We start from the raw sequence: 115,343 nt of genomic DNA, 5'->3' as shown, positions 1-115,343 counted from the left end.
TCACCTCCAAAACCACGGCGGATGTGGTGTCCAAGGCTTTGTCCAAAGGATACGACTCCGACGACATGAAAGACCTGAGGACGTCCTTCATGACGCAGGCCAGAACCTATCAACCCGAAGAACTTGGCCGGCAATACGCCAAAGGCATTACCGAAGGCATAGCCCCGGCCCGACTCGGCAGCGGTCTTGGCGGGCACAGCCGCGGCGGTTACGGGGGAAGCGACTCCAGCGGCGGCGCCGGCAATGGAGGCGGTAACGGCGGCGGCTCCGGGGGAGGTTCCGGCGGCGGTTCGGGCGGCGGCTCCGGGGGAGGTTCGGGCGGCGGTTCGGGCGGCGGCTCGGGCGGCGGTTCGGGCGGCGGCTCCGGGGGAGGTTCCGGCGGAGGACGCGGAGGCAAGTAATCCCCTTCTCATTCCAAACTTGAAAAAAGGCTCGACGCCCACAATTGGGAACGGGCCTTTTTTTGTTTGGCGCCGGAATTTTCAGTCTTCTCAGAAAAGATTTCGGGGCTGCAAATTGTCCGACCTGACTTTCACTTATGTTTTCAGCGCAAAATTTGGTATATTGTCGGGAAGGCTATACGCTAAAATACAAACCTAACACATAAGGAGTATGTGTAATGGCTGACATGACCACCCCGGTAACCGCGTCCCCGACGCAGGAGGAGCTTTTGCTGCGCCTTTCCAAGGTTCGCAAGGGCATGAAAAAGGCCGGCCTGGATTATTACCTGGCGGCGCATACGGACAATGTCTATTATTTGACCAATTTTTCGTACATCCCGTTTGAACGGCCTTTCTTTTTAATCATCGCCGCAGACGGTGCGCAGGTCATGATTTTGCCGGGTTTGGAGCTAAGCCACGCCAAGGACAGGGTGATTCCGGAGGTGGTTTATAAAACCTATTACGAATATCCCGCGCCCCCAGGCAAGGGGTTTGAGGATGCATTGAAAGAGGTGATTCCAACAAACGCCAAGGTGGGCGTGGAGTCCTCCCTTTCTTTGGCCTTAAAAGACGCCGCTCCCGGACATGCGACGGTCATCGACCTTGTGGATGAAGCGCGGGTCGTAAAATCGGATTACGAGGTGGGACGCATCGCCTATGCTGCGCAGGTTTGCGACGAAGGGCTTAAGAAAATCTTTGAGCTTAGCAAGCCGGAAGCCATGGAATTGACCTTCTTCAGCGAAGCGACCCGGCACATGATGGGCAAGGTGGTCATGGAGGTTCCCGGCCTGAACCTGCTGGTTTCCAAGTTTCTCGGCGCGGTTTGGCCCAAGAATCTTTCCGCTCAGCCTCATTCGGTTCCGGGGCTGTTTGATCTCCTTGAGGAAGGCGGCCCCCAGGTCACCATAGTGACGGCTCAGGCAGACGGATATTCCGCGGAACTGGAACGCACCTTTTTTATTGGAAGCGTTCCCGAGGAAGCCAAGACGCCTTTCAAAGTCATGGAAGAGGCGCGGGCGCGGGCGTATGACCTGGTAAAACCGGGCGTCAGGGCGGAAGATGTGGACCGGGCGGTCTTGAAGGTGCTGCAGGACGCCGGGTACGGCGATTGCATTCTGCACAGGACCGGCCATGGATTCGGAATAACAGGCCACGAACCCCCTTGGATCGCCCTGGGAAGCGACGCCGTCCTGGAAAAAAATATGGTTATCAGCATCGAACCGGGCATTTACATCCAGGGCCTGGGGGGATTTCGGCATTCGGACACGGTTTTGGTGACGGATAATGGCTGCCAGTCTTTGACTGACGGCCCTGTCGGGCTGGAGGATTTGATTTTGCCCGTCTGATTTTTTATCCGGGAAAACCCATGGAGGGGAAATGAGCCCGCATATTCCGCAGGAAAAAGGCGTCATGACATGGCTGCCCGGCCTGCTTCTGGCTTTGGCCGTTATCGCGTTTTCAGCTATCGGCTTTATTACGGCATTAATCTGCATATTTGCACTGCCCGACCACACTGTGCGGCCCTGGGCCGCCGCAGGCATATACTTTGCCTGCTCCCTCCCGCTTAGCGTGCTGGTGTATGTATTCGGCAGAGTGAACTTGCGGAAGTACTCGCTGGCGCCCGAGGAAGAAGGAGGGCCGCCTCCGGTGGGTTTTGTCTTGAAGGAGGGCGCTTCGGACAAGGCTTTGAAATGGATCGTCCTGATCTACCCCATCATCTTCGGATTTTGGGGCGTAATGATTGGGCTGATCTGCATTTTTGCATTGCCGGATGAGACGGTTCAACCGCAAGTTTCCGTTTGTTTTTTCATTGCTTCGGTAATCATCATGCTTTCCAGCCTTTTGGCCGTAATCAAGACAACAGGCAAAACAAAAGGCTGAGTGTAAGAGTCAGGAGTGCATCTTTGTTCGATCAACTGGAAACAATAAATCAAAGGCCCTTGCCCTATGAATATTATACGGCGCAGGATTTGTGGGATGACGAGTACGTTTCCACACAAATGCTGGAATACCATTTGAATCCTGAGTCGGATCTGGCGTCCCGGAAGACGGCGTTCATTGACCGGTCCGCCCAATGGATCGCCGCCCGTTTTAGCCTGGAAGAGGGCAAGAGCGTTTGCGACTTCGGCTGCGGCCCCGGCCTGTATACTTCCCGGTTCGCCAAAACCGGCGCAAAGGTAACCGGGCTGGATTTCTCGCGCAATTCCGTGGCTTACGCCAAAAGGCAGGCGGAGGAAAACGGCTTTGATATTGAATATCGCCTGGGCAACTACCTGGATTTTCAATCAGATGAAAAATTCGATCTGATCACCATGATCTATCTGGACTTTTGTCCTTTAAGCCCCAAGCAGAGAAAAACGCTCCTGGATATTTTCCAAAAGCATCTCAAAGACGACGGCCGCGTTTTTATGGACGTGCTTACGCTGGCCTTTTTTGAGCAGTCGAAAGAGGAGAAGACTTACGAATATTCGGCCCGGGACGGTTTTTGGGCGGCCGGCCCTTATTATGCGTTCAACAGCACCTGGAAGTACACGGACATCAATCTGCTTTTGAACAAGCATGTCATTGTGGAGAAAAACCGCACCCGGGAAATCTTCAACTGGCTGCAATGCTTTGACGGGAATAGCTTTGCGCGAGAAGCGGAGGCCGGCGGTTTGGAGGTTTTGGAGTCTTATTCCAATACCGCGGGCGGGGTTTTTGAAGAAAAAGGGATGGAAATGGCGATGGTCCTGAAAAAACATTGATATGTCTTGGTGTTAAAAAATTCACACCCCTTCCCTGAGGGGCAAAGGGTATTTTTTCTTGACACCACTGGCAAATATTACAACAATGGAGTATTGTGTTAAGTCTCTTGCCAACCCGTTTTTTTGGATCAGACTAGTTAAATTACGCCGGGAAAAGCGATGGTTATTCCAGCGGCTTATCCTGGATAACGCTTTAGGAATTCTTACTATATTGACGGAGGTGGTCACCATGCACAAAACCCTGAACTATCGCCTTGTCCCAGTCTTACTGCTCGCAGCTCTTGTGGTGCTGCTTTCCGTTACTGGGGGATGTGTCAAAAAATCGGAAGTCACATGGGCTGACGGAGAGTACGCCAATCCCAATGATGAAGTGACCGTGGAAAAGGTGTTAGCGCTCTGCCCGCCGGTTCCTGCTCCCGTGGAGGAGCCCAAACTTGCACCCGCACCCGTTCCCGTTCCTTTGCCGGAACCGACGGCCAAGTATACGCCCAAACCCAAGCCGGTGGTCGTACCGGTGATTCCCGGGCTCCGGACGGATCGCCGCTCTTATCTGATTCCCAATCCGGATGAGACCGCTTACGAGGACTTCGGACTTTGCGCCTACACCTTGCTGCCTCATATGTATCCTTCTCAAAACTCCGGCATTTACAACCGTTACGTGAAGATGCATCAGGCTTTCAAAAACGTTCCTCAGTTTGAAAAACAGGAACGCAAGGGCCCGGATGAAGTCAATGTTTTGTACTGGAACCTTAAAAGGCAGGCATTCAGTGAAAATGCGTACAAAATCTTTGACATGTCCCACGGCTTTTACGTCCAGAACTACGACTATCAGCGGGCGAAAGGGTTCCTGGATCAGTGCAATCTGAATCAATCCGGCGGACCTTACATCATAGCAGCAAGGGGCCAGTTGACCGGCATGTCCGGCAGCGACCCCGACCAACAGGAATTGCTGGTCATTGATCTTTCCAGAGTCCATGAAGACGCCTTCAAAGGCGTGGTGGCTTCTTTCTTCCACCGCGTTCTGAAAAACCAGTTCACCTGGAAGGATCATTTCGAGCTTGACCGGATCCAAGCCGCCGTCTCCGGACCTGCAAGCGGCCAAAAACCGGACGTCTATCTGCTCAAGTGGGTCAACGGTTCATACGCCGTCGCGAAATAGCCGGCCCAACCAATAAAAAAAAGAGGCGTAGGGACAAATTTTGTCTCACGCCTCTTTTTTTTGCTGAATGGCTTTTACGCAGCTTGCACTTCAATCTTTCTGGGCTTGGCTTTCTCCACCTTCGGCAAAACCAGCCGCATCACGCCGTTTTTTAAGGACGCCTGGATCTTGCTCTGGTCAATGTCGTTGGAAAGGGTGAAACGCCGGTAATACCTTCCGGTCCCGTACTCGCGGATCATATAAACCTGCCCTTCCTTTTCCTGGGCCTGCACGTCTCCGGTAATGGTGAGCACGTTGTCCCGCAGATCAATTTCCAGATCCTCCGCCGCCACCCCGGGCATGTCCGCCAACAAAACGATGTCCGCGTCTTTTTCAAAAATATCCACTTCGGGAACGTACATGCGGCCCGGACGGGTTTGCTCGGCGGGGCCGGTCACTTCGGTTTTTTCCTTTGCCACTAGATTTTTGTCTTTGTTTTCAGTATTCGACATGGGGAGCCTCCTTGTTGCTATGTCATGAACAGTCCTAACCCTTTACGGCGATTTGCCGGGGTTTGGCCTCTTCGGCCTTGGGAAGCACGACGGTGAGCACTCCATGGACGAAGTTGGCCTCCACCTTGGCCGCGTCGACGTTGGTCTTCAAGGTGATCGTTCGATTAAACTGGCCGCCTTTGCGCTCTTTGCGATGGTAGCTGGCGCCTTCTTCAGGATCTATCTTCCTTTCACCGGAAAGCGACAGGGTCTTGCCGGTGATGGAAATGTTGATGTCCGCCGGGTCCATCCCGGGCAATTCGGCGTATACATAGAAATTGTCGGCGTCCTCAGTGACGTTGGTCAGGGGAAATACACCGGCGGTGCGGGCTGCCTCGCTGGCCAGACTCGGACCGTTGGCTAAAAAGTCCAGGGTCCTGCGCATGCGGCCCAATTCTCCTGCAACTCCTCCTTGGCCTTCCCAGGGAAAATCCAACCAAAAACCAGTCATGGCCTTCCTCCTTTCCGGGCGCGCGCCGGAAATCCTTGCACGGCCCGTTGCTTCTTTATGGGACAGTATTTGAATGCTTTTGTCCGGTCATGCTTGGGAAACACTTCCTCCATCTGCGCCAATAAAACCCTAACACACTGTTTTAATTCATCAATGATCATGATTACACTTAAAAAATATTTCAATTTTTTACGTTGTCAAGAAAGAGAATGAAAATTTTTTTATACGGGAAGGCAACGACAAAATGGGTTTTAATATCAGAGTTTTATAGGCGGCGTCCGAGAAAAATCCCCAAGGAGGAGACGCGGTGCTTTAATGTCTGGGCGCGGGAGGCCAAAAAATTTTTCATGGTCAGTCCTGGGATGGCGACCAGCAAACCGGTTTGGGTGGAAATAAGCGCCTCGGAAATGCCGCCGGCCATGGCTCTGGCGTTTCCTGTTCCGTGGAGGGAGATGACGTCAAAGGTGGATATCATGCCCAGGACGGTGCCCAGCAGCCCCAATAAGGGAGCCATGGAAGCCAGGACCGTGATGACGGACAACTGTTTGTCGAAAGAGGAGGCTACGGCCATGACGGTTTCGTCCATGGTGCTTCTATCCACGCCGGGGTTGGCTTCCCGTCTTTTGAGAAACTCGGAAACCACCAGGGCCGTCGCGCCGCGGAATTCCGTAAAGTCGGGCGGTTGGTTATCCCGGATGAGTTGGGCCGCCATTTCCCGGGGCATGTTGCGGACCCGCATACGGCGCAGGTACAGGCCTCTCTTGATTATGAGCACCCACATGATTACGGAGATCAGGAGCAAAGGCCCCATAACCAGCCCGCCTTGATCCAGGTACTCAAAAATGCGGGATATGTTGCTCCAAAGCCAGGTCATTCTTTTTCCCGGACGGCGTAAATGGTGTTAGCCAGGGAAACGGCCTTTTCCTCCATTTGAGCGATGCTTCCTTCCATCCTGCGGGAAAGCAGGGTGTGCGCCAGCATAATGGGAATGGCCACGGCCAGGCCCAGCATGGTGGTGAGCAGGGCTTCGGATATGCCTCCGGACATCATTTTGGGATCTCCCGCGCCATAGTAGGTAATCACATGGAAGGTGTTGATCATGCCTGTCACCGTGCCAAGCAGGCCCAACAAAGGCGCTACGGCCGCCATCATGGCGATGATGGAAAGAAACCGCTCCAGCGCCGGGATTTCCCCCAATATGGCTTCCTGCAGGGCGTTTTCCATATCCATCCGCTCCAGATGCCTGTGCTTGACACCCCAGGCTAGAACCCGGGCCAGAGGCTTGCTTCTTTGGGCCTGCAACAAATCCAGGCATTCCTTCCAATCCCCGTTTTGGGCCAAAGGCTGAATTTGCGCCATGAGCTTGGAAGCGTTAACCCTGATGTGTAAAAGAAAAATCACCCGCTCCAGCACCAGGAGCAGGGCAAAGCCCCCCAACGCCAAGATAACCCAGATGATGGGGCCGCCCTGGGGCAGGCGTTCGGCGAGCCCTTTTTCCTGGGTCAGTTGCCTTAAGGCGGCGCCTTTGGTCAGGTCCATGGGGACGACTGGGCTTTCCCCGCTCATGTAGGCTTTCAAGGCTTTTTGGAATCTATGGGAAGGCAGCTTGGACAATGCGAAAAAACGCTGGCTTGCGTCCGAATACAAAAGGAAGCCGGTTTCATCCCCCATGGAGTATGCGGCGGTGAATTCCCCCAAGGTCAATACGTCAGCCTGGGCTTCTCTGCCCAGCCGATCCACAATGGAGGCTTTTTCGATCCGCACCTCGCCCGATCGGGCAATTTCATCCAGCAGGATTTGCGCCATGGCGTCGATCTGGCCGATGCTGGGAAAACGGGACTGCCCGGCCAGTTCCTCGAGGACGTCAGCCCGGCCGGGAATCAAGGCGCTTTGCTGGCTTTGCTTAATCAATGCCAAAGCGTCCCGGGCGTTGCTGCGCACATGGCCGACCAAGGTGCGGGTTTGAGCGTCCATGTTGGAAAGCTCCTGCTTCAAGACTGCTTTTTGAGCCTCCAATTCCGAAATTTTCTGCTGCAAATCCGCAATATTTTCTTCGGTCCTGCCATTCTTTTGCTCCAGATCGGCGACGGCCGCTTTGGCGGCCTGCCTGTCGTTGACGATCTCGGCCAGGGCTTCTCGGGCCTCTTTTTGGGCGGCCTGTTTTTCCTCCAGAGCGCGTTGCTCCAGCATGGCCTTTTGCCGTTGGGCTTCCAAGGAGCGAGCCCTCATGTCCTGGCCGAAGGCGGGAACGCAAAGCAAAACCAGAATCAAACTAGCCGCGGCGCTTTTCATAATTTTCATTGGGCGGCCACCTTTCCCAGGGGAAGCATCACAATATCGGCCGGACGCCGTTTGCTTGCAATGTCCACTGCGTGGGCCACGCCGGAGTCAAAGGTTTGCGGATAGGCCGTCCATGCCATGTCCACAGGATCGAAATAACCGGAGGAGGTTTGGTCCAGAGTTTGATAAAACAAGGACAAACGCCCCAGGCGCAGGACGTCGGCCATGATTTCCTTGCCCTTCACGTTAATGAGACGCCTTTCCACTTCCACGGCGCCCCCGTACTGAGCTTCCGTAAGAAGCATGTGAAAAACCCGGCGGAACTTCTCCTCCACCCCGATTTCGGGATCGGACAGAGCTTCCTCCAAAGCGGCCATGCGGGTTTCCCTGTTCTCTTTATCAAAAGGCAGGCTTTGCTCCTGCAGTTTTTTCAGTTCGGAGAAGGCGTTTTCCAGGCTGGGCTCCAGGCGGGAAGCCATTTGGGCGATTTCCTGCTTTTCAATTTCCAGTTCTGCGACTTCCTGAGTCAAGGAGTTCAGGCGGTCCTGCAATCCCTTCTGCCGGGCGTCCAAAAATTGGGCCTGCTCTTTCAGTCGCAGCAAATCGTCCGCCAGCAGCCGCTGTTCTGCGTCCCATTCTTCCTGACGGATTTGGGTTTCCCGGCGGATGGACACGGACTCCTCAACGGGCTGCAGCGCCGAGTCGGGAAACTTTTCAGCCGTTCCCGCGCCGGGCGAAGCCAACAAGCAGATGATTATGAACAAAATCTTTTTCAATCGCGGCCTCCCTTAAAAGTCTTTCGTATCCTTAACCATATACGTTTTTTCGTGAAAAAACAAAGGTTCGCAAAGAAAAGGGGTCAGGTTCGACAAAAAAATCGCCTTGACATCGGCTTGGCGGCAAAGTATATTTGAATAGTTGTTCATATGTTCATAAGTATGATAACCCGAACCCGGAAACGCCCATGATGGAAAACAAAGCCCCAAACGAGATACAAACCCCAAGCGCCGGTCAAGACAAAGCGAGTGAAGAAGTCTGCTGGGTGCGCTGCATTCATCAGGACCGAGTGGAAGAAGCCAGAAGCCGCGCGGTTCCGGTAAAAGAGCTGCACCAACTGGCCGATATGTATAAGGCCTTGGGAGACCCTTCCCGGCTGCGGATTGTCATGGCTTTAAGCCAGGGGGAAATGTGCGTTTGCGATCTTGCCGCTTTTCTGGAAATCAGCGAGTCTGCGGTGTCGCATCAATTGCGCAGGCTAAGAAGCCTGGCATTGGTGAAAAACCGGAGGGACGGCAAGATTTTGTATTACAGCCTGGATGACGATCATGTATCCAGCCTTGTCGCGCTGGGCCTTGAGCATGTCCGGGAATAGCAGGAGAGGCTAATGGATTATTTAATTGAGGTTTTCCGGCAAAGCGCGGGCTTGCTGTTCGCTTCCGCTCCGTACATCATTTTCGGGCTGGTTGTCAGCGGCCTGCTCAGGGTTTTTTTGAATCCCAACCTGGTTTCGCGGCATCTGGGCCACGGCCGGTTCAGTTCGGTTTTCAAGGCGGCCTTTTTGGGAATTCCCATCCCGTTATGCTCGTGCAGCGTGCTGCCGGCTGCGGTGACGCTCAAAAAGCAGGGCGCGAATAACGGAGCGACCACGGCCTTTTTGATTTCCACGCCTGAGTCCGGGGTGGACTCCATTGCCGTATCCTGGGCGCTGCTGGACCCCATTATGGCGGTCGCCCGGCCGGTTGCCGCCTTTGCGGCGGCCTCGGCGGCCGGAATCGCCGAAAACCTGTTCGGCTCAAGCAGGGTGGAACAGCCGGCCAAGCCTGATCTTAGCTGCCCGGTGGACGGCTGCTGCACCGGAGAAGACTGTTCCCCCGAAGAGCACCGCAAGCACCACACTCTCCTTGAAAAATTACGGGCGGGCGTAAGGTTCGCCTTTGGCGAAGTTTGGGGCGACATGGTCGGCTGGTTTTTTATCGGCCTGATTATAGCAGGATTGGTGGTCGCCTTGCTGCCGCCGGACCTATTAGGGAAATACCTGGGTGGAGGAATCGGCTCCATGCTGATTATGCTGGCCGCGGGCATCCCCATATACATTTGCGCCACGGCTTCCACGCCCATAGCGGCGGCGTTGATATTGCAAGGCGTAAGCCCCGGAGCGGCTTTGGTCTTTTTGCTGGCCGGCCCCGCCACCAACATCACCTCCCTCACCGTGCTTTTCGGCGTGCTGGGAAAACGGGCTGCAGTTATTTACCTGAGCGTAATTGCCGTCAGCGCCGTAGTCTTCGGCCTGGCAGTGGACGCCATATACAATGCGTTGGGCCTGAACGGGACCGCTTTGCTTGGCAAGGCTGCAGAAGCCTTTCCCCTGTGGATCGGCTGGATCAGTGCAGGAGCGCTTGTGATTTTTTCCGTCAAGCCTCTATCCGCTGCAATCAAAGCGAAATTCAGCAAAAATTCGGGTGAAGGCTCGTGCTCCTGCCATGGCTGCTGTTCGGATCACGCCCCGAACCGGATTATGGACCACATGCCCAAGAACCCGCACTAAGCCGAACTACCAAGTCCGGCAACTGGGGGAGGACGCTTTCACGGGGACACGATACTTATCCCTATACTCTCGCTCGGTCAATTGAGCGTCTGCCAGGGCGATAAGTTCATGTCCCCGGAAATCTCCATTTCTTGTTTGAAAGCAGTTTGGTCTTCACCAGCCATGGCTTTCATTTATAATCCAGATGCGATTTGCCTTTTGCATTCCCCTGGTGTATGGATTTTCAAAACCTTGGGAGGATGCTTGTGGGTGATAAAAAATTTCAAGTGCGCTCAAAGATCTGGGTTCAGGATGACGAGGGCAACGTGGTGTTCGGCCTGGGCAGGCTGCGCATTTTGGAAGCCATCCAAAAAACCGGATCGTTAAGAGCGGCCGCGCAGGAATTGGGCATGGGCTACCGGGCGATCTGGGCCAGGATTCGCGCTACGGAAGAACGTTTGGGCGTACCGGTTCTGGAAAAGAAGCAAGGCGGCCGTTCCGGGGGAGGCTCCTTTTTGACGCCTTTTGCGGAAAAGCTGCTGGAGGATTTCAAGAGCATGCAGTGCAAAGTGGAAAAGGAGACGGACAAAACTTTCGCCAAATCTTTTGAAGAATACCTTGATGAGCATACCCGGGAAAACAATTAATAAATCGTAACCTTATAAATCACCCCTTCTTATCGGCCGCAGCGTCCCCTTTTTCGTTTTGTTTTTCAGCCAATTTTTTCAGAATAAAATCCGCATAGAGCCTATGCCCATGGTTGTTTAGGTGATGGCAGCTTTTTTTGTTATACATGTCCGAGCTGATATAACCGGGCGTCATGGGAGAAAATGCCTGTAAATACTCGAGGTTTTCGCTCAAGCTGTTGTTTTCGTTTTCCATTTCCGGATCCACCGGAATGATAAACAGCAAAAACTGCGATCCGTTTTGATCGCACACGTCTTTAATTCGCTGGAGGGATTGGATCGTATGAGGCCCCGGCTTGTTCCAAACACCCTCGCTGACCGGAAAATCATATCCCATCTTGCGGCCCGCCCAAACCAAGGCGGGAGAGGCGTAATACCAGGCGTAGGAACCGATCACGGTTTTACAAAAAACGGATTTTACGGGATTGTCCGGCAGATCCGGCCTGTCCGGGGCTTCCAGCCAGTTGCTGTGCCTTTTCCAATAGGCGTAAGCCTGTTGGGGCGAATCCATATAATTACCCTGGTTGTCAAAGGCGTACATCCAGCCCGCGTTGGTGATGTGGTGGAGGTTCTTGCCCGGAAGCATGGGCCTGGGCCGCACAAAATCGTTGCCCATAAAGAACATGACCGCCGTATAATCCGGGTGCAGGCGGGGGACGTATTTTTCGGCCAAATAGGCGTATTGGTTAGGGTCCGCCCCGGGGACGCCCGTGTTATAGACCGTAAAGCCTTCCCGTCCCACCAGGTCCGCAAAAGACTCTGTCTCGGGCCAGGCGGCGACGCCCCATGTGAACGAATCCCCCAAGAACAAGATCTTGGGCTGACCTGAGTTATCTGCCTTGAACTCCCTGCTGCGAAAGCCTTCAGAGTTGATATGGTTGTCCGGCCAATCAAAATCGGGATTCGCCCGCCAGACGCCTTCCGAGTCCGTGAACCACCTGGCTTTAACCGGTTGCAGCTCGTCCACATTCGCCAGGCCGACGTCGTACCTGGCGATGTATCCGGGCTCATGCCCCAGCAGCCTCAGGCAGCATTCAGCCCCGGCAAGGGCCAGCAAAATAGACAAGCACGCCAGAAGGGCGTTTGGGAAAGAGGAGCTTATTCGAAAAAAATGCATCATGGCCTAAATATTCAACGGGTTGACGCCGTTATTCATAAAACGGAGTTCAATGCTGCAATTGACAAAAACTCCGTGGTCTGCTTTGTTCTTCTGCTTGAAAGCGGCCTGGGAGCCGGGCAAGAAAATTTCCAAGACAAATGCACTAAAATCAAGAGCGGATGTAGATTACATGGCCAGAAACAACTTTCCGGACCGGGTGTTTATTACCGGGACGGATTCGGGCGTCGGAAAAACCACGGTGGCAGCCATTTTAATGGCCGGCCTCCCCAACAGCGGATACTGGAAGCCTCTGCAAAGCGGCACGGAAGAGCTTACTGACTCCCAATGGATTTGCAAGGTCACCGGTTTATCCGAAACGCGCTTTTACCCTGAAACCTACCGCCTGAAAGCGCCTCTTCCCCCTCATGCATCAGCGGCCATGGAAAATGTAACCATTGACCTGAATCAGTTTTGGGTGCCTTATCTGGGATCCCTGGAGCGCTTGATCGTGGAAGGCGTGGGCGGCGTCATGGTTCCTTTAAATGAAAGCCATTTTATGTTGGACCTGATGTCCAGGCTCAACTACCCTGTCATCCTTGTCTGCAAAAACGGCCGGGGAGCGATTAACAACACCCTTTTGACTTTGGAGCAATTAAGAAATCAAGGCCTTAATATCCTGGGCGTTGTGCTGAACGGCCCCTCCGTGGCCTCCAACCGCACGGCCATAGAGCGATACGGCAAGGTTCGCATCATGGCTGAGCTGCCGGTTTTGGAGCAGGTAAACCCCAAGACCCTGGCCCAGGCTTATGAGGACTATTTTACTTTGGAATAGAAGCCAATCAGGACGAAGCCGCAGCCTGATGATTTGCCTCCACAACCAGGTCTCCATCTTTAAGGTTGTCCCCGCCGGTGATAATAATGCGGGCGCCTTCGGGGATGACATCCTCAATCGCCGTTTCATTGCCGTTTTTAAGCCCCGGTTTTACAATCAAACGGGTGGCCTTGTCGCCGATCTTCAACCAAATAAAATGGTCGCCGTTTGACCTTTTTACAGCGTCTGCAGGCAGCACCACAGGGTTTTCCATTTTTTCTTCGGCAAAAAACACGGTGGCGAACATGCCGGGCCTCATGGCGGACGAATCGTTGGCCAGGGCGTCAACCCTTGTCGTGCGCGTGGCCGTGTCCACGGTGGGTTGAATGCGCCACACAGACCCTTCATAAGGCCCTTTTTTGTCTCCCAGCAAAGAGATGAACACTTTCATGCCTTTGGAGATTCTGTGGGCGTATTGCTCGGCCACGTTCACCCTGGCGTATAGCCGGTCCATGCCGACCACTTCCACAATGAGGGTGTCCGTGTTGATCATTTCACCGGGGGTATGGGAAAAATCATCGGAAATCACGCCTGCAATGGGGGCCTTTATGGTCGCCTCGTCCAAATCCACCATAATCTCTCCAATGGAGGCTTTGTTTTTGGCGATGTTCGCCTGAGAGACGGCCAGCCCCGCCTGTGCAGTCCGAAGCGTGGTTCTTCTTTGCGTAAGCTGCTGCTCCGTGCAATATCCGTCTTTAAACAGCTTTTCATAACGGTCCGCTTCTTTTTGAGCATCGGCCAGAGTGACTTTCGCTTGCGCCAGTTGGGCTTGGGAAACAACCAGGTCGGCCTTGGCGCTTTCCAGGCGGGCCTGGATGCTCTTGTGCTCCACCAAAGCCACGGTCTGACCGGCTTCCACCCTATCTCCCTGGTGCACCAGCATTTGCTCCAATCTGCCGCTGACCTTGGATTTGACGGTCACCTGTTCCACGGCCTCGATCGTCCCGTTTTCCTGCATGCCGCTGTAAAACACGGGAACCCTTTTAGGCGCCACGGTGGTCACGACCGTCTTTTTGATTTCCTTCACCGTTTCAGAGGCCGCCTCCTTGGATTTATCCTGGGGTTTGCAGGCCATGAAACCGAATAGGCAGCACAGGACGGCCAAGCCTGTAATCACAGCATGGATTCTACGTTTCTTATTCATGGTCAAGCCCCCTCGCCTCCACGTCGCCTCATCAGCTTTTTCAATTATTTTCATTGGTCCGGTTGATTTCTTTCAATAAAACGCCTGTGGCGCGCTTCAGGTCAATGCGGTAAATATTATGGTTATACACGGCCCGGGAGTAGTTCAGGCGGCTTTCCGCAAAAGTCACCTGGGCGTTAAGCACGTCAAGCTGTTCGTTTACCCCGTGTTCGTATCCGCTTTGGGCCAGCCGAAGGGCTTCCTTAGCCTGCAGCACGCTGGTTTCCCGGGCTTTCACTACCTGGGCCGCTGCTTTGAGATTGTCCAGGGCCTCGTTCACTTCCAGGCGAATGTCGTCGTTTTTCTGGTCCACGGCGTACTGGTATTGATTGCGGACGGCTTTTTCCTGGATCATCCTTCCGCTGACGCGCCGCCCCTCAAAAATGGGCAAGGTAAAAACCACGCCGCCGTAATATTCCTCGGTCCAGTCGTCGTACAAAGGGCTTTCGGGTTTAATAAAGCTGTATTTGCCTACGGCGTCCACGGAAAGAAAGCGGTCCGACCGGGTTGCAATGATGTTTTCATCCTGCATGGCTACTTGGGTTTTTAGCACTTTCAAGTCCGGCCTGTGCTCCATGGCGATGTCCAGCGGAGCGCCCTCAAGCTCAGGCTCTTTTATAAAACAAAGCTCCCCTTCAATGGCTATAGGAGAACCAGGGGGCAGCCTGAGGACCGTAAACAGCCGCATCCTGGCGATGGCCAAGGCGTTTTCAGCGGACAGCAGGTCCGCTTGATTGTTGCTCATCTGCTCCCGGGCGCGAATAACGTCCAGGTTCGTGGCCGTCCCCTGAGCTTTTCTTCCATTGACTACGTCCAGATTGTATTTGGAAAGGTCCAGGGTCTCGCTGACCGCCTGCAAATCCGCCCGGGCCAGAAGCACGTCGTAATAGCGGATGCAAGCCGCGCGCACGGCTTCCAGCCTTGCGGAGTCGATGCTCCTTTCGGAATAATCTTCATAAAGTTTGGCCGCCCGGATGCCCGCAGCGATGCTGCCGGCCCGGAACAAGGGCTGATTAAGCGACACCGACGCCGTGGCCTGTTCGTTTTCCCCCCTTGAAATGGAGTCGGACACATAAAGGAGCTCCGTACCGCCGTTGATGACCGGCAAGGCGTTGGCGTAAGCCTCTCGAATTCTCCCTTTGGCGACGTCCCGATCCTGAGCCGCGGATAGAACGTTCAGGCTTTGGGACGCAGCCAGTTCCATGACTTCGATCAGCCCCAGCTTGGATGAGGGCGGCGCCTGGCTTTCCATCTCCTGAGCAAAGCCCGGAGATGTTGCGCCCAAAAGCAGGATGCAAATACAGAACCCTATTTTTTTCAATATATTATTCACGTATAAAACTCCTACTTTTCCTCGGAATCAGGAGGCGTTTCAACCAAATCAGGCGGCTCAGGCGCCGATTTCTTTCGCTTGAACAGCTTGTTATACAGACGCCCTGCCCCGCTCGAGATTTTCTCCACCCAGATATATCCTACGGGGATGACGACCAAAGTCAAGACCGTGGAGGTAAAGAGGCCCCCAATGACCGCCAGGGACATTGGCTGCCGGAACTCCGACCCCTCGCTCAGAGCCAGGGCGATAGGCAGGGAGCTGATCATAGTGGAAGCGGCGGTCATGATGATGGGCCGCAACCTCAACGGGCCTGCCTCCAGCATGGCCTCCACGGGCCCCAGGCCCCGCTCCCTTCGCTGGTTGGCGAAATCCACCAGCAAGATGGCATTGTTCACAACAATGCCCACCAGCAGAATCATGCCTATCATGCTCATGATGTTGATGGTTCCGCCCGTAATCCAGATCAAGCCGAACACCCCGCTAAAGGCCAGGGGCAAAGAGAACATCACGACCAGGGGATTGAGAAAAGATTCAAACTGAATCGCCATGACGATATAAACAATGATCAGGGCTATGATGATGGCTTCCACCAGATAGCCCATGCTCTCCATCATCATTTGGGCGTTTCCCGTAACTACGGTGGCCATGCTTTTGTCGCTTGGGGAGTGCCTGTCAAAGGCCGCCTGTATGTCCTGGGTCGCCTGCCCCGTGGAGTACCCTTCCTGGACGTTTGCGTACACGGAAGCGGAATAACGCCGATTATAGCGTTTGATTACATTGGGCCCCACGGTGGTTTCCACATCCACCATGGCGCCCAGACGAACCGTATCGCCATTGGAGGTTTTAACGGTGATTCTTCCAATATCGTCGGGCGCCATACGGTCTTCCGGCGCGCCCTTCAAAACGATGTCATAGCGATTGCCCTCGCTTTTAAAGACCGATGCGTCCGTCCCGCCGAAGTAGGTGTTGACCTCATTGGCGATATCCTTGACGTCCACCCCCAGGGAGTCTGTCAATCCCCGGTTAATTTGGATTTTCACCATGGGTTTGGTAAGCCGCAGGTCGCTGTTTACGTCTACCAGGCCGGGCGCTTTTTTGAGGTCTTCGACCATGGCTTTAGCCACCCTGGCAAGGTCGTCCAGGCTGTCAGCCTGAATGGTCTGCTCGGCGTCTGAGCTTCCAGGGCCGCCGCCCCCCTGCTGGATTTGGAACATGACGTCCCGGTACCCTGCAAACAGATCGCGAAGCCTTTCCTCGAACTGGGCCACGCTTACGGAACGCTCCTTGCGCCCGACCAACCGGATGTAAAGGTTGCCTTTGTGGATTTCCTCGCCCGAACCGCCGCCGAAGGTAGCCAGCACCAGGGTGACCTCCGGCTGTTCCTGCACAATGGCGGACAGTTCCCGGGTCATGCGGGCGGATTCTTCCACGGACACTCCGATGGGCAGTTCATATTGCAGGGTGGTTTCTCCCTGATCTTCTTCCGGGGCGAAATCCATACCCAGCTGCTTTGCCATCATGATTCCGGCGGCGAAGGTTAATAAAGCAAAGAGGATGGTAACAAATCGAAACCGCACAGCCCAGCCCAAAACCCTTCGGTACAGGGCTTCCAGGGCCTTCATGGGCAAATCCAATATCTTGGAAAACGTTCCTTCGCTGGTTTGCCGCTTCATAAGATGAGACGCCATAAACGGCGTCAGGGTCAGGGAAACCAGGAGAGAAATCAGCATGGCCCCGGCGATGGTCATGCCGAAAGAAAAGAAAAAACGGCCAATGACGCCTTTCATGGTGGCTACCGGCACAAAAACCGCCAGGGTGGTGGCTGTTCCGGCCATCACTGCGAAGCCCACCTGGCCGGCCCCTACAAGGGCCGCCTGACGCACGGGCTTTCCTTGTTCAAGGTGGCGAAAAATATTTTCAATGACGACAATGGTATTGTCGACGACCATGCCGACGGCCAGGCTCATGGCCAGCATGGTCAAGTTGTTCACCGTAAAGCCCAGGGCGTTGCATATCAAAAAGGTGCTTATCAGGCATGTGGGGATGGAAATGATAGCCACGATCGTAACCCGGATGCTCCGCAAAAAAACGAACATCAGCAGGGCGGTCAGGACCACGCCGATCATCAGGTCGTTTTCCACGCCGTTCATGGAACGGCTGATAAAGTCCGAGGTGTCGGAGCTTATGATCATTTCTATGCCGGCGGGAGCTATTGAGCGCAGATCGTCCAGGACTTCTTTCACGCGGTTGCAAACCTGAACCTCATTGACGCCCGGCTGCTTTTTCACCTGCACAGTGATGACGGGAGAGCCGTTGAGATAGGATCCCGTACGCACATCCTCAAATCCGTCCTCCACTTTCGCCACGTCGCGCAGCCGCACCAAGCGGCCGTCCAGGCTTTCCTTGACCACCAACTGGCTGAGGCCTTCGACGGTGGCGTACTCGCCCTCCACCCTGATGCTGAGTTCCTGGGTGTCATTTTCTATGCGGCCGCCGGGCAGCTCCAAGTGCCGCCGGGCGAGGGCGCCGGCCACGTCCGAGGCGGTCAATCCCTGGGCTTCCAGGTCTGCGGGTTTCAGCCAAACGCGGATTTCACGGTCCCTAAACCCGACCAAATCCACACTTCCCACGCCGGACAGCGTCTGAAGGCGGGGTTTAACGACCTTGTCCACAAAGTGGCTCCTGGTCCGGTAGTCCTCTCCGCCTTTCACGGCAATGTTCATGACCGGAAAAGCGCCCACGTCCAGCTTGCTTACAATGGGGTCCTCACAGTCGCTTGGCAGATAATACTGGGCGAGATTCACCTTGGCGCGCACATCGGCCGCGGCAGCGTCAATATCCCTTTCCAGAACGAATTCAATGACAATTATCGAGCGGCCTTCATAGCTGCTGGATTCGATGTTCTTGATGCCTTCAATGGTATTTAATTGCTCTTCCAGAACGTCGGTGACGTCCCGGTCGATAATCTCCGGGCTGGCGCCGGTCAGGATCGTGGACACGCTCACCACGGGGATATCCACATTGGGATAGAGTTCCAGCCCCATATTCCTGTAAGAGTAAAAACCAAAAAATATGGCGGCAAGCACCAGCACGATGGTTGTTACCGGCCGGTTTAATGATATCTTTGTAATGGCAATTTCTCGTTCCACGAAAGAACCTTCCTTGGGGGCGTTGCGAATAGCTGCTTATCGGCATGGCGAAGACCCTGGGGGCCTCAATGAGTGAGCAGGGGGATTATGCCAGCATACCGACCACGGGTCAAGATAAGGGCGGCATTATTCACGCATTTTCACTACAAACAATGAATACGCCTTGGCATTCAACCAGTTACAATAAAAGGCCTGGATGCACACGAGTCCCAAAAACTCTCCAGAGACGCCAGCAATTCGCCCCAAACCGGCAATGGCAGCCAGTGTCCCATATTCTTGATGATCTTCAAACGCGCTCCCGGGATCAACCGGGCGGTTTCCATGCCCAGGCGCACCGGAATCAACGGGTCTTTGGCGCCGTGAATCACCAGGGCCGGCGTTTTCAGGCCTTTCAGCCTTTGGTTCCTGGAAGGACTGGCCAGGATGCCGGCCAATTGCCGTAATGCGCCGTTGGGGCACAGGCCCCGGTCGAACAATTCGTGGGCGTGGGCTCTGCTTTCTTCCTGGTTCAAAGGCGCGCCCTTTCCGTTCACGGTCAGATTCAGCCGTGTATAAAACGCCACAAAGCCCTCTCTGTCCGTGGGCATGGGGTTCAACAAAAAGGGGAATACTGACGGAGACGGGGAAATGGTTTGGAAGTCCGAGTCCCGTCCGGCGATCCAGTCGCCAATGTCCTTGCCCATGCCTTTGAGCGCGTTTTTGTTGGGAAGGATGTCGGGAGCGGAAATCAGAGATACCAGGCTACGAACCCGTTCGGGATGATCCAAGGCCAGGGTCTGGGCGATCATCCCGCCCATGGAGGCGCCCATGACGTGAGCGCTTTCCAAGCCCAAGGCGTCCAAAACGGCCAGAGCGTCCAGAGCCATGTCCTTCAGGGTGTACGGAGTTTTTACAGGCATGCCGAGGAGCTTTTTAAGAACCAGCAAGGGGATGTTGGGAGCCCCTTCATCTTCCAGCCAAGTGGACCGTCCTATATCCCGATTGTCAAACCGGATGACGAAAAAGCCCCTGTCGGCCAAAACCCGGCACAACTTTTCGTGCCAGGTGATCATCTGGTCCGCAAGCCCCATGATCAGCAATAAGGGCTTTGCCCGGGGATCTCCGAACGCGTCATAGGCAATTTCTATATCTCCGTTTGTGATGAACTTTTCAGGGTGATAAGGAGCAAGCGTCTTCAAGGATTATTCCTCTTGTTGAAAATTGAGTAAAGCGCCCAAGCATAGATTCCGTCTATATCAAGCCTTGCGGGTATCATATGTTTGTATTTGCGTACGGCGCCCCTGTGGACTATAAGTTAATGTCCGCTGGTCATTGTACATACAAGCATGCAAATGGCAACCATGAAAAACGACGCGCACCAGGAAAACATGAGAATGAAACGAGAGTCCTCTCCGCTTGAACTGGATCTGCCTTCAGCCTTGGAACAAGTAAACAACCTTTGCAATGATTGCGGCGCGTGCGTAAAAAACTGCGCTTTTTTACAAAAATACGGCTCCCCCGGCCAGTTGGCCAAAGAATTGGCTGACGGTTCCGCCGCCAACCTGTCTAGGGCCTACGAATGCAGCTTATGCGGCTTATGCACTACGTTGTGCCCCCAGGGATGCGACCCTTCCGGCATGTTCTTTCAGGCCCGGCGGCAGGCCAATGCGGACCTTGGCGACGACAAAAGGCACGGAGTTCTTAGAAATTACGAGGCTCAGGGAACTTCGCCGCGATTTACCTGGTACGCCTTGCCCCAGGACTGCGACACGATCTTTTTTCCCGGATGCAATATCCCCGGGTCCCGGCCGGAAATCGTCAAACTCCTTTTTCAGCATATGCAACAGGTCATTCCCAATCTTGGCGTTGTCATGGATTGCTGCTGCAAGCCCTCCCATGATTTGGGGAGGACCGACTTTTTCCGGGAAATGTTCGGGGAGTTGAGATCCTATTTGCTGGACAACGGGATTAAAAAGGTCCTTTGCGCATGCCCCAACTGCTTCAAGGTTTTTTCCATGTACGGCGGCGGCCTGGAAACCGAGATGGTGTATGCGCTTCTCGATGCAAATGAACTGCCCCAGGCCGAGAAAGTAACCGGGGAGGTTTGCGTCCATGATCCCTGCCCGTTAAGGAATGAAAGCGCGGTCCATGAAGCAGCCCGCAGCATCTTGCGGAAAAAAGGGCTGAAAATCGCCCCTCAACGCCGCGAGCGAAAAAAAACCTTGTGCTGCGGGGAAGGCGGCGCCGTGCCTTGCATGGCCCCGGATCTGGCGAAAAAATGGCCTGAAATCCGGGTGAAGGATATCCAGGGGCGGCCATTGGTTACTTATTGCGCGGGGTGCGCTTTGTTTTTGGGGCGGCATACCCCGACGCATCACCTTTTGGATATCATATACAAACCAAAGGAGACTTTGGATGGCCGGGTTAAACCGGCGCCGTCGCCCATAACCTATTGGAACCGGATTCAACTGAAGAAATGGTTTCAAAGAAATTTGCCGGCGGAAGCCGCACGGGAAAGAAGCCTGCCATACGGAGCTTCCGGTGAGAGCGCCGGAGGAGCGGGGTTCAAGGGGGCGTTGTTCGCCTTTGCGGGCGGATTGTTATGCGGCTTTAAAAAGATCAAATAGAAAATTATGCCAAGTTTAAGTCAGTCGGGTCATTCTTTTCACGATTTTGGCGGGACACGATACTGATTTCAGTTTTCTTCGCCAGCGATTTTTTCGATTTCGCAGAAATCAGTTCATGTCCCCAAAATCTTGTGCGCCCTTGACGGCCCGATCCATAGCAGGTAGATTTTGCGAAAATCTTATCGCGAATCCTTATCAAATTGGCGGACTTTCCCGCCGGGAGTGTGTATGACCTGGAAATTAAAACCGGCTATCGATGATATTTTAAAAAAAGGTGCGGACCTGGAGGATTTAACGACCCGGGAAGCCATGGACCTAATGGCGCTTCCCCTGGAAAGTCCGGAAGTTTACGCTTTGATGCAGACGGCGGACAACCTATCCCGCAAGACATTCGGAAAAAAGGGGGAGAACCATTTTCATATTGGCCTGAACGTGGAGCAGTGCCCGTATAACTGCCTGTTTTGCTCCCTTACTCAAAAGGCCGGCGTGTTTCAGGAAAAAATCGACTTCAGCGAAGAGCAAATCATTGCATGGGCCAAGTCGGCTGAAAAGGACGGCGCCGACGGCCTGAATCTTATGACGACGGGCACGTACGGCTTTAAACGGCTTTTGGAAATCGGCAGGCTGCTGAAAAGGACCGTATCCACCCCGCTTGTAGCCAATACCCGCGACATCACCCATAAAGAAGGAGAAGCCCTGCTGGAAGCCGGATTCCAGGGCGCTTACCATGCCGTGCGGCTGGGAGAAGGCCGGGACACGCCGTTCAAGAGGGAAAAGCGCATCGCCACCATCCAGGTTTTTTCCGACGTGGGTTTGAGTTGGGCGAACTGCGTGGAGCCTGTGGGTCCTGAACACAGCCATGAGGAGATTGTGGACCTCATGTTTCTGGCTAAAAAGCACAAAGCCGCGTACAGCGGGATTATGCGCAGGATTAACTTCCCCGGATCTCCCATGGAGAAATTCGGCATGATTACGGAGCGGGAAATGGCCCGCATGGTGGCCGTCAGCAGGCTTGTCATGGCGGACGTTCCCAAAGCCCATTGCACGCACGAGCCCCACACGGCCTCGCTCATGGCCGGAGCCAACCTGTTCTTCCCGGAAGTGGGCTCCAGCCCCCGGGATCGGGAAGCGGAAACCGGCCAGGGCCGGGGAAACAAAATAGACCGGTGCAAGGCCATTCATTGGGAAATGGGCCTTGATCCCGACTTGCCATCCAACGTTTTTTGATAAGAAAGATCAGCGTCGATATGTTGAAAAAGAATCTGCTTGTGATTGCCGCCGCCGTTCTCGCTTTGGCGGCCGCCCCGGTTTTCGCCCAGGAATACAAAGTTGGGACCTGGAAGACCGCCCAGACCATCCAGCCTTTTTATTATCAGGATTACGTTCCGGAAGGCGACCAGGTGGACGTCTTTTCCTTCACCAATCCGGCGGACCAAAAAACCGCTTTGCTGGCTAAAAGCCTGGATATGTGCGGCGCCACGCTGGCGCACGCCATTCATTCGGCTTCTCAGGGACAGCCGGTGGTGGTGGTGGCGGCTCTTTGCAACAAATGCTCCGCCCTGGTGGTCAAGAAGGACGGCCCCATTGAAAAGGTGGAAGACCTGAAAGGCAAGCGCATCGGCTACGTGCCGGGCACCATGCACGAAATATTATTGCGGGAAACCCTGACGCGCCGCGGCCTTTCTCCGATAAAGGACGTGCAATTGCTTAGGGTGGACTTTTTCGACATGGGCACGGCCCTGGCCGGAGGGGGCATAGACGCCTTCCTTTCCGGCGAGCCTTTTCCGGCTTTGGCCGTGGACAAGGGCTACGGACGCATTCTGGCTTATCCTTATTACGGAGACGCCGTGGGATCCATCAATGCCGGCATGCTGGTGCGCCGGGAGGCTATTGAAAAAAATCCTGACCTGGTGTTCAGCCTGGTCAAAGCCCACGCCAAGGCCACGGATTACTTGAACCTACATCAGGACCAATGGCTGAAAAAGGCCTCCACCTTTGGAACTCCCCTGCACATTTTGGAAAAGGCCGCCCCTAACATGGAGATCGCCTGGGACATGGACCCGGATTTTGTAAGCAGGGCAAAGGCCCTGGGAGAGCGTATGCAGGCGTTGGGAGTCATCCAAAAGCAGCCTGATTACGACGCTCTTTTCGACCTGACCTTTGTCAATCGCCTGAAGGATGAAGGCTACCCAAAACCTTGACGCCCAAGATGGTTTCGCCATGACCTTTAATAAGCCGAACGGTTGGATGAACAGCTTTATCCCCTGGATTCTGCCAGCGCTGTTTTTTATGGGCTGGTTTTTGGTCAGCCGATTTGAAATCATCCCGGCCTATCTCATGCCCTCCCCGCGGCAGGTGGGGGAGGCCGGGGTCATGTATGCTTTTGGAACGCCCGGCGAGGGGCCGTACGCAGGCCGTTTTTGGGTGGACGCCTGGGTGAGCTGCGGCAGGGTTTTGGCCGGGTTCTCTTTGGCGGCTCTGTTTGGAATTCCCCTGGGAGTGTTGTCCGGCAGGGTGGACGCCATGCAAAAAACCCTATCGACTTCCATCAACGCCCTGAGAGCGGTCCCCGGCATTTGCTGGCTGCCCCTGGCCATGGTCTGGTTCGGGATCGGGTATAAGACCACCTTGTTTTTAGTCGCCTTGGCGGCTTTCTTTCCCATTTACATCAATACCGCCGTAGGCGCCCGGCAGGTTTCGCCCCTGCTTTTTCAGGCGGGAGCCATGTTGGGCGTCCGGCGCATGAATGCAGTGTTTTCCATATTGCTCCCCGGCGCCATGCCAAGCATCCTGGCAGGACTGCGCCTCGGCCTGGGGATTTCCTGGGCCTATCTGGTGTTGGGGGAACTGACCGGCGTGCCTAACGGTCTGGGCGCCGTCATCATGGACGCACGCATGCTGGGCCGGATAGACATCATTATTGTGGGCATCGTGCTCATAGCCTTGTTGGGGCGCACGTCCGACCTGTTACTTTCCGGCGTGTTCCGGCTTTGCTTCAAAAGCGCCAGGAGGCTGGCATGACCACGCAGCTCAAACTCATTCCCGGGCACAAAAAAGAACTTCAGGCGCCGCCCGTCCTTCAGGTTAGCAAACTATCCAAAGTATTCAAAACCGGGGACGGCCCCATGACCGTCCTCCAGGACGTCCATTTTCAGGTGGCCGAAGGCGAGTTCCTGTGCGTATTAGGCCCCAGCGGCTGCGGCAAGACCACTTTGCTGAATGTGTTGGCCGGTTTTGAAAAGCCCAGTGCAGGCAAAGCCTTGCTGGAGGAAACGCCCATCATGGAATCGGGGCCGGACCGTTGCGTGGTTTTTCAGGAAGACACCTTGTTCCCGTGGCTCACCGTTAAGGAAAACATCGCCTTTGGCGTGAAAGGGCTTTCCAAAAAGGAAAAGCGCGAAAAGACCAACCATTTCCTGGACCTTGTGGGCCTGACGCCTTTTGGAGACTACCTGCCCCGGGAAATCTCAGGAGGCATGAAAAAACGGGTGTCCCTGGCAAGGGTTCTAATTCTGCAGCCCCGCATCCTGCTTATGGACGAGCCTTTCGGCGCCCTGGACGCCCAAACCAGGGAGGAGATGCAGGATTTGCTGCTTTCCCTGTGGAATCAGTTTCATCACACCATAGTTTTCATCACCCACGATATAGACGAAGCCGTGGCCCTGGCCGACCGGATTCTTGTCATGCAAAAGGATCCCGGCATGATCGCCAAAGAAATTCGGGTGCGCCTGTCCCGGCCCCGAGAGCGCACCGAATCTTCTTTCCAGGACTATTGCAAGGCTTTGTATCAAGCGCTCAAGAAGCCTCAGCCGTAAATTCAGTTGATATTTATTCTCAAGTTCCGAACGCATCTTACCGAAGAATAGGCATCCAAACGTCAAATCATTTGTTAGGATGAAACATCCATTATTTATGCAACACACTAAAAACCTATTATTAAGGAGATAAAAATGGCTGATTGTGAATGCTTGGCTGGATGCCCCTTCTTTAATAGCAAAATGGCTGCCAACATGACGGCTGTGGCTCAAAGCATGAAAAAGCGCCTTTGCCTGGGAGACAACGCCAATTGCGCCAGGTACCAGGTTTTTAAAAAGCTGGGCAAGCCCAAAGTGCCCGCCGACCTGATCCCCAACCAGACGGATCGGGCGGCCCAGATAATCTCCGCGGGTTAGGGCGGGGTCTTTAACCGGCTTATCTACTTGAAAAAATAAGGCGGGGAGGTTATTGTCGCTCCATAAGTGTAATCGTTTTCAGCAACGCAACATGGAGTGACCGTGCAAAAGACCCGCCTTTTAACCGCCTTGTTTTGCTTGTTATGCCTGTTTTCGGCTTCCGCGTGCGACGATTCCGACTCCGCCCCGGCTGTCGAAAAAGAAAAGTACACAGGCGTTTCCACAGGCTTTGAATCCGGCGCCATCGGCCGCGTCGTCCGCAATGCGCCCCAGGACTGGGACATCTACCTTGCCGACGACAACGGGAACGCCGATTTGCCCGATTCCTACCGGAATTGGTGGTACATCAAAGTCGAGGATTTCACCCCAGGCACGGAAGTCAAGCTCACCCTCAAAAACCGGGGATGGGCCTATTATTACGCGCCGGTTTTTTCCTACGATAAAATCACGTGGCAGCGCTTCGACGAATCCGAGGTCACGGCCAGCGACGCCTGCGATCAAGGCATTGAGGATTGCTTTCTGGAAATCGCAACAGACCGGTTCGCCCAAGCTCCCGTATACGTGGCAAGGTTCTACCCATACACCACGTGGGATATGTACGCCTACCTGGACCAAATAGAAGCCAGCCCGTGGACGGCGATAACGACCTTGGGGCAGACCAGCGGATACGGCGCCGACATCCCCTTTGTCAAAATTGAAGATCCATCCGTGGACGACTCGTTGAAAAGGGCCGTGTGGATACACGCCCGCTCCCATCCGGCGGAAACGGCCTCGTCCTATATGCTGGAAGGGATGATCAACCAGTTCCTGGCCGACCTGGACGCGGGTTTGGACGCGGCAAAGCATCTGGTTTTTTTCGTAGCGCCTATTCACAACATCGATGGGGTGATCAAAGGCAACTACCGCACCGACCTTTTCAGCCGGAACTTTGAGGTTATGTGGTACCGGGACGACGCCGATCCGCTCTATCTCACGGATGACTCGCCCGTGGAATGCCGCCTGCTTAACCAAAAAATGGCGGAGCTGGCGACCAATTCCGACTATCTGACCGGCATGATAGGGTTTAATCTCCACTCCTCCAACTCGCCGGTGGACACGCCGGCTTTCGCCTACCCCCACTTTGGAGACGACCCCGCAACCTACACGGCGGAAGAGATTTCTCTTTGGAAAAAATCCCTGTATCTGATTCATTTGATCACCCAGGAATATGGATTCTTTTCCGCGCCTCCGGCCGAGGGCGGAAGCAGCTTCGTCACCAAATACTATCCCGAATCCTGGTGGTGGGCCAACATGGGCGACGACTGCCTGGCCATCACCATCGAGACGGTCTACAGCAAGGGCGGCATGGACCATTGGCTGACCCAGGACGATATTCGGGACCTGGGAGTCGCAACGACCCTGGCTTTGTACGACTATGCCGCCGACCCGTCGGCCTGGGGCAAAAAGGCGATTGACGTTAGCGGCGGCCTGCCAAGGCTCGGCGTTCCCGACGAGGACGCCAGCAAGGAGTAGGGGTGTTTTGACTTCAAATCCAACATAAAAAAACCAAAAAGTAGATTGTTAAACACGCAGACTGCCAATAAAATGTTGCATTATTTCAATTTGATATGTAGTTAATCGTTTAATCACGGGCGCCCGTAAAGATCCTTTTCAGACAAACTCCCTTACAGAGAAATAGGAGAGTTATGGAAATGAATAGTGTCGTCACAACAGATGCAATAATCAATAAGATCTATGTGATTCGAGGCCTAAAAGCTATGTTGGATAGAGATTTGGCAGATCTCTATGAAGTCGAAACCCGTGTCCTAAATCAAGCAGTCAGGCGGCATTTAAAGCGGTTTCCCGATGATTTCATGTTCCAATTAAACAAGGAAGAGTTTGAAAACTTGAAATCACAATTTGTGACATCAAGTTGGGGCGGCGTCAGAAAAATGCCTCTCGCATTCACAGAGCAGGGAGTGGCCATGCTTTCAGGCGTCCTGAACAGCGATAGAGCCATTGAGGTCAATATTCAAATCATGCGGGCTTTTGTAAAAATGCGCTGTTTGGTTCTTGATAACGCTGAGTTGAAACGTGAACTTAGCGAACTAAAAAACCTGACAGAGGAACGCTTTCAGGTTGTATTTGAGGTGCTGGACAGGTTGGTGAATATACCCGAGTCCCCTAAACGGAGGATTGGATATATCGGCAAGGAAAAAATTGATTAGAAATGGATCAGCCGATAGAATGACTAACGGCGGCATGGACCATTGGCTGACCCAGGACGATATTCGGGATCTGGGCGTTGCAACCATCCTGGCGCTGTACGATTACGCGGCCGATCCCTCCGCCTGGGGCAAAAAGTCCGTTATTCCGGGCACAACCGGCCTGCCCAGGCTCGGCGTTCCCAACGAGGATGTGAGCAAGGAATAAGGCCTGTCCAAACTTATTGAGTTTTTGAGAGATGTCCCTCAAAATTGTTAAGGAATATCAATGATATACGACTTCATCTTTGCGGGAGCAGGCCCGGCCGGGCTTACCGGGGCCATACTGGCGGCCCGGCAAGGCAAACGCTGCCTGCTTATCGAAAAGAAAAGCTCCCTGGATCTGCATCCCAGGGGGGAAACCCTGCGGCATCGCCCCATACTGGACGAGGTGCTGGGGGAAGGGGTGATGGCATCGCTGACCATCGCCTCGACAACGATGATAGAATACTTTGCGCCCTTGCCCCATGAGGCCGACCCCATCATTCTGGATATGAAAGTTCCCAACCATAGCTTTGAATGGCATGAGTGGATGCAGGCGTTCCAAAAACAAGTTCAGGGGTTGAGCATCGACCTGAAACTGGGCGCCGAAGTCATTGACGTCACCAAGGAGTCAGGCAGGGTAACCGGGGTTAAGTATCTTGACGCGGATGGGAGTGAAGCCTCAGCAGCAGCCGATGCGGTCTTCGCCAGCGACGGCCACGGCAGCCTGATAGGCCGTAAACTGGGCGTGGATTATACGGGCATCAACTATCCCATCGTAAAATCCAAGTTCGGCAACGCCCGCTTTGACTCCCCGGGCTTCAAGTTTTTCTTTCTTCCCGAGGGTTCCATGGATTTCGCCCCGGATTTTCCTCCCGCCCTGGCTTTTCTCTTTCCCAGGGAGGGATCGAGCTGCGAGGTGGGGCTGGCGGTAATGGCCAGGGCCGCACTCAAACTGGGCTATGAATTGCCCGACCCAGAGGAATTGCTCCAGGTTTTTGAACAAGCGACTAAGCGCCATCCGGTGATGAGCAATATGCTGGCAGAGGCGTCGGCGGATCTCGTGGAAGCCACCATGCTGCCCATGGGCGGCCCCATGGAAGAGGTTATCCCACAAGCAGGCGTAGTGTTATTGGGAGATGCAGCCGGGTTTGTGGAGATATCCGGCGGCAGCGGCCTGATTTCGTCCATGGAATCGGCCAAATTTTGGGTGAATCTGATGATTGGGCAGCAGGCCAAGGCAGGCAAGCAGGAGAATCTTTGGAGCAAGTCAAGCATCCAGGCTATGACCGAGGCTTACACATCATCGGGCATCTTTCGGCACAACAAGGCCATTGCAGACGGCTCCAATGTCTCGTGGGACTACGTGTTCACCAATCTGCGCACCAGCCAAAACATTATAAAAAAATGGGGATTGATCGCCAACGCCTTGGATATTTTTTAAAATTCTATAGCTATACTTCAGTTCCGATCTTTATAATTGCCTCTTGGGATCGTTGACATTGGGTGCAAGCCGTACTGAAATAAGGTTAATAGTACGTACTTCCTTTTTTGAGAGGAGGACCTGCCGTGCATAAAAAACTCACTTTAAAAATGGATAACGCAGCCATTGAGGCGGCAAAATCATTTGGCAAGGCGAATCAGACATCCGTATCAAAGCTGGTTGAAACCTATTTTAAAACCCTCACGCATAATTCGGTTTCCGCTAACAGAATTCCAGGCGTTGTGGGCGAACTGGCCGGCATTCTAAAGGGCAAGGACGTCGACTATATTCAAAAAGACTACACAAACTATCTGGAATCCAAATACAAATGAAAACAGAGGGTGTTTTTCTTGACGCAGATGTGATTCTTGATTTGCTGATGGAACGGGAGCCGCACTTTGAGCCTGTCGGGAAGTTATTTTTGAAGATTCAAGATGGGGAAGTGTCTGCGTTTACCTCACCTGTTATTATTGCCGATTTGTTTTACATCCTGAACAGACATTTTGACCGGAAACTGGCTGTTCAATCTCTTTTAAAACTTACATCTCTGATTAAGGTCCTCTCCTCTGATCTTAAGGATTTTGAAGATGCTATCCAATACTATTCAGCCATGGCAGGAAATGTTCCCACTCTCATCACCCGTAATGTCAAGGACTACAAGGCTGCAGCCATAACCATTATGACTCCCGTGGAATATATCAGCAGTTGCTAATTGGCGGGCGTCCGCTAATTGGAAAGCACCTGACGCAATTTGTAGTAGTGGCCCTGTTTTGCCATGAGTTCGCTGTGGGTTCCGGTTTCCACAATCCGGCCCTGGCGCACCACCAGGATGTTGTCCGCCCTTTCCACGGTGGACAGGCGATGCGCCACCACCAGGGTGGTGCGCTTTCCCGCGATTTTCAGAATGGCTTTCTGGATGGCCCGCTCTGTCTGGGGGTCCACGCTGGAGGTGGCTTCGTCCAGGATGAGGATTTCCGTGTTATAGGCCAGAGCCCGGGCGAATGACAGCAACTGGCATTCCCCGGCGGACAGATTGATTCCCCGTTCCGCAATATGATGATCCAGGCCTTTATCCAGGTTGTACACAAACCCGGCTTCCGCCTGCTCCAGGGCTGCGGCGATTTTTTCCTCCGTGATTTCCGGATCGCCCAGAGTGATGTTGTCCCGGATGCTTCCCGCAAACAAAAACACGTCCTGCTGGATCAAGGCCATGTGGCTTCTGAGAGCCTTTAAATCCCAATCCCGCAGGTCTTTGTTCTCCAGCCGAACCTCGCCGGTCGCCGGATCGTAAAACCGGAACAGCAGGTGCATGAGCGTGGTCTTGCCCGAGCCGGTCCTGCCCACCAGGGCGATCATCTCGCCGGGTTTGGCGCTGAAGTTGATGTCCTGCAAAATGGGCTTGTCAGACTCGTAACAGAAGCTCACGCCGTCAAAGGCGGCGTCGCCCTTCACGTCTTTTACGGCTATTGGATTTTTTGCAAGGTCCAGGGTTTGGTCCTCGTCCATGAACTCAAAGATGCGCTCGGAAGAAGCCATGGCCGCCTGCATGATGTTGTATTTTTCCGCTATGTCCCGGAGCGGCCGGAAAAAGGTGCGCAAGTAGCTGATAAAGGCCACCACGGTTCCCAGAGTGGCCTGTTCGCCCAGGACGCGGCTTCCGCCGTACCAGATGATGATGGCCAGCCCCAGGTGGGAAAGGAATTCCATGACCGGCAGGAACACGCCGAAGACCCGCACTTGACGCATTCCAGCCAGGAAATTTTGCTCGTTGATTTTTTCGAACCGGGCCATTTGGTGGGCTTCCACCGCATAAAGCTGGATGGCCGCCATGGCGGCGAATCGCTCCTGGCAAAAGGAATTGATGGCCGACACCGTGGCCCGCAACTGGCGAAAGGCGTCCCGGGCCAGGGCGCTGAATAAAAAGGCGCAGATCACCACCACGGGAATCAAAGCGTAGCAGACCAAAGCCAGCCGCCAATCCATGTAGGCCATGACCACAATGATGCCCAAAAGCAGAAACATGTCCTTGAACACGGTCACCAGGACCGACTTGAACATTTCGTTCAGGTTCTCGATGTCGTTGGTGGCCCGGGTGACCAGCCTGCCCACGGGATGCTTGTCAAAAAAACTCAGGGACTGGGATTGAATGTGGGTGAACAAGGCCAGGCGCATGTCGGCCATAATGTTCTGCCCGGCTTTTTCCAGGAGGTTGTACTCCAGGTATCCCAAGTAGAAGGCGCCGGCGGCCAGCACCAGCAATAGCAGGCCCAGGTTCATCACGCCGGTCAGGTCCCGGGCGCGCAGCGCCGCCATTTCTCCGGCCGGCAGGCTGTTGACCAGAATCGTGGGGGCGAACCAGTCTCCGTCCTTTGCCTTAATGGAAGAGCTTTCCAGCTTCTCAAGGATGGGCAGGGTCCTGGCGGTGGGCGGAATTTTATAATAGGTTTCGGCAAGCACGCCGCCGGTTTCCAGGACGTTCATATCCATGGGATCCAGCTTGCGTGTATTGGTGTGGGAGATAAACCGTCCTTCATCCCGGGCGCCTGGCTGGAAAAGCCGGGCGTATTTTTCCACAATCGCCTGCTGCTCGACATCTCCGGCCTGGACCTTGTACCATGAGGCGATGATATACCGGTCAATGGCCATTTTGGAGACGTAAGGCGTCGCCAGGGTGAAAATGGTGATGCCCACGCTCACAATCAGGGCGATGAAGATTATGCGCAGATAAGGCCTGCCGTAGGGCCAGAGCCTTTTCAGCAAGTTGAGGTCGTAAGCCTTGCCCAGCTTACCCTCTTCCATATGTCCGAATTCTCCGCGCATGATTACAACCCGTTGCTCAGTTGCTGCCGCCGGTACAAAGCCGCGTACAGGCCGTTATGGTCGATTAATTCCCGGTGTTTGCCCGACTCAACGATGCGGCCCTTGTCCAGAACGAATATGTTGTCCGCCCGCTTTAGGGTGGACATTCGGTGCGTCACCAAAATGGTGGTCCTGCCCTGGCGATGGGACAAGAGTTGGTTGACGATTTTCTCCTCGGTCCGGGTGTCCACCATGGATAGGGCGTCGTCCAAAATCAGGATGGGCGGATCTTCCAGCATGGCCCTGGCCAGGCACAAACGCTGCCGTTGGCCGCCGGACAAGGTGATGCCCCGCTCGCCCACAAGGGTGTCCAGGCCGTGCTCCATTTCCAGGACTTCCTGGTCAAAGCTAGCCGCGGCCAGGGCTTCCAGGACTCTTTCCCGGGATATGTCCGGCCGGCCGAAAACCACGTTGGCTTCGATGGAGTCGGAAAAGACCGTGGCGATCTGGGTGACAAAGCCCAGGCTGCGCCTTAGCTGGCCCAGGGGGATGTCGTGCACGTCCCTGCCGTCGAAAAACACGGCGCCTTCGGGCGGATCCATAAGGCGCACCAGGGTATGCAGCAGGGTGCTTTTGCCGCAGCCCACCGGGCCTACAATGGCGGTGACGGAGCCTTTGGGGATTTCCAGGCTCAAATCGTCCAGGGCCGGGGCTTTTACGCCGGGATGATGGAAGTTCAGGGACTTAACGGAAATTCCGCCGTCCAGGATGAGTTTGCCGTCGTCCGGCGCCCGGCTGGTTATTTCCGGCATGGTGGTCAATATGCCGTTGATGCGCCGCATGGACGCGCCGCCGCGCTGCACCAGATTGGTTACCCAGCCCATGGCCATCATGGGCCATGTGAGCAGGTTGAGATACACGGTAAAGGCCACAAAATCGCCGATGCTGATCTGGTCCATAATGGCCAGCCTGCCGCCCAGGCCCACCACCACGGCCAGCCCCACGTTGGTGAAGATGGCCATGAGGGGATAAAACATGCCCAGGCTTTTGGCCAGACGCAGGTTCACCGCCACGTAATCCTGGCTTTTTTCGTGCACCCGCTGCCGGGTCCATTCCTCGCGGCCGTAGGCTTTCACCACCCGGATGCCGGCAAAGGCCTCCCGCACCCTTTCGGTCACATCGCCGAAACTGCGCTGGGTGGCTTCGTATCCGGCGGCCATTCTGCGGCTGAAGCGCCTGCTCGCCAAGACAACCAATGGGGCGGGAATCATGGCGATAAGTGTCAGAAGCGGGTGGATGTAAACCATGATGCAAATGGCCGCGCCGGCCATGAGCGTGCCGTCCAGCAGGGAAACCAGGCCGATGCCCGTGGCCATGCGGATGGAGTTGATGTCGTTGGTGGACCGGGCCATGAGGTCGCCGGTGGGCATGTCCTGAAAAAAGGAAGCGGAAAGGGTTTGGATGTGGCCGTACAGGCGGGCGCGCAGGCCCCGCTCCACGATCCGGGCGTGGCCCAGCAAAAGGGTGCGCCAGATGTACCGCACCGCGCCTGCAATACCGGCCAGGCAGAGAATCAGCAATGCATAGGATAGAAGATCGGACGCCGCGGCGACCCTGCGTGAGAGGGCGTCCACGGCGTCTTTGATGATAAAGGGCATGTAAAGCTGGATCCCGTCCACAAGGGTCAGGCACAGGAGTCCCACAGCCAGGCCCTTCCAGTTATCCACAAAGGCCTTTTTAAGGGGGGCGAACTCTCTGAATGCTTCCCTAAAGGAAAGGCGTTTGGACTCTTTCTTCAATTAAACCTGGCTGCTGTTTGCAAAATATTTAGACCATAATCCGGGTCCCCGGATTCTTAACTACCTTTTTCAAGCCTCTTAACACGCCGGCCATTGCGGACAAGTTCACGGTCCTAGCCTGGGACTTGCAGGTCCACAAGCACTGATAGCACCGATAGCACGTATCGTGGTTGGTCGTGATCTTGCCGTTTACCGAACGGATGCTTCCCGTCGTGCAATTTTCGACGCACATACCGCAATCCTTGCAGGATTCCTCCACCCACGTCACCTTGGGCAGGGCTTTTTTCTGCATGGACACCGGCATCAGGCCGTCCAAAAATGTAATCACAGGCTTGGGGGAGCGCAAGTCTTTAATATTAAAGTCCTGAACGCCGCTTTCCACCTTGGAGGCCGCGGCGCGCACGGCGGCCCGAAAATCCGCCAAAACCTGTTGGTCCGGCTGGCCTTTGCCAAAGTCTTCGTACAGATCTCCCAGGCGTTGGTCCGGAGTCATCTTGAAATTATGGGGCGAAAGCACGGAGGCGCCGCCCAGCACCTTGGCGCCCTTTTTCTCCACTTCCACGGCCAGTTGGTGCGGAGCGTTTCCATCGAAAACCGTGCCGTAGGTTAAAAAAACAAAGGCCCCGGCGCCCGGAAAATTGGGGAGTTTGCGAATCATTTCCATAGCCGGCACCGGCACTTGCCAAAAATGAATGGGCGTGCCCATCAAAAGCAGGTCCGGGTTTCCTCCGGGAAAAATTTTGGGGGCTTTTTCCAAAGGCGTCTGATTGACCGCCCAGCCCATATCCTCCAAAGTCGCGGCCGCCTCTTTCGCCAGGGTGGCGGTGTTGCCCGTGTTGGAATGATAAATTACCAAGGCCGTACGTTGCTTCTCCTGTGTCATGCTTTCCCCTCCATTAGCGCAAGCATTCTATGATTATTGGCCCATTGTTTTCGTATCTTTTAAAACCGAACTGATGGCCGCCAACACGCCTGACACGTCGGACAGGTCCGTGGGGACGATCATGGTGTTGTTTTCCTTGGCAAGTTTGCCGAATTCCTGGAGATAGCCTTCCGCAATGCGCAGGTTCACGGCGTTCATGCCGCCCTCCTGATTGATGGCGTCGGCGATTTCCCGAAGCCCTCGGGCGGTGGCCGCGGCGATGCGCAGAATCTCCTGGGCCTTGCCGTCCGCCTCGTTGATCCTTTTTTGCTTTTCGCCCTCGGACCGTTCAATAAGCTCCTGTTTATCGCCTTGAGCCCGGTTGATCTTGGCCTGCTTTTCGCCCTCGGACTCGGCGATCATGGCGCGCTTCTCCCGCTCGGCGCGCATTTGCTTTTCCATGGCGTCCTTGATGCTTTTGGGCGGCAGGATGTTCTTCACCTCGTACCGGGTGACTTTCACTCCCCAGGGGTCGGATGCCTTGTCCACGGCGTCCACAATGGCGTTGTTGATGGAGTCGCGCTCCTCAAAGGTCTTGTCCAAATCCAGCTTGCCGATGACGCTCCGCATGGTGGTCTGAGCCAATTGGGTGGAGGCGAACTGGTAATTGTTGATTCCGTAGGAAGCCTTGACCGGATCCACCACCTGAAGGTACAAAATCCCGTCCACTTCCACGGCGATGTTGTCCTTGGTGATGCACGCCTGGGGCGGCACGTCGATGGCTTGTTCCTTCAAGGTGTGTTTGTACTCCACAACGTCTATAAAAGGGATTAAAAAATGGAAGCCGGCTTCCAGGGTCTTTCTGTATTTTCCTAAACGCTCTACGATGAAGGCTGATTTTTGGGGCACGACGCGAGCTGTTTTCCAAAGCGTAACAGCCACCAGGATGAGTGTACCCACAATAATGAAGGCCATGATTATGCTGAAAGGACTTTGGGGCATAGGTTTTCTCCTTTTGTATGATGTACGTAATCTCGTTAATTGTCCTTAATGGGCTTAACCAACAGGGTAAGGTTGTCCTGCCTGACGATCTCCACAGGCTGGGATTCTTCGATCAATTCATCCGCCACGGCGTTCCAACGCGTGCCCCGGAACTCCACTTTGCCCGTAAAACCCGGCTTGATTTCTTGAACGGTGATTGCTTTTTGGCCCACGAGCTCATCGCTGTTAAAAGAGCTTTCTCCGTCCATAGCGTTCCCTACAAAGGTTTTTTGCACCCATGTCCGCAAAAAAACCAAAGAAAGAACCGAGGAGATCAAAAACACGAATAACTGGGTGTTCAACGAGGCGTCAAATACCGCGCACATGGCGCTCACCACCCATGCGCCAATGCCGAAAAAAATCAAAATAATGCCCGGCGCGGCAAATTCCGAAAGAATCAGAGCCAGGCCAATGATAAACCAAATTAAAACCGGGCTGGTAATTGCTTCGATCATGGGCGGGTCCTTTCTTTTTATAAGCCGATCAGGCTTCCAAAGCCCTTTTTAGCAAAAGGCTGGTGTAGGACATCAGATTTTCGTCAGGAAAAAGCTCGAACATGCCAAAGGCGTGCATTTTATGAGCCCAATCCAGAGCGACCTGGTCTTCCGTGCGGCCCTGGGCCAGCTGCTCTTTCATGTCCGCTTGCATCTCAAAGGTTGCTGCGATAGCGCGGTCCAGAAAAGCCTGGCAGTCGTCCGCGCCTTCTACAACCAGGTCGTGCCCAAGAGCGAGCCTTTCGGGATTGGTCGCTTTGAGCGTTCTTAAAGACTCTACAAACTGTTCAAAACTATAGAAAAACATGGGATAGACCTGGGTCAGGCCGCCCCCCAGGCCGGCCGCATCCGACATAAGCAGGGTTTTGTCCGGCTCCACAAAAAAAGACAGGCTGCCCGGCGAGTGGCCGGGCGTTGCAATGGCCTCTATCGTCACTCCGCCAAGATCCAAAACCTGGCCAGGCTCTATGATCTCGTCCAGTACCATGGGTTCGGGCGGAAGCATTTCCGGGCTGGAATCGACCAGTTTCAGGCCCAGCAACACATCCCCGAACACCTTATCCTCCACGACAAACTTGGTCATGACCTTTTCTTTGGCCAGAATGTCCGCCGCGATCCGCGAGCCGGCGATAATGAGTTCAGGGCTTTCTTTTTTCAGGGTCACAAAGCCGCAAACGTGGTCCGAATGCTCGTGAGCCACCAGCAGGTATTTTAGCGGAACTTCCACGCCAATTTCCTGAAACTGGGCCATGGCCATGGGGGCGGCGCACGACAGGCTGCCCTCCACCAAAGCGCATTCCTTGTTTCCTTTGACTAAAAAAATCGGGTATCCCTGATTTACGAGTATCCATACATGTTCGGAAAATTGTTTCGGGTACATCTCTGCCATGATTGCTGCTTTCCCCTCCTTTTAGGCCTTGGCGCCTTACCGGGTTTCTCCGGCGCCAAGCCCCGGCCTAAATGATTATGCTATGGCGTAATCAAAAAACGATAGCTTTGGCCTCCCAAATCAAGAGTTTTACCGAAGCCTATGTGCTCCGTCTCCGAATTTATCTTCCCGTCCCCGTCAATGTCCAGATAAATGCCGTCATTGGTAAAATCCCCGTCATTGATCCGGGTGTCCGCAAGATACGCTGTGTAGGTCTGATCCTGGATGGCCGCCGAGCCCCGCAACTGGGTCTGGCTGTAATGGCTTGCCGCGCCGTCCCAGTCGCTTTCCCTCATGTAAAACCAGATTATAAACGATTCTTCGCCCTTGTACCGCTGGTGAATTGTGGAAAACGGAATGCTGACGGCGGCTGCAAAAAACCCGGTTCCCTGATTCAGGATAGGGGGGCCGTCGTCCGAAAGGTCTCCGTTCCGGTTTTTATCAAAATAGATGACGGGGTGGGGGCCGGAGCTTCTGTCCAGGGCGAAATAATAGGTGAAGCGGGGTACGCCCAGTTCCATGGCGCCGTACCGGCGCTCTATGCCCTGGTAATCCGGCTCTTTTATGATCCCGTCAGGCCTTATGGGCGAGAGGGGGTCCGTGCCCGGAATCCATGCGCCGTTGGGGCCTTTGGAGCTTGGCCGGACCGGCTTGAATTTAAGGGCGATTGAAAGGTTGACCACCTGGCTGCCGTCATCGTCGTAAACGGGCTTGGGGGGAGGATCATGCACTTTCCGAAAAGCCCTGGCCTTTTCCAGCAGGTCGGCGGCCTCCCCGCTCTTTCCGATGGAATCCAGAAAGCGGACTTTGTCCAGCATGAGGCTGATGGAATTGCCGTTGCCTTCACCGCGTTGAAGGTCCCAAATCCTGATGGCGTCGTCGTACATGGCTTCCACGTTATCCAGACGCCCCTGCCTGATTTGTATCCGAATCAGGCCTTGCTTTGCATGGGCCACGCCCATGTCGTCAGGTTTTTTCTGATCTTCAGCTTCTTTCAACGCCATCAAAAAATAGACTTCCGCCTCGTCTTCCCGGTCCTGTTTTTCCAGGGCGAAAGCCAGATTGTTGTACGCCCCTATGAGAGCTCTGGAAGCCAAAGACTCGGACTTCTGAATGAGGGATAAGGCCTGGCGAAAATCCTTCTCCGCCTGCTCATAGTCCGCCTCGCGAAAAGCAAGGGTCCCGTGTTTGGTCAGCTCCAGAGCTTTTTGGTCGACGGTTTTCTCCTTATGCGCCTGGGGAGGCTTCCTTGCATCCGCCTGATTCCCGGCGATTTCGGCCTTTCTTTCTTTTTCCGACTGCTCCAAGGCGGCCCTTTGGGCCTTTCGGGCTTCATGCTCCCTGGCCTGGTGCGCCCTGAACACCACAAAAATGCAGGCCATGACCAATACGAGCACGATCATAAACGCGGCTACAGAAAAGGTTTTCGGCCCGGCTTGTTTATAATTCGGCAATTTGGGCGGTTCAGGGGGAGGAGGAGGCGCATCGCTGCCGGACCGATACTCTTGCCAAGACGGCGACGGCTGACCGGCCAGGTAGTCCTTCACCTCGGGCGCCGTAAACTCCATGCCTCCAGAGGATTTATCCGCGCTTTTTTTGGTAAGCAGGCGAATCAGGGCGATCAGGATTATCGCCCAAACAACTGCAAGGACAACCCATAAGACAATCGAGACACCCATTATTTCATTCGGCAAATGCTGAAAGTCCATAGCCTTCTTATCCTTTCAGGCCGGGCCTTGACGCCGGCCGGAAGCCCCATCAAAAAAACTTTGGAACTCTACTATGATTGACAAGCTAGCCGACTTGGCGCCATTATAATCCAACTGTGAAAACCGCCTCTTCCAACAAGCAGGCATGCCCTTCATATATTCAATCAAGGAGGTTCAGTATGGTAGATTTTTCCCTTAAAGGCAAGTATGCACTTATCACCGGGGCCAGCAGAGGCATTGGTGAAGCTATTGCCATGGCCTTGGGGCAGTACGGCGCCCACTGCATTCTGGTGAGCAGAAAAATGGAAGCCTTGGAAGCCGTGGCCGCCAAAATGAAGGAAAAGGGCTACGAAGCCACCCCTATCGCCTGCAACATGGGTTATGTGGATAAAGTGGATGCTTTGTTTGCGGAAGTTAAAGAACGGTTCGGCAAGATAGACATTCTGGTCAATAATGCGGCCGCCAATCCGTACTTTGGAGATATGCTGGGCGCTGACGAGGGGGTTTGGGACAAGACCTGGGCGGTTAACGTCAAAGGCCCCTTTTTTATGATTCAATACGCCGCCAAACTCATGATGGAAACCCAGACCAAGGGCGCCATCGTCAACGTGGCCTCCATCGCCGGCATCAGACCTGCGGAGTTCCAGGGCATCTACTCCACCACCAAGGCCGCCCTTATCCATTTGACCAAGGCTTACGCCAAGGAGTTGGCGCCCCACGGAATTCGCGTCAACGGCCTGGCCCCCGGCCTGACGGAAACCAAGTTCGCCAGCGCTTTATTCACCAATAAAGAGATCTACGATCATGCAACTTCCGCCATTCCCATGCATCGCCACGCCGTTCCGGAGGAAATGGCCGGAACCGTGTTGTATCTGGTGTCGGACGCTTCTTCCTTCACCACGGGGGAAGTTATTGTCGTGGACGGCGGTATGGTAATTTAATATTATCCTAATCACCCCATGTTATTTACTTACTATCAGCCCATTGGGCCTCTCGGAACGTAAAGAATAGTGGAAAAAAAAAGCATTCCATTGGAAAGCGTTTTGATAGTGGATGATGACAAACCGGCTCGTGAGGCCCTGTACGAAATGGTCCTCACGGCCGGTTATAAAGCCGCTGCAGCGCCGAGCGCTGAAAGCGCCCTTGAAATACTAGCAAGGCATCCCGTCGAACTGGTCCTGACAGATATCCACATGCCGGACATGAACGGGCTGGAATTGACGGCCGCCGTCAAGGAGCGTTTTGACGCGGACGTCGTGGTCCTGACCGGTTTTGCGGACAGCCATACTTATGAGGAAGCAATAGGAAGGGGCGCCAGCGACTTTTTATTGAAGCCCGTAAGACTGCCGGAGTTAAAAGCGCGCATTCAGAGAGTTTTTCGGGAGCGAAGACTCTGGAAGGAACGCGAAGCCTTGATGGAGCAGTTGAAAAAACTGTCCATCACGGACGGGCTGACCAACTTGTATAACCGGCGGCATTTTTACAGGCAGTTAAGCACGGAGGCCAACCGCGCGGAGCGTTACGGACGGGTGCTGTCCCTCTTGTTTTTCGACGTGGACTCCTTTAAAAAGTTTAACGATACGTACGGGCATCTTGCAGGGGACGAGGCTTTAAAAAGCATCGCCCGGGCCACGGAAAACTGCCTGCGCGTGGCGGATTCCATTTTTCGATACGGCGGCGAGGAGTTTGCGGTTTTATTGCCTGAAACCTCCGGCGAACAGGCGATTATTGCAGGCCAGCGCCTGAGAAACGACATTGATCAGCTTCGCCTGGCAATTAGTGAAGAAGAGACGGCCAAAGTCACCGTCAGCATAGGAGTTACCGAGTTTTCCCCCGGAGAGGAAATGGAGCGTTGCGTAAAGCGGGCCGACATGGCCATGTACAACTCCAAACGAAGCGGGGGGAACCAGGTCCAGTTTATCCCGCCGGATGAATAATTTTCTACCCCTTATTTTGGAACATCAAACACAATGATAGACGATCAAGTTATTGCCGCCGCCAGGGGAGACATCCCTTGCGACCTTGTTTTAAAAAACGCACAGATAGTTAATGTTTTTTCAGGCGAAATTCAAAAAGGGCACGTGGCCGTCCATGGCGGCAAGGTTGCAGCCCTTGATTCCCGCGACGCCAAAATAACGATTGACCTTCAGGGGCGATTTTTAACCCCCGGCCTTATTGATGCGCATGTTCATATTGAAAGCTCCATGGTCAGCCCGTATCAATACGCCCGGACGGTTATTTTGCACGGAACCACGGCCGTCATCGCCGATCCCCACGAGATCGCCAACGTGATGGGCGTGGACGGCGTTTCATACATGCTTCAAGCAGCGGAGGGAGCGCCCGTCGGCATTTTCTACGCCGTTCCCTCGTGCGTGCCGGCCACACACCTGGAGACGGCAGGCGCCTCCCTGGAGACCAAGGACATCCTGCCGTTTCTGGAACATCCGAAAATCGTGGGTTTGGCCGAAATGATGAATTTCCCGGGCGTCATCCACCGCGATCCGGAAGTGCTGGCAAAAATGAACGCCGCAAAATCGCATGGAAAAACCGTGGACGGCCACGCGCCGGGTTTATCGGGCGCTGATTTGCAGGCCTATCTGGCCGCCGGAGCGGCAAGCGATCATGAGTGCACCACCCCGGAAGAAGCCCTGGAGAAGTTGGCCAGCGGCATGCGCATCATGATCCGCCAGGGGACGGGCGCCAAGAACCTGAACGACCTGCTGCCCATCGTCACGGAGCAAAACAGCCGCAGAATCATGTTCTGCTCAGACGACAGGCATCCCCACGACCTTTTGGAAAAGGGCCACATCAACATCATGGTCGCCCGGTGCATCCGGCAGGGCGTGGACCCGGTGACGGCGATCCGCATGGCCAGCCTGAATACGGCGGAATATTTCGGTCTGCGGGACAGGGGCGGAATCGCCCCCGGCATGCGGGCGGATTTTTTGGTAACGCCTGATCTCGTGGATTTCCATGTTCAGGACGTTTACTCAGCCGGCGTCAAGGTTGTGGAAGACGGCTGCAGCCTGCCGTCCCCCATGGACCCGCCGCCCAGGCCCCAGACCAGTTCCATGAACGTAAACGTGGACAGCCTGAATTTCACCATCAAAGCCGGATCGGGAAAAGCCCGCATCATCAAGCTGGTTCCCGGCCAGGTGGTGACCGCGGCTATGACAGGGGATGTATTGCAAAAGAATTGCGAGGCCCTTTCGGACCCCGCTGTGGACATTCTGAAAATCGCCGTTGTGGAGCGCCATAAAGGGACCGGAAACATTGGGCTTGGATTCGTCAGCGGCTTTGGATTGCAAAAAGGCGCCCTGGCTTCCAGCGTGGCCCACGACTCGCACAATATCATTGTGGTCGGAGTGGACGACGCTGACATGAAAGCCGCCGTTAAGGCCGTAGCGGACATGGGCGGCGGGCTTGCGGCGGCAGCGGGCGGGAAAACTTTATCCGTCTGCCCCTTGCCCATAGCGGGCCTCATGAGCGACCTGCCCATGGAACAGGTAAGGCATAGCCTGGACGCTTTGATGAAAACAGCCGGAGAGTTGGGAGCCAAGGCGGAAGATCCGTTCATGAGCCTTAGTTTTTTAGCGTTGCCGGTTATTCCTGAGTTGAAAATTACGGACAAGGGTTTGGTGGACGTCAACCTCTTTAATTTTGTTTCACTTTTTGAATAAAGGTCTGAAATCATGAATGTCAATGGAAAGTGGTACAGGGCCATATGGCCTAATGAGCACGACCCGGAAACCGTCGAGATTATTGACCAGCGCAAACTTCCGCACCGGTTTGAAATTGTGGGCCTGACCACCGCGGAAAAAACCATCCAGGCCATTCGCGACATGTACGTGCGCGGCGCGCCCTTGATCGGGGCCACGGGCGCCTGGGGAGTTTACCTTGCCGTGGTTAACATGAAGGACGCGGACAATCCTCTCCAATATCTCAAGGAGGAGTGCTTTAAAATCGGCAACGCCAGACCCACCGCCGTCAACCTGGAGTGGGCGGTGAAAGCCATGGAAACGGCGATCCTTGAAAAACCAAACGCGGAAGATTGGCTTAAGGCCGCCTGGTTTAAAGCCATTGAGATTACGGAGGCGGAAGTGGAGAATTGCCGGCAGATAGGCTTGCACGGATCTCCGCTTATTGAGGAAATCAGCAAAAAGAAGAACGGCAAGACGGTCAACATTCTCACGCACTGCAATGCGGGGTGGCTGGCCTGCGTGGATCACGGAACCGCCACAGCGCCCATTTACGCCGCCTTTGACAAGGGGATTGACGTGCATGTCTGGGTGGACGAAACCCGCCCCCTGAACCAGGGCTCCAGGCTCACCGCATGGGAACTGGGACAGCATGGAGTTCCCCACACCGTCATTACCGATAACGCCGGCGGGCACTTGATGCAGCACGGCAAGGTGGATATGGTGATCGTAGGTACGGACAGAACAACCCATACCGGAGACGCGGCCAACAAAGTGGGAACCTACCTGAAAGCCCTGGCCGCCAAAGACAACAATGTTCCCTTCTACGTGGCTTTGCCTTCCAGCACCATTGATTGGGAGCTAAAAGACGGCGTAAAGGACATCCCCATTGAAAACAGGGACCCGGACGAAGTCAGAAAAGTGTGGGGCCTGCACGACGGCCATCTGGTGGACGTACTGGTTCCGCCGGAGGACAGCCCGGCCCTTAATGTGGCTTTTGACGTGACTCCCGCCCGCTTGGTAACCGGTCTTATTACGGAAAGAGGGCTGTGCAAGGCTTCGGAAGACGGCGTGCGGTCGCTTTTTCCCGACAAAATGAAATAGCCTGCCATTTATGCTTTTCAAAAGAGGGGAATGCCTGGATTTGGGTCTTCCCTTTTTTTTGCTTCTGCGATTCCCAAGCCGCCGCGCCGTCGCCCACCCTGCTTTCCAGGGCCTGAGCCCGGAAGGGCTTTCCCCCCTCCGTCCGGCCTTAAAGATTTTTGCCCACACGGCGCAATATATGTTATGCATTAGATTTCATGGAAATATTGACGCTAATATCAAGTGGAGAATCTGCATGGAGAAGGGCGGAAAGATCGGAGTCATCCTATTATCGGCCAGCTTGTTTTTTCTCGGCCTGTCCATTTTTTATTTTTCCTTTAAGGTCTCTCAAATCCATGGGCAGATTCCCCAACTGTTAGCCCAGGTGGAGTCCACCAGCCAGCGCATAGAGCCCGTGGTTCTGGAGGTTGCTCAAATTCGGGAGCAGGTTCCGGACATCATAAAAGAGGTGGAACAGGTGCGCATTACCGTAGACAAGGCCATTGCCGAGGTGGAGGCTTATCGGGCGATTATTCCGGAAATTACGGCTGAGGCGGGCAGAATCCGGGAGCAGATTCCTCCTGTGCTGGAAGAGGTGGAAGCCACCCGGAAGATGATCCTGGCCATAGCGCCCCCGGATCCGGAGCGTAAAAAGAAGCCCAAGGCCTCCATGCCGGAAATTCTTGCGGAAGTGCGGCAGGTGCGGGAGACAGTCCCGAAGATCCTGGCGGAGTCCAGGGCGATCAGGGAGGACGCGCCGAAGGTCATAGCCAGCCTGGACAAGGCGTCCGACGCGGTTCAGGCCGCTTCCAAGGAGATGAGAGAAACGCGGCCGCTCGTCCCCGGCATATTGGAGGAAGTGAAAACCACCCGGGAGGCGCTGCCGGACCTTTTGGATCAGGCCGAGGCAATCACCCAAAACGCCCGCCAGGTTGGGGAGGAAGCCGGCCAGGGCGCCGTGGGCGGCATGATTACCGGAGTGCTTACCTCGCCCCTGCGACTCATGGAGTCCATGGGCTCCACCTTTACCGGCTGGATATGGCCGGATGAACTGAAGGCCCTGACCGAGGAAGACAAAAGGCTGCTGGCTCAAAAATCGGCGGAAATCGTCGACAAAGATAAAATCGGAACCCTTAGAACATGGAAAAATGCCAAAAGCGGCAATCACGGAACTATCAAACTTCTGGCTAAAGCGGATGAAAATGGAAAGGAATGCAGGCTCTTGGAATTCAAAGGGGAAGTGGGAGGAGAAAAGCAAAACCTGATCCTAAGACTTTGCAAGGATGAAAAAGGCGCATGGTCCGTCAGTGAAACATAATTCGCCTCGGAATAAGCCCGCGCAGAAGGCGGCCTTTTTGCCCCCAGCGCCTCCATTTTTCATGGGAGCTTGATTTTTCCCTTTCGGACGGGTAGATAATGGCCTTTGCGCCTCCCTGGCAAATGGGCCGGGAGGCATTTTATCAGCTAATTATGCGAAGGAAAGTTCATGTCGCTCAAAAGGGCCGTCAGTGACGGAGACAAACAAAAAAAACGCCAACTGATCATTGATACGGCCGCCAGGCTATTTCGCTCTTCCAATTTTCAGGACATAAAAATGATTGATGTGGCCAAAGCCGCCGGCATGGCCAAAGGAACGGTTTTTCTTTATTTTAGGACCAAGGAAGAGGTTTTTCTGGAGCTTTCCAAGCAGAATTTTTCCGTATTTTTCACCCAGGCCAACGCGGCTTTGGAACAGGCCCTTGTTTCGGAAGAACCGCGATCGGTGGATACATTCTCTGATTCAGTGACCGCCATTTTGGAAATGGCCCCTCTCATGCGTCCTTTGGCGTCCATCACCAGCGCCATCCTGGAGCAGAACATCAGCTATGAAGCGGCTCTGGAGTATAAAACCTTTTTAAACTCCAACCTGGAAAAAACCGGAAATATGATCGAGCAGTATTTCCCGGCGTTGAAGCCAGGCGCCGGCGTGAAGATCCTGGTTTGGAGCTTTAGCCTGATGATCGGTCTGCAGCAGCTTTCCGAGCCTTCGGAAATTTGCAAGGAAGTCATGTCCAAGGCGCCTCTGCCCCATTTGGACATGGATTTTCACGAGGAATTCTGTAACGTACTCAGGATATTGCTTGCCGGCTTGGGGTGTTGAATTTTTTTAAGGCGAAAGTGCGCTTGATTTTTTCTGAATTGCTCCGCATCTTCGCCTGTCGCCAAGAGGGTGCGGCGCTAGCACGCAGTAACCAGTTGCACATTATTTTTACCTGCACATTTGGCCTGCCGCAGCATTTGGTCCGCCTTCTTGATCATGATGTCCAGGGAGTCGCATAGCTCTGTGCAGGCGCCCACGCTGATGCTGACATTGACCTGTTGGCCGTCCACTTCTATGTATTTATTCTCTACGGCCGTGCGGATCCTCTCCAGGAGCGCGGGCATTTCATTTTTGTCGGGATTCGCCATGATTATACAGAACTCGTCCCCGCCGAATCGGGAGACGATGTCGGTTTCCCGGAAAGACTCCATGAGGGTGTCGGCCACGGTTTTAAGCACCTCGTCCCCCGCATCATGGCCGAAGGAGTCGTTGACGCTTTTGAATTCATCCACGTCCAGCATGGCTACGGCAATGACCGTTTGATCGCGCATCGCCGAGGCATAGAGTTTTTGGCCGTATTCAAAGAAGGATCTGCGGTTGAACAGGTTGGTCAGGTAATCCCGGCTGGAAAGCTCCTTAACCCGTTTGATATGCCGCAGCAAATCGATGTTCTGGGTGATTCTGCAATAAAATTCCTCTGTTAAAAAAGGCTTGTTCAAAAAGTCGTTGGCGCCGCTTTTGATAAATTGGGCGGAAATCATGCCGCCGCCCTCCGTAGACACCCCAATGATGGCCAGTTGATCCCGGTTGTAGCGCCTGCGCAACTCATTGGTAAGGGCTATGCCGTCCATTTCCGGCATGTAGTAGTCTATGATCGCCATGCGGATGTCCGGATGCTCTTGCATAATCTCCAAGGCTTCCCGGCCGTTTTCCGCCTGAAAAATCTGGTATTGCCTCACCGAAAGCAGTTCCGAGGCCATGGCCCGAAAAACCCGGGAGTCGTCCACGACCAGAACTTTGGTTTCTCGAGCGTGAAAAATATGACGAATCAGGGAAATGAGGTACTCAATGCTTTCGGGGCCGCCTTTGAGGACGTAGTCGACCACCCTCTTGGACCAGATAAAGTCCCGGGCGTCATCCTCAAAAATTCCGGAAAAAACAATGGAGGGAACGTTCCAGGCCAGGACGCAGTCCAGAATCTCGCCATCCGAGGCGTCCGGCAGGTTATAATCCAAAACGCTGACGCAAAAATCGCCGTTGTGCTTCTCAAGCAATGCCTGGGCGTCGGCCATGGTTTGGGCCCACATGACCCGGCACTCGAACTCGTCCTCTATGGCGGCTTTGACAGTATCCCCAAACAAGGGGCTGTCTTCCACCAGCAACACCTTCTTCATGGGTTCCTCGCGGAGGGTTGTATTCTTCCTTAAGGAGGATAAACAACTAATAGAAAAATGGTAAATATAAGGATCCGCGGCTGTTAAAAACGCATGCGGCCGCCGGCGGCGGCTTCTTGATCCGGCGTCAATTTTCCCCTTTTTTGGCGAAAGATTAGCATGAAAAAACAGTGGTGTCCATGCCCGGAAATCCTGGCGCGGCGGGTTGCGGTGAGAATTTTATGGAAGGAACGCCGGTTTTTCCTGGGGCTTAATGCCTTAGAGGCAGCATAGCCGCTTTCATATTGATAAAAACCAGAAATTAACCCCCAAATACATCAAAATACATCACTTTACAAAAAGGGTCCGAGGCGCGCCCGGACCCTAAAACCCTCAGCTGAACTCCAATGTAATTTTATACGGCCACGCCATGGCGCAAAGCCAGCTTTTCGAACATGTTCCCAAGGCCTCCGCTCAGGGTGTACAAAGCCTGCGTCGGGAGGTTTTTGTTTGCGTTGCCGTCAAAAAGCAGGTTGAAGTTGGACTCCATGCCGTCTTCCGGCCTCCAGTAGCAAACCATAATGGGAACCTTGGGCAAAACCTGCAGGACCACGGAGATGTCCGATTGATATGCCGGTTCAACCTCCTTGCCGCCGAAAAGGTCCACCATGTCGGCGAAGAGATCGGGATAGGCGTCCGCCACCTTTCTTATGGGCTGTTCAACCCTTTGGACGAACAAGCCATATAAGGGCCGCCCTCCCTCCAACTCCCGCAGGGAAATCCATTCCCCGGAGGGCTCCACCCCCTGACCCTGAAGCACGTAGGCGAAAAATGGCGCCGCCACCCAGGGGTTGACATGGATGTCTGTATGGATTTTGCCCGCGTTGTCCACGCCAAAGTCTTTTCCCAGGATTTTAAGGATCAACCGGCCGTTGGCGTAGCGTCCGCCAAGGACCTTGGCCCTGGCCTCAAGATCCACATCCTTCATTTGCGCCCGAAACTCCTCCAGGGCTTTGTTCATTTCCTCGCTGGGATCTACGGTTTTGGCCGGAGCCCCGCCTTCAGCCTCGGCCACGGCCGGGTCCAAACGAGGGCAGTCGCTCAGGTGGTTTCGGCCCTGAAAAACAGCCGCTGCAAAGGCCATGCATGTGGGATATCCGCATTCCCTGCAATTGGATTTTTCAAGCAGTTTGTAAATGTCTACCGTGCTTTTTTTTCCGCTCATATTTTTTTCTCCCTACAAACCAGGATTAGTGCTTTGTCTCCATATAATAGAATCATTAATTCGTCTCGATGCAATCCCCCATATGGGGGAGGAATGGTGGATTTTGTTTTTTTTGGGGGATCAAGCCAGCCCACAAAGGCGCCGATAATAAGAAAAGGCGCCGGATTGGATTGCAAATACTAAAGGGAACCCTCTCCTATTTGAAGGATGATAGGAATGATTGCCATTATTTTGACAAGCACGGATTCCTGTACTTCGCAAAAATCGCCCCATTCCAGCCTATTAAGTAGCGTCGGGCTTCGGCCCGTTTTTTGCATCCGGTAAATTCAATTAATTTAACGGCCATGCCTTCTTCAACCATCAGAGGGCGCGGCGTTCGGCCCTGAGGGTATAATCGTCATTCACTTTGTTCAGACAGGACCATCCATGCAATCTGCCGCCGCCAATGGATCCGGCTATAAAAAAGACAGGACCCCTGCTCAGGGGACTCAAGTCAAAATTGGCCGTTTTAAAATTTTAAAAGTTTTAGGCAAAGGCGCCCAGGGCGTCGTCTATTTGGCCCAGGATCCCAATCTTGGCAGAGAAGTCGCCATAAAAACCCTGGATGCATACCGGAATATCAGCCTGGAAAAACGGGAACGGCTTATCAAGGAAGCCAAAACCGTCAGCAAGTTGAAGCATCCCAATGTGGCCCCCTTGTATGAGGCCGGGTCGCATGGGGATCGCCCCTATCTCGTGTTCGAGCATATAGAAGGGAAACCCCTAAAGGAAATCCTCGCCAAGGAGAAGCCGTTGAAGGTTTCTCGGGCGGTCAACCTGATGATTAAAATCCTTGCCGGGGTTGGCAGCGCGCATAAGGCCGGCATTATTCACAAGGACCTTAGTCCCAATAACATCATGGTGGAGGAGGACGACACGCCGCGCATCATGGATTTCGGCATATCCATCATGATGAACGACGCCAAGAGCCAATCCGGCCAAATGGCCGGCACAGTAAACTACATGTCTCCCGAGCATGGGGTTGAAGGGCCTTTAACCCCCCAGGCGGACATTTTTTCCCTGGGCGTTATCCTGTTTGAGATGCTGACCGGCAGGGCTGCCTTTTCCGGCCAAAACGCCTACGCAGTGCTGTATCAGATTGCCTACGAAACGCCGCCCAAGCCGTCCTCCATCAACTCCAATGTAGACGACAAGCTGGACCGCATTGTGCTGAAAGCGTTGGAAAAAGCCCCGGAAAACAGATATTCCTCCGCCGATGACATGAAAGTGGATTTGGAGGCCTGGCTGAAATCCGACGAAGACGGGCATGGCCTGGGCGGGGATCCGGAAACCAACAGCGCTGTGGAGTTCATTCTGAAACGCATGCGCTACAAAAAAGATTTCCCGACTTTTTCCTCCAATGTCATTGAGATCAACAAAAAAGCCTCCATGGCCGGCAATAATATGGCCTCGGCAGCCGACCTTTCCCGGGTGATTCTCAAAGACTTTTCCTTGACCAACAAACTCCTGCGTTTGGTCAACTCCGCCTTTTACGGCCAGTTCGCCGGCAAAATAACCACTGTCAGCCGCGCCGTGGTGGTTCTGGGCTTTGAAGAAGTCCGCATGGCCGCCGCCAGCCTCATGCTTTTCGATCACATCCAGAACAAAAGCCAGCGTGAGGACCTGAAGGACGCTTCCGTGAAGGCTTTTATGAGCGGCATGATCGCCAAGGAAATTGGAGACAGCATGCAGATGAAGGGCGTGGAAGAAGCCCTGGTCTGCGCCATGCTGCACAATCTGGGCAGGCATTTGGCCGCCTTTTATCTGCCTGACGAGTATGACGAAATCAAAAAACGGATGATCCAAAAGGATCTTAGCGAGAAGCACGCCTCCAAATCCATTCTGGGCGTCTCCTTTGAAGAACTTGGCATGGCCGTGGCTAAAAACTGGAAGTTCCCGGATAAAATCGTCCAGACCCTGCGCACCCTGCCGCCCGGAAATGTGGATCGCCCCAAAACCCCGGAGGAAATGCTGCGGAACCTAGCCAATCTCTCCAATGAGGTCTGCGAGGCTGTGAGCAATTCCAAAGGAAACGACAGAAAAAAAATTCTGGACGGCATAGCCCGCCGCTACCAAAAAAGCGTTCCCCTTTCCACCAAAAAGATTGAGGGCCTGCTGCACGGCGCCAAGGATATGATCGGAAAATACGCCAATATCTTAGGCATTGACGTTCAAAAAAGCCCTTTCATCAAAGCTATTGAAGATGACGGCATTGCAACGGTCGTTCCGGCTGCAGAAGCCGTTCCTGGCGACCTTCCCGCCGCGCCTTTGGCCGGCGCTCCCCTCCAGGAGCCTTCCCTCTCCGAGACCCAGGAGCAGGTAAGCGTGCTGATCACGGGCATCCAGGAAATCACCAACGCCATGCTGGAGGAGTACAAACTCAACGACATGCTTTTTATGGTGCTGGAAACCATGTATCGGGGTTTTGGCTTTCAACGGGTGTTGTTTGCGGTCATGAACAATACAAAAACCACGATGACCGCCCGTTTCGGCTTTGGCCTGGACATGGACAATCTGCTTAAAAAATTCAGCTTTGACGTGGGCGCCCCCAATAACCCCAGGGATGTGTTCCAGCTTTGCGTCGCACAAAAAAAAGACATCAGGATCGACGACATAAAAATACTGCACGAAAAGGGCAAGCTGCCCAAATGGTATATTGACGCCGTCCTGGCGCCCGCTTTCGCCCTATACCCCGTGGTGGTCAATAACCAATGCATCGGCATGTTCTACATGGACCGGGAGCAGCCGGGCGTGGTCATCGGCGGCGAGCACCACAACTACATCAAAACCCTGCGCAACCAGGCCGTCATGGCCATTCGTCATTCAAGGTAACAAAAAACCGGGAAATGGAATGGCGCATTAATATTCCGTGCGTCGGTCACGCCTGCGAGCCAGTTCGCTGGCGTATCGCTTTCCCAGATTGTCCCTGTTGGCCTCAGCCCAAGCCGTCAAACGGGTGGCGCCCGCCGGAGGGGCGTTCACGGCAAGGGTTCCGGCCATCAGGCCCTTGATTTCCTCTTTGGTGATCACCTCGTCGCGCAGAACAAGTCCGGCCAATCGGCCGATTGTAAATCCCAAGGCGGGAGAGATGTGAAGCAGAGGCCTGGGTTTTGTTATTATTCTTCCGATTTCTCGGACAAGCTGATTGTACGTAAAGGTCTCAGGGCCGATGGCTTCAATAATCCCATCATCCCTGCTTTTCCCCTGCTCCACCGCCAATGCAGCCAAATCGTCCACATAAATGGGCTGAATCTTGTACTCGCCGTCTCCGAACACTCCGAAAACAGGAAATCGCCTCAACATCCAGGCGATGTTATTAATAAGGATGTCCTCTCTCCCGAACAAAACGGCGGGCCGCAAAATGGCGTAAGACAAGCCGCTCTCAGTCAAGGCCTGCTCCAACTCAGCCTTGCCCTGGAAATACTCCAGCCCATGCTCGCCGGAAGGATTGGTGATGCTTACGTGGACGACACGCTCCACGCCAGCTTGTTTCGCCGCGTTGAACAAAGCCAAAGTGTTTTTAACGGCCTCCTGATGGGAAAAGGTTTTATGATTAAACCTCACCCAGTAGGTGTTGTACAAAACCCGGGTTCCTTCCAATGATTTGGTTAGGAGATCCGGTTTGGCAAAATTGAAAGGCTCCGCCGTAATTCGACCATGAAAGGGATTGTCCCTGTCTGGAGAGTTGGTGAGAGTATTGACAATCAACCCGTCGTCCAATAGCCGCTGAGCTATATATTTCCCCGAAAATCCAAAAGCTCCGGTCACCGTGTGCACGATTTTCCCGCTCATAAGGAACCTCCTTGCAATGGATTCGCCCGCTACTCGGAATCGAACAACTTGCCGAAAAGTTTGGACACCGCGGCGACCCGAAAGTCGTCTAAAGCGATGATTGCAGCCACCAGGCTGTCCAGGGAGTCGAAAAAACGCTTCATGGCGCCCATGCGCTCGCGATAAAAAGCGGCCAGTTCTGCATCGTCGGGCGAATCCGCCTCATCCAAGATCTCCATGCTTTCCCCTACGGTCCGCAAGGCCAGATCGAATTCGTGCTTTTCCCGTTCTTTCAGGATGCTTTTAACGATCTTCCAAAAGTCCGTCTCAGCCGTGTAATAGTCCTTGCGATCCCCCACCTTGAGTTTTTTGTGCACCATCTGCAATCGCTGCAGACGGGCTACGCTGGTGCTCACCGCCCCTTTGCTGACCCCCACCTGGGAGACCAATTCATCCAGGGTGACGGGCTTTGGGGAGAGGTAGATTGTGGCGTAGATGGCGCCCATGGCTTTTGGGAAGCCCCAAAAATAGGCGATTCTGCTGACGCCGGAAAGGAAATGTTCTCTTGCCTGGGATATTTGGCTCGCCATAACAGTCTCCTTATAGAACGTTTAGTTCAAACTAAATGTTCTATAAAACAAAATGTGACTGCACGTCAAGACCTTTTGTTCACGCTTGTCGGCTGAAAAAAAGACGCAATAACGCGACGTCTGCAAAACGCCCAAAGCGATACGGCAATTATGAGCTTTTTTAAGAGAATCTGCGGACCAGGATGGTTGCGAAATTTTTGAAAAAACGGAGTTGGACGGGCGGGGGCGAACGGTCGAACAATGTGGCGGAAATGCGCATGAGCATGCAGTCGGTGTCAGCCGTGACCGTGGCTACGCGGGGTTGGCAGGCGATAAAAGCCATTTCGCCGAAGCATTCTCCGGAACTGAGCACGGCCACCTGCTGGCCGTTTTTTGATATTTTCGTTCGGCCGGACAAGATAATGAAAAAGTGGTCGTCAATCTCCCCTTCCTTGACGATGTCCTGTCCTTTTTCAAACTTCAGGATTTCCCCAACATTGGCCACCTCAGCCACCTGCCCTTTGGTGAAATTCCGGAAAAAAGGCACGTTGTGGATGAAGTCTATGGCGTCCTGAACCTTGTCCTTTTTGGGAGCGCGGGAATGGCCCAGGCCCCGGAGCACGAACTTGAGGTCGTAGGCGAAGTCCATGCAGCTTTGGTAGCGGTCTTGCTTTTTCTTGGCCAGGGCTTTTTTCAGGATTTGATCCACGGCCGGAGGCAGGTCCTTACGAATAGTAGAGATGGGAGGCGGCTCTTCGTTGGTGACCTTGTACATGATGGAAAAATTGTTGTTGCCGGGAAAAGCCTGCTTGCCGGTCAGTATTTCGTAAAATACGCAGCCCAGGGAGAAAATATCGGAAAATGGGCCTACGTCTTCTTCCTGCAACTGCTCCGGAGACATATAGCTGGGGGTGCCCCAAATGCCCATTTCGGAGGTTTCCTCGGTCATCTGGGCGGTGCCGAAATCCGTGATTTTTGCGTTGCCCATGACGTCCACCATAATATTGGAGGGCTTGATGTCCCGGTGGATGATGCCTTCCTTGTGGGCGTAATCAAAGGCGTTGACCACGGAAAACATGGTTTCCAGGGCCTGGCGGGGAGGCAGGAGCTTTTTGGCGCGGCAGACCTTTTCCAGGGTGTGGCCTTCCACGTATTCCATGGTGATGTAGCAGAATTCGTTATAAACCCCCAGGTCGTAAACCGCCACGATGTTTGGATGATTCAGGCGGCCGGCGGACTGGGCTTCCACAAAAAAGCGCTCCTTGCCTCGTTCGGAGGTGGGGCGGGAGATCTTAATGGCGACGTACCGTTTGATGTAGGGATCGCGCCCCAGATACACAATGCCTGCGGCTCCTTGCCCAATCTTATAGATAATTTCGTAGCGGCCGACTTTTTTTAAGTCGGCGAGGCCCGCCAGAAACGATTCATCCAGCTTGGATGGTTTGCTTGGGCTGTCTGCCATTGAGTTGCTTACTCCCGAGTTCCTTAGCCAGCCTGTTCAATCGAAAAGAGTGGTCTGAACGAGCTGATTTTGTGTTTTTTTGGACTTATTCGGTCTCTTGGGCTTTGGTGCGGTCTTTTTATTCCCATCGATAAACAAGACCCAATCCTGCTTTTCCTGAACCCATTCCAGTGGGCCGTGCTCTGCTGAAAAACAGCCGTCTCCGGTTTTCTTCAGGCTTGTTAACCTGTCCAAAACCAGTTCTTTTTCCTGCCCTGTTATCACAGGAAATCCATACCAGTTGTTTTTGTGGCGAAAAGCCCCTTTGTCTTCAAATCTTTTTAGTACGAAATCCACATGGCGTGCAAGTCTTTCTTCCTGGCGCTTGTTGGCGAAGTCTATGAAATTCGAGGCTTGGGGCGAAAAGGCGTTGCACAATTCCTTGTCCTGCTCGCAGGCTGCTGAGTTTCTTCCGCAGGCCATGGCCGCCAGGATGGTGGTGCCCAAGCCTCCAAACGGGTCGAGCACCGCGTCTCCTTTGGCGGAGTACATGTTGATCAGGCGAAAAGGCAATTCAAGAGGAAAGGCCGCACTGCGCTCCCGGAGATTTTTTTCGCCGATTTCCTGGCGGGCGCCTTTCAGGTCCATCCACACGTCGGAAAACCAGATGTTCCGCTCTTCCCAGAAATAAGCGCTGTTTTGCCTGTTTTGCTTTTCCGGGCCTTTAAACGCACGCTTGCCGCCTTTGCGGGCCACCAGGATGAATTCATGCTCAAGCGTCACATACGCCCCGCCGGGCAGCATGCCCGAGCCCATGAATTTGTTGGGGGCATTGGTTTGCTTCCGCCAAAGAATTTCCGGCAAGATGCTGAACCCCAAATCCGTCAGGCTGGAAAGAATCCGTGCGTGATTGGGATATAGGGAGAACTCCCCGTCTATGCTGCGCGTGGCGTCCCCGATGTTGATGCATAAAATGGCGCCGGATTTCATAACCCGGAAGCACTCGGCCCACACCTTATCCAGAATAACATGCATGCGTTCATAGGCTTTTAGGCCGTATCCGCGTTCCAAAAGCTCGCCTATTTCGGGATCCTGGGCTGCAAAAACCCCGTCCCACATTTGAATCATGGGATAGGGCGGAGAGGTCACGACCAGATCAATGCTTTGATCCGCGATCTCTTTCATGGCCGTGGAATCGCCATGGATCATTTGATGGATGGTTGCATAAGGATAGTCGGGCATCGGGCGGCATTCTCCATTGTCTTTTTTTTTCGGGAAAAAACGGTCGCAGCTTGAACCTGACAACTATGACACATCAGAATAAATAGATAAAGCAGGGGACGCTATCCAAAGCAAAACACGAGGATTTTTTGGGCCAGGCGGGCGGCGGTGTATTCCGAGACGTGGGTATGGGGAATGGCCGCCAGCTCGTTAATGTCCGCAGCCACCACATTTCTCCGGGCGCCCAGGCTGCGAATCAGGTCGAGCGCCTGGCGATAGGACAAACCGCCCGGCTCCGGGGTGCCCGTGCCTGGAATCACCGAGGGATCCAGGCCGTCCAGGTCCAGGGTCAGATAGACGTTTTGAGGCAGCATGCTGATAACCTGATCGATCCACTCATCGTCCTTGGGATCGATTCCATGGGCCAGAAAAACCTGATGCCCGGTCTGGCGGGCGAAATCTCTTTCCTCTGCACTGAAGGACCGGATGCCCACGGCCACGGAGGGGATTTTATCGTCCCCCGCAAGGCGGCGCATGACGCAAGCGTGATTGAACTTGCTGCCGTTCCAGGAATCGCGCAGATCCATGTGAGCGTCGATTTGCAGGATGCCCATGCCGGGATACGCCTTGGCCGCCGCCCTGGCCGTTCCGATGGTCACGGCGTGATCGCCGCCCAGGGCAAGCAGGCGTTTTCCCTTATCCAGAATGGCTTTGGCCGCCGCTTCAATCTCCAAAACGGCCTTTTCAGGCTCCGGGGAAATGGAGGGTGGCCGGCAGGTGTGGATTTTCAAATCCGTCCACTCCTGGCCGGTTTCTTCATCCACGGCTTCCATTTGGGTGGAGGCGTCCAGAATATGATAGGGTCCGTCCTGGCTGCCCTCGCCATAGGATGGATTGGCTTCATAGGGCAGGGGGAGCACAACTATCCTGCTGGACTCCAAGTCCGTTTCAGGGACCTCGCCTCCTCCGAATGGAACAAAGTCCGGACGCATCATAACACGAAAATAGCCGCTGCCAGCACCGTGGTCCAGAGGTTGCCTTCGGCCCCCAGGGCGGCCTGGCTGATATGCTGGCTTTCCACGATCTTGCCGCTCATCTTGTAGACTTCCCGGCGTTCGTCATAGTCCTTGTCCGAGTCAAACTCAATGCCCAGGGTGGTGGCCAGCATTTCGGCGGCCAGGTCCTCGGCGTATTCCCCGGCTTCCAACTCGGTCTGGCCGAAGCCATGATGTTCGGACAAATATCCGTAACGGCCGGATTCCGCAGGAATGGCCAACCCAACGCTGGAGAAGACTCTGCGGCCGGGCTCCATGGTTTCTTCCCGGGCCATGACGCAAAAGGTTATTTCGCCGGGATGAAGCAGGGACAGCCCCTCTTCAATGGTTACGATTTCACAATGCGGCGGAAAAATGGAGGAAACCGACACTAGGTTGAAATGCGCGATATGTGCGTCTCTGAGCGCTTCTTCAAACGAGGCCAGTTTTTCCTTGTGCGTTCCAACCCCCTTGGTAAAAAACATACATCTGGGCACCATCATGGCATAATGCTCCTTTACTCTATGGATTTTTTAATGAATATCTATTGCCATGAATGTAATAAAATTACAATAAAGGCCAACGACGGGGCTTACATACGGTCTGGGAGCCCATTTGTCAATGGAAATATGCACCCCTGAAAAGGAGTTTTACCCATTGAAAATATTAATAGATATTTCAAAAAAGTGCATTCAGGGCGGCTCTCGCAGAGCCTATGAAGACCGTCTTTCCGCCTGCTTGAAATCTTCGGCCGAAAACCTGGATTCTTTAGAGCAGGAAATTGACGCTTTGAAAGTTTTTTTGGAAACCGCCGACTTTAGCCATCTGCGCGCCGCATATCCCGCCCTGGCCGGCGGCGTGGAAAACCAGGCTCTGCTGCACTATTCGGAAGGAACAGGCTTTGAAATTGAAGCGGCCGGGGAAATCATTCCCGTGCGTTTATCAAGCAAATAAGCGGGTTCTGATTGACGGGGACGGGTGGTTTGTGGAACAAAAAGAAAAACTAATTTGTTCTGAGAGGAGAGCATTATGAGCATTGCCAGTCTGACATATGATGAAACCGTGGCGGTCATAACCATGGATAACGGCGAGAACCGCCAGAACCTGGAATTCGCAAACGCCATGAACAAGTGCTTTAAAGAAGCCTTGGATAATGAAGCAACCACTGCGATTATCATTACTTCCGGCGGGGAAAAGATTTTTTCCGCAGGCGTGGACCTGGATTGGCTGGGCGGCCGTTTCCAGGCGGGGGATACGGAATCCATGAAGGCCTTTATGTACGGCATGAACGAAGTGTTCAAGAACTGCCTGCTGGCGCCGGTTCCCGTCATCGCCGCCATCAACGGCCATGCCTTCGGCAACGGCGCCATGCTTTGCTGCGCCTGCGACTTCCGGTTTATGAAATCCGACCGGGGCTTTTTCTGCTTCCCCGAGGTGGACGTCAACATCCCCTTTATGCCCGGCATGATCGCTTTTTGCAAAAAGTCCATCCCCTACCATAAGTTCAATGAGTGGAAACTGACCGGCAAAAGGGTGGCCGCCCAGGAACTGGAAGAGAGCCACGTCATCCAAAAAGCCTGCGCCGACAAGGAAGAATTGCTTGCGGAAGCCATGGCCTTCGCCAAAACCTTCAAAAAGGGGCGCCCGATCTTTGGAGAGCATAAAAAAAGGCTGCACAAGGAAATCATCGCCGTCATGGAAAATGAAGACCCCAAGTACATCGAGCCATTAAACCTGATGGTGTCGTAGCTGGATAAGCATATTCCTAAGATGAAAACCGCCGGCGCCCTTGCGCGCCGGCGGTTTTTTGTTGGCTGAATTTTATAACTCTTCGGGCGTGAAGGCGCTTATCTGGGCGATGTCGGCGGCGCCGGCGAATAGCATGGCCAGCCTGTCAACGCCGAGAGCGATTCCCGCGGAGGGGGGCATGGTTTCCAAAGCATGGAGAAATTTTTCGTTGGATGGATAGGGCTTTTTTCCCGCCTGGACGCGCTCTTCCTCTTCCTTTTTAAATCGCTCGGCCTGAACAACCGGATCCACCAACTCGGAGAAGGCGTTGGCAAGCTCCATGCCGCCGATATACAGCTCAAAACGCTCGGCAAGATTAGGATCTTCCGGCTTGGGGCGGGCCAGGGCCGCCTTTTCTATGGGGTAGTCGTACAGAAAAACCGGATCAAGCCCTAATGCGGGCTCCACCTCAAAGGCCATGATTTCATCGAAACGGTCTGTTTCCAGGGCCTTTTCAATGGATGCCCCGGCGTATTTTCTGAACGCGTCAGAAACGCTCTCCCTTCGCCACGGTGAAGAAGCGTCTATCCTTTTCCCCTGATAGACCAAAGGATCTTTGTCAGGCATGGATTCCAGGCAAAAGGCCAGCAGATTTTCGCAGTCCGTCATCAACTGATTATAGTCCGCGCCCGTCCTGTACCATTCTAGCATGGTGAACTCAGGCAGATGGCGGGCGCCCAGTTCCTCGGCCCGGAAAACCCGGCAGATTTGAAATATTTTTTCATATCCCTGGGATAAAAGGCGTTTCATACAGGATTCCGGGGAGGTGTGGAGATACCAATCCAGGGAAGGCACGGCGTCAATGTGGGCTTCGGGAATGGGGGCCGGGATGCGGATGGGCGTCTCCACCTCCAGGAATCCCTGGCTGCGGAAAAAGCGCCTGATGTGAAAAAGCAGGTCCGCCCGGGTTTGCAATTGCTTTCTGCCGGCCAAATGTTTCCCTCAAAAACAACGGGGGCTGTAAAGCCCCCGAATCGCACCGCATTTTGAATGGCGCCGTTACTTTTTCACCCGGGTTACATAAGCGCGGGTGCGCGTATCCACCTGGATGATGGCGCCTTCTTCCACAAAAGGCGGAACCTGGATGACCATGCCCGTTTGCAAGGTGACGGGTTTGGAGTCGCCCGCGACGGAATCGCCCTTGACCCAGGGATCAGCCTGGGTGACTTCCAGTTCCACAAAGTTAGGCAGGGTGATGCCGATGGCTTTGTTTTCAAAGAACAGGATGTCCATTTCCAGGTTGTCGATCAAATACTCCGTTGCGTCGCCCACGGCTTCCGCAGTCAGCATGACCTGATCGTAGGTTTTGACGTCCATAAAATAGTATTCGTCGCCCTGGGCGTACAAGTACTGCATTTTCTTTTCTTCCAGGGTGGCTGGTTCGAAGGTGTCGCCGGAACGGTATGTTCTTTCCAGCAGGGAGCCGGTCATGAGATTGCGCATTTTGCATTTATAAAAGGCAACCCCCTTGCCAGGCTTGACGAACTGAACCTCCAACATTACGTAGGGCTCCCCTTCAATCATCAGCTTGGTGTTTTTTCTTAATTCGCCTGCGTTAATCATGCATACAACCTCTCTATGGTTTATTCCCGGCCTTAACGAACCTGAACCGAGTGATTTTTTGGAGCGTAAAATAAAGGATTTATACGCCTCTGTCAACAGCCTGGAAAAAATGCAAAAATGCCCTATGCCGCGGCGCTGCTTCAAAGAAGCGCCGCGGTTCAGCTTGAAACGTTTTTTTGCGCCAGCGCCTTTATCTAAAAGGAGACGACGATATCTTCAAAGGACTTCCGCCATTTCGGGGCGGGGTATTCCTTGGATTCGTCAAAATAGCCGATGGACATAATCAGCGGAATCCAATAGTTATCCGGGATGTTGAATTCCTTTTTCACTCCGTTATGGTCGAACCCGTCCATGGGATGGGATTCCAGGCCCAGGCTTTTGGCTGCGTACATCAGGGACATGCCGAAAAAGCCGGCGTTTTTGGCGGCAAAGGCCTGCATATGATCCTGGCTGGCGCCGTAAAGGCTGATCATGGTTTTGGCCAGGCCCGTCTTATTGGCCTCGGGCATTCCGGATTTGACCATTTCGGCGAAATTCATTTCAAAGGACTTGTCGCCCTCTTTCCAGGCGTTCCGATCCCCCAGCACCATAAAAACAACCGGAGCGTCCGTGATCTTGGGCTGGTCAAAAGCCAGCTTCCTCAGTCGGGCTTTGTCGTCCGGGTCTTCCAGGATCATAAGGCTCCACGGCTGCAGGTTATAACTGGACGGGGATTGGGCGGCCATTTCCACCAGTTCCCGGATGGTTTCCTTGGCCACCGGCTTGTTCGGGTCGAAAAAATTCGCTGCTCTTCGTGTTTTGACTATTTCCTTAAAATCCATATCTTATCTCCCTTGCCTGAATGAATGCGGTTTAAAGCTGCATAACCCTCAACATATTGGTCGTGCCCGCCCCTCCGATAGGATGCCCCGCGGTAATCACCACCAGGTCTCCTTTGGAAATCAGGCCATGGTCCAGGGCCGCCCTGGCCGACGAGTTGATCAATGCGTCCGTGTCTTTGGGCGACGACACCAACACCGGCGTACATCCCCAATATAAGGACAATTCCCGCACTGTCGACTCGTTGGGAGACAAGGCCACAATCTTTCTTTGGGGCCTGAAATGGGATATCTTCTTGGCGGTCAGGCCGGAAGCCGTGGCCGCCAGGATGGCGGAGGCTCCCAAATGCTCCGCCAGAACGCAGGAAGCATGGGCCACGGAGTCCGCCATATCTTTTTCCGGATGCTGCTTCAAGCGGTGTTCGTAAGAAAAGGTTTCCTCCGCCTTTTTGGCGATTCGGGCCATGTATTGCACCGCTTCAATGGGATAGGCGCCCATGGCGGTTTCCTCCGAAAGCATGACCGCGTCCGTGCCGTCCAACACCGCGTTGGCCACGTCCGTGGCTTCGGCGCGGGTGGGCCGGGGAGAATCCACCATGGAGCGAAGCATCTGGGTGGCTGTGATGACCGGCTTGCCCAGGGCGTTGGCCTTTCGGATCAGTATTTTCTGGTAGGTGGGAACTTCTTCCAGGGGGACTTCCACGCCCAAATCCCCCCTGGCCACCATGATTCCGTCGGCCTCTTCAAGAATTTCGTCAATATTGGCGATGGCCTCGTGCTTTTCGATTTTGGCGATGACCGGGGCCTGGCGGCCGATCATCCGATCTTTGACCATGCGGATGTCCGCGGCGGACCGGACAAAAGAAACGCCCACGTAATCCACGCCTTCGTCCATGCCGAAATCCAGATCCTTGATGTCCTTCTCCGTCAAGGCGGATGTCTTTAACGTGCGCGTGGGCAGGTTGATCCCTTTATGAGAGGTGAGGACGCCGCCCGTTACCACCCGGCATTCCACGCAAGTGGGTCTGGCATCAACCACTTCCAGTTCCAGGAGGCCGTCGGCCAGCAAAATGGGGTCGCCGGTTTCCACTTCATCGGGAAGCTCCGGATAGGTTACGGAAACGCCTCGTTTATCGCCCTTGCCTTCTTCCGAATACAGGCAGAACAAGTCTCCAGCCTTAAGGCTGACGCCTTCGGACGGCAGATCGCCCACCCGGATTTTGGGGCCTCCCAAATCCTGCAGGATGGCGACGGGAATGCCCAGTTCACTGGAAATGGCGCGGAGGTCGGCGATCTTTTTGGCGTGCTCCTCGTGCGTGCCGTGGGCGAAGTTGATCCTGGCTACGTTCATGCCGTTTTTAATCAAGGCCCTCATGGCCTCCGGCGAATCGCTGGCAGGCCCCAGGGTGGCCACAATTTTGGTGTAAGGCATGGTTTATAGTCTCCTTAAATTTTGGTGAGCCGCAGGCCGTTTAAGTGGTCGGCTTTAAAGGAGACATCTTATCAGGGGAAGGGCGGGAGGACAAGATAATGAGGACCGGCGGGCGCCGGTCCTCACAAAAAATTTACACCTGAAGCCTGCCGGTCTCGATGATGGGCGGATCCAGTTCGTTGATGGCGTACAGGATGTCGCGGTGCATTTCCTCTTTAATGGCGGCCGCCACCTGACGGCGCTTGTTCTGGGTCAGGGCGAACTCCATAACTTTGTCCATCATTTCGTCAATGTGGTAGGCGCCGGCCACCATTTTGGCGTCCAGACATTGCTGGGCGGTCATGCGGGAGCCGGTGAGTCCCATGAAATGCATGACGTTGTTGGACATGACATTGCGCAGCAAAGCCATCATGCCGGGCAGAAAAGGAATGCTGATATCCACTTCCGGAATGCAGAAAAAGCCCCGGTCGGTCCGCATGTAGCGGAAGTCAAAGGCGCCTGTCAAAATGGCGCCGCCGGCGAAAGCGTGGCCGTTGATGGCGGCGATGGTGGTCAGGGGATAGACCAGCAGTCTTCTGAACAGATCGTTCAACTGATAAAAAAACTTTTTGGAGGTTTCCACGTCCTTGGCCTGCACCACAGGCATGAGCCAGTCCAGGTCCAGGCCGTTGCACCAGATTTTTTCGTTGGCGGACTTCACAACCAGGGTCGTGGCTTCCGTCTTGTTTTCAATCTCGTCCAGGAGATCCAAAAATTCCCCCAAGTAGGTGGGGTTGAAGCGGTTTTCGCCGTTGTTCATGGTCAAAACCGCCACGTGCTCTTTTAATTCATATTCAACCATCGCCATGCTCTTTCCTTTCCATTTTTCGTCCGGCCGCCCGCAGCCCGGCCGGGCCTTGCCTTTATTTTAGCAGATGCCGGGAGATCACAATGCGCTGTATTTCGGACGTTCCCTCGTAAATAGTGAAAACCCGCGCGTCCCGGTAATACCTCTCCACAGGGTAGTCTTTGGTATAACCGTATCCGCCATGAATTTGCAAGGCCTTGGCCGTAACCCGGTTGACCATTTCGGATGCAAAGAGCTTGGCCATGGAGGCTTCCATGGTGAAATTTTGGCCCCGATCCTTGCGGGAGGCGGCGTCCAGAGCCATGAGCCTGGCTGCATGGATTTCCGTGGCGATATCCGCCAGAGGGCCGGAAACCCCCTGAAATTGCCCGATGGGCTTGCCGAACTGCTCCCGCTCCTTGGCGTACTTGACGGCCGCGTCCAGACAGGCCTGGGCCACCCCGATGGATTGGGCGGCGATGCCTATGCGTCCGCCGTCCAGAGCTTTCATGGCCAGGGAAAATCCGCCGCCTTCGCCGCCCAGTATCTGGGAGGCCGGAACCCGGCAATCTTCAAAATACAGATCCGCCGTGTCCGAAGCGCGCAGGCCCATTTTGTCCTCCAGGCGGCCTACGGAAAAGCCCGGCGTTCCCGTATCCACCAAAAAGGCTGTGATGCCGCGGTGGCGTTTGCTGGGGTCGGTTTTTGCCGTGACGATAACCACCCCGGCGTTTTTGCCGGAAGTGATGAACCGTTTGACCCCGTTGATGATGTAGTGGTCGCCGTCCTGAACGGCTGTGGTTTCCTGGCGCAGGGGATCTGATCCGGCCAGGGGTTCGGTCATGGCGAAGGCGCCGATCATCTCGCCCATGGCCAGGGCTGGGAGATACCGCTGCTTTTGTTCGTCCGTGCCAAGGTGCAAAATGCTGTCGCACACAATGGAGTTGTGGACGCTCATGATGACCGCGGTGGAGGCGCAGGCGTAGGCGACCTCGGACAAGGCCAGCACATAGCTGACCGCATCGGCTCCGGCGCCTTCGTATTCGGGCGGCACCATCATGCCCAAAAGGCCCAGTTCGGCCATTTCTTTTAAATTGTCAGCGGGAAACTCCTTGGTCCGATCCCTTTCGGCGGCGGTGGGCATCAACTCCCCGCGGGCGAATTCCCGCACCATTTTCCGGACCATTTTCTGCTCGGCAGTCAATCGAAAGGACATGGTCCTCGCTCCTTTTCATATTTTAGAGGTTAAGGGGTGTAGACCACCACCAGCAGCAGGGCTGTGTCGCCGCCGGGGTTTTTCAGCAGATGGCGAAGGCCGGAATTAAAATGCAGAGACCCGCCTTCCTCCAACTTGTTCACATGCTCGCCCACGGTCACCTCCACCTTGCCGGAAAGCACGTAGACAAACTCCTCCCCTTCATGCTGGTAGCTGACGCCGTCGTGCTCCTGCCTGGGGGGAATTTCAATCTTAAAAGCCTTCATGTGCTTGTGCCGTGCGCCCGGCGAAAGGGTTGTGTAGGCGTAATGGGATGTGCGCTCGGAATAGGCTTTGGCCAGGCCCTTTTTCGTGGTCTTGGCCTCCTTTTCCAGAAAAAAGGCCGAGTCCACCTCCAGGGCTCTGGCGATCTGCAGCAGAGAGCCCACGGAGGGCATGTTTTCTCCGGACTCAATTTTTTCCAGGGTGTCCACGGCAAGGCCCGTCTCATTAGCCAGGGTTTCCAGGTCCATATCCTTATCTATTCTCAGGGCATGGATTCTTTGTCCTGTGGAAATGTTTTTTGCTTTCTTTTTTGGGGGCATGGCAGTCTCCTTGGGCGTTGGGAGTTAAGGTGAGTTGGGGTGTATTGTGGGGGATCGTTTTATTGATGTCAAAGAGATTTCCAGTCCTTTTATACAACAAATTTGTTTGCAAAATCTCAGTAGCAGGCTCCTCCAGCGACCTTCCTGGAAATTACCATTTTATAGATGAATTTTCGGACGGTTATCTCAGCTAAGAGATAGAGGGGCGGGGATTCGCTGCGGCGGTATTATTTGGAGGGAGCAAGGAGCAATAGCATTGCAGAATAATATACCAACAAATATGTTTTTTTAATCTAACAACCCTTTCAGCATGGACGCAAACGATAACCAATTTATATTAAAAGGATATTATAACAAAACCCTTACCAGGGGCGAAGATTTCCGCCCAAGGCCCCCATTCCTTGACGTCCGGTGGAGGATCCGAGCCGTCCGATATGCCAACAAAATTGTTTAAAACTGGAAAATCCCACGCCAACACCTCTCCTACGCGCCCTTCCAAATCCCCTCCCCAAAAGGAATATTGCATTATTTTGAATTAACCCCTTGATATATCCTTTCTTTTATTGTAGGCTCTCTTTACCAACAAAATTGTTGAATAAGGCGGCCGCCCATGACTCCATCCTGTAGACATAACCCATGGCTTCCCCAAGGAAAGCCGTCATCGCAAAACGCCTTCCTGCGCCGGGATTTCGTCGCCCAATGCGTCGACCGCCTCCGCCCCGCCCATGCTGCGCCCCAACATCCCCAATCCGCCGCCCCTTCCCTCTTAATCCAAGGCCCTTGGGGCGGGGGCAAAACCATGATGGCGGGGGCCATTGCAGAGCAATTGGCGAAAAAGCCGGATAAGCTGCCTGTCTTGCTGCCTCAGGATCTGCCTCACGTTTTCAATTTAGGCGGATTTTTTATGGAAGCCCTTCATCTCCTGCTTCCGCCGGATGATCCGGACTTAAGGAAGGTTATGGAAGAAGCCTACCCCGGCGCCCAACGGGGAAAGGCTCTTGATCTGCTGGAAAAAATCGCACGCAGCCAGGGTAAGACCCTGGTCCTGATTGCGGACGACCTGGACGTCCTGCTTATCCAGCAGGCGCCCAACCAGGAAGCGAATCTGTTGAAGCAAATACTCACCTATGAGCCGTGGCTCTCCATGGTTGGAACCATGGACGACGCCAACGCCTCCCGCTTTCCTGCAGAGCTTAAGAGCTTTTTTACGGTTCTCCGCCTGGAGCCTTTAAACGACCAGGAAACCATCGCACTATGGCGCGAGGCCGTTGACAGAGAGCCCCTGCCTGTGGAAAGCGCCTTGTGCCGATGCCTGTGCCGGGGCAATCCCCGGTTATCAGCTTTTCTTGTAGACTCTTGCGCCCGGGATCCCGTCGCAGACCCCGTCGCATCCTTTTTATACGTCCTGGACCGCCACACGCCTTATTATAAAGGACTGCTTCAGGAGCTTCCGGCGGTGGAAAGAAAAGTGTATGCGGCTCTTGCGGATGAATGGGCTCCGGCCGCCGCGCGGGCGATAGCCCGAAAAGCGGACATGGACGTCAATAAGGCCAGTTCTTTGCTTAATCGCCTTGTCAAGCGCGGCAGGGTGCGCGTCACGGGCAAGCAAGGCAGGGTGAAATCCTACGAACTGGACGGGCCCGCCAATAACCTCAACTACCTTGTGAGGACCGGGCCAGGGCATTTTCAACAGGTAACCGGACTGTGTTTATTTTTAGAGGCCTTTTGCCTGGAAGACATAGCCCTGCCGCTGACTTCCGAAAAAGACTCCGCCGGGGAGACAGGTCCGCCTACCGCCGAAGAGCCCCCGGAGGCCCCTCTTGTTAGGCGGCCCCCGTCTTTTTCTTCTCTTGCAGAAGCCCCCCTATCGCCGCCTGAGCCGGAGCGTCAGCCGCCTCCTTCTTCTTCCGTTAATTTTGCCCATACCCCCAATCCCCCGTCCCCTGGGCCGGACGACGCCGCAGGCTGGACTGAACTGGCCAAATTATTTGAAGCCGAAGGGCTGTTTGAGGACGCGGTGCAGGCTTACACCAAAACCCTGTCCATCCAGCCTGACCACCCCTGGGCCTGGGGAAGGCTCGGGCAATTGCTCCGGACGGAGCTGCATTTGTACGAAGACGCCGAAAACGCCTACCTTCAAGCCATTGAAAAAGACGCGAATCAGGCCTGGATCTGGGCTGGGCTGGGCCGCCTGCTCCATGAAAACCTTAAAAACTACGTGGAAGCGGAGCAAGCCTATCGCATTGCCATAGAGTTGGAGCCTCGATCCTCGGAATTCCGCGTGTGCATGGGGCGGCTGCATGAGAAGCTGGAGCGGGGCCAATCCGCTCTCCGCGCCTATGAAGAAGCCGCCAATATTGAGCCGGACAATCCCCTGGCCTTTGTCGCATTGGCTGAATTCCTGGAAAAACAAGGAAAAACGCCGGAAGCCGGACAAGCCTATCAATCCGCCGCTGAGTGCAGGCCGAATGACGCCAAAGGCTGGGCGCTCATAGGCCGCATCTTGACGGACAAATTGGGGGACGCCCCCAAGGCGAAGTCGGCCTTTGAAAAAGCCCTAAGCATGGAACCCGCCTGCTTTGACGCCTGGGAGGGGCTTATGCTGCTGGAAGGCCTGTCCGGAAGCCCGGAACAAGCACTGAGTCTGGCCCGGGCTTTTCTGGAGGATTTCGGGAGCAACCCGCTCCAGGCCAAAAAGCTGCTGGATGTTTTTTCAAGCCAGGAGCTTAGTCCAATGCTGCCCCAGGTCAAAATAATGTTGGGGATGGAGGAGCCCGAAGGGCTTCCTGCAGCCCCTCCGCCGCCGGAGGAAATTCATGGAGATAACCGGCGCGATGATTTCCGGCTTGCAGACCCGCCTGCACATCCAGGGCCTGCGGAAAAACCCGCAGCCCCTCCGCCGCCTTCTTCCCATACGGAGCCCCCGCCCCAGTCCTCCGCCATGGAAGCCTTCAAGGACGCCCTGCTCGCCTTGGAGAATAAAAGCCCTCCGCCCATCCGGAAGCTGGCTGAAATCATTCAAGCCGCCATGGCGCTGACGGCCCAAGGCATGGGTGAAGCCGTTGCAGACCTGTTGAAGGCCTCTCCATTATTATACTGCCTGCTCCCCCTCTGGGCCGGCATCATGCTTTACTTGAAAAAGGAAGCCAATGTTTGCGCCGAGGCCAGGGCCATAGCCAGGGAAGCGGCGCAAAGAATCCGCAGTGCGGAAAAGACCGCCGCACTCTGACCGGCTCTGACCGGCCCCCCCGGGGCTTTCTCCATCATTTGATGGAATTTTTCCTTCTTCCTTTGTATTTCGCCGGTTTGGGTCTTACACCAACTAAGCACAAACAAACCACTCGAACAATCCTATCAAGCCAGGAGTTTCGCCGGTTTTCATGAATCCGGTCAATTGGCCGAAAAGTCCAAAGACGGCGCCAGCCTTTGAATTTTACCTTGACTCGGGTAAAAACACTTGCTTCACTCATCATGGATGTGCTTAGGATAAATTTTAGTGGATAGGAGGGGAAAGCAGGTTGACTGCCTCGTCAATAACTGGACAGACGTTCAATAACTCAAAACTTCATCGACTGGGTTAATTGATACACCTTTTCATTGTAAATAAAAGGAGCAAACCATGAAGCTGTTGAAGATCGATCATCTTGGGATTGCAGTGAATGACATGGACGCCGCCAGGCAGGTTTGGGAAAGCATTCTCGGCTTGTCTTTTGACGGCAAGGAGACTGTGGAGGCTCAAAAGGTCACCACGGGTTTTCTGCCTGTGGGCGAGTCGGAAGTGGAGCTTTTGGAATCCACCTCTCCAGACGGTCCTGTGGCCAAGTTCATTGAAAAACGTGGAGAAGGCTTTCAGCATGTAGCGTTCCGTGTGGAGAACATAGAAGAAGCATTGGCTGAGCTCAAGGAAAAGGGCGTGAAACTTATCGATGAAAAGCCGCGTAAGGGCGCTGGAGGCGCCATGATAGCCTTTTTGCATCCCAAATCCACCAACGGCGTTTTAGTGGAGTTGTGCCAGCGGGATTAGCCGCCATGTCAGGACGCCCCGTTAGTTAAGGGACAAGACCGGAAAATTTAACCGGCCTGTCAAAGCAAGGCCAGGATTTTGAAAGGAACGGACGCTATGGGTATTGTTGAGGAAAAAATCAAAGAACTGAAGGAGCGGGAAGCGAAAATCCTTCAGATGGGAGGCGAGAAAGCCGTCGCCAAGCATAAGGAGAAAGGCAAGCTGAGCGCCCGGGAGCGCATCGAGCGTCTTTTTGACCCGGGAACCTTCCAGGAAATCGACATGTTCGTCAAACATCGCTGCACCAATTTCGGCATGGAAACCAAAGAAATTCCCGCCGACGGCGTCGTAACGGGCCACGGCCTTGTGGAAGGCAGGCCGATTTTCGCATACGCCCAGGATTTTACGGCCCGTGCAGGCAGCCTGGGTGAAATGCACGCCAAGAAAATCTGCAAGGTCATGGATCTTGCTATGAAAGCCGGCGTTCCCATTGTAGGCATGAACGACTCCGGCGGCGCCCGCATCCAGGAAGGCGTGGACGCCCTTTCCGGGTACGGCGAGATCTTTTTCCGCAATTCCAACGCCAGCGGCGTCATTCCGCAGATTTCAGCCATCATGGGCCCCACGGCCGGCGGCGCCGTGTACTCCCCGGCCATGACCGACTGGATTTTCATGGTCAAGAAGACCAGTTATATGTTCATCACCGGCCCCAACGTCATCAAGGCGGTCACGGGCGAGGAAATCTCCTTCGAGGACCTGGGCGGCGCCATGGCGCACAACCAGAAGAGCGGCGTGGCCCATTTCGCCTGCGAAGACGACGCGGACGCCATTGATAACATCCGTGCGCTGCTTGGCTATCTTCCCTCCAACAACATGGAAGATCCTCCGGCCGTCGCTCCTACGGACGACCCCAGACGCGTCGCCCCGGAGTTGGATTCGATCATTCCCGACAGCCCCAAGGCCGCCTATGACGTAAAAAACGTCATTAAAGCCATTGTGGATAACGGCGAGTTCTTTGAGCCCCACAAGTATTACGCCCAGAACATGGTGATCTGCTTCGCCCGCCTGAACGGCCGGGTTATCGGGATTATCGCCAACCAGCCCAAGTTCATGGCTGGCTGCCTGGACATCAACGCGTCCGACAAAGCCACCCGTTTTATCCGCTTTTGCGACGCTTTTAATATTCCCATGCTCACCATCGCCGACGTTCCCGGCTACCTGCCCGGCAGCAACCAGGAGCACGGGGGCATCATCCGCCATGGCGCCAAGCTCTTGTGGTGCTACTCCGAAGCCACGGTTCCCAAGCTGCTTTTGGTCACCCGCAAGGACTACGGCGGATCTTACCTGGCCATGTGCTCCAAGCACCTGGGCGCGGACATGGCTTTTGCCTGGCCCTCCGCCGAAATCGCAGTCATGGGCGCGGAAGGCGCGGCCAACATCATCCACGCCCGTGAGATCAAGGGCGCGGAGGACCCGGCCGCCAAACGCGCCGAGAAAATCGCCGAGTACGAAGACCTTTTCTCCAATCCTTATGTGGCAGCTTCCCGCGGGTTCGTGGACGCGGTGATCGTTCCCAGCGAAACCAGGCCCCGCCTGATTCAGGCTTTGGAAGTCATGGTCACCAAGCGGGAAACCAAGCCTGCCAAGAAGCACGGCAACATTCCGGTCTAGGGCATAACAAGGAGCCGACATGGATAAGAAAAAAGTCGCCGCCGCCATAGGCGGAGTGATGCAGTACTTAAAAACCGAGGAAGAAGCTCTGGCTGCAGCAGCCCAGGCGCCCAAGCCCGAAAGGGTCAATTATTGGGGCATGGCCGGCAGGCAGGATTCCATGCAAATGCGGACCTTGATGCAGATGAGGGCATTTGCCGGCAGAACCAAAATGTAATTTTTACGCTTCAATATAAGGCATAAACACTTTTTTGGGCAGGAGACAAAACCATGAGCACGCACGGCAAAGTTAAGACCACTGATATTGAATACGGTCCCGACCGTAAAAAGGCAAGAAGCGCGGTCAAAATCGAGGACCTCACCCTGCGGGACGGCCACCAGTCCCTGTTTGCAACCCGCGGCCGCACCGAAGACATGATACCCGTTGCGGAAATGATGGACGAAGTGGGCTTCTGGGCCACGGAAACCTGGGGCGGCGCCACCTTTGACACCATGCACCGCTTTTTGAACGAAGATCCCTGGGAACGCATCCGCACCCTGAAAAAGTACATGAAAAAGACTCCCTTTTCCATGCTGCTCAGGGCCCAGAACCTGGTGGGCTACAGAAACTACGCCGACGACCTGGCGGAAGCCTTTGTGGAACGCGCTGCGGAAAACGGCATGGACATCTTCCGCACCTTTGACGCTTTGAACGACTACCGGAACTTCGAGACGGTCGTCCCCGTCATCAAAAAATGCGGCAAGCATTTCCAGGGCTGCATTTGCTACACCCTGACCGAACCCCGCCTGGGCGGAGAGGTCTACAACCTGGATTATTACGTCAACAAAGCCAAGGACCTGGAAGCCATGGGCGCGGACACCATCTGCGTCAAGGACATGGCCGGCCTGATTTCTCCTTACGACGCCTACGAAATCGTCAAGGCCCTGAAGGAAAACGTCAAGCCTCCCATCCACCTGCACAGCCATTTCACTTCCGGTATGGCCCAGATGTCCCACATGAAGGCCATCGAAGCCGGCGTGGACATCATTGACACGTGCATGAGTCCCTACGCGTTCCGCACCTCCCATCCCGCCATCGAGCCTCTGGTCATGGCGCTTCTGGGAACCAACCGGGACACGGGCTTTGACATCAAGCTCCTGGCCGCCATCAGCGAAAAGCTGGAAAAAGAAGTCATGCCCAAGTACAAGTATCTGCTGGACGACACCAAGATGTCCATCATCGACATCAACGTGCTTCTGCATCAGACACCCGGCGGCATGCTTTCCAACCTGGTCAACCAGCTCCGCGACATGGACGCTCTGGACCGCATCGACGAAGTGTACGCCGAGCTTCCCAGGGTCCGCAAAGACCTGGGCCAAGTCCCCCTGGTCACGCCGACCTCCCAGATCGTGGGCGTGCAGACCGTCATGAACGTGCTGCATGACACTCCGGAAGAACGCTACAAGATGATCACCGACCAGGTGAAGGGCCTGTGCTACGGCTTATACGGCAAGACCGCCGTGCCCATCAATCCCGAAGTGCAGAAAAAAGCCCTCAAGGGCTACGAACGCGGCGAAGAGCCCATCACCTGCCGTCCGGCCGAGGTTTTGGCCCCTGAAATGGAAGACGCCAAAAAGGAAATCGGCGACCTGGCCAAGGATATTGACGATCTGGTGCTGTACGCCATTTACCCTGTCACCGGCAAAAAGTTCCTGGAATGGAAATACGGCAAGGCGCCTGTGCCGGATGAAGTCAAGCCCCGCACCCTGGAGCAGGCGTTGGCCGAAGAGGACCTGGTCAAGAAAGCCCGCAAGGGTCTGGTGATTGAAAAGGTGGAAAAGGAAGCTCCGGAAAAAGGCCCCGGCGTCCGCACCTTCAACGTCTTTGTGGATGACGAGTACTTTGAGGTGGACGTGGAAGAAGTGGGCGGCGCGCCCGTGGTTACTTCCGTGGTTCCCGCCGCAGCTCCGGCCGCAGCCCCCAAACCGGCTGCAGCTCCCAGGAAAGCAGCCGCCAAGCCCGCTGCCGCCGCTGCCCCTGCAGTGGATGGAACGCCTATCACCGCCCCCATGCCCGGCATGGTCACGGCCATTGAAAAGAACGTAGGCGATGAGGTTAAGGAAGGCGAGGCAGTGCTGGTCCTTGAGGCCATGAAAATGCAGAACGCCCTTCCCGCCCCGGCTTCCGGCGTTGTCAAAGCCATCAATTTCGGCGTGGGCGACAATGTGAAAAAGGGCGAAGTTCTTTGCGTCATCGGGTAATAAGGAGATTTTTGCATGAAAATTCATGAGTACCAGGCAAAAGAACTGTTTGCTAATTACGGCGTGCCGGTTCCCAAGGGCAAACCTGTCTTTTCCGTGGATGAAGCGGTAGAGGCGGCCAAGGAACTGGGAGATTTTCCTGTTGTAGTCAAAGCGCAGATTCATGCAGGCGGCCGCGGAAAAGGCGGCGGCGTCAAGTTAGCTCAAAATATTGAAGAAGTTAAAACCATAGCCGGCGAAATTCTCGGCATGCAACTGGTCACCCATCAGACCGGACCGGAGGGCCAAAAGGTCCAAAAGCTGCTGGTGGAGCAGGGCCTGGACATTGCCAAGGAACTGTATTTTTCCATTATCGTGGATCGGGCCACCGCCAAGATCGTCATCATGTGCAGCGAAGCAGGCGGCATGGACATCGAGGAAGTGGCGGCTTCCACGCCGGAAAAAATCATAAAGGTTCCCGTGGATCCGCTGTTGGGAGTCCAGGGATACCACTGCAGGCAGGCCGCCTATCGTTTGAACCTGCCTCCTGCGGCGATCAAGCCCTTTATCAAAATGGTTCAGGGCCTGTACAAAATGTTCATGGACAAGGATTGCTCGCTTTTGGAAATCAATCCCCTGGTCCTGACAGGCGACGACGGCATCATCGCCCTGGACGCCAAGATCAATTTTGACGACAACGCCTTGTATCGTCACAAAGACATTCAGGAATACCGCGACCTTGACGAGGAAGAGCCTTTGGAAGTGGAAGCCTCCAAGTTCAACCTCAACTACATCAAAATGGAAGGAAACGTGGGCAACATGGTCAACGGCGCAGGCCTGGCCATGGCCACCATGGACATCATCAAGCAAGCCGGGGCCGAGCCCGCCAACTTTTTGGACGTGGGCGGCGGCGCGAACGCCGAGCAGGTGGAAAACGGCTTCCGCATCATTTTGAGCGACAAGAATGTCAAGGGCATCCTGATTAATATATTCGGCGGAATTCTCCGTTGCGATGTTTTGGCCAGCGGCGTGGTGGAAGCGGCCAAAAAGGTTGGCCTGAACGTGCCGGTTGTGGTGCGCATGGAAGGCACCAATGTGGATGAGGGACGCAGAATCCTTGCGGAGAGCGGCCTGAATCTCACCGGCGCCAAGGACCTTAAGGACGCTGCGGCCAAGGTCGCCCAGATCGTTCAGTAAACATTGCCAAGGGAGGAGGATTCCCCATGAGTATATTTGTCAACAAGGACACCAAAGTTGTGGTGCAGGGCATTACGGGTAAGGAAGGCCAATTCCATACCCGCCAGTGCATTGAATACGGAACTAATATCGTGGCCGGCGTGACTCCCGGCAAGGGCGGCCAGAAAATGGACGACGTGCCGGTCTTCAACTCGGTCTACGAGGCTGTGGAGGGCGCAGGCGCCAATTGCTCCATGATTTTCGTGCCGCCTCCGTTTGCGGCTGACGCCATCCTGGAAGCCATTGACGCGGAAGTGGACCTGGTGGTCGCCATCACGGAAGGCATCCCGGTTTTGGACATGATGAAGGTGAAAAATCATCTGGCCAAGAGCAAAACCCGCCTGATCGGCCCCAACTGCCCCGGCGTCATCACTCCCGGCGAGTGCAAGCTGGGCATCATGCCGGGCAAAATCCACAAGCCCGGCGGACCTATCGGCGTGGTTTCCCGCTCCGGCACCCTGACCTATGAGGTGGTGCATCAGCTCACCCAGCAGGGCATGGGCCAGACCACGTGCATCGGCATCGGCGGCGACCCGGTCAACGGCACCAACTTCATAGACGTTCTGTCCGCTTTTGAAGCAGACCCGGAAACCAAGGGCATTGTCATGGTGGGCGAGATCGGCGGCAGCGCGGAAGAAGAAGCGGCCGAATTCATCAAAGCCAACCTGAAGATTCCGGTTGTGGGCTTCATCGCCGGCCTCACCGCGCCTCCCGGCCGCCGTATGGGGCACGCAGGCGCCATCATCAGCGGGTCTTCCGGAACCGCTCAGGCTAAAATCGAAGCCATGAAAGACGCCGGCATCCATGTTTGCGAAAACCTGGGAACGCTGGGCGAGCTGTGCAAAGAGGTTTTCTAAAAATTTCTATGGAAATTGCTTAACGGCTTAAATTTATGGTTAAAAGGAAACCCTTCCCTGTTTTTTGGGGAAGGGTTTTCTTTTTCCCCTGACTCGGGTATGGTAAGGAGACGACTCAGGCAAGGAGGCCGATGGCATGGAACAGGATAATCCCAACGCCCTATTAGCTCGGTTCGGCTTTGAAACTTTTTTGGAAGGCCAAAAAGAGGTCGTTGACCTTATTCTTGCAGGAAAGTCCGCGTGCGCATTGTTTCCGACCGGCGCAGGCAAATCCTTGTGCTACCAACTTCCCGCCCTGGCGCTGCCCGGCCTCACTTTGGTCATCTCCCCTCTCCTTTCCCTTATGAAGGATCAGTTGGACTTTTGCCTGGAAAAAGGCATTCCTGCAGCCAGGCTGGACTCGTCCCTTTCCCGGGAGGAATACAGCCGGGTGCTGGATGACGCCAAATCCGGCAAGCTGAAGATTCTCATGATCTCCGTGGAGCGTTTTCGGAACGAGAGATTCCGCATTCATCTTAAAAAATGGAAGCTGTCATTGTTGGTTGTGGACGAAGCCCACTGCATTTCCGAATGGGGGCATAATTTCCGGCCGGAGTATTTGAAAATCCCCGCCTACGCCAGTGAGTTCAACGCGCCCCAGGTCCTTTTGCTCACGGCCACCGCCGTCCCCGAAGTGCAAAAGGACATGGGGGAGAAATTCGGCATACCGCCTGAAAACTTTGTCAATACCGGATTTTATCGGGAGAATCTTTATTTACGGGTGGCGCCCATGCCTGATTCCCAAAAGGATCAGGCTTTAAAGGATATTATAGCCAACAAGCCCCAGGCCCCCACCATAGTGTACGTCACCAGGCAAAAAACCGCCGAGCAGGTTGCTATTTTTTTGGAAAAGCAAGGATTTGCAGCCAAAGCCTACCATGCAGGCATGCGCAATGAGGATCGCGAGGCCGTTCAAAATGAATTCATGGAAGGCAGGGTCCATGTGGTAGCGGCCACCATCGCCTTTGGCATGGGCATTGACAAAGCGGACATCCGCCGTGTGATCCATTACGACCTGCCAAAGTCGCTGGAAGGGTACAGCCAGGAAATCGGCCGGGCGGGCAGGGACGGCAAGCCTGCCTTGTGCCAGGCGTTGCCCAACCTGGACGGGGTGAACATCCTGGAAAACTATGTGTACGGCGACACCCCGGAAAAGGAAGGCGTTGCAGCGGTGGTGGATCAAATCCATAACAGCCAAAGCAATGAATGGGAGGTGCGGCTGTTTGCGTTATCCAGTAAAACGGATATCCGCGCTCTGCCCCTAAAAACCCTTCTGGTTTATCTGGAGATGATGGGGATTATTGAACCCATAAAAACCTACTTTGACGAAATCAGCTTCAAGCCCCTGGAGAACCCCAAAGACCTGCCGGACAAGTTTCAGGGCGAACGAAGGGAGTTTGTGGAAAGCATAGTCGCCAATTCCCAGGCCGCGAAAGTATGGTGGCGCCCCAACATGGATGCCATCATGGAGCAAACCCAGTCCCCCCGTGAGCGCATTCTGGTCGCGTTGGAATACTTTGAAAGCAAGGGATGGATGGAACTCAGGAGTTCCAGGGCGGTGGACGTCTATCGGATCATTAAGAGGGACTTTGACAAGGACGCTCTTTGCCAAGAGTTGCATAATCTGTTTGAAAAAAAGGAGAACGCCGAAGTCGCCAGGGTGCACGCTTTGGTAGATTTTTTTCAGGAGCGGCAGTGCCTTCCCCAAAGCCTTTCCGGGCATTTTGGAGATCAAGGCGCCCCCCAGTGCGGCCATTGCACGGTTTGCGAAACAGGGCCCGCCAAGCTGAAGTCGTATAAAAAACTCGCCCCGCTCTCCGGGTTCAATTACAATGATCTTACGGCCGCCTTTTCCCAGGCCCTGCAGGGGAAAGCCACAGCCATTAAAACCGCCCGATTCTTATGCGGGCTGCCGTCTCCATTCTTAACCGCCGCAAAAGCCAAAGGACTTGCAGGATTTGGCGCTTTGGAGGATTATCCCTATGCGGACGTATTGGCGTGGGTCAGGGAGCATGGCGAGTAAACTGATTTCTTCGGAGCCGGGACATGGGCCTTACAGACGGATGAAAAGGCAAGTGCATTTAGTTGCAGGAAGCGCCTCAGGCATGGGCCCAGGCATGGAATTGAGCCTCATTCGGATAAATGGGGTTTCTCCGGGCTTTGTGCGCCTTAAGCCTAAACAAACAGAGGAATTGGCTAAGATATTTCCATAAAAAACATAGGGCGATCCTGAAGACATCGCCATAGCGTACATATACCTTATGACCCATCCGTACGCCACCGGGCGCGTTCTGGTTGCGGACGGAGGCGCCTTGCTGGCCCGAGAGGCTCCTCATTCAATTAACTCATTAATATATAAACAATTATACTTTATGGACGAAAACACTTTTTTAACAAAAACCGGCGAGTGTCAGGTAACGGAAAACGAAATCATCATCAGCCGGGAGACCGTCGCCGGCCGGCTTTCCACGGCTCTTTTCGGGCCTACCGTAGCCAAAGCCTTTGGGATGTACCTGGTTGTGGGCCTGGTTTTATTAATAAACGGGGTGTTTTTTATTTATGACGGCCAGGTTCATCTTGGGCTTGTGCTGCTGATTTCCGCGGTTTTATTGGTTGGAAGCATTATAAAAAACAGGCTGTTATCTGCGACGACAAGAATTGCGCTTTCTGAAATTTCAAAAATTGAGCCCCATCCACCCCTCACGGGGTTTCGCGGATTCTTTATCATTCATTTTACGCGCAATAATAAGAAATTACAACGAATAATTATTTTGCCCGGCGCCGCCAGGGACGGAAAAGCCGAGTATAAAAAAGCAAAAAAGATTATAGACGGGATTTACCTGTAAATATAGGCTAAAAGCCTAAAAATCCTTGCTCCTTGCCGAAAAAATGCTATGTTAAGGCATGCCTTGGATAGCCCTTCAAGATAAGGAGTGGTCCTATGTTTGATCTTTCCAAATGCGATGTATGCGGAGCGCGACTGGAAGAGCGACAGCATCTTGATTTCAATGGAGAATCTGCCTCAAAATTATCCCAGGCCCTGATTAGTCGCCGGGGCGCCCCTTGGATCAGTCAGCGCATCGCCGGCTTCGCGCGCCATGGGTGTTGCGGGAAGGGCGCCCGGCCCTGTGAACCGAGGCCTTGCGCCTCTCGTCATCCCCCGGAAAACAAGCCTTTGCTGGAAAAAATTTTCTTACGCCCCCAGGCGCCTCCAGGCCTTGTCCCCCGAATGCAAGGAGGCTGGACTCACCCCCTACTTCAATACCGGCCTGCGCCTTATGGCGCCCGGCGATTTGATCAATTCTGATCTGAAAGGAATCCTGCCATGAGCAAATTATTGTGGACACCGTCAAGAGAGCGCATAGAACAAACCAACATGTTCCGGTTTATGGGCGAGATCAACCAACGGTTCGGCAAAAATTTTCAAACCTATCCCGAGCTGCACCAGTGGTCCGTGGACAACATCGCCGACTTCTGGGCGGTTTTATGGGATTTTGTAGGGGTTAAAGCCTCCACCCCCTATATCCAGGTGATCGACGACCCGACAAAGATGCCGGGCGCCAAATGGTTTGAGGGCGCCAAACTGAACTTTGCCGAAAATATGCTGAAATATCGGGACGACCGCCTGGCCATCGTGTTCCAGGGAGAAGGGGCCGAGCCCGTCAGAATAAGCTACGCTCAGCTATACGACCAGGTCGCCCGGCTGGCCAAGTCATTGCGGGACATGGGCGTAACAACCGGGGACCGGGTCGCCGGTTTCATGCCCAACATGCCCCAGACCGTCATGGCCATGCTGGCCGCCGCCAGCATTGGCGCCATCTGGTCTTCCTGCAGCCCGGATTTCGGAATCAAGGGCGTGCTGGACCGCTTCGGCCAGATCAAGCCAAAGGTGTTGTTTACGGCCAACGGATATCGGTTTAAAGGCAAAGACCTGGACAGCCTGGAGAAGATTTCCGGCGTAGTCAACCAGCTTCCTTCCTTGGAAAAATTGGTGGTCGTCCCTTACACGCAGGAAAGGGCGGATATCTCGGTCTTGCCCAACGCCATCCATTTCCAGGATTTCATTTCCCAGGAAGACGGCCTGGAAATCGAATTCGAACAACTGCCTTTCGATCACCCCTTGTACATCATGTACTCCTCCGGGACCACCGGCCTGCCCAAGTGCATGGTCCAGAGCGCCGGCGGCATTCTGGTCCATCATCTTAAAGAGCTTGTGCTCCATACGGACCTCAAGCGCGAGGATAACATATTTTACTTTACCACCTGCGGCTGGATGATGTGGAACTGGCTGACCTCCAGCCTGGGGGTGGGCGCCACTATCATTCAATATGACGGCCAGCCTTTTCATCCGGACGCCGAAGTCCTGTGGAAAATGGCCCAGGACGAGAAAGTCACCGTGTTCGGCACCAGCGCGGGCTACATCGCGGCCTTAATGGACCAGGGGGGCCAGCCCGGCAAGCATTACGACCTTTCTTCGGTGAGGGCGGTGCTTTCCACCGGCTCTCCCCTTTCCATAGAGGGCTTTGAGTGGGTTTACCGGGAAGTCAAAGAAGACATCCAACTGGCCTCCATCGCCGGCGGAACGGACCTGAACGGCTGCTTCGCCCTGGGCAACCCCATGGGACCGGTCTTTGCCGGGGAGCTGCAATGCCGCGGCCTGGCTATGGATGTGGCCGCTTTTGACGAAAATGGGCAGCCGGTCATCAATCAGCAGGCGGAGCTGGTTTGTCGCAAACCCTTTCCCTCCATGCCCATTTATTTCTGGGAAGATCCTGACGGGAAAAAATATCACAAGGCATATTTTGACAAATACCCCGGAGTCTGGCATCATGGAGACTTCATAACAGTTACGGAACGCGGCGGGGTGGTAATGTATGGTAGATCCGACGCCACCTTGAACCCGGGCGGCGTGCGCATTGGAACCGCTGAGATTTATCGGGTTGTGGAAAATTTTGAGGAAATTGCGGACTCAGTGGTTGTGGGCCAGAATTGGGACAATGACGTTCGCGTCATCCTGTTTGTAAAAATGGCCGAAGGCCAGGCCCTGACGGATGACGTTATTAACAAACTGAGGGCTGGCATCCGGCAAAACGCTTCGCCCAGGCACGTGCCTGCCAAGGTGATAGAGGTGCCGGACGTGCCTTACACCTTGAACATGAAAAAGGTGGAGCTGGCCGTCAAGAAAGTGATCGAGAATAAGCCTGTGGAAAACACGGACGCCCTGGCCAATCCCCAGGCGCTGGACTTCTACAAGGATATTCCGGAGCTTTCCAGGTAGGAAGGTTTTCCATGACGCAGGACGACCATAAATTCCCTGTTATGGTGTATCACAAGGGGCAGCGGATATTCTCCGAAGGGGATCCCGGCGACAGGGTTTTCCTGGTGAAAAGCGGCGTGGTTTGCGTGTTTCGCAAAGAGGAAGGCAATAGGGTCATTCTGGCCCATCTGAAGGCCGGCCAGATTCTCGGCGAAACCGCCATAATCACGGGGGAGCCCCGCAGCGCCTCAGCCGAGGCGGCGTCCGCCTGCCAATTGGTCGCCATGACATCCAATCAAATGAAAGACGCCCTGGATAAAAGCCTGCCTTTTATCCGGGCGTTATTGGATCAGATTTTATTCCGTTATCGTGAAATGGAAGCCAAGCATCAGGCCAAAAGCGCTGCCATGACTTCCAGTTTAAAAGAAGTTCGATCATTAATCAGGACATGGAAGGAGGACGACAGAAGATCAGCCAACGATGTAGCCGTCTTATTGGAAAGTATTGACGTTATTCTTCAGGCGGCCACCAAAAAGGAACGATATGTGGCCTTGGTCCCAAAGGGGTACATGCAGCTTTAGGAGAACATTATGAAAAAATTGCTGATTTTTTTGTTGGTGCTGGCTCTTGTCATTGCAACGCCCGTGGCCGTCAACATCCTGCAAAACGGGTTGGGAGGCCCCTCAGGCCGCTCCATGGGCGAAATCCTTGGCATTAGCGCTTCCAACGCAAGGGTCCAACACATCGAGGCTCTTTCAAAATCGGAAATCATGCAGCTTTTTTACGCCGCAAAAACCCCGTCTTTCCAAAACATGAAAGGAGAGTATCGGGCCCAATTACTGGATAAAGGCGTGCTTGCCAAGGCATCCAGCTTTTTTACGCACAACCTGATGGGCCCCGGGAAGTGGATCGGCAAGGCTTTTACGCCCGCCTCCAGAACCGAAGGTTGGGGCTACAATATTTTTTTAACAGGGTCGGGAAACGGAGAGGGCGTTGCCCGCCTGGTGAAAATGGACACCTACGTAGGCCCCTCCGTGTATGACGACCGGGACTCCTTTCACCTGGTTTATGAAAAATACAACCTGGGCATGCTAAGCTCCATGCGGGACGAAATAAGGGAAATCAATCCCAACCTGTATCTGGGCTACGGCTACATGAGCTGGAGCGGCGGCAAGCGGAATCCCGCTCCCTTCGTCTTGATAGGCCCCCCCACCAAATGGGAGGGCGTCGACGCCATCGATTAAACGAAAACGGATCGCCGTAAAAAAGCAAACGCCGGAGCAGCGCCTGAGTTGCTCCGGCGTTTTTTTTTTTGGAATAAACGGCAGGCTTAGACTCTGCCGGTCAAGGTCTTGGGAATTCTGCCGGTGTGCGCGCATTCGGAGCGCAGGCGGCGGCCGATGATTTTTTCCATCATGCGGCCGATATCCAGCACCCGGTCCACATCCAGTCCCGTATCAATGCCCATCTCGTCCATCATGACCACCATGTCCTCGGTGGAAATCAGGCCCACGATGGAGGCGTCCTCGTAATAGTACTTGCCTGTTCCGCCTACGGGAACCCTGTCGCAGAAGTTGGCGGGTTGTCCGCCCAAACCGCCGATGGTGGACTCGTAATGGGTGATTCCAGCCTGAAGGGCCGCCAGCACATTGGCGCAGCCCCAGCCGCGGGTGACGTGGAAGTGGGCCACATGCAGGCTGGGATCGGGAATCTGGTCCAGGATCAGGGAAAAATAGTCGTAGACCTTGTTGGGGGGCGCGGACCCGTCGTGGTCGGCGTGTTCGATGTCATCGGCGCCAATATCCAGCCAACGCTTGGTGAAGTCCACAGCCTTTTGCAGCTCCGTGGGGCCTTCGATGGGGCAGCCCCAAATGGTGCTTACCGTGCCGCAAACTTTCAGGCCTGCATCGTGGGCCTTGGGAATGTATTCCTCGCACATTTTCCAATAGGCGTCTAGGCTGAGGCCTGAGTTGGTCTTGTGATGGGATTCGCTGGTGGAGACCATAAACAAAATCCGGTCAGGGCCGTTGCCGTCCAGCTTGGCCTGGATGGCGCGCTCCGCCGCCTTTTCCCGAATGGTGATGGCGGTAAGCTCCACGTCATCGATCAAATGCTTGATCTTTTTGGAGTTGCGAAGCCTTCTGGTGAGTTCGTCGGCGTCCTTAAACTGAGGCATAAGTTTAGGAGGCCCGTAATTGGTGGTTTCAATCCGCTTGAAGCCGGCCAGGATCAATTGCTCGGCCACCCAGACTTTGGCGTCCGTGGGGATAAAAATTTCTTCGTGCTGGAACCCGTCCCGGACGGTGATGTCCCCAACCGTTACTTTTTTAGGGTATTTCAATTCGCTCATGGTTGTCTCCCTTTCCTAGTAGGATAAAACGCGTGGGCGTTTTTCTCAAAAATGGTTAAAAGCGCAAGTTTCCGAATGCAGGGTCGCCGATGGGCTTCAACAAGCTCACTTCAAAGGCCATGGCGAGCCAATCCCGCATTTCCGAGAAACGCAAAACCTTGTCCGACAAAAGCCTGGCGCCGCAATAAAACGGATGGGCTTCGCCGTCGTACTTGGCAATCATTTTATTTTGGAATTCGGCCTTCTCTTCTTCCGTCAGCGGGTTTCCCTGGGCCGCGCGCTTGCGCTCTTCAATGGACAAAAGCACAAAGGCCGCGGAACGGCCGCTCATGACCGAAGTGCGGGACCGCATGGTGTGGAACAGAAAGTGGGGCTTGTAGGCCCTGCCGCACATGCCGTAGTTGGCGGCCCCGTTATCCGGGCCGATGGCGATCTGTATCCGGGGCACCTGGGCGCAGCTCACGGCGCGGACCATGTCGGCGCCGTATTTGCCGATGCCCATATGCTCCGACTGGGAGCCCACCATGTATCCGGGCGAGGCCTGGATGAACAGCAGCGGAATTTTTTCCTGGCTGCAGCGCACAATCCATTCCGTGGCTTTGCGGGCGGCCTCCACAAAGATGATGCCCGCGTTGTTGGAAGCGATGACGCCCACGGGAATGCCCTTGAGCCTGATTTTTCCCGTGATGATGTTGTCTCCGCGCCCTTTGGCGTATTCTTTTTTATACTCCAGGAACTCGCTGTCGTCGGCGATGGCTTTGAGGATGGTGCGGGTTTTGATGCCCTGGTGCACATTGGCGGGCAGGTTGTCGTAAATGTCCGTCACCGGCTGTTTGGGCTCTTTGGGTTCAAAGCGGTGAATGGATATGGATTGGGGCGGCTCCATGGACAGGACTTCCCGCACCTTGGATACGGCTTCCTCCTGGTCCTTGCACAGATGGTCGGCGCCGCCGGACACCTGGGTGTGAATTTTTGCGCCGCCCAGGTCTTCGGCTGAAATATCCTCTCCCGTGGCGGCCTTGACCAAAGGAGGCCCGCCCAGGAAGGAGTAGGCCATTTTGTCGATCATGATGGACTGGCAGGCCATGAAGACTATGTAGGCGCCGCCGGCCGTGTTTCCGCCCGTGGACAGGGTGATCTGTTTGAGGCCCATGGCGCTCATGCGTGCCATGTTGAAAAACATGGACCCAAACTGCTGATCATCCGGAAAGATTTCGGCCTGCATTGGGAGAAAAGCCCCGCCGCTGTCGGCGACGTAGACGCAATTGAGGCCGCACCTTTCGGCGATGGCCTGGGCGCGCATGTGCTTTTTCAGGGTGATGGGAAAGTAGGTTCCGGCTTTAACCCGGGGGTCGTTGCCGAGAATCATGGTCCAATTGCCGTGGATTTTGCCTATGCCGTAGACCACGCCGCCGCCCGGTATATCAGGCACGCCGGGGTAGTCCATGCCGAATCCCGCAATGGTGGAAAGTTCAAAAAACTCCGTACCCGGATCTATGAGCTTGGCGATGAGGTTGCGCACAGGCTGCTTTCCCTGCTTGCTCAGGCGCTCCACCGCCTTTTCCCCGCCCGCGTTCACGGCAGCCTCGACCAGCTTGGCGAGCTCCTGCTCCTGGGCCTCCCAATGTTCCCTGTTTGTCAGTTTGGTTGCAGACATGTCGACTCCTTATTCGCCTTTGTACACAGGTTTGCGTTTTTCCCTGAAAGCGGCAAGACCTTCCAGCCGGTCCTTGGTGGGGATGGTGATCCAGTAGGCATTGCTTTCGATGGCCAGGCCTGTGGACAGGTCGGTCTCCATGCCTTGATTGATGGCGTATTTGGCCTGGGTGACGGCAATGGGGCCGTTCTTGCGGATGGCGGCGGCCATTTCCTTGGCGGCGTCCAGCAAGGAGTCGCCGGGGACGACCTTGTTCACCATGCCAAGGTCCAGGGCTTCCTGGGCGTCCACCCTTTTGCCGGTGAAAATAAGCTCCTTGGCCTTGCCTTTGCCGATGAGCCTGGGAAGGCGCTGGGTGCCGCCCGCCCCCGGTATGATGGCCAGGGTGGTTTCGGTCAGGCCCATGGCAGCCGTTTCGGCGGCCAATCTGATGTCGCAGCCCAGGGCCAGTTCCGTGCCGCCGCCCAGGGCGATGCCGTTCACCGCAGCAATCACGGGCTTGGGCAGATTTTCAATATCCGTAAAAAGATTGCGAATTGTATAGATGAACTCCTTGACCTGGACAGGCGTGAGCGTGGCCCTTTCCTTGAGGTCGGCCCCAGCGCAAAAAGCCCGGTCGCCTGCTCCGGTGATGATGATCACGCGGACTTCAGGGTCGAACCGGGCTTTATCGACCGCCGCCTTTAAGGCGTGCAGCATGGCGAAATTAAATGAGTTCATTACCTTGGGCCGGTTTAACGTGAGCGTTAGAACCTGATCCTCGGTCTGGGACAATACCAGCTCTTCTTCCATTTTACCCTCCTGCGGAAGTCTGGCTTCCATGAGTTTGTAAGGCATTTATGACAAGCCGGGAGACTTCCCGGCCGATCTGCATCAGGTCGTACTCCCTGTTGAATATGATCCACGGAATTAAAATATGGTCTATGGCGCCGAAAAGCAGGTTCCTCCAAAGGCTTAGGTCCACGTTTTGCGAGAACAGGCCTTTTTCCTGCCCCTGGACGATGGCCCTTTCCATCAAAGAAAAGATGCGGTCCAGGCTTTGGTTGCTTTCGGAGCTGTAAAAGCTGCGATTGGGCCTGAGCATGAGGATGAGAATGGTGGAGTAGTCCCTGTCCTGATAATAAAAACGAAACAGGCTCAGAATGCTCTCCCGCAAATTGCGCTCAGGCGCTTCATAGTCCATTTGGGCCAGAAGCTCCTCCAGCTTGGCCCTGGGGATGCTGATAAGCAGGTTTTCCTTGTTCTGATAATATTCGTAGATGGTGCCCTCGGCCACGCCGGCTTCCTTGGCCACGGCAAGCATGTTGGTTCCGCTGTACCCGTTGGCTGCGAAAAGGCGGCTGGCGGAGTCGATAATGAGCTTTTTTTTGCGCTCTTTCTTGTCGTCCTCCTCGGGGTCGGAGTCCTGGGGAGTCACCGAGGCCATGATGATGTCAAAGAGCCGGTCGGCAAATTCCAGGGGGCTGGGGGCGTTGTTGATGGTCCAGTCTAAAGCCAGGTGGTCCACGGCGCCCAGGATCATGTCCCGCAAGAGGCCGGCCCGGGAAAGGTCATGGAACACGCCTTGTTCCATGCCCTCGCTGATCACCCGGGTGATGACCCGGCTGTAATCCCGCAACGCGATATAGGCCTGGGACTCGTAAAAATCAGGATAGGACCGGGACTCCAGAATAATTTGGATTTCCTTTTTTCCCTGGGAATATGTACGGCAATGAAACCAAATGGCTTTTCTGAGTTTGTTTTCAGCCCCGTGAATGCCTTCCAGGTGCTCCTGGAGGCCTTTCAGGCTTTGGGTCATGAAGTTTTCTATGATGGCGAAGAGGATTTCTTCTTTGGATTTGAAATAGTTGTATATGCCTGACGTGGTAATGCCCGCGCCTTTGGCCACCTGGGACAGGGTGGCTTGGGAGAAGCCCATCTGGGAGAACAGGCGGGTGGCTGATTGGAGGATGGCCTTTTTTTTATTTTCCGTATTGGTCATTTCAGGCTCTCTTTATGAATATCGCTCAAAAAATGGGCGATATGCTGAGTTAGATTCTAAGTTTAGTCCATTCCCATGTCAAGAGGATTTAAAAAAATCCCCGATTTTCCGTTTTTTTACGAAAAACAACGAAATTTTTACGCTAAAAATTGCTTATTTCAGCCGATGAATCCGGCCGGGAAGAATGCGCCTCAAAAATATTTCCAAAGCGCGCGTGCAGGCGGCCACCTGGTCGACGGCCGTTCCCGTGGCGATGCCAAGGCGCTCCATGAGATATAGCGCCTCTTCCGTGGGGATGTTGCCCGCAGCTCCGGGGACGAAGGGACACCCCCCCATACCGCCCAAAGATGCGTCGAAGTGATGAATACCGCTCATAATCGCGGCCGTCATGTTCACCAAGCCCAGGCCGCGGGTGTCGTGCAGGTGGAGAAAAACCGGTAAATCCCCAGCCATGGAAGCGATCCGGGACATCAAGCCCCCCACCTCCAACGGCCCGGCCATGCCCGTGGTGTCTGCGATGCACAGGGCCTGGGGGGAGTGGACCAGAAAAGCCTCCACCATGTCCAGGACCTGTTTTTCGGGGATGCTCCCCTGGTAGACGCAGCCGAAGGCGCATTGCACGCCGGCGATGACGTCCAGGCCCGCGTCCCGGGCCAGGGAAATCATATCCCCGGCCTGCGCCATGGCCTCATCCCGGCCCATGCCCGTGTTCTTCCGGCTGTGGGAGTCGCTGGCGGAAATGCTGATTTCCACGGCGTCCACCCGGGAGGCGGCCGCTCTTTTCACGCCGGCCGGGTTCAGGGCCAGGCCGCTGTAAACGACCCCGGGCTGTTTTTCAAGGGATTCCATCAACTGCTCGGCGTCGGCCATCTGGGGAACCCTTTTGGGATGGACGAAGGAAACCGCCTGAATGTGCGTGATTCCCGCCCGGGCCAAATCCCCGATGACTTTCAGCTTCATATCCGTGGGGATGATGACGTCCTCGGCCTGAAATCCGTCCCGAGGCCCCACTTCTCGTATAACCACACGGGAAGGCGCCGCCTCCCCCAAAGTAAATCGATTCATCAAGTTTTCGCCGATAGATCCATAACGCCCTCATCCCGCGGCCGGTGTAAATTCAGGCGCAGGACGAGAGGGGACGCATGGGGATCGTCAAAATGCTTTGCTTCCAGCTTTTATCATTTCGCGCTCACAGCCTGCCAACGCGGCGGACGGCCTTTTCCATCCCCCCCCGCAGGGCCGGGTAGCATTAACGGCTGCGGGTGGCCACCTTGAATCCGTCGGCGCGCAGGTCCTTAAGAAGGGCCTTGACGTCTTTAGAGGTCACATGGATGACCACGTCATGCTTTTCCTGGTCCGGCGGAGACAACACATGGATGGTTACGATCTTCATTTCATGCTTGTTGATGTGGCCCAGGATCTTTTCCAGTTCCGGGCCTTCCCCGCCCCGCAGGATGAAAATGCGCGTGCCGGGCTCGCCGATTCCCAGGACCTTGTTGGCGATCTTGTAAAAAAAGTCGTTGGTCGTGACAATGCCGATCACCTTGCCGGCTTCAACCACCACCAGGGCGCCGACCTTGTTGGTCTGGGCCAGGGCCAGGCCTTCCTCCACGGTCATCTCCGGAGTGACGGTCACCACGTTTTTGGCCATGATCTTGCTGACCGGGGTTTTTTCCAGCAGATACCCCACTTCCCAGACCGTCAGGGAAGTCGCCTCGGAGGGCGAAACCTTTTCCAGCCTTTTTTCCGTAACCACCCCTTTCAGCTTCCCTTTGTCAACCACCGGCAGGCGCTGGAATTTATGGGCCTCCATAATGCGTTTGGCGTCGGCCAGGGAAGTGTCGCTGGTGATGGTAACAACATTTGCAGTCATGACGTCTTTTACGAGCATATTCCGCCTCCGATAGAACTGTAAAAAAACAAATACGGAAGCCCCGGCAAAACCGGGGCTTCCGGCGATTGCGCGTATACGGGTCAGGAGGAGGTCAGTTCAAAAGCCAGCACCTTGCTGACGTCTCCGGCGCTGATTTCGGCAGTCCCCCCCTTCAGCGAGAGCGGCTGGGTGTATCCGGCCAGGCCCGTCCACCATTTCTCCAGGGCCTCCCAAGGCGACATGCCTTGCTCCTGCAGCTTAAATCCCCCCGTGACCATCAGGGATAGGAGGGCCGACCGGGCCGTGATCATGGTGGTCACCCGGACGTGGTCCGTGGATTCGGCCGGGATAATGTACATGTCGTCATTATTGACCGTCACCAGATCGAAACCGTCCACATTCACGGTGAACTTGAGCCCTTCCAGGGTAACGGGATAGGGGTTGGGATTCTCGATAGCGAGCAGAAAACTCATGGGAAGGGGCGCTCCCCGGTTATCCGCTTTCCCCTTGGTGGGCTCCACTTTGTTAGAGTAATACCAAAATCCGTCGTATTGGGGAACTTCAAAAAGCTCCAGGCTTACAACAGGGTCCTTAAAATTGCTTGCACTGGGCTTGGGCGCCATAGCGTATGACGAGGCCAGACCCAGAAACATGAATAATATGAGGAACCATGTCAGTTTTTTCATAGCATTCCCTCCCTAAAAGCGCACAATAAGCCAGGCCCGCCTCCTTTCAGCTCAGCCAACGCTTTCTGCGCTTGTAATGTTTGACCTCGCGGAAGCTTTTCCTGCCGCCTTTATCCGTCAGGCCCAGGTAAAAGTCCTTGATGTCTTCGTTTTCCGTAAGTGCGGACGATTCTCCGTCCATGACGATTCTCCCGGTTTCCATGACATAGGCGTAAGGCGCAACGCTGAGAGCCAGCTTGGCGTTCTGCTCCACCAGCAGGATGGAAATGCCCTGCTCATCGTTAAGCTGCTTGATGATATTGAAAATTTCATGGATGAGCATGGGGGCCAGCCCCATGGACGGTTCATCCAAAAGCACCAGTTTGGGCTCGGTCATGAGGGCGCGGCCCACCACGGTCATCTGCTGCTCGCCGCCGGAGATGAATCCGGCGGTTTCGTTGCGTTTTTCCCGTAATCGGGGAAAATAGTGATAGACCATTTCCAGGCCTTCCTTGACGGAGCCGGACTTGCGCAAGTGCGCGCCGACCTTGAGGTTTTCCTCCACCGTCAAGTGCTCAAATACCCGGCGTCCCTCAATCACCTGAATAATGCCCTTCCGGGCGATGGTCGCAGCCCCCTGAGCATGAATCCGCTCCCCTTCAAATTCAATGGCGCCGTCCGTCACCTTGCCGTCCTCGGTTTTCAGCAAACCGGAAATGGCCTTGAGGGTGGTGCTTTTTCCAGCGCCGTTGGCGCCCAATAAGGCCACAATTCCGCCTTTGGGCACTTCAATGGAGACGCCCTTGAGGACCAGGATCACCTCATGGTACTTGACCTCGATATTGCTTATTTTCAAAATGGGCTCTTGCGTTTCCAAGCCTGTAACCTCCAAGGATGGGAGTGAGAAGCGAATCCTACCAGCCCTGCCATTCGTTGGCCCACTTTTCGGGCCAGCGGGCTTTCAGGTCCACGCGGGACAGTTCGTTAAATGCGCCGTTCCGGTATTCCTGCACCAGGCACCCGGTGGTGGGCCTGTGGTCCGTGGCCGTGTAGCTGACCGGAGAGGATCCCAAACCGATGTCGAAATTCCTCATGGTTTCAAAGCCCTTGGTCTTGATGGTCTCGCCGTCCAGAGATCCGGCTTTATCCGCGCGGTTGGCGGCTTCCCAGAAGATCAAAGCGTCCGCCCATGCCTGGACGGTGCGGATCAGACGTTTTTCAGGGGGAATGCCCGGGTTGTATTTGGCGGCGTACTCCACCACCTTATCCATGTTCTTGTAATAGTTTCCGTCAGGCTGCTTTTGGCCGAAGAACGCACAGGGGGTGGCTCCGATGGCGCCTTCCGCGGCAGGCCCCGCCAGACGAGGCAGGTTTTCGTCAAAGCCCCAGTTGTTGATGATCCAGTCCGCGCCCAATCCCAGGGAGTAGGCGTCGCGCATGGTGGCGGAAACGCTCATGGTGGTGTTTCCGTGCCATACCACGTCGGGTTTGAACTCCTTTAAGGCGTTGATCTGGCTTTTGGCGTCCAGGGCGAACAGGGAGACGTCCTGATCCGCGCCCACTTCAAAGCCCAGCATGGTTGCATGGTCTCTGATGGCCTTGATCGGCGCGTTGCAGTAAGGAGAGGCCGACATGTAGCAGCATGCAAAACGGGGTTTGCGCTTGCCGTAATCCGGATGCTGGGGCCATTTTTTGTCAAACCAGGCGGTCAGGCAGGCCCGGGCGTTGGTGGAATAATCCGAGGAGAAAAAGAAATTGTACTTGGATTTGGCCGGATCCGTCAAATGCGCGGAGTAAGACGCGGAGACGTATGGCAGCTTATCCTGGTTGACTGTGGGGGAGAGGGCTTCGGTGTCGCCCGTGCCCCATCCCATGATGGCCACAACCCCCATGCGCTTGAGGAACTTGTAGCGGGTGATGGCCTCAGGAATGCGGTACCCGTAATCGAACCAGGTGTACTTGACCTTGTTCCCGTTAATGCCGCCGTTCTCGTTGATGTACTTAAACGCCTCCACCATGCCGAAGGCATAGTCCTTGCCCACGTCCGAGGTGGCGCCCGTGGTGTCCATGATGCCGCCCACCTTGACGGTTTTGGCCAGGACAGGCCCGGAGAAGCATAGCCCCACCGCACCTATGATAAAAAACACCAGCAGAACCTTCCATTTTTTTCTCATCACCTTCCTCCTTTCCATACATTGTTCGAACATCGCGAATAAAGCTGGAAAACCTAATAGGAAAACGGCCAAAGATTGAAATAATTCTTGGTTTGCCACCAACGGTAGGACAACCCGTTGGGCTCAAATATCAGAAAGGCGCAAATGGCCAGGCCAAAGACCATGTCCTTGATATATGCAAAGTCCATCAGCAGTTTGGGGACCAGCCAATCCAGAATGTTTTTCAACTGGCCCGGATTTAAGGTGTCCGCCACCTCATCGTAATAATCGGTCAGGGGGATGACGCTCCACTGCAGGCTTTCCGTGATCAAAACCATGAACAAGGCGCCCAGTATGGCGCCATGGATGGAGCCCACGCCCCCGATTAAAATCACGCCCACCAGCCACAGGGACAAGAACCAGGGGAAATGCTCGGGAGACAGGGCGGCCGTGTTGGACAGCCAAAAGGCCCCGGTTACGCCGCCCAAAAAGCCGGCCACGAAAAAGGCCAGCAGCTTGTACTGGACAATATTGATCCCCATGGTTTCCGCGGCGATGTCGTTATCCCGGATGGCCACCCAGGCCCTGCCCACCCGCGACCGGAACAGATTGGCCACAAAAGCCACCATCAGGGTTAAAATAACGGCCATCACAAAATAAATTTTCACGTCGCTATCGATCACCCAAGGCCCGACTTTGATGGTGCCGGGCGGCAGGGAAAAAGCCTGCCCGCGCCCTCCGATCTGGGCCACATACTGGGTGAGGATGAAATCCACGGTGATGAACTGGGCGGCCATGGTGGTCAAGATCAGGTAGAAGCCTTTCACCTTGGCCGAAGGCAGGCCGAAAAGCACGCTCCAGAATCCGGCGAAAACGCCCGCAACCACTATGGAGATGGGATAGGCCAGGCCGGCGTCCAGGATGAATTGGGGCCAATGGAAATACAGGACCATGAGAGCGCTGACATAGGCCCCCACGGCGATGAACGCTGCGTGGCCCAAGGTAATCAAGCCCGTGTATCCGATGAGCAGTTGCACGCCCAGGGCGCCCATGCCGTAATACCCGATCATGACCATGACGCTTAAATAGTAGTCAGGCAGGCGATACAGCATAAAAAGCGCCAGGACAAAGGGATATAAAACCCATTCCCCCTTGAAGTCGGGAGGATTGGCAATGATCTTAACCAGGAATAAAATGACTCCCAAGCCCGCGAGGGCATAGGCGATCCAATGCCATCCTTCCGGCAGAGCCCATGGGCACCCGATGAAGACAAAGGCCAGCAGGGAAATCATTTTGAATCGAATGAGGGAGGTTTGCCACCATCCCTGATCCTGGGAATACGTCTCGTGATAATCGCCGCATGGTAACCAGACTGAGGACATATACCTTCTCCTCTTTTTTCCGCGCTAAAGGCGCTAAAAAGCTAAACCCGTTCGATTCTTTCCCATCCCCACAATCCGTAAGGCTTGAACAAGAGGAAAACCGTCATAAACACAAAGGGAACGATTTCCTTGACTCCGCCGGGAAAATAAACGTCCAGATAGGTTCCCGCCAAATTCTGGAGCACGCCGATGGTTATGCCGCCCACAATGGCGCCGGGGATGGAGTTCAAGCCTCCCAGCACGACAGCGGGCAAAACCAAAAGCCCCAAATGGCCTACGGAAATATTGATGCCGTTGATATTGCCCAGCAGCGCCCCGCCCACGCCCGCGCTCATGAAAGCAATGGCCCAGGAAGCCGCGTACACGAACCGGGCGGATACGCCCAGGGACAGGGCTGCGGTTTCATCGTCCGCCGTGGCCTGCATGGAAAGCCCCCAACTGGTGAACTTAAAGAAAGACACCAGCAAAATAAGCAGGACAATGGAAAGAATGAACGACCACAAGTACACCGGGCTGATCTTTAGAAAACTCAGGGTAATGGGCTCGATGCTGAATACCGGCGGCGTGAACACCCGGGTGTCCGTGCCCCACAAAAATTCCACCAGCCCTTTGAGAAAAAAGGAAAGCCCCACGGTCACCATAATGACGGCCAGGATGGGCTCTCCGATCAGCTTGTCCAAAAAGATGCGCTCCGTGAGATAGCCCAGGACGGCGCCCACCACCAGGGTCAGCAGAACGGCGGGGATGAACGGCACGCCGGCCGTATAAAAGGTAAGGGTGACATAGGCTCCTATGAGCGTCAGCTCCCCCATGGCCAGATTAAGCACCCCGGAGCATTTGTAGATAATAACCCATCCGAGGGCCACCAGGGCGTAGATGCCTCCAACAAGAACTCCGGTGATCAATGCAATCACAAAGGTTTCCATACACGCCGCTCCTTACATATTGAGCTTTTGGATCCTGAGATCCGTCTTGATATGCTGCTCTCTGCCGTCCTCATAAGTGATGGTCGTATCCATGTGAACGGTGTCCACGTCCTGGTACAAGGCGTCCACAATCTGCTTGTAGCGTTTTTCCACAAAGGCCCTGCGGAGCTTGCTGGTGCGGGTCAGTTCCTCATCGTCCGCGTCAAACACCTTATAAAGGTTGATAATTTTATGGATTTTCGCCGGTTCGGGCAGGTCCTGGTTGGCGATTTCCACCTGGGAAGCCACCAGGTCGTACACATCGGGCTTTTGGGAGAGCTCCATATAGCTGGTGTAATTGAGCTTTTTGTCGTCGGCCCATTTGCCCACCACGGAGTAGTCTATGCACATGACCGCCGTGACGTAGTCACGCTCATGTCCGATGACCCAGGCCTCCTGCACGTAGGGGGAGAACTTGAGGCGGGTTTCCAGGTATTGGGGCGAAAAAGGCCGGCCGTCCTTGAGGGTCATGACGTCCTTGGACCGGTCGAAAACCACCAGATGGCCGTCATCGTCGATAAAGCCCTTGTCTCCCGTGGCCAGCCATCCGTCCAGCAGGGTCTTTTCCGTGGCCTCGTCATTTTTATAGTAGCCCTGGAATACGGAGGGGCTCTTGCAGAGAATCTCGCCGTCTTCGGCGATTTTTACTTCCGTGCCGGGAATGGGCGTGCCCACGGTGTCGAACTTGATGTCGCCGTCCCGATGCACAATGGCGATGCCCGCAATTTCCGTTTGTCCGTAAATCTGCTTGAGGTTCACCCCCAGGGCGTGGAAAAAACGGAAATGATCCGGCCCCATGGCCGCGCCGCCCGTATAGGCCTGGCGCAGACGGGTCATGCCCAAGTGGTCCTTGAGCTTGTTCAGGACCAACGTGTTGGCCAGGGCCAGGGCGATTTTCATATAAAAGGGCACCGGTTTTTTTTCGAATTTCAGATTGGCGACGGCGTACCCGATTTTGCTGGCCAGGGTGTACATCTTGCGTTTGATCCAGCCCGAGTCCATGTGCTTGACCTGGACCTGGCGGGTCATGCCTTCGTACAGGCGGGGCGGGGCGAACATAACGTGGGGGCCGATTTCCCGGATGTTTTCCATGGCCGTGTCCGGCTCTTCCGGAAAATTGATGGTGTAGCCCACCTGGAGGCCGCAGGATACGGACATCATTTGCTCGCCGATCCAGGCGAAAGGCAGGTAGGAGACGAAATCGTCCGATTCCTTGCACGGATCCACAGCCATGAGGTTCGCCCCCATGGTCAGCATGTTGTAATGGGTCAGGAGGACGCCCTTGGGCAGGGCCGTGGTGCCGGAGGTGTAAAAAAGCAGGCAGATGTCGTCCCCGCGGCCTTTAGCCACCATCTGCTCGAACAAGCTGGGCTCTTTTTCGTCCAGGCTCTTGCCAAGGTCCATGAGCTTGCCCAGGCTGATCAGGCTGTCCTGCCCGTAATTCCGCATGCCTTTGGGATCGTCCCAGACGATTTTTTCCAGCTTGGGGCATTGATCGATAATAGCCAGGCCTTTATCCACTTCCTCCTGGGTCTCCCCCACAAAAAAGCGCGTGTCGGACTGCTCGATGATGTACTTGACCTCATCGCTCATGCAATCCTGAAACAGCCACACCCCCACGCCTCCGGCGCACAAGGCGGCCATTTCCACCCAAAGGCCTTCCGGACGGTTGTCGCCCATCATGGCCACTTTGTCCCCGGGCTTGAGCCCCAGGCTGACCAGACCAAGGGATATGTATTTGACTTTGTTGTAATAGTCCTGCCAGGTAAAAGGAATCCAGATGCCGAACTCCTTTTCCCTCATGGCCACCCGGCTTTTTCCGTATTGCCTGCATTTCGCCACGAAAAGTTTGGGAATGGTGAGATCCTTTGTGATATTGGCGTCCATAGGGATTTTCTCTACCTCCGCGTGGTGTACATGTCTTCTTCACCAAGATAGGCCTTGACCACTTCCGGATTGGCCTGCACTTCCTCTGGGGGGCCGTCCACGATTTTGTGTCCGAAATTCAACACAAATACGGAGTGGGAAATATCCATCACCACCCCCATGTCGTGCTCCACCAAAATGCAGGTGACCTTCCAGCGCTCCTCCTCGTTGATATCCAGGATGAACCGGGCCATGTCCTCCACCTCTTCCAGGTTGAGGCCGGCCAGGGGTTCGTCCAGGAGCAGCAGGCGGGGCTGCAGGGCCAAGGCCCGCCCCAACTCCACCCGCTTCTGGAGCCCGTAGGGAAGCATGTTCACCGTTTTATGGCGTATGCTTTCGATCTCCAGGAGGTCTATGATCTCCTCCTCGATAAATTGGCGGGATTCAATCTCCTCCCTCTTTGTCTTGCCGATCCACATGCCGCCGGAAAAAATCCCGGAGTTCATGTGGATGTGCCTTCCCAAACGAATGTTATCCAAAACGGTCATGCCGCCGAATAACTCGATTTTCTGGAAGGTTCGGGCAATGCCAAGACGCGCCCTCTTGGAAGGGGCGAAACCGTTTACGCGTTGACCGTCAAAGAAGATGCTCCCCCTCTGCGGCTTATACAACCCGTTGATGCAATTCATCATAACGGTTTTTCCCGCACCATTGGGGCCGATTATGGAATGGATCTCTCCCTTGCGGACCCGCAGGTTCACCCCGGCCAGGGCGGCCACCCTGCCAAAATACATGTGCACGTCTTCCAATTCCAAAAGGACATCCTTGGCCTTGGACTTGGCGGCATGGACCATAAGCCGTCTCCTTGCATGGCAAAAGGTTGATTTTTTTGAGACTACGGCATATTTCGGGAAAAAGCGCTTATTCAGCGCCTTCTCCAATAAACGGGCTCAAAAAAAAATATGTCTGACTTGGGTCCTGCTAAAGAATTACTGCGTTGCTGCTTGTGAATTGGAATAGAAGGCCTCAAGGCCTGGTACTGATTATTGCAAAAGATACTGATGCAATCCGGAAAAAGTCTGTTTTCGAGATAGTACAGTTCAGATGAAATTGGGTGGAAATGCTGTCTTTGAAATAACCTTAACCCATTCAATAGGTTTAGTTCAACAAATTTTTTAACACTGAGGCGGGTTCATGCAAAAAGTTTATCATTCGGGGAAAAAACCCATGGCTTCCATCACCGCATTATGAATTTTGGGTCGGAATATTCGGATTTTTCCATTATTTCTAGTGGGATGCACACGGTTGCTAAGCAGCGCCACTACTGCGTCTTCCGACAGATCCGCCCAAAAAGACGTCCCGGTGAACCCAAGATGCCCTACCGTGCCGGGTGAAAAGGCTTTGCCTGAACTTGACTCGGAAGGGGTGGGGGTGTCGAAGCCCAATACATAGGCTCCGGGGGCGCGCTTGTTTTCTAAAAATACTTTCATGGTGTTTTGAGAGGCGAAAAAACGGCCCGCCTCCCCTGCAAAGGCGCCCCTCATTCCATGAACCAGCCGCCAGACTCCATGAGCGGTTCCAAACAGGCCTGCATGCCCGGCCGCGCCGCCCAACGTCCAGGCGTTGTCGTCGTGAACCTGGCCGTGAATGACCTTTTTTCTCCACGGGCAGTCCTCCGTGGGGGCTATGGAGTCTGATGCAATCACCGGTGAGGCGTCCTTTTTATCCGGGTTAAAGGGGCGGAAATACAGATCGCCAATGCCAAGGGGTTCGGCGACCAATTGGAAAAACAACTGATCCAACGGCGCCCCTGTGTACTCCTCCAGCATCAGGCTGATTGCCATGTAGCCCAAGTCGCTGTATATGCAGTCTTTTCCCGGGGCGTATTCCAGGGGTTCGGAGTTCAGCAGTGCAAGAAGCCGGGCTTGTCTTGCTTCAAATGGATATTGGGACAGCACTTCATAATAGGGTCTGTAAGCCGGGAAGCCGGAGGTGTGGGAAAGCAACTGCTCCAGGGTGAGCGTTTTTTTTTCCGGGTTGCTAAATCCCGGATGCAGGGCGCCCAGGCGATCCTTTATGGAAATGCGGCCCTGCTCGACCAGCGCCATGATGCAGGCGGCCGTTGCCAGGGGCTTGGTCAGAGAAGCCAGGTCGTAAATTGTTTTTGTGGTTGCGGAAAAGCGATGCGTCCGGTCCGTATAGCCGAAGGCCTGATGGAAAACAATCTTCCCGCCCTTGGAGGCTAGAAGGACGGCCCCGGGGAACACGCCTTCTTCCACGCCTTCCTGCATAATCCGGGCGACTTGCTCCATAGGCGTCCTCAGGGGTTCATAAAGGTCAGGCTGGCTTGATCGGCATCCAGTTTTACGGGCGTTCCCATGGGGAAGGTCTTGTTTTCCGGTCCGTGGCCGGCTGGAAACCCGCCCAAAACCGGGACGCCCAGATCGCCCAGGCGGTCCGCCAGCACCCGCCGGACCTCCCCGTCTTCACCGCAACTGTGAAAGGCCCCCAATAAAACCCCGCTCATCCGATCCAGCACGCCGCACAGACGCAAATGGGTCAGCATGCGGTCGATCCGGTAAGGGGCTTCGCCCACGTCTTCCAAAAAAACGATTTTACCCGTAAAATCCGGCTGGAAAGGCGTTCCCGCCAAGTGGCACAGGGTGGCCAGGTTGCCTCCGGCCAAAAGGCCCGCCGCCGAGCCCGGGGTTATTATGTAAGGGTCTTCAAGGCCCCATTCGGAGGGCCATTCTCCTGACAGGCGCCGGGCCAGGGATTGGGCATGGGCCGGATTCCGCCCCAACCCGGTAATGACCGGGCCGTGAAACACGGGCAGGCCGCACCGGTCCATCAAAGCCTGCATAAGCCCGGTAATGTCCGAATACCCCGCAAAAACCTTGGGAGTGCGCGCCAACCGGTCAAAGTCCAAGAGGGGAAGAATGCGCAGGACGCCGTACCCGCCCCGGGCGCATAAGACGGCTTTGACCTCCGGGGCTTCCCACAAATCCATAAAGGCCCGGGCCCGCTCCTGGTCCGATCCGGCCAAGTACCCCTGACGCAGATAGGTTGACTTAGGGACGCGCACTTCAAAACCGCAGTTCCTTAAAGCCTCCAGGCCTTTTTCAAACAGCTCCGCGTCAAAGCATGAAGCGGGCGCTGCAACGCCTACAACGTCTCCCGGCTGAAGCGGTTTTAAGGAGTCGGGGAAAATGGGCATTATTCAAAGTCCAGGCTGACGGGGCAATGGTCGGATCCCATGACCTCGTTCAGGATCTCCGCATTTTTTACCCTGCCTTTGCTTTTTTCGTCCACGCAAAAATAGTCGATTCTCCAGCCGATGTTCTTGGCCCTGGCGTTAAAGCGGTAGCTCCACCACGTATAATTTTCCGGCTCCTGGTTGAACATGCGAAATGTATCTACATAGCCCGAATCGATAAACTCGTCCATCCAGGCCCTTTCTTCCGGCGAGTATCCGGGGTTTTGCTCGTTTTGCTTGGGATTGGCCAGGTCGATAGGCTTGTGCGCCACGTTATAATCCCCGCACAAAACCACGGATTTCTTTTCGCCCAGGGCGTTGGCGAATTTATGGAGGGTCTGGTTAAAGCCCAGTTTCCAGTCCAGGCGCACCAGTTTGGGCTGTGCGTTGGGGAAATAAACATTCATCAGATAAAAATCGTCATACTCCAGGGTGATGACCCGGCCTTCGGCGTCGTGCTCCGGGCTGTCCATGCCGTACATCACGTCCAGCGGCGTTTGTTTTGTGTAAACGCCAACGCCGGAATACCCTTTTTTTTCCGCCGAAAACCAGTAGGATGTATAATCCGCAATATTTATAAGGCCCTCTGACAACTGCTCCTTAAGCGCCCGAGTCTCTTGAATGGCAAGGATATCCGCGTTAAAATCCTTGACCATATCGGTAAAGCCTTTTTTTTCCACTGCACGTATGCCGTTGACATTCCAGGATACAAATTTTAGCATGGCCCCTCATGGTAGTTGGCGGTTAATGCCCAGAACATGGTTAGCGAAAATTATTGTTACTGAATACCATGCCATACATCATGCGTCAACGCAGTCGCGGGGCGCCCCGCGTTCGCGGGATAAAACGCTGTCGCCATGTCCTGACATTTGTTGAGGGGCATTCTTTTTTAAATCCCAAGAAGAAAGAAACGGGGTAGTTCATGAGAAAACGAGTAATGCCTGCTTTGGTGATCACAATGCTTCTGGCCTGGGTCATTCCTGGGGCGGCTCTTGCCGAGGCCGGCGCGGACGATGGATCGGAAAAGGTGGTCGCCGTGGTTAACGGCGCATCCATCACACAGGCCGAGTTGGATCAAGCTCTGACGCAGGGAATGTTAAACGCCACGAAAGGGATGCAACTGAGTCCTGAGCAGGCGCAGCGCTTTAAAAGCCAGTATTCCGGCAGGGTTTTGGAAAAACTGATTATGGACGAACTCCTTAGTCAGGAAATTGAAAAACGGAAAATAACGGCAGCCCCCGGGGAGATGGCCGCAGCGCTGAGCGAACAGTTGGAGTTGCAATTAAAGGCTTCGGGCAAATCCAAAGAGGAATATGAAGAGACGGAACTTAAGCCCAAAGGCCAGACCTGGGATCAGTTCATTGCAGGCATCGCCGCAAGGCCTGACGTGACCCACATGTACCTCATGGAAAAAATGGCAAAAACCATAGCTCCTGAAAAGGTGAAAGTCACCGACGAGGAAATCCGCAAATTCTATGACGACAACCTGGAAAGCCGCTTCACCAAGCCTGAAGAGGTTCGCGCCAGCCATATCCTGTTTGGAACAAAGGATGCGAAAACCGCGGAGGAAAAGGAAGCTATTAAGAATCAGGCTCAGGAAGTCCTGATGAAAGCCAAGCAGCCCGGAGCGGATTTTGCCGCTCTGGCCCGGGAATACTCCTCCTGCCCATCCAAGGAAAAGGGCGGGGACTTGGATTTCTTCACCAAAGAGCGCATGGTGCCCGAGTTTTCCAAAGCTGCCTTTTCCATGGACGTGGGGGAAATCAGCAGTTTGGTGGAAACGCAATTCGGTTACCATATAATAAAGGTGACCGATAAAACCCCGGCCGAGGTCAGGCCTTTTGAATCCGCGGCGCTGGCAATCAGAAAAGGCCTGGAAACGCAGAGGGTGCAGCAGGAGTTGATGACTCTGGCCAACGGGTTGAAGGAAAAGGCGACCATCACGTACCCCGGCGTTTTGCCCGATTCCGCAGCAGGCGAACAAAAGGCAACCAACTAGCGGACTGCAATCCGGCAGACAGTATGGGAAAACGGTTTGATAAGGATCTGGATCTGGCGCAGCGGGTATGCCGGGAACTGGCCAAAGGCAATAACAAGGCCATCCTTGAGCTATACTCGTTGTACCAGAACCTTTTTTTCCGTTTCGCCATGCGCCGCCTGTTTTCGCCTACGCAGAACAAAGCCGAAAGAATCCTGAGCGACTTCTGGCTGGAACTGCTGAACGGCAAGGCGCTTCAAAACTACGCAGGAAAGGCTTCGCTGTCCACCTATCTGTTGGTGATCCTCAACCGAAGAATCCTGGACCACAACGCGCGCTTTGCAAAAAGGCGCGAACGCTTTGTGCAGGAGCCCAATCCGGACAGCAATTCCGGGCTGCAGGAAAGCCCGGAAGAAACCCTGATCCGCAGCCAAAGGGAAAAGGTTTTGACATTGGCCCTGGCGGCATTGGATGACATTTCCCCCCGGGACGCCCGCCTGATTCGCATGCATTTAGCCGGATTAAATTATGAACAAATGGCTGAAAGGGAATTGCAAGGGGAGACATTCACCCAGGAAGAACTGCACAAAAAGACCAACGCCTTGAAAAAACAGTTTTCGCGCCCCGGAACCGGATCTCTTGCCAAGTTCAAAACAGTTCTCACCCGGGCATTGCAAAAATACGGACTCACCCGGGAAGACCTGCTTGAATAGCCCCTTCCGGTTTTGGGCGCATCATTCTATCATTCCCCGGAAAACTTCTTTAAAATCTCTTCAAAACTCTTGGCGGCCGCTTCCACGGTTTGAGAGACGCCGGTAAAAATCTCGTTGTTGACCAGGCCGCTGGTTATCTCCTCCAGACGCTCCACCATCTGCGCCTGCTGCTCGGCAAGCTCCTTTTCCACCGTCTCAAAGTTACCCGGCTTAAAGCTCCGGCCTGGGGAAATCTTGCCGCAAGCGTCCCGGATGTCCGAGACCACCCCTTCCTGTAGGGTTTGCAGGCTGCGCACCGTCTGCTCCAAAGACTCCTGGATGATGCGCACCATTTGGTCGGGCTTAAGGGGGTTGTCTTCCATAGCTGGCTCCTTTTTTTTAAGGCTTAATCAAGGCTATTCCTCTTCTTTTTTTGCGGCATCCCGAACCCGCTCCTCCACCATGCGGGACAATGCCTCCCGGGCGTTCTCCAAAGACCGGCGCACTTCCCTATCCAATAAGCGGGAAAACTCCACCGAGGCGCTTTCCATGGCTTCCAACATGCACAGGCGCGCCTGCCGGGCGCTTTCCCGGATTTCCGCGGAAGCCTCCTCAACCGTATTGGCGAGGTAGACGACCTCCCGGGCCGCCCCTTTTTTCAGGCGGACGGACTGGACGATCTTACGCCCCTGGGCGGCTCCGGCCTTTCTGGTGGCGTCTTCCGCGATTTTCTGGGCGTCCAGGGCTCGCTCCCGGGAACGCAGGACTTCCATTTCATACCCGGACAGGGTCACGGCGCCATTGGAGTTTTCCCCCGGCTCTCTAACCCTGGATTTGGCGGAGACTGTGCAAGTCCCCCCTGTAGGGGGGGAGGATTTATGGGACTTGTCTTGGGTCATGGCATGCCTCGCAGCGCGCTTCTTATGTGTATTGTGTAGTATTCAATACTCATTCGTCAAGAAAAAAATGTCACCATTTCATTTCAAGGCGGGACTAACAGGCAGATCCAATCAATAGGAGACCCTTCGTATGTGGCGTGATCATGCCAGATTTTTTGAGATCGACCTGGAAGAGACTCAGGATGCGCCGAGGATCAGGGATCATGGCCCTTTGCAAATCATCCTGTTTCGCCGTGCAGCCAAGCTGCGCAGCCACGCGGTCAAGCACCTTACCAATCTCACCCAATACGAGACCACCTGGAAGAGAATCAGCAGCGTGGACATTGAGTTGATCCGCCGGTGCATCACAGACCTGGAAAAAGCCGGCTGCCCTTTTTTTAAATTCAGCCCTGAAAATCCGCCCTGCGACGACGGCCGGGAAGGCTGCCGTCTTTTCGACAGGTGTCCGGCGTCGGTGAAGCAGCTGGAGCAGGCTTATTGCAACGCCCTGGTGCAGTGCCTCATGGAAGGAGGCCAGGTTCCCAGGTACGCTTATTATTATTGCGACAACGAACAAGCCCACATGTTCTGCCTGATGCCTGACGCGCCTTTGGTTTTAAAGGCGTCCCTGCTTCCGGAAGAGACGGAGACGTACAACCTGATGACCTGTTACGGCAGCGAGGGAGTCAGTTTTACGGAAATGCGGGACATCCAGGTGGAAAAAATCCGCAACGAAGCGCGGGCCAGAAACACGGACCTGTGCAGCCTGGCGGGATGGGGCTTGGAACAGGCTCGGGCAGACCAGGCCAGGGAGCGCGCCAAGGGCCGGGAATCCGCCAAAAAGAAGCGCCGTCTGAAAAAGCGCCATAAGCGCGGGGGCGGCAATTGGAAGCAGTATCTCGACGAATACGAAGACCTTTACCAATAACCTCCTCGCAGGACGACCGCTATGCCAACAACGCCAAACACGCCCCCCGTCATTTCATGGGACGATCTTTTTGATCAAGCCACGGAGGACGCCAGCATCCACCTGTGGGCTGCACAATCCTGGCTCGCGCCGCCATCCGGATACACCCAGGGATATGTGCTATCGCTCGCTCTTTGCCATCGTGCAAGGAGTTGTGCGGCTCAAAGAAGGATCAAGGAACGCGCGCCTGCAAACTATGCAGGCTACGGCGCTGTTCTGGACGGAATGATTGACGAGGCGAAGTCAGCCCTGGCTCAAAGCCTTGAAAACGACAGGGATGCCATGCAGGCGGTCTTGAACGGGGAAGTTGGGGCCATGGCCCGTTCTTTGGAAAAATTCCTGGAACAGGTCCTGCGCCTGGAAGAAGACGCACGGCTGTTTGAAGACCATCCGGATCTTGCCTTGGAGGTTCGGGAGGCCGCCCATGAATTTGTCGTGCGATTCGCCATGATGGACCGCGTGAGAGAAGAGCTGGGGGGCGCTCTTTTCCGGGGTCTTGAATCCGCTGAACTCGTGGAGCGCCTTTCGCGCATCGGCGAGCGTTTTAGGGAGTCCATAGGCTGCTTTCACATGATCCGGGACCTGTGGCCGGCGTTTAGAGAAAGAGAATACAACGAGGCGTTAGCATGGATGGAGACTTCGCCCTCCGGCGCTGAAGCCGGGGATGAGGCTCTTGACGAGCCTTTAATGAACGGCTTCCGCCGGCTCATGGAGTCAAAGGACGAAGAGTTGGACGCCCAAAGGACGGAGCAGGCGGTCGCTCTGGGCTTGGGAGAACTGGACCCGGCCGAGGAAGACGCCATAATTGAGACGCTGGCGCTGGATTGCGCCGCCATGGATCTGGCCCATGACGTGAGGACTTCGGCTCGCGAGGCCATGGCGCAGGACGCGGCGCCGGCTGTATTGCCGGCCTTGGAAAAGGCCTTGCGCCTCGCGCCTGAAAAAAGGTCCTGGCTGGAGGCGCTGCAAACCGGATTGGCGTCATTTTTCACGCCCAAACTGGCCGCCGCGGCAGCCGCGGCCTGTCTGGCCTTGTTCGTCTTTTTGGCTATTCCCAACAACGATGCCGATCAACCGGTTTCCAGGGATGCGGAGTTGGCGGCCGTCTCATCCCGGCCTTCGATTCTTCCAACGGGAAGCCTGGCTGTGCTCGCCCGAAAAAACGACAGCCAGCTAAACCGGGTGAGCGCCTTGGGTCCCGCCGGGCCTGACGTGTTCACCATGGAGCCTGGATGGAAGCTGGAATCCGGAGACGCCCTAAAGGTGAAGGCGTCCGTTGATCGGGACGCTTATGTGCACGTCATTCACATCGGTCCCGGCAAAGTCGCCAGCGAATTGTACAGCGGCCGTTTAAAGGCCGGGGATGTTTTGGAATTGCCGAATGAGGATTGGTTTGTGCTGGATAAAAAGGTGGGCCTGGAAAACATTATCCTGGTTTCCGGCCATGAGCCCCAGGGCGACCTGCAATCCGCCCTGGCAGGCATTTCCAGCCCCGAAGACGCAGAGCGCGTTTTCAAGGGCAGGCATGTCCAGGTGTTCGATTTCAAACATCTGTAAGATTGATCAGCGTTTGAGGTAAAAGCCGAGAGCCTTGTCGTAAGTTCCCGCCATATCGGTAAATTGGCAGCCGGTGTAATGGTCCTCCACCACCCGGACTTCGGCTCTTTTTCTTATTTGCGATTTTTCCGCATCATCCAGGTTGAATTTCAGATTGATCACGTCGCCGATCTGCAGCCGATTTTTGCTTTTGGTGATAAAGCCCACCCCCCCTTGAGAGATGTTTTTAACCACCATGCGCCCGCCGATGGTTTCGTCCCCGGCTTTGGTATACAAGCCGTTAAGCTCCGTAGGCTTTCGCCAGGATCTCCGGAACTCCAACTGGACGCGATACACCTCTTTACAGGCGCAACGGACTTTAATGGCGCCCCGCTGATTTTTGAATCTGGCGACGGAAGCGGTTTTCGAAGACCCGCAATTGGGGCAGACAAAGACTGCCGTATCATCGGAATTTACATACACAGTTTTGGGTTGCGACATACAATTCCCCGTAAACGCCTTCCCTCAACCCTGGGGAGGCTCTATGATCCGGTGGTCAGCGATACAAAAAGGTACAAAAAAATTGATGAAAAATCAAGAGATTGCTTTTTGCAAAGCGCCTTTTAGCGAAAAATGCTCAAGCAGGAATAATATTACCGCAGTTCAAGGTGAAGGATTGCAAATCGGAAGCCCCGCCCTTAAACAATTCTACAAAACGCTTGTGGCAGGTAAAAAGGAATACTTGACGGCCCCGGGCAAGGCTGGAAATGGCTTTCGCCGCTTGGGAAGCCCGTTGCGCATCGAAATTCACCAGGACGTCGTCCATGACGACGGGCAGGTTGGCGCCCTGAACTGACCGGGATTCAATATATCCCATTCGAAGGCACAAGTAAAGGAGTTCAGCCGTTCCCCGGCTTAGCTGGGCCGGGCTTTTTCGAACCCCGTCCCGCATAATCAACTCAATGCCGCCTTCCCCCAAAGGGGCGTATATCCGCTCGTAGCGTCCGTTCGTAATTTCCCGGAATATAGCCCCGGCCCGGGTGATGACCTCGGGCTGCTGCTCCTGCTCCAAAACCGCCACCGCCCGTTCCAGAAAGGCGCCCGCCAAGGTGTAAGCGCCCCATTGCAAAGCCTGGGAGCGCATTTTTTCTGCAAGCTCCTCCTCCTTTGCCCGAAGCCGGGAGATTTTTTGGTCCGAGGCCATGTTCTTCAGGCCGGCATTAAGCTCGGCCAAACGTTTGGTTTGAGACTCAAAGTCCTCTTCAGCCAAAGCCAAAGCCTCTTGAGCTTCTTGCAGCTTGATGCGGCAGGCGTCGCGGTCCAGGGCTTCCAGCAAGCTCAAAAGCCTGCTTAAGTCCTTTTCCCCTGAGATATTTCCCATGGCTGCAGCGGCGGTTTTCAATTTTGCCAAAAGGTTTCGGCGCTCGCCGGAAATCCGAAATTTTTCCAGAAACTCTTCTTCATTTTCAGCCCGAGCCTGGGCCAGAAAGCCTTTTCTTTTTTTCGCCAGTTGCTCCAAGGCCAGGTTTTTCTCCAGGATCTTCCTTTCCAGGCCTTCCAGACCGGAGGAGATTTCCTCCTTAACGGCAAGGTTTCGCCGGGTTTTTTCCAGTCTGCCGGATAAATCCTGAAGCATGGCCTGGATCATGCCGGGCTGGGGATAGGGCGCGCCCAAAGACTCTGTCAGACGGTGCAGTTTATCTTCAAATTCCTGGATGGTCCGGCTGCATTGGGCTATGTCCCGCTCCAGGCTGAGCGCCTGCCGCAGAATTCCAGCGCCTTTTTCCATGCTTTCAAGCGCTTCCCTGGCGGATCGTGGCGGCAAGCTATTGGGGAGCCCCTGCTCCTCCAGCCAGGCCCGCCAGGCGGCATTGGCTTTAGTCTGTTTTTCCTCCGCTTCTTTATACAGCTTATCCGCCTCTTGGAGACGAGAGGCGGCTGCTTCGCATTTTTGTCCGGTTTCCATCAAACCTTGATAAAGGCCGGACCATACCCTGTATCGTTCTGATTCATTATCCAGATTGGCGAAAACTTCGGAAAACGCCTGCGGCGAGACCGGCGTTTGAAGATCCAGGCTTGCGGCCAGGGATTCGATCTTATCTTTGGTTGCTTCCAGATTCCTGGCAAGCGCCTCCGCGGCCTGCGACATTCGGCCGAACTCCGGGTCTTTACGCGCCATGTTGTCCACAAATGCTGCAGAAGCATTAGTCTTTGCATTTATAATCAAAATCAAACAGGCGATGATAAATGCTGCGCCGCCTGAGTAAAGCAAAAAATGCAGCTCAGGCTTTACAAGGGACAAGGCAAGGCAGCCGATGGATAAGACTATAAATACCAACGCCGGCGCGGCGCCCCTCTTGCGCTTCCAGGCCAGTGCGGCGGCGTCAGCCATGCGCTGGTCCAGGTGCGTTTGCTCCTGCGCCAGCCTTTGCTCCCGGGCCGTCAAGTCAGATAACTCCCGGGCCTGGGCTTTGGCTTTCGCCAGGGGATCCCGGCCGGACTGCAAGGCGGATTCCCATCCAGGACCGGGCACGCCGACTTTTTCCAAGGATTCTCTGCGGCGGCCCTCTTCGGCGCGAAGTTCTTCCAAAGCCTCCCTACGCATGGATTTTCGCCCCTTGGCCCGCTCCGCCGCTTCCGCGGCGCTGCTCAGCGCCAAGTCATTTGCTTCCAAATCCTGTTTGGAAAAAAGAGCCCCCTGTCTGTTCGCCAGCCGCTCCCGGGTCCAGCCTTCGCCCAAGGATTTGCACAGGGCTTCGACCTCCAGGTTTTTTTGATCCAATTGATTGGACAGCCTTTGCAAGGTCTCCTGATTTTCCCGGAAGCGCGCATACTCTCCGTTAAGGGAGGTTATGACCCCGCCCAAATCCAACAAACCGGGCTCCACTGGCAAAGAGGCCGCCTTGATTTTTTCCGCGGCCGCCTCCTCTTTCAAAACCACAATTTCCCGTCCGGTCTCCTCCATTTTTTCCAGGACGGATTCCAGCCCGGACCGGGAGTCCTCGGGAAGCAGAATTGCATCCTGCGGCAGGCCGTCTAAAGAGGCCTTGGCCTGGGAGTGTGCTATCCAATGGTCCCAAAGATTAATGATTTTTTCGAAGTAAAGAATATCTTCACGAAATTTTTTGACGGCCGCCTTGGAGGATTTCATAGCCTCTTCCAGGCCGTTAATCTCCTCCACCGAGGCCTGATACACATCCGCGTCTTTGGCCGCCCGCCCAACAAGCGCGGCGTTTTCCTTAAACTCGGTGATAGTCTGGTTGATGAGGGGCTTTTTTCCCGAAGGCTTGAACAACTCGCCTGTTTTTTGCGCGATTTTTTTCCGGGCGTTTGAAAGGGATTGCACTCCGGCGCCCAGGCTGGCGCCGTACAGGGCCGAAGCCACTTCCTCGCTGGTCAGGCTTTGCAGGGTTTCCAACTCAGACAGGCTGAACGCGTATACATTATTGTATAAGGCGGCCGTGGTTCCCCCAAGCATGTGGAGCAGGTCGTCCCTCCCCCCTTTTGCGCCTCCGGGATAGGATACGGATACGTTTCCCCCGTAAGAACCGGGGCTGCGGGTGATAATGACCGGGCCCTCCTCCCCGTCCAGGATAAGGCTTCCTCCATGGACGCCGCCGTTCAAAGGAGGATAGGTGTTGATTCCCCCCCTATTGGCGGGAAATCCAAAAAGCACGGCCCTGATAAAGGCCAGAAGAGTTGACTTGCCTGCTTCATTCTCCCCGAGGAAGATGTTCAGGCCTGAAGCAAACCCCTGCGCCTCCGTTTGATGAAAGACGCCAAACCCGTTGATCTTAAAGCCCCGGATAATCATGCATCCTCCTTGCCCAACAAGTCGATGCAAAGATTCCGCGCTTCGGCGAGCATTTCCAGGACGTCGCTTTCGGACAGCTTTCCCATAGCGCCGGAAACCAGCCTGCGCCCAAACAAAGGCTTCAGACTTTTTCGGCCGAACTCCAGCAGATCTTCGGGAGAGGACTCCATGTCCGCCATGTCTTTCAAGACCCGGGCGAGCAAGTCGTCCGAACCCATGAATTCGGAAAGTTCTTTCTCGGGCTGGCATTGGCAGCGGATTTTCTCCACCCATACAAAAGGATCTCGATCCAAAAATGTTTCGCGCATGTTTTCCAAAAGCTGCTCCACAGCCTCCGGCCCGATCAATTCGTGAAACAAAACCCCCCGGCCGGAAAGGATGAACCGGCAAATCAAGGGAAGGGTTGGGTTATCCTCCGTGGCCTGATACAGAGCGTCGATCATATCCTGTAGAAGGCTGTCCAAAGTCCGATGAGCGGTTATGGAAGCATTGATCGCCAAAAACCGCACGGCGTCCAAGGGCCTGAAATCCAGGGAGGCAACCGCCCCGCCGCGAACCCGGACCAGATAGGCGCCCCGCTCCCCCTGCTCGGTAAAGCTCCGGCCCTGGATATTGCCGGGATAGACAATATAGGGCTCTTCTCCGGCTATACGCTTCTGATGCACGTGCCCCAAGGCCCAATAATCCACCGAATCCAGCGAAAGGTCCTTCATGGAGCAGGGGGCGTAAGGAGCATGCCCGGTGGAGCTTCCCAGATTGGCATGGACCAGGCCGATGGAAAACAATCCTTCGGGAATGGCATGAGAGGCAAACATGCGGGCGAGATTTCGTTTTTCCTCCTTGGCCTGATAACTGATTCCGGAAATCGCCGCGATGGGAGCGCCCTGGAGCTCTGCAATGCAGGACTCCACCCGGACGGACCCGAAAATTTTGACGTTCGCCGGCAACTCTATGGCGGCGTAGCGCCCCTGCAGGGGATCGTGATTGCCGTGCACCGCGTAAACGCCAATGCCATGCCCGGCAAGACGCATGCAGCCGTCCCGGAAGGCCAGTTGGGCTCTTATGCTCCTGTCTTCCCAGTCAAACACATCTCCGGCCAAAAGCAAAAAAGCCGCCTGCTCTTCGATGCAGAAATCCACCAAATTCCGCCAGGCGTCAAAGCTGGCCTGAATCATGGCGTCCCGAATATGGGGCGCCGAGGCGGCAACCCCCGCAAAGGGGCTGTCCAGATGAATATCCGCCGCATGTACAAAGGAAAAAGTCGCCATAAGCGTTATATATCAGAAATCATTAAAACCCAAAACGGCTTACTTGCGAGAGGGGACCGGACCCTGTTATGGAAATATCAAGGTTTCTACGCTTGTAAAAATAAAATCCTGAAAAAACTTCAAATACGCAAGATTAAACAGAAACAATGTTTTCTTTAAAAAATCAGCTCGCCACCCGGCGAACGCCTACATGCGGTCAAAAATTTCCAGGCTATGCTTCGCCCCAATTTTCATTTGATATCGAATGGTTATTGATAAGACTAAAAATCCGGCGGCGATTCCATTTATTTTTGCTTAACAACCACGGGAAAAAACGCCCTAACCACCTCTGTTCTTGTATTTTTGCCCAAACAACTTTTTTTCCGAAATGAATTGATTTCCTTCTCCTTTTGTGAAAAACCCCACACAGCCGGATCGGGTGAAGTTCCGCCCGGAAACCTACTCAAGGTACATAAAAAATGTTGTTTAAGGGCTGAGGGGCGAATTGAAGCAGGAGAGAACGATCTCCTTGCGCCGCCTTATCCCTGTTGTGCATCGGGAGACACTGCGCCGCACGAAGGCTGTAATCAAGCAGCGCAATGGAAGGCCGAGAGGCAAGCGACCGCGCGGATATTCCGCGCAGGGGTGTATATTAACATTGCAAGTATTTACCGATCGTTAAAAAGAAACTGTGTGTTCGCCACGCTCGATATGCTTGAAATTTAACTTACTTGGACCCTCGTAAGATTCCTGAAAAAAAGCGCCTGAAAGCGTTGCAGGTTGTGTCCTTACCGCGTATGCGCCATAAATCAGACGCCTGCGCCATATTTTTGACAACCGTGCTTGCAAAAAGGTCTCCGACTCTTCCTTGTTTCCGGTTTTACAGGCAAATTGCCCAAGCCTCCGTAAAATAAATTTACGGCTTAATTTCTGAGAAACTTTTGCCGAATATATATAACAGGGGCTTAAACACTCAACAAATAATACAGAACGCAACAACCTGGATTGCCAATATTTTTGGCGCCCGGTTTGCACTACGAAAAAACCGAATCCATTGAACGACGATCCGGAATTGGAACTAAAAGCCCTGGACGCAATGCAGGGTAGAGGGAATCTTTATCCCCACTTAAAAATGTAAAAGGAGTATTGCTGTGGATCCTGAGAAAAAAAAGGCCCTGGAAGAAAAACTGCTTCGCTTGTTTGAAAACCAGGAGACCAAAGTAGTAGAAAAGCCGGTCAACAGAGGCATCGGCAACGTCATCCGCCGCAGGAAGGGCCAGCCGGATAAAAGGCTGAGCCTCCCTGAGCAGAGCGCTTAATTTTGTAAAGGCATTCAGACCTCTCGATCTCTCAGCACGGTATCTACCAGCCTAACCGTGCTGACTCTTGATCTCGATCCGATTGATTTCGCCATCTTTTGTTTTAGGCAGCGCCTCGACAAAAGTTACATAACGCGGTTTTTTATAGCGTGCGATCCGGGCGGCTACGAACTCCATGATTTCTTCAGGAGTCAAAGCGGCTCCAGGGCGGCAAGCGCAAATCGCCTTGATGCCTTCGCCGAATTTTGGGTCCGGAACCCCTATGACGCACACTTCGTTGACGTCCGGGTGTTGCAGAATGACGTTTTCCACTTCCGCCGGGTACACGTTTTCTCCGCCGGGCTTGATGAGCTCCTTTTCGGGCTTGCGTCCGGCGAAGTACAGGAAGCCGCGTTCATCCAGCTTGCCCAGGTCTCCCGTGCGATGCCAGCCGTTATCAAAGCTCTGGCGGGACATTGTCCCTTTTTCCCAGAAGCCGGCAAAGACAAGAGGGCCGCGCGCCAGGATTTCCCCGGCGACCCCGGCAGGCGCCTGATCTCCGTTTTCATCCACAATCTTGATGGTTGCAAGCAGGGACTCTCTGCCGGCGGAGCCCGGGGCTTCCACGCTTTTGGCCGTGGAAACCATGCCCGACGTTTCGGTCTGACCGTATAAGGCCCAGAAGGTGCTGTTGGTTTTTTCCTGCCAGGAAGCCATGACCTGGGGCGCGTCGATTCCCAGAACATGGCTCAAAGAAGAGACGTCCCGGGGGTTTTTATCCAGTTCCGCTTCCAGGTTGCTTAAGATGGGCGGAAAGCTGCCGATGACGGTGACTTTTTCGTCCTGAGTCAGGTCCAGGGCCTCGGCCGGGTCGAATTTCTCCATGACAATGTTCCGGCCGCCTGCATGCATGACCGACATGCTCAGATTCAGGCCGGTGATGTGGAACATGGGCAGCATGTTCAGGTAGGCGTCCCGGCGCCCAAGCTGCATTGTGGCGATGCCCTGGATATTGCTGTATATGACGTTATTGTGGGTCAGGACGGCGCCGCGGGGATGGCCGTCCACGGCGGCGGTGTGGATAATGCAAAACGGATCGTCCCCAAAGCCCTGGCATTGCCTGGGCGCCTTGTTTTCCATGAGGCTGTCCAGGAATTTGATGTCCTGCACATCCGGGTCAAAGCATAACAGGGAGGTCTGGCCTTCCAGCTGCTTTCCCGTGTCTGCAAAGGCTTTATCCACAACCAGATATTTGGGGGAAGTGTCTTCCAGAATATAGGCCGCTTCCTCTTTGGCCAAACGCCAATTGATGGGAACGACGATCACGCCCAAAGCGGCTGCAGCGCCGAAAATCCATAAATATTTGTGTGTGTTAAGCCCCAGGATGGCAATACGGTCCCCCTTGGCGAAGCCAAGGGCCTCCATGCCGTTGGCGAGAGCGTCCACCTGCTCTTTCAACTGGGCGAAAGTGATTCTTTCCTGTCCAAAAACCACGGCATTGTCGTCGGCGTATGCGCAGGCGTTTTTGGCGTAGATTTCATAAACCCCTAAACTGTGCAGACTCATAACTTTCCCCCCTTTGGTCAAGCATGGCTGTGGGTTGATTTGTGGAAAGCGTCTGACGGGCCGGTCTGGAATTTACTCTATGCAGACCAGGACCGTATTTTTAACTTTCGAGGCTTCTCCCTGCTTGAAATTCTTTCCTAAAGCCTGAGAAAAGGCCTTGCAAGGCTCTTTCTCAATAAAAGCGATTCTTAAAACCGCCTCGCCTGCTTCCAGCGCGGGAAGCTGTTCCAGCGCCTTTACAGCCTGGGAAGCGTCGGCTTCGCCGGCGGTAAAGCGGCTTATACAGGCTGCAAAAGCCTCCTTCCACGGGTCGGCGGCTTCTCCTTCGGCCGGAGGCCAGGAAAAATCATTTACGGAGAATGATAGCGGTTGAGGGTCCATCTTGTCCAACAATAAGTCCAGGGCGTCGGCGGTGAAGGTGATAAACAGGCCGGAAGCCGCCGGGTCTTCGCCAAGCATGCGCGCCCAGGCATGCATCCTTCTGCTCAGGTTGCGAACCCTCGGCGTGTCCGCATTGGACAAGGATACGCCCACTTTGCGCGCCTCTTTCTCCCCCGGCTCGGACAATTCCTTTAACAATGCGCTCTCCTGGCCCGTGAGCTTTTTAAGGGAGGACTCCATGTCATAGTGCTGAAAATCCAAGGCCTGCGCCAGCAAAAGAAACACCTGGTCGGCCAAAGGCGGAGACTCTTCGCCCCCCGGGCTGGAAGAGGATTGCTTTTGTATGGCGGCCCGGATATTGGCTGAAAAGGCCTCCTCGGTCAACGGCTGCTGGGAGCTTTGCACGGCCGCAGCCCGCAAGTCCATGGCGCCCGCCCAGGAGCGGCACTCGGCCAGGACGGACCGAAGCAGCCTCTTGTCCGTCTGGTCCTCCAAAGGCAGAGACAGGGAGACCAGTTTTTTTCTATAGGCGTCCATGATGGGCGGAGGCATTTCCATATCCGAGGCTAAGTACAGCGTGGGCGTCCCGAAAAGCAGATTCAATGCCTGAATTTCGTCGTCGGTGATATAGGTGTATGGAAAAATTATTGCGTTCATATTTCCGTCTCTCTTCTTTTAACCTGGGATAGGAGTTATTTGGCCTTGCCGTCCCTAACGGTCACGCCCCGGGCGATGAGTTGATCCCGAATGGCGTCCGCGGCGGCGTAATCCCCCTCGGCCCGGGCTTTTTCCCGTTTTTCCATAAGGGCCGATATTTCCGCATCCTGAGGCTCTGCATCAAAACTAAGCACGCCAAGCACCTGGTCCGTCTTTTGGAGGGCTTCAAGAATTTTATGTGCGCCGGAGGAGCCCAGGGCGTTTTGGGAGGCCAGGCGATTTACCTTTTTCACCACGGCGAACAGGGAGGACAGAGCCGCCGAAACAGACAGGTCGTCATCCATGGCGGCGGTGAAGCCCTGCTTGATATCGTACAGCAGTTGATCCACGTCCGCGTTGGTGCGGGCGCCGTCTGCGTTCTGCAGGGCTTCCACAAAGTGGTCCAGCCGCTCCAATCCCTTCGCCGCGCTGTCCAGGCTGGCCAGGGTAAGATGCAAAGGCTTGCGGTAATGGGTCGCCAACAGCCAGAATCGAATCTGGCGGCCGGTATAGCCCTTGTCCTTCAGATCCTGGAGGGTGATTTTTTCAGGCCAGGCGTCCTTTTCATCCACGATAACCTGGTCGCAGTGCAGCCAGTAATTGGCGAGGGGTTTGCCGGTAAGGGCCTTGGCGATGGCGACCTCGTTTTCATGATGGGGAAAAACCAAGTCGCGGCTGGCCGTGTGGATATCGTATGTTTCGCCCAAATATTTCATGGACATGGCTGTACACTGGATATGCCAGCTCGGCCGCACGTTGCCCCATTCGGTTTTCACGAAGATGCCCCGTTTCAGTTCATTCAAGCGGGAGCGCTTGAACAGGGTGAAATCCCGGGGATTGTCCTTTTCGTAGTCGTCCAGTTCCACGGTGGCGCCCAGGCGGATTTTATCCAGGTCAATGCCGGACAAATCGCCGTATCCCTCCAGGCGGGATATGTCGAAATACAGGGAGCGCATTTTTTCATAGGCGAAACCGGTCCCGGCCAGCTTGGAAGCGATCTCCACCATGTCGTCCACATGCTTGCTCGCCCTGGGATAAGCGTCCGCGGGCTTGACGCCCAGAGTTTCGATATCCTCCATGAACTGGTCGATATGCTTCTGGGTGAACTCCTCCAGGCCCATTCCGGCATCCTGGGAGCCCTCGATGGTCTTGTCGTCCATGTCCGTGATATTTATGATGTGCTTGACGTCCAAGCCCTTATAAGTCAGATACCGGCTTAACAGATCCGCAAACACAAAGCGCCGGCAGTGCCCAAGCCCCATGGGTTCGTTAGCCGTGGGGCCGCAGGAGTACATGCCCGCCTTGCCGGGCTTTATGGGCGTGAACGATTCCTTGGAACGGGTCGCCGTATTGTACAGGGTCAGGCCGGATTTTTCCTGGACTGCGAACAAGGACGTGGAGAGATAGCGCTCCCCTGAGTCGGGCAGAAGAGCCACAATCACGCCGGACTTCAGCTCCATGGCTTTTTTGCACGCAATGGCCATGGCCGCACCGGAGCTCATGCCCACAAACAAGCCTTCTTCCTTGGCCAAACGGCGAGCCATTTCAAAGGCTTCTTCGTCGTCCACATTCACCTTTTCGTCCAGGGCCTTCTTGTCGAAAATTTCCGGAACGTAGGACTCCTTGAGATTTTTCAGGCCTTGAATTTTATGCCCGAAATAAGGCTCCACCCCGATCATCCGGATGTTCGGGTTAAAGGCTTTCAACCCCCGGGAGAGCCCCATGCACGTGCCCGTGGTGCCGATGGCGGCCACCATATGGGTGATCTGGTGCATGCTCTGCTCCCAGATTTCCGGCGCCGTGCTCTGCACGTGGGCTTTCCAGTTGGCTTCGTTGTTGTATTGGTCGGTCATGAAATACTTGTCGGGATTTTCGCGCACCAGCCTGTAGACTTCCTCAATAGCGCCGTCCGTGCCCAGGCGCCCGGGAGTCAACAGGATTTCGGCGCCGCGCGCGGACAGGATTTTCCTCCGTTCTTCGCTCACCGACTCGCTCATGGCCAATAACAGGCGATACCCTTTGACCGAACACACCAGGGCCAGGCCGATTCCCGTATTGCCGCTGGTGGCTTCGAGTACGGTCTTGTCTTTGGTAAGCTCTCCGGTCCTCTCCCCTTCCTCGATCATGGAAAGGGCCGCGCGGTCCTTGATGGAGCCGCCGGGATTGAAATACTCCAGCTTGGCGAAAATGCGCACCGCAGGGTTGGGATTCAAGCGCCTTATTTCCACCAGGGGCGTGTTGCCTATATAGTCCAGTATGCTATCCATAACCTTTTGTTCAGCCATGCGCATGGTTTATGCGAGGTTTCTTTTAGCCGTGAATTCGGCCAGTAATTCCTTGGTTTCTTCCCAGACCTGACCCGGGGCGGCGTCGGCGTTTACAATGCTGAAGCGCCCGGGTTCGGCCTTTGCCAGAGCCAGGTAGCCCTGCCGCACCTTGCGGTGAAAAGCCAGATCTTCGGCCTCGAAACGGCCTTCCCGGCTTGTGTTGTTCTGCTCGTGCAGCCTGGCCTTGGCTCTGGATAACCCAAC

105 protein-coding genes (2 of these 105 cut by a window edge) are annotated in these 115,343 nt (G+C 54.7%); 48 read left to right on the top strand and 57 right to left on the bottom strand.

Annotated elements, in window-relative coordinates; genetic code table 11:
• From BUE18_RS27845 to BUE18_RS04685, 5 genes are all read left to right on the top strand, one after another.
• Positions 1-401 carry the 3' portion of a hypothetical protein gene (locus BUE18_RS27845; RefSeq protein WP_170868253.1) on the top strand. It extends 553 nt beyond the left edge of the window, so only the last 401 of its 954 coding nucleotides appear in the window; its start codon lies beyond the left edge, outside the window; it ends in the stop codon at positions 399-401.
• Positions 402-619: 218 nt separating this feature from the next.
• Positions 620-1,786 (top strand): M24 family metallopeptidase, encoded by a 1,167-nt coding sequence (locus BUE18_RS04700; RefSeq protein WP_083610770.1) that lies wholly within the window; start codon positions 620-622, stop codon positions 1,784-1,786.
• A gap of 31 nt (positions 1,787-1,817) precedes the next feature.
• Positions 1,818-2,321, top strand: coding sequence for a hypothetical protein (locus BUE18_RS04695; RefSeq protein ID WP_073473413.1), 504 nt, complete (start codon positions 1,818-1,820; stop codon positions 2,319-2,321).
• A 23-nt stretch (positions 2,322-2,344) separates the two neighbouring features.
• Positions 2,345-3,184 carry an SAM-dependent methyltransferase gene (locus BUE18_RS04690; RefSeq protein ID WP_073473410.1) on the top strand — a complete coding sequence of 280 codons (840 nt, stop codon included), beginning with the start codon at positions 2,345-2,347 and terminating at the stop codon, positions 3,182-3,184.
• 229 nt (positions 3,185-3,413) lie between these two features.
• Positions 3,414-4,343, top strand: a complete 930-nt coding sequence (locus BUE18_RS04685) for a hypothetical protein (protein WP_073473407.1) — start codon at positions 3,414-3,416, stop codon at positions 4,341-4,343.
• A 74-nt stretch (positions 4,344-4,417) separates the two neighbouring features.
• Here the strand turns inward: BUE18_RS04685 and BUE18_RS04680 are convergent, their stop codons facing one another.
• The 5 genes from BUE18_RS04680 to BUE18_RS04660 all read right to left on the bottom strand — a co-directional run bounded on the left by BUE18_RS04680 (position 4,418) and on the right by BUE18_RS04660 (position 8,380).
• Positions 4,418-4,834, bottom strand: coding sequence for an Hsp20/alpha crystallin family protein (locus BUE18_RS04680; protein WP_073473405.1), 417 nt, complete (start codon positions 4,832-4,834; stop codon positions 4,418-4,420).
• Positions 4,835-4,868: 34 nt separating this feature from the next.
• On the bottom strand, positions 4,869-5,324 hold the full coding sequence (locus BUE18_RS04675; protein WP_073473402.1) for an Hsp20/alpha crystallin family protein: 456 nt from the start codon (positions 5,322-5,324) through the stop codon (positions 4,869-4,871).
• Between the two features lie 265 nt (positions 5,325-5,589).
• Positions 5,590-6,198: a MotA/TolQ/ExbB proton channel family protein gene (locus BUE18_RS04670; protein ID WP_073473399.1), complete on the bottom strand. Its 609-nt coding sequence runs from the start codon at positions 6,196-6,198 to the stop codon at positions 5,590-5,592.
• The gene (locus BUE18_RS04665) at positions 6,195-7,625 is read right to left on the bottom strand and encodes a MotA/TolQ/ExbB proton channel family protein (RefSeq protein ID WP_083610769.1); all 1,431 of its coding nucleotides are present in this window, start codon (positions 7,623-7,625) and stop codon (positions 6,195-6,197) included. Before BUE18_RS04665 ends, BUE18_RS04670 begins: the two co-directional genes overlap by 4 nt.
• On the bottom strand, positions 7,622-8,380 hold the full coding sequence (locus tag BUE18_RS04660) for a DUF3450 domain-containing protein (protein WP_073473397.1): 759 nt from the start codon (positions 8,378-8,380) through the stop codon (positions 7,622-7,624). Before BUE18_RS04660 ends, BUE18_RS04665 begins: the two co-directional genes overlap by 4 nt.
• 188 nt (positions 8,381-8,568) lie before the next feature.
• Between BUE18_RS04660 and BUE18_RS04655 the strand changes: the two genes are divergently transcribed.
• From BUE18_RS04655 to BUE18_RS04645, 3 genes are all read left to right on the top strand, one after another.
• The gene (locus BUE18_RS04655; RefSeq protein ID WP_083610768.1) at positions 8,569-8,976 is read left to right on the top strand and encodes an ArsR/SmtB family transcription factor; all 408 of its coding nucleotides are present in this window, start codon (positions 8,569-8,571) and stop codon (positions 8,974-8,976) included.
• A 12-nt stretch (positions 8,977-8,988) separates the two neighbouring features.
• On the top strand, positions 8,989-10,149 hold the full coding sequence (locus BUE18_RS04650) for an SO_0444 family Cu/Zn efflux transporter (protein ID WP_073473394.1): 1,161 nt from the start codon (positions 8,989-8,991) through the stop codon (positions 10,147-10,149).
• Positions 10,150-10,394: 245 nt separating this feature from the next.
• Positions 10,395-10,775: a winged helix-turn-helix domain-containing protein gene (locus BUE18_RS04645; RefSeq protein WP_083610777.1), complete on the top strand. Its 381-nt coding sequence runs from the start codon at positions 10,395-10,397 to the stop codon at positions 10,773-10,775.
• Between the two features lie 19 nt (positions 10,776-10,794).
• Here the strand turns inward: BUE18_RS04645 and BUE18_RS04640 are convergent, their stop codons facing one another.
• Entirely contained in the window at positions 10,795-11,880 is a 1,086-nt protein-coding gene (locus BUE18_RS04640; RefSeq protein ID WP_139264609.1) for an SGNH/GDSL hydrolase family protein, read from the bottom strand.
• Positions 11,881-12,103: 223 nt separating this feature from the next.
• On the opposite strand from BUE18_RS04640, the gene bioD reads away from it, so the two are divergent.
• On the top strand, positions 12,104-12,745 hold the full coding sequence (bioD, locus tag BUE18_RS04635) for a dethiobiotin synthase (protein ID WP_073473385.1): 642 nt from the start codon (positions 12,104-12,106) through the stop codon (positions 12,743-12,745).
• Positions 12,746-12,752: 7 nt separating this feature from the next.
• Here the strand turns inward: bioD and BUE18_RS04630 are convergent, their stop codons facing one another.
• From BUE18_RS04630 to BUE18_RS04615, 4 genes are all read right to left on the bottom strand, one after another.
• Entirely contained in the window at positions 12,753-13,928 is a 1,176-nt protein-coding gene (locus tag BUE18_RS04630; RefSeq protein WP_073473382.1) for an efflux RND transporter periplasmic adaptor subunit, read from the bottom strand.
• Positions 13,929-13,968: 40 nt separating this feature from the next.
• Positions 13,969-15,300: a TolC family protein gene (locus BUE18_RS04625; RefSeq protein ID WP_073473379.1), complete on the bottom strand. Its 1,332-nt coding sequence runs from the start codon at positions 15,298-15,300 to the stop codon at positions 13,969-13,971.
• Between the two features lie 11 nt (positions 15,301-15,311).
• A complete protein-coding gene (locus BUE18_RS04620) occupies positions 15,312-18,449 on the bottom strand; it encodes an efflux RND transporter permease subunit (protein WP_083610765.1) in 3,138 nt (1,045 codons plus the stop codon).
• A 170-nt stretch (positions 18,450-18,619) separates the two neighbouring features.
• The gene (locus BUE18_RS04615) at positions 18,620-19,627 is read right to left on the bottom strand and encodes an alpha/beta fold hydrolase (RefSeq protein WP_073473376.1); all 1,008 of its coding nucleotides are present in this window, start codon (positions 19,625-19,627) and stop codon (positions 18,620-18,622) included.
• A 195-nt stretch (positions 19,628-19,822) separates the two neighbouring features.
• On the opposite strand from BUE18_RS04615, the gene BUE18_RS04610 reads away from it, so the two are divergent.
• The 12 genes from BUE18_RS04610 (at position 19,823) to BUE18_RS04555 (ending at position 29,647) form a co-directional block, all read left to right on the top strand.
• Positions 19,823-21,055 carry a (Fe-S)-binding protein gene (locus BUE18_RS04610; RefSeq protein WP_170868268.1) on the top strand — a complete coding sequence of 411 codons (1,233 nt, stop codon included), beginning with the start codon at positions 19,823-19,825 and terminating at the stop codon, positions 21,053-21,055.
• Positions 21,056-21,283: 228 nt separating this feature from the next.
• Positions 21,284-22,282, top strand: a complete 999-nt coding sequence (locus BUE18_RS04605) for a biotin synthase BioB (RefSeq protein WP_073473370.1) — start codon at positions 21,284-21,286, stop codon at positions 22,280-22,282.
• A 20-nt stretch (positions 22,283-22,302) separates the two neighbouring features.
• Positions 22,303-23,256 (top strand): ABC transporter substrate-binding protein, encoded by a 954-nt coding sequence (locus BUE18_RS04600; RefSeq protein ID WP_073473463.1) that lies wholly within the window; start codon positions 22,303-22,305, stop codon positions 23,254-23,256.
• A 19-nt stretch (positions 23,257-23,275) separates the two neighbouring features.
• The gene (locus BUE18_RS04595) at positions 23,276-24,076 is read left to right on the top strand and encodes an ABC transporter permease (RefSeq protein ID WP_083610776.1); all 801 of its coding nucleotides are present in this window, start codon (positions 23,276-23,278) and stop codon (positions 24,074-24,076) included.
• The gene (locus BUE18_RS04590; RefSeq protein WP_073473367.1) at positions 24,073-24,870 is read left to right on the top strand and encodes an ABC transporter ATP-binding protein; all 798 of its coding nucleotides are present in this window, start codon (positions 24,073-24,075) and stop codon (positions 24,868-24,870) included. Before BUE18_RS04595 ends, BUE18_RS04590 begins: the two co-directional genes overlap by 4 nt.
• 135 nt (positions 24,871-25,005) lie before the next feature.
• On the top strand, positions 25,006-25,227 hold the full coding sequence (locus BUE18_RS04585; RefSeq protein ID WP_073473364.1) for a ParB N-terminal domain-containing protein: 222 nt from the start codon (positions 25,006-25,008) through the stop codon (positions 25,225-25,227).
• A gap of 102 nt (positions 25,228-25,329) precedes the next feature.
• A complete protein-coding gene (locus BUE18_RS04580; protein ID WP_073473362.1) occupies positions 25,330-26,739 on the top strand; it encodes a M14-type cytosolic carboxypeptidase in 1,410 nt (469 codons plus the stop codon).
• Between the two features lie 173 nt (positions 26,740-26,912).
• A complete protein-coding gene (locus BUE18_RS04575) occupies positions 26,913-27,434 on the top strand; it encodes an ORF6N domain-containing protein (RefSeq protein ID WP_244549279.1) in 522 nt (173 codons plus the stop codon).
• 19 nt (positions 27,435-27,453) lie between these two features.
• Positions 27,454-27,639 carry a hypothetical protein gene (locus tag BUE18_RS04570; RefSeq protein ID WP_073473359.1) on the top strand — a complete coding sequence of 62 codons (186 nt, stop codon included), beginning with the start codon at positions 27,454-27,456 and terminating at the stop codon, positions 27,637-27,639.
• A 60-nt stretch (positions 27,640-27,699) separates the two neighbouring features.
• Positions 27,700-28,896, top strand: a complete 1,197-nt coding sequence (locus tag BUE18_RS04565) for an FAD-dependent monooxygenase (protein ID WP_073473356.1) — start codon at positions 27,700-27,702, stop codon at positions 28,894-28,896.
• 125 nt (positions 28,897-29,021) lie between these two features.
• Entirely contained in the window at positions 29,022-29,267 is a 246-nt protein-coding gene (locus tag BUE18_RS04560; RefSeq protein WP_073473354.1) for a DUF6364 family protein, read from the top strand.
• Entirely contained in the window at positions 29,264-29,647 is a 384-nt protein-coding gene (locus tag BUE18_RS04555; protein WP_073473351.1) for a type II toxin-antitoxin system VapC family toxin, read from the top strand. Before BUE18_RS04560 ends, BUE18_RS04555 begins: the two co-directional genes overlap by 4 nt.
• Positions 29,648-29,661: 14 nt before the next feature.
• Here BUE18_RS04555 and BUE18_RS04550 read toward each other — a convergent pair whose 3' ends face one another.
• The 7 genes from BUE18_RS04550 to BUE18_RS04520 all read right to left on the bottom strand — a co-directional run bounded on the left by BUE18_RS04550 (position 29,662) and on the right by BUE18_RS04520 (position 38,537).
• The gene (locus tag BUE18_RS04550; RefSeq protein ID WP_170868267.1) at positions 29,662-31,734 is read right to left on the bottom strand and encodes an ABC transporter ATP-binding protein; all 2,073 of its coding nucleotides are present in this window, start codon (positions 31,732-31,734) and stop codon (positions 29,662-29,664) included.
• Positions 31,735-31,757: 23 nt separating this feature from the next.
• The gene (locus BUE18_RS04545) at positions 31,758-33,533 is read right to left on the bottom strand and encodes an ABC transporter ATP-binding protein (protein WP_083610763.1); all 1,776 of its coding nucleotides are present in this window, start codon (positions 33,531-33,533) and stop codon (positions 31,758-31,760) included.
• Between the two features lie 28 nt (positions 33,534-33,561).
• A complete protein-coding gene (locus BUE18_RS04540) occupies positions 33,562-34,416 on the bottom strand; it encodes an EFR1 family ferrodoxin (protein ID WP_073473346.1) in 855 nt (284 codons plus the stop codon).
• A 33-nt stretch (positions 34,417-34,449) separates the two neighbouring features.
• Complete coding sequence (locus tag BUE18_RS04535) at positions 34,450-35,397, bottom strand: SPFH domain-containing protein (RefSeq protein WP_073473343.1); 948 nt, start codon at positions 35,395-35,397, stop codon at positions 34,450-34,452.
• A 35-nt stretch (positions 35,398-35,432) separates the two neighbouring features.
• A complete protein-coding gene (locus BUE18_RS04530) occupies positions 35,433-35,891 on the bottom strand; it encodes an NfeD family protein (protein ID WP_073473341.1) in 459 nt (152 codons plus the stop codon).
• A gap of 28 nt (positions 35,892-35,919) precedes the next feature.
• A complete protein-coding gene (locus BUE18_RS04525) occupies positions 35,920-36,819 on the bottom strand; it encodes an MBL fold metallo-hydrolase (RefSeq protein WP_083610762.1) in 900 nt (299 codons plus the stop codon).
• Between the two features lie 80 nt (positions 36,820-36,899).
• The gene (locus BUE18_RS04520) at positions 36,900-38,537 is read right to left on the bottom strand and encodes a tetratricopeptide repeat protein (protein WP_139264608.1); all 1,638 of its coding nucleotides are present in this window, start codon (positions 38,535-38,537) and stop codon (positions 36,900-36,902) included.
• Between the two features lie 209 nt (positions 38,538-38,746).
• Here BUE18_RS04520 and BUE18_RS04515 point away from each other — a divergent pair, with 209 nt between their 5' ends.
• From BUE18_RS04515 to BUE18_RS04490, 6 genes are all read left to right on the top strand, one after another.
• Positions 38,747-39,508, top strand: coding sequence for an SDR family oxidoreductase (locus tag BUE18_RS04515; RefSeq protein ID WP_073473333.1), 762 nt, complete (start codon positions 38,747-38,749; stop codon positions 39,506-39,508).
• 108 nt (positions 39,509-39,616) lie between these two features.
• Positions 39,617-40,504, top strand: coding sequence for a GGDEF domain-containing response regulator (locus BUE18_RS04510; protein WP_244549283.1), 888 nt, complete (start codon positions 39,617-39,619; stop codon positions 40,502-40,504).
• Positions 40,505-40,537: 33 nt separating this feature from the next.
• On the top strand, positions 40,538-42,247 hold the full coding sequence (gene ade / locus BUE18_RS04505; protein ID WP_073473328.1) for an adenine deaminase: 1,710 nt from the start codon (positions 40,538-40,540) through the stop codon (positions 42,245-42,247).
• 12 nt (positions 42,248-42,259) lie between these two features.
• On the top strand, positions 42,260-43,369 hold the full coding sequence (gene mtnA, locus BUE18_RS04500) for an S-methyl-5-thioribose-1-phosphate isomerase (protein ID WP_073473325.1): 1,110 nt from the start codon (positions 42,260-42,262) through the stop codon (positions 43,367-43,369).
• Positions 43,370-43,604: 235 nt separating this feature from the next.
• Positions 43,605-44,666, top strand: a complete 1,062-nt coding sequence (locus tag BUE18_RS04495) for an RT0821/Lpp0805 family surface protein (protein WP_170868266.1) — start codon at positions 43,605-43,607, stop codon at positions 44,664-44,666.
• Between the two features lie 168 nt (positions 44,667-44,834).
• On the top strand, positions 44,835-45,488 hold the full coding sequence (locus tag BUE18_RS04490) for a TetR/AcrR family transcriptional regulator (protein WP_073473320.1): 654 nt from the start codon (positions 44,835-44,837) through the stop codon (positions 45,486-45,488).
• Between the two features lie 77 nt (positions 45,489-45,565).
• Here the strand turns inward: BUE18_RS04490 and BUE18_RS04485 are convergent, their stop codons facing one another.
• On the bottom strand, positions 45,566-46,822 hold the full coding sequence (locus BUE18_RS04485) for a diguanylate cyclase (RefSeq protein WP_073473317.1): 1,257 nt from the start codon (positions 46,820-46,822) through the stop codon (positions 45,566-45,568).
• Positions 46,823-47,216: 394 nt separating this feature from the next.
• Positions 47,217-48,026, bottom strand: a complete 810-nt coding sequence (locus BUE18_RS04480; protein WP_073473314.1) for a DUF3786 domain-containing protein — start codon at positions 48,024-48,026, stop codon at positions 47,217-47,219.
• Positions 48,027-48,452: 426 nt separating this feature from the next.
• Here BUE18_RS04480 and BUE18_RS04475 point away from each other — a divergent pair, with 426 nt between their 5' ends.
• Positions 48,453-50,897 carry a serine/threonine protein kinase gene (locus tag BUE18_RS04475; protein WP_083610761.1) on the top strand — a complete coding sequence of 815 codons (2,445 nt, stop codon included), beginning with the start codon at positions 48,453-48,455 and terminating at the stop codon, positions 50,895-50,897.
• Positions 50,898-50,924: 27 nt separating this feature from the next.
• Here BUE18_RS04475 and BUE18_RS04470 read toward each other — a convergent pair whose 3' ends face one another.
• From BUE18_RS04470 to BUE18_RS04445, 6 genes are all read right to left on the bottom strand, one after another.
• The gene (locus tag BUE18_RS04470) at positions 50,925-51,857 is read right to left on the bottom strand and encodes an SDR family oxidoreductase (RefSeq protein ID WP_073473312.1); all 933 of its coding nucleotides are present in this window, start codon (positions 51,855-51,857) and stop codon (positions 50,925-50,927) included.
• Positions 51,858-51,886: 29 nt separating this feature from the next.
• Positions 51,887-52,426: a GbsR/MarR family transcriptional regulator gene (locus tag BUE18_RS04465; RefSeq protein WP_073473309.1), complete on the bottom strand. Its 540-nt coding sequence runs from the start codon at positions 52,424-52,426 to the stop codon at positions 51,887-51,889.
• Positions 52,427-52,586: 160 nt separating this feature from the next.
• A complete protein-coding gene (locus BUE18_RS04460) occupies positions 52,587-53,867 on the bottom strand; it encodes a serine/threonine-protein kinase (protein ID WP_073473306.1) in 1,281 nt (426 codons plus the stop codon).
• Positions 53,868-53,903: 36 nt separating this feature from the next.
• Complete coding sequence (locus BUE18_RS04455; RefSeq protein ID WP_073473303.1) at positions 53,904-55,088, bottom strand: DNA-methyltransferase; 1,185 nt, start codon at positions 55,086-55,088, stop codon at positions 53,904-53,906.
• A 101-nt stretch (positions 55,089-55,189) separates the two neighbouring features.
• Positions 55,190-56,059: an agmatinase gene (speB, locus tag BUE18_RS04450; protein WP_280173692.1), complete on the bottom strand. Its 870-nt coding sequence runs from the start codon at positions 56,057-56,059 to the stop codon at positions 55,190-55,192.
• Positions 56,059-56,604 carry a pyruvoyl-dependent arginine decarboxylase gene (locus tag BUE18_RS04445; RefSeq protein WP_170868264.1) on the bottom strand — a complete coding sequence of 182 codons (546 nt, stop codon included), beginning with the start codon at positions 56,602-56,604 and terminating at the stop codon, positions 56,059-56,061. Before BUE18_RS04445 ends, speB begins: the two co-directional genes overlap by 1 nt.
• A gap of 154 nt (positions 56,605-56,758) precedes the next feature.
• Between BUE18_RS04445 and BUE18_RS04440 the strand changes: the two genes are divergently transcribed.
• On the top strand, positions 56,759-57,055 hold the full coding sequence (locus tag BUE18_RS04440; protein WP_139264607.1) for a hypothetical protein: 297 nt from the start codon (positions 56,759-56,761) through the stop codon (positions 57,053-57,055).
• A gap of 75 nt (positions 57,056-57,130) precedes the next feature.
• Positions 57,131-57,850: an enoyl-CoA hydratase/isomerase family protein gene (locus BUE18_RS04435; RefSeq protein WP_073473295.1), complete on the top strand. Its 720-nt coding sequence runs from the start codon at positions 57,131-57,133 to the stop codon at positions 57,848-57,850.
• Positions 57,851-57,922: 72 nt separating this feature from the next.
• Here the strand turns inward: BUE18_RS04435 and epmA are convergent, their stop codons facing one another.
• From epmA to BUE18_RS04400, 7 genes are all read right to left on the bottom strand, one after another.
• A complete protein-coding gene (epmA, locus tag BUE18_RS04430) occupies positions 57,923-58,822 on the bottom strand; it encodes an EF-P lysine aminoacylase EpmA (protein WP_073473292.1) in 900 nt (299 codons plus the stop codon).
• A 66-nt stretch (positions 58,823-58,888) separates the two neighbouring features.
• A complete protein-coding gene (gene efp / locus BUE18_RS04425; protein WP_073473289.1) occupies positions 58,889-59,452 on the bottom strand; it encodes an elongation factor P in 564 nt (187 codons plus the stop codon).
• Between the two features lie 194 nt (positions 59,453-59,646).
• Positions 59,647-60,273, bottom strand: a complete 627-nt coding sequence (locus BUE18_RS04420; protein ID WP_073473287.1) for a nitroreductase family protein — start codon at positions 60,271-60,273, stop codon at positions 59,647-59,649.
• Positions 60,274-60,304: 31 nt separating this feature from the next.
• On the bottom strand, positions 60,305-61,702 hold the full coding sequence (pyk, locus tag BUE18_RS04415) for a pyruvate kinase (protein ID WP_073473284.1): 1,398 nt from the start codon (positions 61,700-61,702) through the stop codon (positions 60,305-60,307).
• A 133-nt stretch (positions 61,703-61,835) separates the two neighbouring features.
• The gene (locus BUE18_RS04410; RefSeq protein WP_073473281.1) at positions 61,836-62,549 is read right to left on the bottom strand and encodes an enoyl-CoA hydratase/isomerase family protein; all 714 of its coding nucleotides are present in this window, start codon (positions 62,547-62,549) and stop codon (positions 61,836-61,838) included.
• A 55-nt stretch (positions 62,550-62,604) separates the two neighbouring features.
• Positions 62,605-63,744, bottom strand: coding sequence for an acyl-CoA dehydrogenase (locus tag BUE18_RS04405; RefSeq protein ID WP_073473278.1), 1,140 nt, complete (start codon positions 63,742-63,744; stop codon positions 62,605-62,607).
• A gap of 29 nt (positions 63,745-63,773) precedes the next feature.
• A complete protein-coding gene (locus BUE18_RS04400; RefSeq protein ID WP_073473275.1) occupies positions 63,774-64,328 on the bottom strand; it encodes a helix-turn-helix domain-containing protein in 555 nt (184 codons plus the stop codon).
• Positions 64,329-64,938: 610 nt separating this feature from the next.
• Between BUE18_RS04400 and BUE18_RS04390 the strand changes: the two genes are divergently transcribed.
• The 12 genes from BUE18_RS04390 (at position 64,939) to BUE18_RS04330 (ending at position 80,855) form a co-directional block, all read left to right on the top strand.
• Positions 64,939-67,557, top strand: a complete 2,619-nt coding sequence (locus BUE18_RS04390) for a tetratricopeptide repeat protein (protein WP_083610760.1) — start codon at positions 64,939-64,941, stop codon at positions 67,555-67,557.
• 390 nt (positions 67,558-67,947) lie between these two features.
• Positions 67,948-68,352: a methylmalonyl-CoA epimerase gene (gene mce, locus BUE18_RS04385; protein WP_073473267.1), complete on the top strand. Its 405-nt coding sequence runs from the start codon at positions 67,948-67,950 to the stop codon at positions 68,350-68,352.
• 96 nt (positions 68,353-68,448) lie between these two features.
• Positions 68,449-70,002 (top strand): acyl-CoA carboxylase subunit beta, encoded by a 1,554-nt coding sequence (locus BUE18_RS04380; RefSeq protein ID WP_073473265.1) that lies wholly within the window; start codon positions 68,449-68,451, stop codon positions 70,000-70,002.
• 19 nt (positions 70,003-70,021) lie between these two features.
• Positions 70,022-70,219 carry a hypothetical protein gene (locus tag BUE18_RS04375; RefSeq protein ID WP_028315569.1) on the top strand — a complete coding sequence of 66 codons (198 nt, stop codon included), beginning with the start codon at positions 70,022-70,024 and terminating at the stop codon, positions 70,217-70,219.
• 53 nt (positions 70,220-70,272) lie between these two features.
• Positions 70,273-72,243, top strand: coding sequence for a pyruvate carboxylase subunit B (locus BUE18_RS04370; RefSeq protein ID WP_073473262.1), 1,971 nt, complete (start codon positions 70,273-70,275; stop codon positions 72,241-72,243).
• A 15-nt stretch (positions 72,244-72,258) separates the two neighbouring features.
• Positions 72,259-73,419, top strand: a complete 1,161-nt coding sequence (sucC, locus tag BUE18_RS04365; protein WP_073473260.1) for an ADP-forming succinate--CoA ligase subunit beta — start codon at positions 72,259-72,261, stop codon at positions 73,417-73,419.
• A gap of 26 nt (positions 73,420-73,445) precedes the next feature.
• Complete coding sequence (gene sucD / locus BUE18_RS04360) at positions 73,446-74,315, top strand: succinate--CoA ligase subunit alpha (RefSeq protein ID WP_073473258.1); 870 nt, start codon at positions 73,446-73,448, stop codon at positions 74,313-74,315.
• A 136-nt stretch (positions 74,316-74,451) separates the two neighbouring features.
• The gene (locus BUE18_RS04355; protein ID WP_073473256.1) at positions 74,452-76,377 is read left to right on the top strand and encodes a RecQ family ATP-dependent DNA helicase; all 1,926 of its coding nucleotides are present in this window, start codon (positions 74,452-74,454) and stop codon (positions 76,375-76,377) included.
• 349 nt (positions 76,378-76,726) lie between these two features.
• On the top strand, positions 76,727-77,200 hold the full coding sequence (locus BUE18_RS04350; RefSeq protein ID WP_139264606.1) for a hypothetical protein: 474 nt from the start codon (positions 76,727-76,729) through the stop codon (positions 77,198-77,200).
• A 479-nt stretch (positions 77,201-77,679) separates the two neighbouring features.
• Entirely contained in the window at positions 77,680-79,632 is a 1,953-nt protein-coding gene (locus tag BUE18_RS04340) for an acetoacetate--CoA ligase (RefSeq protein WP_073473248.1), read from the top strand.
• 11 nt (positions 79,633-79,643) lie between these two features.
• Positions 79,644-80,192 (top strand): Crp/Fnr family transcriptional regulator, encoded by a 549-nt coding sequence (locus BUE18_RS04335; protein WP_073473245.1) that lies wholly within the window; start codon positions 79,644-79,646, stop codon positions 80,190-80,192.
• 9 nt (positions 80,193-80,201) lie between these two features.
• Positions 80,202-80,855, top strand: coding sequence for a hypothetical protein (locus BUE18_RS04330; RefSeq protein ID WP_073473243.1), 654 nt, complete (start codon positions 80,202-80,204; stop codon positions 80,853-80,855).
• Between the two features lie 86 nt (positions 80,856-80,941).
• On the opposite strand, the gene BUE18_RS04325 is transcribed toward BUE18_RS04330, so the two are convergent.
• From BUE18_RS04325 to BUE18_RS28745, 7 genes are all read right to left on the bottom strand, one after another.
• On the bottom strand, positions 80,942-81,961 hold the full coding sequence (locus BUE18_RS04325; protein WP_073473240.1) for a beta/alpha barrel domain-containing protein: 1,020 nt from the start codon (positions 81,959-81,961) through the stop codon (positions 80,942-80,944).
• Positions 81,962-82,016: 55 nt separating this feature from the next.
• Positions 82,017-83,618, bottom strand: a complete 1,602-nt coding sequence (locus BUE18_RS04320; protein ID WP_073473237.1) for an acyl-CoA carboxylase subunit beta — start codon at positions 83,616-83,618, stop codon at positions 82,017-82,019.
• A gap of 9 nt (positions 83,619-83,627) precedes the next feature.
• Positions 83,628-84,410 (bottom strand): enoyl-CoA hydratase, encoded by a 783-nt coding sequence (locus BUE18_RS04315; RefSeq protein ID WP_073473234.1) that lies wholly within the window; start codon positions 84,408-84,410, stop codon positions 83,628-83,630.
• 1 nt (position 84,411) lies between these two features.
• The gene (locus tag BUE18_RS04310; RefSeq protein ID WP_073473231.1) at positions 84,412-85,599 is read right to left on the bottom strand and encodes a TetR/AcrR family transcriptional regulator; all 1,188 of its coding nucleotides are present in this window, start codon (positions 85,597-85,599) and stop codon (positions 84,412-84,414) included.
• Between the two features lie 153 nt (positions 85,600-85,752).
• Positions 85,753-86,664, bottom strand: a complete 912-nt coding sequence (locus BUE18_RS04305) for a hydroxymethylglutaryl-CoA lyase (RefSeq protein WP_073473229.1) — start codon at positions 86,662-86,664, stop codon at positions 85,753-85,755.
• Between the two features lie 184 nt (positions 86,665-86,848).
• Positions 86,849-87,490 carry a CBS domain-containing protein gene (locus BUE18_RS04300; protein ID WP_073473227.1) on the bottom strand — a complete coding sequence of 214 codons (642 nt, stop codon included), beginning with the start codon at positions 87,488-87,490 and terminating at the stop codon, positions 86,849-86,851.
• An 83-nt stretch (positions 87,491-87,573) separates the two neighbouring features.
• A complete protein-coding gene (locus BUE18_RS28745; protein WP_170868263.1) occupies positions 87,574-87,945 on the bottom strand; it encodes an LEA type 2 family protein in 372 nt (123 codons plus the stop codon).
• 124 nt (positions 87,946-88,069) lie between these two features.
• Here BUE18_RS28745 and BUE18_RS28740 point away from each other — a divergent pair, with 124 nt between their 5' ends.
• Positions 88,070-88,174: a DUF3918 family protein gene (locus tag BUE18_RS28740; protein WP_170868262.1), complete on the top strand. Its 105-nt coding sequence runs from the start codon at positions 88,070-88,072 to the stop codon at positions 88,172-88,174.
• A gap of 30 nt (positions 88,175-88,204) precedes the next feature.
• Here BUE18_RS28740 and BUE18_RS04290 read toward each other — a convergent pair whose 3' ends face one another.
• From BUE18_RS04290 to BUE18_RS04250, 9 genes are all read right to left on the bottom strand, one after another.
• Positions 88,205-89,014: an ABC transporter ATP-binding protein gene (locus BUE18_RS04290; protein WP_139264605.1), complete on the bottom strand. Its 810-nt coding sequence runs from the start codon at positions 89,012-89,014 to the stop codon at positions 88,205-88,207.
• A 37-nt stretch (positions 89,015-89,051) separates the two neighbouring features.
• Positions 89,052-90,311 carry an ABC transporter substrate-binding protein gene (locus tag BUE18_RS04285; RefSeq protein ID WP_073473222.1) on the bottom strand — a complete coding sequence of 420 codons (1,260 nt, stop codon included), beginning with the start codon at positions 90,309-90,311 and terminating at the stop codon, positions 89,052-89,054.
• A gap of 53 nt (positions 90,312-90,364) precedes the next feature.
• Positions 90,365-91,672 (bottom strand): branched-chain amino acid ABC transporter permease, encoded by a 1,308-nt coding sequence (locus BUE18_RS04280; protein ID WP_073473219.1) that lies wholly within the window; start codon positions 91,670-91,672, stop codon positions 90,365-90,367.
• 41 nt (positions 91,673-91,713) lie between these two features.
• Positions 91,714-92,598 (bottom strand): branched-chain amino acid ABC transporter permease, encoded by an 885-nt coding sequence (locus BUE18_RS04275; protein WP_073473216.1) that lies wholly within the window; start codon positions 92,596-92,598, stop codon positions 91,714-91,716.
• A 12-nt stretch (positions 92,599-92,610) separates the two neighbouring features.
• A complete protein-coding gene (locus BUE18_RS04270) occupies positions 92,611-94,524 on the bottom strand; it encodes an AMP-binding protein (protein WP_073473213.1) in 1,914 nt (637 codons plus the stop codon).
• An 11-nt stretch (positions 94,525-94,535) separates the two neighbouring features.
• The gene (locus tag BUE18_RS04265; protein ID WP_073473210.1) at positions 94,536-95,357 is read right to left on the bottom strand and encodes an ABC transporter ATP-binding protein; all 822 of its coding nucleotides are present in this window, start codon (positions 95,355-95,357) and stop codon (positions 94,536-94,538) included.
• Positions 95,358-95,711: 354 nt separating this feature from the next.
• Complete coding sequence (locus tag BUE18_RS04260) at positions 95,712-96,815, bottom strand: serine hydrolase domain-containing protein (RefSeq protein WP_073473207.1); 1,104 nt, start codon at positions 96,813-96,815, stop codon at positions 95,712-95,714.
• 8 nt (positions 96,816-96,823) lie between these two features.
• Positions 96,824-97,720: a S66 peptidase family protein gene (locus BUE18_RS04255; RefSeq protein ID WP_073473205.1), complete on the bottom strand. Its 897-nt coding sequence runs from the start codon at positions 97,718-97,720 to the stop codon at positions 96,824-96,826.
• Entirely contained in the window at positions 97,720-98,481 is a 762-nt protein-coding gene (locus BUE18_RS04250; RefSeq protein WP_073473202.1) for an exodeoxyribonuclease III, read from the bottom strand. The genes BUE18_RS04255 and BUE18_RS04250 overlap by 1 nt, the downstream gene beginning before the upstream one ends.
• Positions 98,482-98,681: 200 nt before the next feature.
• Between BUE18_RS04250 and BUE18_RS04245 the strand changes: the two genes are divergently transcribed.
• Positions 98,682-99,758, top strand: a complete 1,077-nt coding sequence (locus BUE18_RS04245) for a peptidylprolyl isomerase (protein ID WP_083610759.1) — start codon at positions 98,682-98,684, stop codon at positions 99,756-99,758.
• 23 nt (positions 99,759-99,781) lie between these two features.
• The gene (locus BUE18_RS04240) at positions 99,782-100,450 is read left to right on the top strand and encodes an RNA polymerase sigma factor (RefSeq protein ID WP_073473197.1); all 669 of its coding nucleotides are present in this window, start codon (positions 99,782-99,784) and stop codon (positions 100,448-100,450) included.
• 29 nt (positions 100,451-100,479) lie between these two features.
• Here the strand turns inward: BUE18_RS04240 and BUE18_RS04235 are convergent, their stop codons facing one another.
• Complete coding sequence (locus BUE18_RS04235) at positions 100,480-100,812, bottom strand: hypothetical protein (RefSeq protein WP_073473194.1); 333 nt, start codon at positions 100,810-100,812, stop codon at positions 100,480-100,482.
• 33 nt (positions 100,813-100,845) lie between these two features.
• Entirely contained in the window at positions 100,846-101,328 is a 483-nt protein-coding gene (locus tag BUE18_RS04230; RefSeq protein ID WP_073473192.1) for a hypothetical protein, read from the bottom strand.
• Between the two features lie 130 nt (positions 101,329-101,458).
• Between BUE18_RS04230 and BUE18_RS04225 the strand changes: the two genes are divergently transcribed.
• The gene (locus BUE18_RS04225) at positions 101,459-102,235 is read left to right on the top strand and encodes a hypothetical protein (RefSeq protein WP_073473189.1); all 777 of its coding nucleotides are present in this window, start codon (positions 101,459-101,461) and stop codon (positions 102,233-102,235) included.
• Positions 102,236-102,256: 21 nt separating this feature from the next.
• Entirely contained in the window at positions 102,257-103,831 is a 1,575-nt protein-coding gene (locus BUE18_RS04220) for a DUF4384 domain-containing protein (protein ID WP_139264604.1), read from the top strand.
• A gap of 6 nt (positions 103,832-103,837) precedes the next feature.
• Here the strand turns inward: BUE18_RS04220 and BUE18_RS04215 are convergent, their stop codons facing one another.
• The 3 genes from BUE18_RS04215 to BUE18_RS04205 form a co-directional block, all read right to left on the bottom strand.
• The gene (locus BUE18_RS04215) at positions 103,838-104,311 is read right to left on the bottom strand and encodes a PilZ domain-containing protein (RefSeq protein WP_073473183.1); all 474 of its coding nucleotides are present in this window, start codon (positions 104,309-104,311) and stop codon (positions 103,838-103,840) included.
• Positions 104,312-104,447: 136 nt separating this feature from the next.
• Complete coding sequence (locus tag BUE18_RS04210; RefSeq protein ID WP_073473180.1) at positions 104,448-107,624, bottom strand: ATP-binding protein; 3,177 nt, start codon at positions 107,622-107,624, stop codon at positions 104,448-104,450.
• A complete protein-coding gene (locus BUE18_RS04205; RefSeq protein WP_073473177.1) occupies positions 107,621-108,892 on the bottom strand; it encodes a metallophosphoesterase family protein in 1,272 nt (423 codons plus the stop codon). Before BUE18_RS04205 ends, BUE18_RS04210 begins: the two co-directional genes overlap by 4 nt.
• A 1,130-nt stretch (positions 108,893-110,022) precedes the next feature.
• On the opposite strand from BUE18_RS04205, the gene BUE18_RS27830 reads away from it, so the two are divergent.
• Positions 110,023-110,190 carry a hypothetical protein gene (locus BUE18_RS27830; RefSeq protein ID WP_170868261.1) on the top strand — a complete coding sequence of 56 codons (168 nt, stop codon included), beginning with the start codon at positions 110,023-110,025 and terminating at the stop codon, positions 110,188-110,190.
• A gap of 51 nt (positions 110,191-110,241) precedes the next feature.
• Here BUE18_RS27830 and BUE18_RS04200 read toward each other — a convergent pair whose 3' ends face one another.
• From BUE18_RS04200 to tmk, 4 genes are all read right to left on the bottom strand, one after another.
• Positions 110,242-111,735, bottom strand: a complete 1,494-nt coding sequence (locus tag BUE18_RS04200; protein WP_073473174.1) for an AMP-binding protein — start codon at positions 111,733-111,735, stop codon at positions 110,242-110,244.
• A 72-nt stretch (positions 111,736-111,807) separates the two neighbouring features.
• Positions 111,808-112,773, bottom strand: a complete 966-nt coding sequence (locus tag BUE18_RS04195; RefSeq protein WP_073473172.1) for a hypothetical protein — start codon at positions 112,771-112,773, stop codon at positions 111,808-111,810.
• Between the two features lie 35 nt (positions 112,774-112,808).
• The gene (gene cysS / locus BUE18_RS04190) at positions 112,809-115,079 is read right to left on the bottom strand and encodes a cysteine--tRNA ligase (RefSeq protein WP_073473451.1); all 2,271 of its coding nucleotides are present in this window, start codon (positions 115,077-115,079) and stop codon (positions 112,809-112,811) included.
• Between the two features lie 27 nt (positions 115,080-115,106).
• Positions 115,107-115,343, bottom strand: the end of a protein-coding gene (gene tmk, locus BUE18_RS04185; protein WP_073473169.1) for a dTMP kinase. The gene runs 426 nt beyond the window's last position; 237 of the gene's 663 nt are visible here — the last part of the coding sequence; its start codon lies off the right edge, out of view; the stop codon is at positions 115,107-115,109.

It is taken from the genome of Desulfatibacillum alkenivorans DSM 16219 (assembly GCF_900142135.1).
In the GTDB taxonomy this organism is placed as follows: Bacteria; Desulfobacterota; Desulfobacteria; order Desulfobacterales; family Desulfatibacillaceae; genus Desulfatibacillum; species Desulfatibacillum alkenivorans.
The sequence above is the reverse complement of the archived record's forward strand: the minus strand, read 5'-3'. Positions and strand labels throughout refer to the sequence as shown.

Bases quoted from the DNA above. Each gene is read 5' to 3' on its own strand.
- BUE18_RS04700 (WP_083610770.1), top strand. From the start codon at position 620: ATGGCTGACATGACCACCCCGGTAACCGCGTCCCCGACGCAGGAGGAG.
- BUE18_RS04695 (WP_073473413.1), top strand. From the start codon at position 1,818: ATGAGCCCGCATATTCCGCAGGAAAAAGGCGTCATGACATGGCTGCCC.
- BUE18_RS04685 (WP_073473407.1), top strand. From the start codon at position 3,414: ATGCACAAAACCCTGAACTATCGCCTTGTCCCAGTCTTACTGCTCGCA.
- BUE18_RS04680 (WP_073473405.1), bottom strand. From the start codon at position 4,834: ATGTCGAATACTGAAAACAAAGACAAAAATCTAGTGGCAAAGGAAAAA.
- BUE18_RS04675 (WP_073473402.1), bottom strand. From the start codon at position 5,324: ATGACTGGTTTTTGGTTGGATTTTCCCTGGGAAGGCCAAGGAGGAGTT.
- BUE18_RS04670 (WP_073473399.1), bottom strand. From the start codon at position 6,198: ATGACCTGGCTTTGGAGCAACATATCCCGCATTTTTGAGTACCTGGAT.
- BUE18_RS04665 (WP_083610769.1), bottom strand. From the start codon at position 7,625: ATGAAAATTATGAAAAGCGCCGCGGCTAGTTTGATTCTGGTTTTGCTT.
- BUE18_RS04655 (WP_083610768.1), top strand. From the start codon at position 8,569: ATGATGGAAAACAAAGCCCCAAACGAGATACAAACCCCAAGCGCCGGT.
- BUE18_RS04650 (WP_073473394.1), top strand. From the start codon at position 8,989: ATGGATTATTTAATTGAGGTTTTCCGGCAAAGCGCGGGCTTGCTGTTC.
- bioD (WP_073473385.1), top strand. From the start codon at position 12,104: ATGGCCAGAAACAACTTTCCGGACCGGGTGTTTATTACCGGGACGGAT.
- BUE18_RS04630 (WP_073473382.1), bottom strand. From the start codon at position 13,928: ATGAATAAGAAACGTAGAATCCATGCTGTGATTACAGGCTTGGCCGTC.
- BUE18_RS04610 (WP_170868268.1), top strand. From the start codon at position 19,823: ATGAAACGAGAGTCCTCTCCGCTTGAACTGGATCTGCCTTCAGCCTTG.
- BUE18_RS04605 (WP_073473370.1), top strand. From the start codon at position 21,284: ATGACCTGGAAATTAAAACCGGCTATCGATGATATTTTAAAAAAAGGT.
- BUE18_RS04600 (WP_073473463.1), top strand. From the start codon at position 22,303: ATGTTGAAAAAGAATCTGCTTGTGATTGCCGCCGCCGTTCTCGCTTTG.
- BUE18_RS04595 (WP_083610776.1), top strand. From the start codon at position 23,276: ATGACCTTTAATAAGCCGAACGGTTGGATGAACAGCTTTATCCCCTGG.
- BUE18_RS04590 (WP_073473367.1), top strand. From the start codon at position 24,073: ATGACCACGCAGCTCAAACTCATTCCCGGGCACAAAAAAGAACTTCAG.
- BUE18_RS04585 (WP_073473364.1), top strand. From the start codon at position 25,006: ATGGCTGATTGTGAATGCTTGGCTGGATGCCCCTTCTTTAATAGCAAA.
- BUE18_RS04575 (WP_244549279.1), top strand. From the start codon at position 26,913: ATGGAAATGAATAGTGTCGTCACAACAGATGCAATAATCAATAAGATC.
- BUE18_RS04570 (WP_073473359.1), top strand. From the start codon at position 27,454: ATGACTAACGGCGGCATGGACCATTGGCTGACCCAGGACGATATTCGG.
- BUE18_RS04565 (WP_073473356.1), top strand. From the start codon at position 27,700: ATGATATACGACTTCATCTTTGCGGGAGCAGGCCCGGCCGGGCTTACC.
- BUE18_RS04555 (WP_073473351.1), top strand. From the start codon at position 29,264: ATGAAAACAGAGGGTGTTTTTCTTGACGCAGATGTGATTCTTGATTTG.
- BUE18_RS04550 (WP_170868267.1), bottom strand. From the start codon at position 31,734: ATGGAAGAGGGTAAGCTGGGCAAGGCTTACGACCTCAACTTGCTGAAA.
- BUE18_RS04540 (WP_073473346.1), bottom strand. From the start codon at position 34,416: ATGACACAGGAGAAGCAACGTACGGCCTTGGTAATTTATCATTCCAAC.
- BUE18_RS04535 (WP_073473343.1), bottom strand. From the start codon at position 35,397: ATGCCCCAAAGTCCTTTCAGCATAATCATGGCCTTCATTATTGTGGGT.
- BUE18_RS04530 (WP_073473341.1), bottom strand. From the start codon at position 35,891: ATGATCGAAGCAATTACCAGCCCGGTTTTAATTTGGTTTATCATTGGC.
- BUE18_RS04525 (WP_083610762.1), bottom strand. From the start codon at position 36,819: ATGGCAGAGATGTACCCGAAACAATTTTCCGAACATGTATGGATACTC.
- BUE18_RS04520 (WP_139264608.1), bottom strand. From the start codon at position 38,537: ATGGGTGTCTCGATTGTCTTATGGGTTGTCCTTGCAGTTGTTTGGGCG.
- BUE18_RS04515 (WP_073473333.1), top strand. From the start codon at position 38,747: ATGGTAGATTTTTCCCTTAAAGGCAAGTATGCACTTATCACCGGGGCC.
- ade (WP_073473328.1), top strand. From the start codon at position 40,538: ATGATAGACGATCAAGTTATTGCCGCCGCCAGGGGAGACATCCCTTGC.
- mtnA (WP_073473325.1), top strand. From the start codon at position 42,260: ATGAATGTCAATGGAAAGTGGTACAGGGCCATATGGCCTAATGAGCAC.
- BUE18_RS04495 (WP_170868266.1), top strand. From the start codon at position 43,605: ATGGAGAAGGGCGGAAAGATCGGAGTCATCCTATTATCGGCCAGCTTG.
- BUE18_RS04490 (WP_073473320.1), top strand. From the start codon at position 44,835: ATGTCGCTCAAAAGGGCCGTCAGTGACGGAGACAAACAAAAAAAACGC.
- BUE18_RS04485 (WP_073473317.1), bottom strand. From the start codon at position 46,822: ATGAAGAAGGTGTTGCTGGTGGAAGACAGCCCCTTGTTTGGGGATACT.
- BUE18_RS04480 (WP_073473314.1), bottom strand. From the start codon at position 48,026: ATGAGCGGAAAAAAAAGCACGGTAGACATTTACAAACTGCTTGAAAAA.
- BUE18_RS04475 (WP_083610761.1), top strand. From the start codon at position 48,453: ATGCAATCTGCCGCCGCCAATGGATCCGGCTATAAAAAAGACAGGACC.
- BUE18_RS04470 (WP_073473312.1), bottom strand. From the start codon at position 51,857: ATGAGCGGGAAAATCGTGCACACGGTGACCGGAGCTTTTGGATTTTCG.
- BUE18_RS04465 (WP_073473309.1), bottom strand. From the start codon at position 52,426: ATGGCGAGCCAAATATCCCAGGCAAGAGAACATTTCCTTTCCGGCGTC.
- BUE18_RS04460 (WP_073473306.1), bottom strand. From the start codon at position 53,867: ATGGCAGACAGCCCAAGCAAACCATCCAAGCTGGATGAATCGTTTCTG.
- BUE18_RS04455 (WP_073473303.1), bottom strand. From the start codon at position 55,088: ATGCCCGACTATCCTTATGCAACCATCCATCAAATGATCCATGGCGAT.
- speB (WP_280173692.1), bottom strand. From the start codon at position 56,059: ATGCGTCCGGACTTTGTTCCATTCGGAGGAGGCGAGGTCCCTGAAACG.
- BUE18_RS04445 (WP_170868264.1), bottom strand. From the start codon at position 56,604: ATGATGGTGCCCAGATGTATGTTTTTTACCAAGGGGGTTGGAACGCAC.
- BUE18_RS04435 (WP_073473295.1), top strand. From the start codon at position 57,131: ATGAGCATTGCCAGTCTGACATATGATGAAACCGTGGCGGTCATAACC.
- efp (WP_073473289.1), bottom strand. From the start codon at position 59,452: ATGATTAACGCAGGCGAATTAAGAAAAAACACCAAGCTGATGATTGAA.
- BUE18_RS04420 (WP_073473287.1), bottom strand. From the start codon at position 60,273: ATGGATTTTAAGGAAATAGTCAAAACACGAAGAGCAGCGAATTTTTTC.
- pyk (WP_073473284.1), bottom strand. From the start codon at position 61,702: ATGCCTTACACCAAAATTGTGGCCACCCTGGGGCCTGCCAGCGATTCG.
- BUE18_RS04410 (WP_073473281.1), bottom strand. From the start codon at position 62,549: ATGGCGATGGTTGAATATGAATTAAAAGAGCACGTGGCGGTTTTGACC.
- BUE18_RS04405 (WP_073473278.1), bottom strand. From the start codon at position 63,744: ATGTCCTTTCGATTGACTGCCGAGCAGAAAATGGTCCGGAAAATGGTG.
- BUE18_RS04400 (WP_073473275.1), bottom strand. From the start codon at position 64,328: ATGCCCCCAAAAAAGAAAGCAAAAAACATTTCCACAGGACAAAGAATC.
- BUE18_RS04390 (WP_083610760.1), top strand. From the start codon at position 64,939: ATGACTCCATCCTGTAGACATAACCCATGGCTTCCCCAAGGAAAGCCG.
- mce (WP_073473267.1), top strand. From the start codon at position 67,948: ATGAAGCTGTTGAAGATCGATCATCTTGGGATTGCAGTGAATGACATG.
- BUE18_RS04380 (WP_073473265.1), top strand. From the start codon at position 68,449: ATGGGTATTGTTGAGGAAAAAATCAAAGAACTGAAGGAGCGGGAAGCG.
- BUE18_RS04375 (WP_028315569.1), top strand. From the start codon at position 70,022: ATGGATAAGAAAAAAGTCGCCGCCGCCATAGGCGGAGTGATGCAGTAC.
- BUE18_RS04370 (WP_073473262.1), top strand. From the start codon at position 70,273: ATGAGCACGCACGGCAAAGTTAAGACCACTGATATTGAATACGGTCCC.
- sucC (WP_073473260.1), top strand. From the start codon at position 72,259: ATGAAAATTCATGAGTACCAGGCAAAAGAACTGTTTGCTAATTACGGC.
- sucD (WP_073473258.1), top strand. From the start codon at position 73,446: ATGAGTATATTTGTCAACAAGGACACCAAAGTTGTGGTGCAGGGCATT.
- BUE18_RS04355 (WP_073473256.1), top strand. From the start codon at position 74,452: ATGGAACAGGATAATCCCAACGCCCTATTAGCTCGGTTCGGCTTTGAA.
- BUE18_RS04350 (WP_139264606.1), top strand. From the start codon at position 76,727: ATGGACGAAAACACTTTTTTAACAAAAACCGGCGAGTGTCAGGTAACG.
- BUE18_RS04340 (WP_073473248.1), top strand. From the start codon at position 77,680: ATGAGCAAATTATTGTGGACACCGTCAAGAGAGCGCATAGAACAAACC.
- BUE18_RS04335 (WP_073473245.1), top strand. From the start codon at position 79,644: ATGACGCAGGACGACCATAAATTCCCTGTTATGGTGTATCACAAGGGG.
- BUE18_RS04330 (WP_073473243.1), top strand. From the start codon at position 80,202: ATGAAAAAATTGCTGATTTTTTTGTTGGTGCTGGCTCTTGTCATTGCA.
- BUE18_RS04325 (WP_073473240.1), bottom strand. From the start codon at position 81,961: ATGAGCGAATTGAAATACCCTAAAAAAGTAACGGTTGGGGACATCACC.
- BUE18_RS04320 (WP_073473237.1), bottom strand. From the start codon at position 83,618: ATGTCTGCAACCAAACTGACAAACAGGGAACATTGGGAGGCCCAGGAG.
- BUE18_RS04315 (WP_073473234.1), bottom strand. From the start codon at position 84,410: ATGGAAGAAGAGCTGGTATTGTCCCAGACCGAGGATCAGGTTCTAACG.
- BUE18_RS04310 (WP_073473231.1), bottom strand. From the start codon at position 85,599: ATGACCAATACGGAAAATAAAAAAAAGGCCATCCTCCAATCAGCCACC.
- BUE18_RS04305 (WP_073473229.1), bottom strand. From the start codon at position 86,664: ATGAATCGATTTACTTTGGGGGAGGCGGCGCCTTCCCGTGTGGTTATA.
- BUE18_RS04300 (WP_073473227.1), bottom strand. From the start codon at position 87,490: ATGCTCGTAAAAGACGTCATGACTGCAAATGTTGTTACCATCACCAGC.
- BUE18_RS28745 (WP_170868263.1), bottom strand. From the start codon at position 87,945: ATGAGTTTTCTGCTCGCTATCGAGAATCCCAACCCCTATCCCGTTACC.
- BUE18_RS04285 (WP_073473222.1), bottom strand. From the start codon at position 90,311: ATGAGAAAAAAATGGAAGGTTCTGCTGGTGTTTTTTATCATAGGTGCG.
- BUE18_RS04280 (WP_073473219.1), bottom strand. From the start codon at position 91,672: ATGTCCTCAGTCTGGTTACCATGCGGCGATTATCACGAGACGTATTCC.
- BUE18_RS04275 (WP_073473216.1), bottom strand. From the start codon at position 92,598: ATGGAAACCTTTGTGATTGCATTGATCACCGGAGTTCTTGTTGGAGGC.
- BUE18_RS04270 (WP_073473213.1), bottom strand. From the start codon at position 94,524: ATGGACGCCAATATCACAAAGGATCTCACCATTCCCAAACTTTTCGTG.
- BUE18_RS04265 (WP_073473210.1), bottom strand. From the start codon at position 95,357: ATGGTCCATGCCGCCAAGTCCAAGGCCAAGGATGTCCTTTTGGAATTG.
- BUE18_RS04260 (WP_073473207.1), bottom strand. From the start codon at position 96,815: ATGGAGCAAGTCGCCCGGATTATGCAGGAAGGCGTGGAAGAAGGCGTG.
- BUE18_RS04255 (WP_073473205.1), bottom strand. From the start codon at position 97,720: ATGCCCATTTTCCCCGACTCCTTAAAACCGCTTCAGCCGGGAGACGTT.
- BUE18_RS04250 (WP_073473202.1), bottom strand. From the start codon at position 98,481: ATGCTAAAATTTGTATCCTGGAATGTCAACGGCATACGTGCAGTGGAA.
- BUE18_RS04245 (WP_083610759.1), top strand. From the start codon at position 98,682: ATGAGAAAACGAGTAATGCCTGCTTTGGTGATCACAATGCTTCTGGCC.
- BUE18_RS04240 (WP_073473197.1), top strand. From the start codon at position 99,782: ATGGGAAAACGGTTTGATAAGGATCTGGATCTGGCGCAGCGGGTATGC.
- BUE18_RS04235 (WP_073473194.1), bottom strand. From the start codon at position 100,812: ATGGAAGACAACCCCCTTAAGCCCGACCAAATGGTGCGCATCATCCAG.
- BUE18_RS04230 (WP_073473192.1), bottom strand. From the start codon at position 101,328: ATGACCCAAGACAAGTCCCATAAATCCTCCCCCCCTACAGGGGGGACT.
- BUE18_RS04225 (WP_073473189.1), top strand. From the start codon at position 101,459: ATGTGGCGTGATCATGCCAGATTTTTTGAGATCGACCTGGAAGAGACT.
- BUE18_RS04220 (WP_139264604.1), top strand. From the start codon at position 102,257: ATGCCAACAACGCCAAACACGCCCCCCGTCATTTCATGGGACGATCTT.
- BUE18_RS04215 (WP_073473183.1), bottom strand. From the start codon at position 104,311: ATGTCGCAACCCAAAACTGTGTATGTAAATTCCGATGATACGGCAGTC.
- BUE18_RS04210 (WP_073473180.1), bottom strand. From the start codon at position 107,624: ATGATTATCCGGGGCTTTAAGATCAACGGGTTTGGCGTCTTTCATCAA.
- BUE18_RS04205 (WP_073473177.1), bottom strand. From the start codon at position 108,892: ATGGCGACTTTTTCCTTTGTACATGCGGCGGATATTCATCTGGACAGC.
- BUE18_RS04200 (WP_073473174.1), bottom strand. From the start codon at position 111,735: ATGAGTCTGCACAGTTTAGGGGTTTATGAAATCTACGCCAAAAACGCC.
- BUE18_RS04195 (WP_073473172.1), bottom strand. From the start codon at position 112,773: ATGAACGCAATAATTTTTCCATACACCTATATCACCGACGACGAAATT.
- cysS (WP_073473451.1), bottom strand. From the start codon at position 115,079: ATGGATAGCATACTGGACTATATAGGCAACACGCCCCTGGTGGAAATA.